Source organism: Flavobacterium sp. xlx-214 (genome assembly GCF_013874595.1).
In the GTDB taxonomy this organism is placed as follows: Bacteria; Bacteroidota; Bacteroidia; order Flavobacteriales; family Flavobacteriaceae; genus Flavobacterium.
The window spans coordinates 807402-922744 of record NZ_CP059431.1 but is presented as its reverse complement, the minus strand read 5'-3'; the positions used below and the strand labels follow the sequence as shown (position 1 = coordinate 922744).

The 115343-nt window shown below is 32.7% G+C and carries 110 protein-coding genes and 1 riboswitch (1 of these 111 only partly in view); of the genes, 86 read left to right on the top strand and 24 right to left on the bottom strand.

All coding sequences use genetic code 11. From position 1 onward, the window contains the following. Position 1 precedes the first annotated feature (1 nt). The 16 genes from H1R17_RS04305 to H1R17_RS04230 are packed head-to-tail and all read left to right on the top strand — an operon-like array spanning position 2 to position 12379. Entirely contained in the window at positions 2-901 is a 900-nt protein-coding gene (locus tag H1R17_RS04305) for a dialkylrecorsinol condensing enzyme DarA (RefSeq protein ID WP_163431515.1), read from the top strand. Next, complete coding sequence (locus H1R17_RS04300; protein WP_163431514.1) at positions 901-2037, top strand: beta-ketoacyl-ACP synthase III; 1137 nt, start codon at positions 901-903, stop codon at positions 2035-2037. The genes H1R17_RS04305 and H1R17_RS04300 overlap by 1 nt, the downstream gene beginning before the upstream one ends. 1 nt (position 2038) lies before the next feature. After that, positions 2039-2473 (top strand): hypothetical protein, encoded by a 435-nt coding sequence (locus tag H1R17_RS04295; RefSeq protein ID WP_163431513.1) that lies wholly within the window; start codon positions 2039-2041, stop codon positions 2471-2473. Next, a complete protein-coding gene (locus tag H1R17_RS04290; protein ID WP_163431512.1) occupies positions 2473-2934 on the top strand; it encodes an ABC transporter permease in 462 nt (153 codons plus the stop codon). Before H1R17_RS04295 ends, H1R17_RS04290 begins: the two co-directional genes overlap by 1 nt. Before the next feature lies 1 nt (position 2935). Continuing rightward, positions 2936-3337, top strand: a complete 402-nt coding sequence (locus H1R17_RS04285; RefSeq protein ID WP_163431511.1) for a hypothetical protein — start codon at positions 2936-2938, stop codon at positions 3335-3337. A gap of 1 nt (position 3338) precedes the next feature. Further along, positions 3339-4334, top strand: a complete 996-nt coding sequence (locus tag H1R17_RS04280; protein ID WP_163431510.1) for a BtrH N-terminal domain-containing protein — start codon at positions 3339-3341, stop codon at positions 4332-4334. Continuing rightward, positions 4334-5086: an ABC transporter ATP-binding protein gene (locus H1R17_RS04275; RefSeq protein WP_181729251.1), complete on the top strand. Its 753-nt coding sequence runs from the start codon at positions 4334-4336 to the stop codon at positions 5084-5086. Before H1R17_RS04280 ends, H1R17_RS04275 begins: the two co-directional genes overlap by 1 nt. After that, positions 5076-6353 (top strand): ABC transporter permease, encoded by a 1278-nt coding sequence (locus tag H1R17_RS04270; protein WP_163431509.1) that lies wholly within the window; start codon positions 5076-5078, stop codon positions 6351-6353. The genes H1R17_RS04275 and H1R17_RS04270 overlap by 11 nt, the downstream gene beginning before the upstream one ends. Then, complete coding sequence (locus tag H1R17_RS04265; RefSeq protein WP_163431508.1) at positions 6328-6774, top strand: thioesterase family protein; 447 nt, start codon at positions 6328-6330, stop codon at positions 6772-6774. Before H1R17_RS04270 ends, H1R17_RS04265 begins: the two co-directional genes overlap by 26 nt. Then, positions 6774-7886, top strand: a complete 1113-nt coding sequence (locus tag H1R17_RS04260; RefSeq protein WP_163431507.1) for a beta-ketoacyl synthase N-terminal-like domain-containing protein — start codon at positions 6774-6776, stop codon at positions 7884-7886. The genes H1R17_RS04265 and H1R17_RS04260 overlap by 1 nt, the downstream gene beginning before the upstream one ends. A 3-nt stretch (positions 7887-7889) precedes the next feature. Next, complete coding sequence (locus tag H1R17_RS04255; protein WP_163431506.1) at positions 7890-8480, top strand: 3-oxoacyl-ACP synthase; 591 nt, start codon at positions 7890-7892, stop codon at positions 8478-8480. 7 nt (positions 8481-8487) lie between these two features. Continuing rightward, the gene (locus H1R17_RS04250) at positions 8488-8748 is read left to right on the top strand and encodes a phosphopantetheine-binding protein (RefSeq protein ID WP_163431505.1); all 261 of its coding nucleotides are present in this window, start codon (positions 8488-8490) and stop codon (positions 8746-8748) included. Beyond that, on the top strand, positions 8748-9941 hold the full coding sequence (locus H1R17_RS04245; protein WP_163431504.1) for a beta-ketoacyl synthase: 1194 nt from the start codon (positions 8748-8750) through the stop codon (positions 9939-9941). The genes H1R17_RS04250 and H1R17_RS04245 overlap by 1 nt, the downstream gene beginning before the upstream one ends. Then, positions 9938-10987 (top strand): beta-ketoacyl synthase chain length factor, encoded by a 1050-nt coding sequence (locus H1R17_RS04240; RefSeq protein WP_163431503.1) that lies wholly within the window; start codon positions 9938-9940, stop codon positions 10985-10987. Before H1R17_RS04245 ends, H1R17_RS04240 begins: the two co-directional genes overlap by 4 nt. Further along, positions 10981-11754, top strand: a complete 774-nt coding sequence (locus H1R17_RS04235) for a polysaccharide deacetylase family protein (RefSeq protein ID WP_163431502.1) — start codon at positions 10981-10983, stop codon at positions 11752-11754. Before H1R17_RS04240 ends, H1R17_RS04235 begins: the two co-directional genes overlap by 7 nt. A 1-nt stretch (position 11755) precedes the next feature. After that, on the top strand, positions 11756-12379 hold the full coding sequence (locus H1R17_RS04230; protein ID WP_163431501.1) for an outer membrane lipoprotein carrier protein LolA: 624 nt from the start codon (positions 11756-11758) through the stop codon (positions 12377-12379). Positions 12380-12412: 33 nt separating this feature from the next. Here H1R17_RS04230 and H1R17_RS04225 read toward each other — a convergent pair whose 3' ends face one another. From H1R17_RS04225 to H1R17_RS04210, 4 genes are all read right to left on the bottom strand, one after another. Beyond that, positions 12413-13126 carry a 3-ketoacyl-ACP reductase gene (locus H1R17_RS04225; protein WP_163431500.1) on the bottom strand — a complete coding sequence of 238 codons (714 nt, stop codon included), beginning with the start codon at positions 13124-13126 and terminating at the stop codon, positions 12413-12415. A 78-nt stretch (positions 13127-13204) separates the two neighbouring features. Beyond that, positions 13205-15445 (bottom strand): multicopper oxidase domain-containing protein, encoded by a 2241-nt coding sequence (locus H1R17_RS04220; protein WP_163431499.1) that lies wholly within the window; start codon positions 15443-15445, stop codon positions 13205-13207. Between the two features lie 4 nt (positions 15446-15449). After that, on the bottom strand, positions 15450-16292 hold the full coding sequence (locus tag H1R17_RS04215; RefSeq protein WP_163431498.1) for a DUF3347 domain-containing protein: 843 nt from the start codon (positions 16290-16292) through the stop codon (positions 15450-15452). 70 nt (positions 16293-16362) lie between these two features. Next, positions 16363-16707 carry a hypothetical protein gene (locus H1R17_RS04210; protein WP_163431497.1) on the bottom strand — a complete coding sequence of 115 codons (345 nt, stop codon included), beginning with the start codon at positions 16705-16707 and terminating at the stop codon, positions 16363-16365. A gap of 223 nt (positions 16708-16930) precedes the next feature. Between H1R17_RS04210 and H1R17_RS04205 the strand changes: the two genes are divergently transcribed. From H1R17_RS04205 to H1R17_RS04155, 11 genes are all read left to right on the top strand, one after another. Further along, entirely contained in the window at positions 16931-17845 is a 915-nt protein-coding gene (locus H1R17_RS04205; RefSeq protein WP_163431496.1) for a sterol desaturase family protein, read from the top strand. Further along, entirely contained in the window at positions 17842-18480 is a 639-nt protein-coding gene (locus H1R17_RS04200) for a peptidylprolyl isomerase (RefSeq protein WP_163431495.1), read from the top strand. The genes H1R17_RS04205 and H1R17_RS04200 overlap by 4 nt, the downstream gene beginning before the upstream one ends. A gap of 69 nt (positions 18481-18549) precedes the next feature. Continuing rightward, complete coding sequence (locus tag H1R17_RS04195) at positions 18550-18918, top strand: 3-hydroxyacyl-ACP dehydratase (protein ID WP_163431494.1); 369 nt, start codon at positions 18550-18552, stop codon at positions 18916-18918. Next, a complete protein-coding gene (locus tag H1R17_RS04190) occupies positions 18918-20093 on the top strand; it encodes a DUF2062 domain-containing protein (protein WP_163431493.1) in 1176 nt (391 codons plus the stop codon). Before H1R17_RS04195 ends, H1R17_RS04190 begins: the two co-directional genes overlap by 1 nt. Further along, positions 20086-23730 (top strand): 1-acyl-sn-glycerol-3-phosphate acyltransferase, encoded by a 3645-nt coding sequence (locus tag H1R17_RS04185; RefSeq protein ID WP_163431492.1) that lies wholly within the window; start codon positions 20086-20088, stop codon positions 23728-23730. The genes H1R17_RS04190 and H1R17_RS04185 overlap by 8 nt, the downstream gene beginning before the upstream one ends. Next, positions 23717-25243 (top strand): NAD(P)/FAD-dependent oxidoreductase, encoded by a 1527-nt coding sequence (locus H1R17_RS04180; RefSeq protein WP_220458660.1) that lies wholly within the window; start codon positions 23717-23719, stop codon positions 25241-25243. Before H1R17_RS04185 ends, H1R17_RS04180 begins: the two co-directional genes overlap by 14 nt. Beyond that, the gene (locus H1R17_RS04175; RefSeq protein WP_163431491.1) at positions 25236-26852 is read left to right on the top strand and encodes a C45 family peptidase; all 1617 of its coding nucleotides are present in this window, start codon (positions 25236-25238) and stop codon (positions 26850-26852) included. The genes H1R17_RS04180 and H1R17_RS04175 overlap by 8 nt, the downstream gene beginning before the upstream one ends. Further along, positions 26849-28135, top strand: a complete 1287-nt coding sequence (locus tag H1R17_RS04170; protein ID WP_163431490.1) for a phenylacetate--CoA ligase family protein — start codon at positions 26849-26851, stop codon at positions 28133-28135. Before H1R17_RS04175 ends, H1R17_RS04170 begins: the two co-directional genes overlap by 4 nt. Positions 28136-28168: 33 nt before the next feature. Beyond that, positions 28169-29680, top strand: coding sequence for a glutamate--tRNA ligase (gene gltX, locus H1R17_RS04165; protein ID WP_163431489.1), 1512 nt, complete (start codon positions 28169-28171; stop codon positions 29678-29680). Between the two features lie 240 nt (positions 29681-29920). Next, positions 29921-30451, top strand: coding sequence for a hypothetical protein (locus tag H1R17_RS04160; protein ID WP_163431488.1), 531 nt, complete (start codon positions 29921-29923; stop codon positions 30449-30451). A gap of 61 nt (positions 30452-30512) precedes the next feature. Then, positions 30513-31499, top strand: a complete 987-nt coding sequence (locus tag H1R17_RS04155; RefSeq protein WP_163431487.1) for an SPFH domain-containing protein — start codon at positions 30513-30515, stop codon at positions 31497-31499. A gap of 29 nt (positions 31500-31528) precedes the next feature. Here H1R17_RS04155 and H1R17_RS04150 read toward each other — a convergent pair whose 3' ends face one another. The 3 genes from H1R17_RS04150 to H1R17_RS04140 are packed head-to-tail and all read right to left on the bottom strand — an operon-like array spanning position 31529 to position 32519. Further along, positions 31529-31777, bottom strand: coding sequence for a DUF6327 family protein (locus tag H1R17_RS04150; protein ID WP_163431486.1), 249 nt, complete (start codon positions 31775-31777; stop codon positions 31529-31531). A 6-nt stretch (positions 31778-31783) separates the two neighbouring features. After that, on the bottom strand, positions 31784-32134 hold the full coding sequence (locus H1R17_RS04145) for a competence protein (protein ID WP_163431485.1): 351 nt from the start codon (positions 32132-32134) through the stop codon (positions 31784-31786). Positions 32135-32138: 4 nt separating this feature from the next. Next, positions 32139-32519: a YtxH domain-containing protein gene (locus tag H1R17_RS04140; protein WP_163431484.1), complete on the bottom strand. Its 381-nt coding sequence runs from the start codon at positions 32517-32519 to the stop codon at positions 32139-32141. A gap of 163 nt (positions 32520-32682) precedes the next feature. On the opposite strand from H1R17_RS04140, the gene H1R17_RS04135 reads away from it, so the two are divergent. From H1R17_RS04135 to H1R17_RS04120, 4 genes are all read left to right on the top strand, one after another. Then, positions 32683-34119, top strand: coding sequence for a dicarboxylate/amino acid:cation symporter (locus H1R17_RS04135; RefSeq protein ID WP_163431483.1), 1437 nt, complete (start codon positions 32683-32685; stop codon positions 34117-34119). 9 nt (positions 34120-34128) lie between these two features. After that, on the top strand, positions 34129-34452 hold the full coding sequence (locus H1R17_RS04130; protein WP_163431482.1) for a hypothetical protein: 324 nt from the start codon (positions 34129-34131) through the stop codon (positions 34450-34452). Between the two features lie 91 nt (positions 34453-34543). Beyond that, positions 34544-36283 (top strand): HAMP domain-containing sensor histidine kinase, encoded by a 1740-nt coding sequence (locus tag H1R17_RS04125; protein WP_163431481.1) that lies wholly within the window; start codon positions 34544-34546, stop codon positions 36281-36283. Positions 36284-36305: 22 nt separating this feature from the next. Next, positions 36306-36944, top strand: a complete 639-nt coding sequence (locus tag H1R17_RS04120) for a response regulator transcription factor (protein WP_163431480.1) — start codon at positions 36306-36308, stop codon at positions 36942-36944. A 293-nt stretch (positions 36945-37237) separates the two neighbouring features. Here H1R17_RS04120 and H1R17_RS04115 read toward each other — a convergent pair whose 3' ends face one another. Then, positions 37238-38386 (bottom strand): DNA polymerase III subunit delta', encoded by a 1149-nt coding sequence (locus H1R17_RS04115; RefSeq protein WP_163431479.1) that lies wholly within the window; start codon positions 38384-38386, stop codon positions 37238-37240. 109 nt (positions 38387-38495) lie between these two features. Here H1R17_RS04115 and H1R17_RS04110 point away from each other — a divergent pair, with 109 nt between their 5' ends. After that, complete coding sequence (locus H1R17_RS04110; RefSeq protein ID WP_163431478.1) at positions 38496-39269, top strand: TSUP family transporter; 774 nt, start codon at positions 38496-38498, stop codon at positions 39267-39269. A gap of 60 nt (positions 39270-39329) precedes the next feature. Then, positions 39330-40520, top strand: coding sequence for a phosphoglycerate kinase (gene pgk, locus H1R17_RS04105; RefSeq protein WP_163431477.1), 1191 nt, complete (start codon positions 39330-39332; stop codon positions 40518-40520). Positions 40521-40586: 66 nt separating this feature from the next. On the opposite strand, the gene H1R17_RS04100 is transcribed toward pgk, so the two are convergent. After that, entirely contained in the window at positions 40587-42083 is a 1497-nt protein-coding gene (locus H1R17_RS04100) for a hypothetical protein (RefSeq protein ID WP_163431476.1), read from the bottom strand. 359 nt (positions 42084-42442) lie between these two features. Between H1R17_RS04100 and H1R17_RS04095 the strand changes: the two genes are divergently transcribed. Both H1R17_RS04095 and H1R17_RS04090 read left to right on the top strand, forming a co-directional pair. Next, the gene (locus tag H1R17_RS04095) at positions 42443-43444 is read left to right on the top strand and encodes a DUF4837 family protein (protein ID WP_163431475.1); all 1002 of its coding nucleotides are present in this window, start codon (positions 42443-42445) and stop codon (positions 43442-43444) included. Continuing rightward, the gene (locus H1R17_RS04090; protein ID WP_163431474.1) at positions 43428-43880 is read left to right on the top strand and encodes a GNAT family N-acetyltransferase; all 453 of its coding nucleotides are present in this window, start codon (positions 43428-43430) and stop codon (positions 43878-43880) included. The genes H1R17_RS04095 and H1R17_RS04090 overlap by 17 nt, the downstream gene beginning before the upstream one ends. A gap of 10 nt (positions 43881-43890) precedes the next feature. On the opposite strand, the gene H1R17_RS04085 is transcribed toward H1R17_RS04090, so the two are convergent. Both H1R17_RS04085 and rnpA read right to left on the bottom strand, forming a co-directional pair. Continuing rightward, the gene (locus H1R17_RS04085) at positions 43891-45867 is read right to left on the bottom strand and encodes a KUP/HAK/KT family potassium transporter (RefSeq protein WP_163431473.1); all 1977 of its coding nucleotides are present in this window, start codon (positions 45865-45867) and stop codon (positions 43891-43893) included. A 191-nt stretch (positions 45868-46058) separates the two neighbouring features. Then, a complete protein-coding gene (gene rnpA, locus H1R17_RS04080) occupies positions 46059-46436 on the bottom strand; it encodes a ribonuclease P protein component (protein ID WP_163431472.1) in 378 nt (125 codons plus the stop codon). A gap of 99 nt (positions 46437-46535) precedes the next feature. On the opposite strand from rnpA, the gene H1R17_RS04075 reads away from it, so the two are divergent. From H1R17_RS04075 to sufD, 10 genes are all read left to right on the top strand, one after another. Then, positions 46536-47789: a Y-family DNA polymerase gene (locus H1R17_RS04075; protein WP_163431471.1), complete on the top strand. Its 1254-nt coding sequence runs from the start codon at positions 46536-46538 to the stop codon at positions 47787-47789. Beyond that, positions 47762-48250, top strand: a complete 489-nt coding sequence (locus H1R17_RS04070) for a LexA family transcriptional regulator (protein ID WP_255481746.1) — start codon at positions 47762-47764, stop codon at positions 48248-48250. Before H1R17_RS04075 ends, H1R17_RS04070 begins: the two co-directional genes overlap by 28 nt. A 70-nt stretch (positions 48251-48320) precedes the next feature. Next, a complete protein-coding gene (locus H1R17_RS04065) occupies positions 48321-49178 on the top strand; it encodes an MBL fold metallo-hydrolase (protein WP_163431469.1) in 858 nt (285 codons plus the stop codon). A 77-nt stretch (positions 49179-49255) separates the two neighbouring features. Further along, positions 49256-50890 (top strand): S8 family serine peptidase, encoded by a 1635-nt coding sequence (locus H1R17_RS04060; RefSeq protein ID WP_163431468.1) that lies wholly within the window; start codon positions 49256-49258, stop codon positions 50888-50890. A gap of 78 nt (positions 50891-50968) precedes the next feature. Beyond that, a complete protein-coding gene (locus H1R17_RS04055; RefSeq protein WP_163431467.1) occupies positions 50969-52858 on the top strand; it encodes a M1 family metallopeptidase in 1890 nt (629 codons plus the stop codon). A gap of 311 nt (positions 52859-53169) precedes the next feature. Beyond that, positions 53170-55836: a carboxypeptidase-like regulatory domain-containing protein gene (locus H1R17_RS04050; RefSeq protein ID WP_163431466.1), complete on the top strand. Its 2667-nt coding sequence runs from the start codon at positions 53170-53172 to the stop codon at positions 55834-55836. A 167-nt stretch (positions 55837-56003) separates the two neighbouring features. Beyond that, positions 56004-56333, top strand: a complete 330-nt coding sequence (locus tag H1R17_RS04045; RefSeq protein WP_163431465.1) for an iron-sulfur cluster assembly accessory protein — start codon at positions 56004-56006, stop codon at positions 56331-56333. Between the two features lie 67 nt (positions 56334-56400). Beyond that, positions 56401-57849, top strand: a complete 1449-nt coding sequence (gene sufB / locus H1R17_RS04040; protein WP_163431464.1) for a Fe-S cluster assembly protein SufB — start codon at positions 56401-56403, stop codon at positions 57847-57849. A 114-nt stretch (positions 57850-57963) separates the two neighbouring features. Further along, complete coding sequence (sufC, locus tag H1R17_RS04035) at positions 57964-58701, top strand: Fe-S cluster assembly ATPase SufC (protein ID WP_163431463.1); 738 nt, start codon at positions 57964-57966, stop codon at positions 58699-58701. Between the two features lie 80 nt (positions 58702-58781). Further along, positions 58782-60095, top strand: coding sequence for a Fe-S cluster assembly protein SufD (gene sufD / locus H1R17_RS04030; RefSeq protein ID WP_163431462.1), 1314 nt, complete (start codon positions 58782-58784; stop codon positions 60093-60095). 34 nt (positions 60096-60129) lie between these two features. On the opposite strand, the gene nhaA is transcribed toward sufD, so the two are convergent. Further along, positions 60130-61299 (bottom strand): Na+/H+ antiporter NhaA, encoded by a 1170-nt coding sequence (gene nhaA / locus H1R17_RS04025; protein ID WP_163431461.1) that lies wholly within the window; start codon positions 61297-61299, stop codon positions 60130-60132. 336 nt (positions 61300-61635) lie between these two features. Here nhaA and H1R17_RS04020 point away from each other — a divergent pair, with 336 nt between their 5' ends. The 11 genes from H1R17_RS04020 (at position 61636) to H1R17_RS03970 (ending at position 75926) form a co-directional block, all read left to right on the top strand. Continuing rightward, positions 61636-62790: a hypothetical protein gene (locus H1R17_RS04020; protein ID WP_163431460.1), complete on the top strand. Its 1155-nt coding sequence runs from the start codon at positions 61636-61638 to the stop codon at positions 62788-62790. A 51-nt stretch (positions 62791-62841) separates the two neighbouring features. Next, positions 62842-65493: a hypothetical protein gene (locus H1R17_RS04015; protein WP_163431459.1), complete on the top strand. Its 2652-nt coding sequence runs from the start codon at positions 62842-62844 to the stop codon at positions 65491-65493. A gap of 28 nt (positions 65494-65521) precedes the next feature. Continuing rightward, positions 65522-68371 carry a hypothetical protein gene (locus H1R17_RS04010; protein WP_163431458.1) on the top strand — a complete coding sequence of 950 codons (2850 nt, stop codon included), beginning with the start codon at positions 65522-65524 and terminating at the stop codon, positions 68369-68371. Next, on the top strand, positions 68371-70005 hold the full coding sequence (locus H1R17_RS04005; protein WP_163431457.1) for a hypothetical protein: 1635 nt from the start codon (positions 68371-68373) through the stop codon (positions 70003-70005). Before H1R17_RS04010 ends, H1R17_RS04005 begins: the two co-directional genes overlap by 1 nt. A 129-nt stretch (positions 70006-70134) precedes the next feature. Continuing rightward, positions 70135-71352 (top strand): aminotransferase class V-fold PLP-dependent enzyme, encoded by a 1218-nt coding sequence (locus H1R17_RS04000; protein ID WP_163431456.1) that lies wholly within the window; start codon positions 70135-70137, stop codon positions 71350-71352. Positions 71353-71362: 10 nt separating this feature from the next. After that, a complete protein-coding gene (locus H1R17_RS03995) occupies positions 71363-71785 on the top strand; it encodes a SufE family protein (protein WP_163431455.1) in 423 nt (140 codons plus the stop codon). A gap of 7 nt (positions 71786-71792) precedes the next feature. Then, complete coding sequence (locus H1R17_RS03990; RefSeq protein WP_163431643.1) at positions 71793-72116, top strand: SUF system Fe-S cluster assembly protein; 324 nt, start codon at positions 71793-71795, stop codon at positions 72114-72116. Position 72117: 1 nt separating this feature from the next. Then, positions 72118-72627 carry a DUF2480 family protein gene (locus H1R17_RS03985; RefSeq protein WP_163431454.1) on the top strand — a complete coding sequence of 170 codons (510 nt, stop codon included), beginning with the start codon at positions 72118-72120 and terminating at the stop codon, positions 72625-72627. 17 nt (positions 72628-72644) lie between these two features. Next, positions 72645-73493, top strand: a complete 849-nt coding sequence (locus H1R17_RS03980; RefSeq protein ID WP_163431453.1) for a DUF3078 domain-containing protein — start codon at positions 72645-72647, stop codon at positions 73491-73493. A gap of 58 nt (positions 73494-73551) precedes the next feature. Continuing rightward, on the top strand, positions 73552-75465 hold the full coding sequence (locus tag H1R17_RS03975; RefSeq protein WP_163431452.1) for a gliding motility-associated C-terminal domain-containing protein: 1914 nt from the start codon (positions 73552-73554) through the stop codon (positions 75463-75465). A 29-nt stretch (positions 75466-75494) separates the two neighbouring features. Further along, the gene (locus tag H1R17_RS03970) at positions 75495-75926 is read left to right on the top strand and encodes a hypothetical protein (RefSeq protein WP_163431451.1); all 432 of its coding nucleotides are present in this window, start codon (positions 75495-75497) and stop codon (positions 75924-75926) included. A gap of 24 nt (positions 75927-75950) precedes the next feature. On the opposite strand, the gene hflX is transcribed toward H1R17_RS03970, so the two are convergent. Continuing rightward, positions 75951-77177 carry a GTPase HflX gene (gene hflX / locus H1R17_RS03965; protein ID WP_163431450.1) on the bottom strand — a complete coding sequence of 409 codons (1227 nt, stop codon included), beginning with the start codon at positions 77175-77177 and terminating at the stop codon, positions 75951-75953. Positions 77178-77420: 243 nt separating this feature from the next. Between hflX and H1R17_RS03960 the strand changes: the two genes are divergently transcribed. The 3 genes from H1R17_RS03960 to H1R17_RS03950 all read left to right on the top strand — a co-directional run bounded on the left by H1R17_RS03960 (position 77421) and on the right by H1R17_RS03950 (position 81642). Beyond that, entirely contained in the window at positions 77421-78347 is a 927-nt protein-coding gene (locus H1R17_RS03960; RefSeq protein WP_163431449.1) for a type IX secretion system membrane protein PorP/SprF, read from the top strand. Between the two features lie 17 nt (positions 78348-78364). After that, positions 78365-80275: an OmpA family protein gene (locus tag H1R17_RS03955; protein WP_163431448.1), complete on the top strand. Its 1911-nt coding sequence runs from the start codon at positions 78365-78367 to the stop codon at positions 80273-80275. Between the two features lie 110 nt (positions 80276-80385). Continuing rightward, positions 80386-81642, top strand: coding sequence for a hypothetical protein (locus tag H1R17_RS03950; RefSeq protein WP_240453332.1), 1257 nt, complete (start codon positions 80386-80388; stop codon positions 81640-81642). Positions 81643-81686: 44 nt separating this feature from the next. Here H1R17_RS03950 and H1R17_RS03945 read toward each other — a convergent pair whose 3' ends face one another. From H1R17_RS03945 to H1R17_RS03935, 3 genes are all read right to left on the bottom strand, one after another. Beyond that, positions 81687-82475 carry a S1/P1 nuclease gene (locus tag H1R17_RS03945; RefSeq protein WP_163431447.1) on the bottom strand — a complete coding sequence of 263 codons (789 nt, stop codon included), beginning with the start codon at positions 82473-82475 and terminating at the stop codon, positions 81687-81689. An 88-nt stretch (positions 82476-82563) separates the two neighbouring features. After that, complete coding sequence (locus H1R17_RS03940; RefSeq protein WP_163431446.1) at positions 82564-83073, bottom strand: acyl-CoA thioesterase; 510 nt, start codon at positions 83071-83073, stop codon at positions 82564-82566. A gap of 78 nt (positions 83074-83151) precedes the next feature. Beyond that, complete coding sequence (locus H1R17_RS03935) at positions 83152-84114, bottom strand: SPOR domain-containing protein (RefSeq protein ID WP_163431445.1); 963 nt, start codon at positions 84112-84114, stop codon at positions 83152-83154. A gap of 142 nt (positions 84115-84256) precedes the next feature. Between H1R17_RS03935 and dprA the strand changes: the two genes are divergently transcribed. Then, the gene (dprA, locus tag H1R17_RS03930; RefSeq protein WP_163431444.1) at positions 84257-85369 is read left to right on the top strand and encodes a DNA-processing protein DprA; all 1113 of its coding nucleotides are present in this window, start codon (positions 84257-84259) and stop codon (positions 85367-85369) included. Between the two features lie 54 nt (positions 85370-85423). Further along, positions 85424-86092 carry a hypothetical protein gene (locus H1R17_RS03925; protein WP_163431443.1) on the top strand — a complete coding sequence of 223 codons (669 nt, stop codon included), beginning with the start codon at positions 85424-85426 and terminating at the stop codon, positions 86090-86092. A 33-nt stretch (positions 86093-86125) separates the two neighbouring features. Here the strand turns inward: H1R17_RS03925 and trpS are convergent, their stop codons facing one another. Further along, entirely contained in the window at positions 86126-87097 is a 972-nt protein-coding gene (trpS, locus tag H1R17_RS03920) for a tryptophan--tRNA ligase (protein ID WP_163431442.1), read from the bottom strand. A 90-nt stretch (positions 87098-87187) separates the two neighbouring features. Here trpS and H1R17_RS03915 point away from each other — a divergent pair, with 90 nt between their 5' ends. Continuing rightward, on the top strand, positions 87188-87940 hold the full coding sequence (locus tag H1R17_RS03915) for a 1-acyl-sn-glycerol-3-phosphate acyltransferase (RefSeq protein WP_163431441.1): 753 nt from the start codon (positions 87188-87190) through the stop codon (positions 87938-87940). Continuing rightward, a complete protein-coding gene (locus tag H1R17_RS03910) occupies positions 87918-88535 on the top strand; it encodes a murein L,D-transpeptidase catalytic domain-containing protein (RefSeq protein WP_163431440.1) in 618 nt (205 codons plus the stop codon). The genes H1R17_RS03915 and H1R17_RS03910 overlap by 23 nt, the downstream gene beginning before the upstream one ends. Positions 88536-88965: 430 nt before the next feature. Here H1R17_RS03910 and H1R17_RS03905 read toward each other — a convergent pair whose 3' ends face one another. From H1R17_RS03905 to recA, 4 genes are all read right to left on the bottom strand, one after another. Next, positions 88966-89514 carry a hypothetical protein gene (locus H1R17_RS03905; RefSeq protein ID WP_220458659.1) on the bottom strand — a complete coding sequence of 183 codons (549 nt, stop codon included), beginning with the start codon at positions 89512-89514 and terminating at the stop codon, positions 88966-88968. A 60-nt stretch (positions 89515-89574) separates the two neighbouring features. After that, positions 89575-90582, bottom strand: a complete 1008-nt coding sequence (locus H1R17_RS03900; protein WP_163431439.1) for a hypothetical protein — start codon at positions 90580-90582, stop codon at positions 89575-89577. Then, positions 90575-91162, bottom strand: coding sequence for a nicotinamide riboside transporter PnuC (gene pnuC / locus H1R17_RS03895; protein WP_163431438.1), 588 nt, complete (start codon positions 91160-91162; stop codon positions 90575-90577). The genes H1R17_RS03900 and pnuC overlap by 8 nt, the downstream gene beginning before the upstream one ends. 26 nt (positions 91163-91188) lie before the next feature. Continuing rightward, positions 91189-91293: riboswitch (TPP riboswitch) on the bottom strand. A 60-nt stretch (positions 91294-91353) separates the two neighbouring features. Continuing rightward, positions 91354-92361, bottom strand: coding sequence for a recombinase RecA (gene recA, locus H1R17_RS03890; RefSeq protein ID WP_163431437.1), 1008 nt, complete (start codon positions 92359-92361; stop codon positions 91354-91356). Positions 92362-92559: 198 nt separating this feature from the next. Between recA and H1R17_RS03885 the strand changes: the two genes are divergently transcribed. From H1R17_RS03885 to H1R17_RS03830, 12 genes are all read left to right on the top strand, one after another. Then, positions 92560-93612: a L,D-transpeptidase gene (locus tag H1R17_RS03885; RefSeq protein ID WP_163431436.1), complete on the top strand. Its 1053-nt coding sequence runs from the start codon at positions 92560-92562 to the stop codon at positions 93610-93612. A 27-nt stretch (positions 93613-93639) separates the two neighbouring features. Beyond that, a complete protein-coding gene (locus tag H1R17_RS03880) occupies positions 93640-94254 on the top strand; it encodes a hypothetical protein (RefSeq protein WP_163431435.1) in 615 nt (204 codons plus the stop codon). Positions 94255-94339: 85 nt separating this feature from the next. Further along, the gene (locus tag H1R17_RS03875; protein WP_163431434.1) at positions 94340-94753 is read left to right on the top strand and encodes a c-type cytochrome; all 414 of its coding nucleotides are present in this window, start codon (positions 94340-94342) and stop codon (positions 94751-94753) included. Positions 94754-94769: 16 nt separating this feature from the next. Continuing rightward, positions 94770-95081 (top strand): hypothetical protein, encoded by a 312-nt coding sequence (locus H1R17_RS03870; protein ID WP_163431433.1) that lies wholly within the window; start codon positions 94770-94772, stop codon positions 95079-95081. 235 nt (positions 95082-95316) lie between these two features. Continuing rightward, positions 95317-96678: a rhodanese-related sulfurtransferase gene (locus H1R17_RS03865; protein WP_163431432.1), complete on the top strand. Its 1362-nt coding sequence runs from the start codon at positions 95317-95319 to the stop codon at positions 96676-96678. A 68-nt stretch (positions 96679-96746) separates the two neighbouring features. After that, positions 96747-97328 (top strand): hypothetical protein, encoded by a 582-nt coding sequence (locus tag H1R17_RS03860; RefSeq protein WP_163431431.1) that lies wholly within the window; start codon positions 96747-96749, stop codon positions 97326-97328. After that, entirely contained in the window at positions 97329-97682 is a 354-nt protein-coding gene (locus H1R17_RS03855; protein ID WP_163431430.1) for an arsenate reductase family protein, read from the top strand. Positions 97683-97764: 82 nt separating this feature from the next. Then, on the top strand, positions 97765-98625 hold the full coding sequence (locus H1R17_RS03850; RefSeq protein ID WP_163431640.1) for a YicC/YloC family endoribonuclease: 861 nt from the start codon (positions 97765-97767) through the stop codon (positions 98623-98625). Between the two features lie 14 nt (positions 98626-98639). Next, positions 98640-99218 carry a guanylate kinase gene (gene gmk, locus H1R17_RS03845; protein ID WP_163431429.1) on the top strand — a complete coding sequence of 193 codons (579 nt, stop codon included), beginning with the start codon at positions 98640-98642 and terminating at the stop codon, positions 99216-99218. 3 nt (positions 99219-99221) lie between these two features. Further along, on the top strand, positions 99222-99803 hold the full coding sequence (gene nadD, locus H1R17_RS03840) for a nicotinate (nicotinamide) nucleotide adenylyltransferase (protein ID WP_163431428.1): 582 nt from the start codon (positions 99222-99224) through the stop codon (positions 99801-99803). 182 nt (positions 99804-99985) lie between these two features. After that, complete coding sequence (locus H1R17_RS03835; RefSeq protein ID WP_163431639.1) at positions 99986-100981, top strand: NAD(P)H-dependent glycerol-3-phosphate dehydrogenase; 996 nt, start codon at positions 99986-99988, stop codon at positions 100979-100981. A gap of 5 nt (positions 100982-100986) precedes the next feature. Then, on the top strand, positions 100987-102021 hold the full coding sequence (locus tag H1R17_RS03830) for a TerC family protein (protein ID WP_163431427.1): 1035 nt from the start codon (positions 100987-100989) through the stop codon (positions 102019-102021). A gap of 32 nt (positions 102022-102053) precedes the next feature. Here H1R17_RS03830 and H1R17_RS03825 read toward each other — a convergent pair whose 3' ends face one another. Continuing rightward, positions 102054-102461 (bottom strand): hypothetical protein, encoded by a 408-nt coding sequence (locus H1R17_RS03825; RefSeq protein ID WP_163431426.1) that lies wholly within the window; start codon positions 102459-102461, stop codon positions 102054-102056. A gap of 349 nt (positions 102462-102810) precedes the next feature. Between H1R17_RS03825 and H1R17_RS03820 the strand changes: the two genes are divergently transcribed. The 11 genes from H1R17_RS03820 to H1R17_RS03770 all read left to right on the top strand — a co-directional run bounded on the left by H1R17_RS03820 (position 102811) and on the right by H1R17_RS03770 (position 113065). Next, positions 102811-105360 (top strand): tetratricopeptide repeat protein, encoded by a 2550-nt coding sequence (locus tag H1R17_RS03820; RefSeq protein ID WP_163431425.1) that lies wholly within the window; start codon positions 102811-102813, stop codon positions 105358-105360. A 3-nt stretch (positions 105361-105363) separates the two neighbouring features. After that, positions 105364-105582, top strand: a complete 219-nt coding sequence (locus H1R17_RS03815; protein WP_163431424.1) for an AtpZ/AtpI family protein — start codon at positions 105364-105366, stop codon at positions 105580-105582. Further along, the gene (locus tag H1R17_RS03810; protein WP_163431423.1) at positions 105575-105982 is read left to right on the top strand and encodes a hypothetical protein; all 408 of its coding nucleotides are present in this window, start codon (positions 105575-105577) and stop codon (positions 105980-105982) included. The genes H1R17_RS03815 and H1R17_RS03810 overlap by 8 nt, the downstream gene beginning before the upstream one ends. A 90-nt stretch (positions 105983-106072) precedes the next feature. Beyond that, on the top strand, positions 106073-107251 hold the full coding sequence (atpB, locus tag H1R17_RS03805; protein WP_163431422.1) for a F0F1 ATP synthase subunit A: 1179 nt from the start codon (positions 106073-106075) through the stop codon (positions 107249-107251). Between the two features lie 55 nt (positions 107252-107306). Further along, a complete protein-coding gene (locus H1R17_RS03800; protein ID WP_060874638.1) occupies positions 107307-107501 on the top strand; it encodes an ATP synthase F0 subunit C in 195 nt (64 codons plus the stop codon). A 99-nt stretch (positions 107502-107600) separates the two neighbouring features. Beyond that, entirely contained in the window at positions 107601-108101 is a 501-nt protein-coding gene (locus H1R17_RS03795) for a F0F1 ATP synthase subunit B (RefSeq protein ID WP_163431421.1), read from the top strand. Positions 108102-108107: 6 nt separating this feature from the next. Continuing rightward, on the top strand, positions 108108-108641 hold the full coding sequence (gene atpH / locus H1R17_RS03790; protein WP_163431420.1) for an ATP synthase F1 subunit delta: 534 nt from the start codon (positions 108108-108110) through the stop codon (positions 108639-108641). Between the two features lie 37 nt (positions 108642-108678). Continuing rightward, a complete protein-coding gene (gene atpA, locus H1R17_RS03785) occupies positions 108679-110253 on the top strand; it encodes a F0F1 ATP synthase subunit alpha (protein ID WP_163431419.1) in 1575 nt (524 codons plus the stop codon). A gap of 85 nt (positions 110254-110338) precedes the next feature. Beyond that, positions 110339-111199, top strand: a complete 861-nt coding sequence (gene atpG / locus H1R17_RS03780) for an ATP synthase F1 subunit gamma (protein WP_163431418.1) — start codon at positions 110339-110341, stop codon at positions 111197-111199. A 274-nt stretch (positions 111200-111473) separates the two neighbouring features. After that, on the top strand, positions 111474-111824 hold the full coding sequence (locus tag H1R17_RS03775) for a hypothetical protein (RefSeq protein WP_163431417.1): 351 nt from the start codon (positions 111474-111476) through the stop codon (positions 111822-111824). A 557-nt stretch (positions 111825-112381) separates the two neighbouring features. Next, positions 112382-113065 (top strand): hypothetical protein, encoded by a 684-nt coding sequence (locus H1R17_RS03770; RefSeq protein ID WP_163431416.1) that lies wholly within the window; start codon positions 112382-112384, stop codon positions 113063-113065. Here the strand turns inward: H1R17_RS03770 and H1R17_RS03765 are convergent. Next, entirely contained in the window at positions 113062-113559 is a 498-nt protein-coding gene (locus tag H1R17_RS03765) for a GNAT family N-acetyltransferase (protein ID WP_163431415.1), read from the bottom strand. The two genes, H1R17_RS03770 and H1R17_RS03765, sit on opposite strands and share 4 nt — an antisense overlap. Further along, positions 113559-115343 carry the 3' portion of a cation:proton antiporter gene (locus H1R17_RS03760; protein ID WP_163431414.1) on the bottom strand. The gene runs 438 nt beyond the window's last position, so 1785 of the gene's 2223 nt are visible here — the last part of the coding sequence; its start codon lies beyond the right edge, outside the window — the gene reads right to left on this strand; the stop codon is at positions 113559-113561. Before H1R17_RS03760 ends, H1R17_RS03765 begins: the two co-directional genes overlap by 1 nt.

Here is a 115343-nt window from a genome sequence, read left to right as displayed (position 1 = left end):
TATGAAAAATGTTTTAGTTATTTATTATTCGCAATCGGGGCAGTTAAAAGAAATTGCAGAAAATATTAGTTTGCCTCTTAAAGAAAAAGCGAATATTACTTATTACAATATTGAAACAGAGGAAAAATTTCCTTTTCCTTGGGATAATGCTTCTTTTTTTGGAGCTTTTCCTGAAACTTTCAAGCAAATTCCTTCTAAAATAATTCCTCCAAAGGATGAAATTTTGAATGCAAAATACGATTTGGTTTTACTACATTATCAAGTGTGGTATTTAACGCCGTCTATCCCTATAAATTCATTTTTAAAAAGCAGTTTTGCACAACAATTATTACAAAATACACCAGTAATCACCATTAGCGGAAGCCGTAATATGTGGGCATTTGCACAAGAAAAAGTAAAAAAACTTTTGAAAAATGTAAATGCTAACTTAGTTGGAAACATTGCGTTAACCGATAGAAACATTAACTTAATAAGTGTAATTACCGTTGTTGATTGGATGTTTTCGGGCGTAAAACGTAAAACGTATGGTTTTTTACCTTTGCCAGGAGTTTCACAACAAGAAATACAAGAATCATCTAAATTTGGTAATATTATTTTGCCTTTTTTATTGAAAGGTAATTTTACCCAACTACAAGAAAAATTAGTAGAAAGCAATGCGGTAGAATACCGTTGGTTTTTAGTATCAATGGATAAAAAAGCCAATAAAATGTTTACAATTTGGAGCAGTTTAATTCTTAAAAATCCAAATAAGCGAGAATTACTTTTAAAGTTTTTTAAAGGGTATCTTTTTTGTGCCATTTGGATTTTATCGCCAATTGTTCATTTAATTGAACTAATTTTATTTCCAATTCGTTATTTTAGCATTCGGAAAGAGAAAAAATACTTTCAAGGAGTTTTATAATGTCAGCAAGAGTTTTCATCAACAAAGTAGAAAAATTTTTACCTAATGATCCTGTTTCAAACGACGAAATGGAGCAGTTTTTAGGAGAAATCAATCATAAGCCATCTAAATCACGTCGATTAATTTTACGCAATAATGGCATTCAAACACGTTATTACGCCTTAGATAAACAACAAAATGTTACACATAACAACGCTGATTTAACGGCAGAAGTTGTTAAAAAATTAGTTTCAAACGATTTTTCATTACAAGATATCGAAGTTTTATCGTGCGGAACTTCTACTCCCGATTTATTATTGCCTTCACACGCTGCTATGGTACACGGTTTATTGCAAAATAAATCGGTTGATTTAAATTCAGCTTCAGGCGTATGTTGTTCGGGTATGAATGCTTTAAAATATGGGTATCTTTCAGTAAAATCGGGTGATGCTAAAAATGCTGTTTGTACAGGTTCTGAGCGTGTTTCAACGTGGATGATGGCGAATAAATTTGAAGCTGAAGTTGCTAATTTAGAAGCTTTAGAAGAGCAACCTATTTTAGCTTTTAAGAAAGATTTTTTACGTTGGATGTTGTCAGATGGTGCCGGAGCTATGTTGTTAGAAAATGAAGCAAAAGGCGGTTTGTCATTAGAAATTTTGTGGATGCAAAATTATTCTTATGCTTACGAATTGGAAACGTGTATGTATGCGGGCGGAGAAAAACAAGCAGACGGATCTGTAAAAGGTTGGAGTGAATACCAAGCGAATGATTGGCAAAATGAATCGATTTTTTCTTTAAAGCAAGATGTTAAAATATTGGATGAATTCATCCTTAAAAAAGGCGTTCAAAGTATGGGCGATGCTATGAAAAAGCATCACATTACTCCTACTGATATCACTTATTTTTTACCCCATATTTCATCGGTTTATTTTAAAGATAAGTTATACAACGAGTTTAAAGAAGCGGGATTAGAAATTGCCAAGGAAAAATGGTTTATCAATTTACCAAAAGTAGGTAATGTAGGCGCCGCATCTATCTATTTAATGTTAGAGGAGTTGTTTCATTCAAAAACATTAAAATCGGGCGATACCATTATGTTATCAGTGCCAGAAAGTGGTCGTTTTTCATATGCGTATGCCTTTTTAAAAGTAGTTTAATATGATTTTTGAATTTCCAATTACCAATAAAGAGATCCTTTTACACTGTATTCCACAGCGCGACCCCGTTGTAATGGTTGATGCCTTACTTTCTTATACAGATACTGAGGTGGTTGCTGGGTTAACTGCTAACACTTCTGGCTTTTTTGTTAAAGATAATAAGTTACAAGAACCTGGTTTAATAGAGCATATGGCGCAAACAGTGGCATTGCACACAGGTTTTGGTTATTTTATAAAAAAACAAGAAGCACCAACGGGTTATATTGGAAGCATTACCAATTTAAGCATTCATAGATTACCTTTGGTAGATGAAAAAGTGCAAACCAAAGCCGTTATTTTACACGAATTTTCGGGTGTAACGTTGGTAAATATCGAATCAACAATTAATGGAGAAATCATAGCAGAAGGACAAATGAAAACGGTAATTGCAAAGTAATGGAAACAAATAACGCGCCTATAGAAATTAAAAAATACCTGCCGCATTTAAAACCAATGCTAATGGTTGATGCTATAGAGCGTATTTGTTCTGAAGAAGCTTTAACGCACTTTGCTATTACTCATTCTTGTATTTTTGTTCAAAACGATTATTTGTCTGAAACCGGTTTAATTGAAAATGCAGCCCAAACGTGTTCGGCTATTTCGGGTCAGTATTATTTTGATGCAGAACCAACTTGTGAGTCGCAAAACAACCCTAATGTTATAGGTTTTATTAGTTCTATAAAAAAAATAACGGTGCATCAATTGCCAAAAGTTAATTCGGTTATTCAAACTAAAGCACAATTACTTACGCAAGTGCAAATGCCCGATTACACAATTTGTACCCTTAAAGTAACTATTTTTGGTACAGAAATTGTATTTTTAGAAGGAGAAATGAATTTATTTTTACAAAAAAAATAAAATGAAGAAGAGCGAAGTTCCACAAGATGATAGTCCTTTAAAAAATATCAAAAGCAACGAATTAGTGTATGCTTTAGATGATGATGGAAAATTTGTTTCGGTTCAAAGTACGGGCTGGGAAGCAAAATCTATTGTTCAGTACGAAAATTTAGATGTTTTAGATCAACGAATTCAACAAGCATTAAACGATGTAAAAGCGGGTAAAGTAAGTCCTATCGTCTATTTTATGGAATTAAACCGTATGGATTGGCAAACATTAGCTGCTTATATGGGTAAATGGACGTTTTTGGTAAAACGTCATTCAAAACCTTCGGTATTTCAATCATTATCTGCAAAAGTATTAGCAAAATACGCAAAAACATTTGGCATTACCGTAGCCGAATTACAGAATTTTAAAGGATAAAATGCAATCAAATTTTCAACATATACAAACGGCTCATTGTGAAAACGGAGCCATAGTAAATTTATTAAGTAACAAAGGATATACTATTAGCGAACCTATGGCTTTTGGGCTGGGTTCTGGTTTGTTTTTTGTGTATTTGCCTTTTATTAAGGTAAATCATGCGCCTGCTATATCGTATCGCCCTTTGCCGGGTGTTATTTTTAACCGTATGGCTAAACGATTAGGCATTAAAATAAAACGTTTTAAATTTTCTGATCCTAAAAAAGCACAGCAAAAATTAGATGAAAATTTAGCACAAAACATACCTACAGGTTGTGTGGTTGGCGTGTACAACCTACCCTATTTTCCCGATGAATATCGTTTTCACTTCAACGCACATAATATTGTGGTGTTTGGAAAAGAAGGCAACAACTATTTAATTAGCGATCCTGTGTTAGATTATACCGTTTCGCTTACTGAGGATGAATTAGAAAAAGTTCGATTTGCTAAAGGGGCATTAGCTCCTAAAGGGCATTTGTACTACCCTATTGTTATTCCTGATCAAATTGATTTAACAAATTCTATTAAACAAGCCATTAAAAAAACGTGTAACGATATGTTGGCTCCTGTGCCTATTGTTGGTGTAAAAGGAATGCGAATGGTGGCTAAAGCAATTGTTAAATGGCATAAAAAATTAGGCGTTGCCAAAGCCAATTATAATTTAGCCAATTTGGTGCGTATGCAAGAAGAAATTGGTACTGGTGGCGGTGGTTTTCGCTTTATTTATGCTGCTTTTTTACAAGAAGCCGGTGTTTATTTAAAAAACGATGAATTAATTGCTTTATCAAAAGAAATGGCTGCTATTGGCGATAATTGGCGCGATTTTGCTTTAGAAGCATCACGAGTGGTAAAAAAACGCAGCAATACAGAGAATGTGTATCAAGTATTATCGCAAACGTTATTAGAAATTGCTGATAAAGAAGAAGCGTTCTTTAAAAAATTGAAAAAAGCCGTATAATGTCAGCCATCATCAACATACAAGATATATCTAAACAATACAAAGGTTCCGATTTTTTATCGTTATCACATATAAACTTAGAAATTCCTAAGCAATCTATTTTTGGGTTATTAGGACCTAATGGCGCTGGAAAAACAACGTTAATTTCTATTTTGTGTGGCATTATTAAGCCTACTTTAGGAAGTTTTGAAATTGATGGTATTTCATCAAAAGATAATTCTGCTGTTTTAAAAAGTAAAATTGGTATAGTTCCACAAGAATATGCCTTGTACCCTACCCTAACGGCTTATGAAAATTTGATGTATTTTGGCAGTTTGTACAATGTTTCTAAAGCAGATTTAAAAGAAAAAATAACGCATTTTCTTACACATTTAGGGTTAGAAAATTTTATGCACAAAAAAGTCCATACTTTTTCTGGTGGAATGAAACGCCGCGTAAACCTAATTGCAGGAATTTTGCACGAACCTACTGTTTTGTTTTTAGATGAGCCTACTGTGGGTGTTGATGTGCAATCGCGTGCAACCATTATCGATTATCTAAAACAATTAAACAAAAAAGGAACTACCATTGTGTATACATCGCATTTAATGGCAGAAGCGCAAGATTTTTGTACCGATATTGCTATTATAGATCAAGGTAGCGTTTTTGTTCAAGGAACACCAAAAGAACTGATAGAAAGCGTACCTAACGCCCACAGTTTAGAAGAAGTGTTTATTGCATTAACTGGTAAAAAATTACGCGATGTGGTTTAAATTGTGGGAATGCATAGTAAAAGAATTAAAGTTATTGTTTCGCGATATTGGCGGATTAATAACCTTGTTTGTAATGCCTATTATTTTGGTTATTGTGGTAACCTCTATACAAGACAGTACTTACCAAAGCATCAGTGCATCAAAAATACCTGTTTTATGGGTTGATAACGATTTGGATAGTATTTCGTTTAAGGTGAAGAAAGAAATTGAAAATTCGGAAAGTTTTCAGCTTATTTCAAAGATTTCGAACAAAACCGTAACCGAAGAAATTGCTAAACAAGAAGTTTTTAAAGGAAACTATCAAATGGCGATCATCATTCCTAAAAATTTAACTAACGATTTAAATGTAAAAGTACGTCAGAATGTAGACGGTATTTTAGACGAAATGGGTATGAGTACCACATCTTACGAACCCATTGAAGTACAAAACAAGGAAATTCGTATGTACTTTGATCCTGCTACGCAAGCGGCTTTTAAAAATGGTGTAAAAAGCAGCATTGATAAAATGATTGCCCAGTTAGAAAACAACGCCATTTATAAAACATTTGAAACACAATTGGGCGGTAGCAGTACTACTTCGTTTAGCGAACCGTTTATTAGTTTTAAAGAAATAGTTCCTCAAGAAAAAAATAAAGACGTGTTGCCCAATTCGGTACAACATAACGTACCTGCTTGGACACTTTTTGCCATATTTTTCATTATTGTGCCTTTATCCATCAATATTGTAAAAGAAAAAAGTCAAGGCACGTATTTGCGTTTAATTAGCAGCCCTACTTCTAACAGTATTTTGTATTTAGGTAAAATTATAACGTATTTAATCATATGTTTATTGCAGTTTTATACTATATTACTTATTGCTAAATTTGTTTTTCCGTTGATGCATTTGCCGCAATTGCATTTATCAGCAAACAAACTTTTTTTAATGTCAGCACTTACGTTAACAGCAGGTTTAGCTGCCATAAGTTTAGGTATTTTATTAGGAATTGTTTGTAAAACGCAAGAACAGTCTGCCCCATTTGGCGCTACATTTGTTGTTATTTTAGCAGCTATTGGTGGTGTTTGGATACCTGTTTTTGCTATGTCTGAAACCATGCAAATTGCCTCTAAAACGTCACCTATGAACTGGGCATTGAATGGTTATTATGATATTATGTTAAGAAATGGTTCGTTTATTGATATCATTCCTGAAATGATATTGCTAACTTTGTTTTTCTTTGTAATTATTACCATTGCGTTGCTATATGACAAAAATAAGAGAACCGTTTAATACAGCTAAAATGTTACAACACACCGAACATTTTAAAGTAAAATTTAATCAAACCGATGCTTTAGGCATTGTTTGGCACGGCAACTATATTGATTATTTTGAAGACGGTCGCGAAGCTTTTGGTCGCCATTTTGGTATTTCGTATAAAGATGTTCAAGACCATGGTTTTGCAACACCCATTATAAAAACACAAAGCGAACATAAAAAACCTTTGCGTTATGCAGACGATGCATATATTGTAACCACTTATATTGATTCACCTGCTGCCAAGTTGATTTTTAAGTTTGAAATTTACAATCAATCAAATGAATTGGTTTGTACAGGCGAAACCACTCAGGTTTTCACCGATTTAAAAGGAAATTTAATTATTACGATGCCTGCCTTTTTTGAAGAATGGAAACGTAAAGTAGGTTTGTTGTAATGAACGTTTATATTCACGATTCACATATTATTAGTCCGTTGGGCTTTTCTACAAAAGATAATTTTGATGCTTTGGTATCAGGAAAATCGGGTATTTCAGAACTATTTGTCAATCAAGAAATAGGAACTGTGTTTGCTGCAAAAATCAAAGAGGAACGTTTTAACGAACATTTTTTATTGATTGATCCTCAATTTAATGGCTCACGCATTGAAAAACTGCTTATTGCTGCCCTATTTCCTATTGTTCAAAAAAATAATATTACACCCAATACGGCTTTAATTTTATCAACCACTAAAGGTAATATTCAAGCATTGGCGCATAATCAATTGCAAGAGGCTTTTATTACCCAAACCGTTGCCAATGTAGCGTCTTATTTTGGTTTTAAAACAGAACCTATTGTTATTTCAAATGCTTGTGTATCGGGAGTTATGGCACTTTCTGTTGCCAAACGATTTATTCAAATGGAACAATTTTCGGATGCTTATGTAGTAGCTGTTGATGAATTGACAAGTTTCGTACTGTCTGGTTTTCAATCGTTTCAAGCAATGAGCAACGAACCTTGTAAACCGTATGATGCCGATAGAAAAGGCGTTAATTTAGGAGAAGCTGCTGTAGCTGTTTTTGTATCGAAAGATAAAAGAGAAAATGCTATTTTAATGGCTGGAGATGCCAATATAAACGATGCCAATCATATTTCGGGACCCTCACGTACAGGCGAAGGATTGGTTTTAAGTATTGAAAAAGCAATGGCCGAAGCTGAGGTTTCATCTGAAAACATTGATTATATCTCTGCACACGGCACCGCTACCCTATTTAACGATGAAATGGAAGCAATTGCTTTTAACCGTACACAATTGCAAAAGGTTCCTGTAAATAGTTTAAAAGGCTATTTTGGACATACTTTGGGCGCATCGGGTTTGTTAGAAACCGTTATCACCATCGAAAGTTTAAAAAACAATGTGTTAATTCCTTCTTTTGGATATCAAAACCAAGGAACAACCGAAAAAATAAACATCATTACCGAAATCGAAAAAAAACCGCTTAAAATCGCTTTAAAAACAGCATCAGGCTTTGGCGGAAGTAATTCGGCAATGGTTTTAGTAAAAAATTAGTATATGTATTTTATTAGTAATTACATACATATTGAAAATGGTTTTATCTTTGAAAACGGAAAAGAGGTTTTTTCGTTACAAAATGCATCGTTTTCAAATTTTATAAAAGAAGCTTATAAAACCTTTGATGGTAATTATCCTAAGTTTTATAAAATGGATGATTTATGCAAATTGGCTTATATGGCTTCTGAATTGTTATTAAAGAACGAAACAGAAAAAGACGTAGCGTTGCTTTTTAGTAATAACGAAGGCAGTTTAGAAACCGATATAAAACATCAGCAAAGCATACAAAGCAGTGCAACGTATTTTCCTAGTCCGGCAGTTTTTGTGTACACATTGCCCAATATTGCTATAGGCGAAGTAAGTATTAAACATCAATTAAAAAGCGAAAGCTGTTTTTTTATTGCTGAAACGTTTCCTACAGAATATATGTATACGTATGCCGAATATTTGCTAAAAGCAAACAAAGCTAAAAAGGTACTTTGTGGTTGGGTTCATTATTTAAACGGAACTTATAAAGCAAATTTCTATTTGGTTACATTAAATGGAGATTTAGATCATAATACAAATAATATAAAAAATATAACAAAATAATTAAGAGATGGAAGCTTTAAAACAAGAATTAAAAGAGCGTATTGTAAACGTTTTGAATTTAGAAGATATTACACCAGCTGATATTCAGGATACAGATGCCCTTTTTGGCGATGGTTTAGGATTAGATTCTATTGATGCGTTAGAGTTAATTGTATTGTTAGATAAAGAATACGGAATTAAATTATCAGACCCAAAACAAGGAAAAGAGATATTTCAATCAATTAATACAATGGCTCAGTACATAGCCGAAAACAGAACAAAACTATAATGCAAAATAAAGTTGCAATAACAGGTATGGGAATTATTTCTTCGATAGGAACAACTGTTGAAGAAAATTTTCAATCTTTAATATCAAAGAAAAGTGGTATTTCAACAATAGAGTGGATTGAAACGCGTCATTCAAACGATATCAAAGTTGGTGAAATTAAAATAACCAACCAGCAATTGCAACAAATTTTAAATTTACCAGAAGACAATACTTTTACAAGGACAGGTTTATTAGGAGCTTATGCTGCAAAGCAAGCTATTGAAAACGCGAATATTACCAACATAAACGATGTACGTTCTGGATTAATTTCTTCAACAAGTGTAGGAGGGATGGATTTTACCGAAAAGCATTACAAACAGTACGAAAATCATCCGGAATACATAAAGTACATCAACAGTCATAACGCAGGCGATTCATCAAATAAAATTGCAGAATATTTAGGTTTAAAAGGTTTTGTTTCTACCATTTCAACCGCTTGTTCATCGGCAGCCAATGCCATTATGTTAGGCGCAAGTATGATTGAAAATGGTTATTTAGATAGGGTAGTAGTTGGTGGTACCGATGCTTTAAGCAAGTTTACCATAAACGGTTTTAAAACCTTAATGATTTTATCGGATACCTACAACACACCATTTGATCAAAACCGTAAAGGATTGAATTTAGGCGAAGCCGCTGCCTATTTGGTTTTAGAATCGGATGAGGTGGTAAAACAACACAACAAAAATGTTTTAGGGTATGTAGTTGGATATGGCAATGCTAATGATGCTTATCATCAAACAGCATCGTCTGAAAATGGAGAAGGAGCATACCTTGCTATGCAACAAGCTTTTGCTAAGGCAAACATTTCACCAGAAAAAATCAGTTATGTAAACGCGCATGGTACAGCAACGCCAAACAACGATTTATCAGAAGGGCGTGCCTTGCTTCGTGTTTTTAATAAAGTGCCTAAATTTAGCTCTACAAAAGCTTTTACTGGGCATACATTAGCAGCAGCAGCAGCAATTGAAGCTGTTTACAGTATTTTGGCATTACAAAACAACACCATTTTTCCGAATCTGAATTTTAAAACACCAATGGAAGAGTTTCAGTTGATTCCAGAAACCGAAGTTGTTTCAACAGAACTAAACTATGTACTTTCTAACTCGTTTGGTTTTGGCGGTAATTGTTCCACTTTAATCTTCTCAAAATCATGAAAAACTGTTACATAAACGGTATCGGTTCGGTAACCATTCAAACAATTGATTTTGATTTGTTTCAATCGGAAATTCAACCAGTACAAATCCTGAACAAGGCGCAACAACCTTCGTACAAAGATTTAATTGCACCAGCAATGAGTCGTAGAATGGCAAAAGGTGTAAAAATGAGTATTTATGCGGCTAATGAAGCCATGCATGAAGCTAAAATGGTTGATCCGCATGCTATTATTGTAGGCACAGGATTAGGATGTATTGAAGATTCTGAAAAGTTTTTAGATGCCATTGTAGTAAACGATGAGCAGTTTTTAACGCCAACCGCTTTTATACAGTCAACGCATAATACCGTAGCGGCGCAAATTGCTTTGAATTTACAATGCAAGGCTTATAATTTTACGTATGTAAACGGAGGAAATTCGTTTGAGAATGCTTTGTTTGATGCATTTATGCAGTTAAAGCATTTTAATAAAGAAAACATTTTGGTTGGCGGTGTTGATGAAATTGCATCATATACTTTTTCGATGTATGAATTATCAGGAAAAGTGAAAAGGGAAGGGGATGTTATTGATTTTATGCAACCTACTACAACAGGAGTTGCTTTTGCTGAAGGAGCCCAATTTTTCGCAATTTCGAGTAAAAAAACAAATAATTCGTATGCCGAAATAAAAGATATAATGCTTTTTAATGCTTTTAATAAAAGCGAAGAAGCAACAATAATTGATTTTTTGGCAAAAAATAATACTTCAATAGCAGATATTGATGTAGTGGTTTTAGGCGTAAATGCCGATGTAAATCAGCAACGTTTTTATGATAAAATAAGCGCTTTATTTGCTAATAACGCACAAGCGTATTACCAACATATTTCGGGTACATATGACACAGCTAGTGCTTTTGCTTTACATTTAGGTTCTAAGATTATTCAAAAAGGTACTTATCCTAAAAGCATTCAATACAACCAAATAAAACCTGAAAAAATAAATCAAGTTTTGATTATTAATCAAGATCAATTAACCGATTATAGTTTTGTATTACTGCAAAAATGCTAAAACACATTTACATAAAATGGTTTTTTGGAGCCTTACTTTTAGGCGCTCTTGGGCTTAGTTTTGCTCAAGAAATATCGTGGGTTTACTTAATTTATATTCTTATTATTTGGATTTCGATAACTGCTTGGGGCTGCTTTGATATTCGATCGAATTATTTTGTAAAAGCATTTTCATCTAACAAAAAAGTCAGTCAAAACCACATTGCATTAACATTTGATGATGGTCCAACGCCTTTTACAGAAACAGTTTTAGATTTATTAGAAGTTTACCAACAAAAAGCCACTTTTTTTTGCATTGGTAAGCAAGTACAAAAGTATCCTGAATTAGCTAAAAGAATTGTAGACGAAGGACATGTGATTGCAAATCATACCTGGACACATACTTCAAAAATGGGTTTTTTATCAAAAAGAGATGTTGTAAAAGAAATTCAAACCACTCAAAAAATCATTGAAAGGGTTACGCAATATAATGTTCGATTATTTCGTCCACCATTCGGAGTCACTAATCCAAATATAGCAAAAGCGTGTAGTGAAAGTAGGGTAGAAGTGGTAGGGTGGAATATACGTTCTTTAGATACGGTTATTGCATCGGAAAATAAAATTCTTAAAAGAATCACCTCTCGTTTAGAAAAAGGATCCATTGTATTATTGCACGATACCTCTTTAAAAACCTGTAACACATTGGAACAATTGTTGCAAGTAATGAAAAAGCAAAAAATGCAATCGGTAACAATTGCACAATTATTAAATATAAAAGCATATCATTAAAATGAAAAATATTGTATTAGGTTTAATATGTTTGGTAAGTTCATTTGCCATAGCACAAACAAAAATGACAACAACAGAAGCTGCTGCTTTTAAGAAAGAAGTACAGAGTGAAGCAGGAAAAACAACCTCAATTACAGCTGATTTTGAAGAAACAAAACATGTAAGTGTATTAAAAAATGCTTCTACATCTACAGGTATTTTTCGTTTTAAAGGCGAAAAATTACTTTGGCAGTACAACGCACCTAAAAAAAGCGCGATGTTGTTTAATAAGCAGAATTTAAAGATTAAAAGCGAAAAAGGTAAAATAAGTACTATTGATTTAAACAAAAATAAACGTTTTAAACAACTACAACAGTTAATGATGGGAAGTTATACGGGTAATTTGTTTGATGAAACTTCTTTTGATATTACGTATTTTAAAAATGGAACTACCAGATTTGCCGTTTTAAAGCCTAAAAGTAAAGATATGAGCAAACATATTAAAGAAGTTACTTTAACGTTTAAAAACAACGAAGGCACCGTTTCTGAGATTAAAATTGTAGAAAGTTCAAACGACTATTCGGTTATTAAATTAAAAAACAAAAAACTAAATACAGCGTTAAGCGATAGTGTATTTCAGTTATAAGTAAAAACTCCTTCAATTTGAAGGAGTTTTTTGTTATGGATTGGTTGAAAAAATCGATCCATTTGCAATAAGGGCTCTGTTTTTCATTTTTAAAATATCTCTAACCCACTCTGCAAAATCTTCTGGTTGCAACACTTTTTCAGGATTACCATCCGTTAAACCACCATCGATACTCATATCAGTAGCAATAGTACTTGGTGTTAAGGTAAAAACACGAATGTTACTTTTGCGCCATTCAGCCATCATAGATTGTGATAAAGAAATTACAGCCGCTTTAGAAGCCGCATAAGCTGACATGTTAGCGCCACCTTTTAAACCCGCTGTAGACGCAACATTTACCACATCGCCACCCGTTTCTTTCATAAACGGATACGCCGCCATAGCCGTGTAATACACACCAAAAAGATTGGTTTGCATTACTTGCTGCCAATTACTGCTGCTCATATCTTCCAGTTTTCCAAACCAGCCTATACCTGCATTGTTCACTAAAATATCAATACCACCTAGTGTTTTAGCCAACTCATTGATGCCTTTTTGAACTTCGGCTTCTATTGCAACATCAAAAATGCTGTAAGTAGCCTCTACGCCTAATTTTTGAAGCTCTTCTACGGTGTTTTTAAGATGTTCTTCGTTTCTTCCTGTAATGCCAATATGAACGCCTTCTTGAGCCAATTGTAAAGCTACAGCCTTACCTAACCCACGACCACCACCTGTAATGATGGCCTTTTTTCCTTTTAATGAAGTCATTTTTTTAAGTTTTATGTACTAAATACAAAGTTCAGAAAATGTATTTTGAAAGTGATTAAAAAACAATTAAAATTTATTTTAATAAACCAATTTCATTCCAACACCAAAGCCCATATCGCTATCGTAATGTGTTCTGATGTGCATGTTTTTGTTCAAGATGTAACTCAATTCTCCCATGTATTCTTTATCAGTATTCCACATAACGCCAGCTCGTACACGTTTTGAGATCGGAATATCTTCTCTCATCAATTGTAAACGCACTTTTCCTGTATGATAAATTTCGGTCTGAAAATCAATCAACATTGGTAATTTGTAAACAAAACCTGCACTGAATAATCCTTTGTTTCGATCGGTTTTTTGACCAAAAATATTCTTCTCTACATTTCCGTGTTCTGCTAACATTTTGTGTTGATTCCAATCAAATCCTACAAAAACTTGCAACCATTGATTTCGATCGATATATCTTCCTAAATGTGTTTCAACTTCATAACCATGATGAGGTTTGTAGCCAATGCTCCATTCAGATGTTAACGCCCAACGTGCATCTTGTACCATCAACATACCATCTAAACCATTTGTTGCGAAATCATTTTCTGCCATTACATGCTTCATATTACTTTCCATTTGCAACATTTTATAGGCATGTTTTTTATTTGGTAAATTAGGATTTTGATAATCTCCAACCGCAAAAACACGGTTCATTCCGCCCATCATGTGATACAAAATATGACAATGGAAAAACCAATCACCTTCTGTATTTGCCTCAAATTCGATGACATTTGTTTCCATTGGCATAATATCCAACACATTTTTCAGCGGAGAATATTCACCATTTTTATTAATCACACGAAAATCGAAACCATGTAAATGCATCGGATGACGCATCATCGAATTGTTGTATAAAGTAATACGTAAAATCTCTCCTTTTTTGACAGGAATTTTATCCGTTTCCGAAAACACTTTGTTATCCATACTCCACACATAACGACTCATATTTCCTGTTAATTCAAAACGCATTTCTTTTACAGGAGCATCTTTTGGGAGTGTTGTGTTTTCAGGTGATTTTAGCATTCCGTAATTCAATGTTGTGATAGTTGATGATGAATTTCCATGCGAAGAATGATCCATTTCACCCATTTCTTGATGATTTTCAGCAGAATCTTTCTTTGATTTCTTTTTCGCTTCACCAGAAATTTCAGGATACATTACAGTATTCATGTCCATTTGCTGCAAGCTCATTTTCATGCCCATATCATTCATTGTTCCATCCATATTCATCATATCGTTCATCATCTTCATTCCTTCAAAATACTTCAATTTTGGAAGTGGTTCCATCAATTGTTTCTTTCCTTCGCCAATAAACAACGAAGCCGAACCTGTTCTATCCTCTGAAGTTGCTTGAAATTCGTACGATAAACCACCTTCGGGAACTGTAACTACAACATCATAGGTTTCAGAAACGCCAATAATCAAACGATCTACATCAATAGGTTCTACATCATTTCCATCATTTGCTACAACCGTGATTTTACCACCTGTATAACGCAACCAAAAATAAGTGGATGCGCCACCATTCGAAATTCGTAAACGTACTTTATCGCCCGCTCTGAATTGTTTTAGTTGACTTTCATTCTGTGCATTTATCAAGAATTTTTCGTAATAAACATCGCTCACGTCCATTGCCAACATTCGCTTCCATTCGTTGGTAAGCTTAGTTTTAAAATGACCTTCGCGAATTGCTTCTGCATAACTTTGTGTGGAACCTTTTTTGATTCCCGACCAATCGTTTGCATTGTGCAACATTCGCTGAATATTTTCTGGCTTTAAATCGGTCCATTCGCTCAACATCACAGGAATTGTAGGTAAATCATCAATTCCTTTTCGAAACGTTAAATCATTTTCGCGTTTCTTCAAAATCATCGAACCATACATTCCAATTTGCTCTTGATAACCCGAATGACTGTGATACCAATGCGTTCCGTTTTGAATTATGGGGAATGTATAGGTATATGTTTCACCTGGTTTAATTCCCATTTGCGTTAACATCGGCACACCATCTTCCTTATTTGGCAACCACACGCCGTGCCAATGTAAAGACGTATCTTCTTTCAGCTCATTATGCACACGAATGACAGCCGTATCGCCTTCGGTAAACTCTAAAGTCGGCATCGGAATTTGACCATTTACCGAAATGGCTCTTTTGTCTTTTCCAGAAAAATTAACAATGGTATCACGTACATATAAATCGTATTCCACACGTTTTTGTGCATGTAAAGTGAACGAAAAACAAACAATTACTAGTAAAATGAACTGTTTCATGCTGCTATTTGTTAATGGTTTCAATAGTGCTGCCACATGTTAACATTTTATTTCCATAGAAAGGATTTTTAATACTTTCATCTTTGCTTAACCAATTAGAACCTCCATTAAACATAGGGCATGTTTGATAATAAACCGTGTAACCCAAATGTGCTTTTTGCGCCAATTTGTACATAGGTTCTGATAATTTTGAGAAAATTACGCGTTGCTTCTCAATATTTTTTTCTTGACTTAACTGATGTGAAGTTGTTTCTAGATCTTTTAAAATTTCCATCCAAACCATATGAGCATCATGTGAAAGTTTACCCATTTCTACAGCAGCTAGTGCTTTAGAAAATACTGTAATTTGTTTTGAAACATCACTATCATTTGCTTTTACAAAAGCATCTTTTAATGAAAAGTAAGAATCAAAAAAAGGTGTTAATTGATTTTGTTGTTGAGAAGATTCGGTTTTATTATGATGAGAATGATTCATTTCCTGATGATTCATCACCATTTTTTTATCACGAGGATATTGGCATTCTTTATCCAATTTTGCATAAGCCTCATCAGGAGCCATATATTCTGCATTATCAAAACCTGCTAAGGCAATTTTTTTCAAAATTTCACTTGTACTGGTTTTGTTCTCATTGTAGGTAATAGTTGCTGTTTGTGAAGAAGCATCGTAGTTTACAAGGGCGATGTTTTTTTGGTTTCCTGCTTTTTCAATCGTGTTCTTTGCTAAATCACACTTAGATTTAACTAAGAATTGCTCTGTTTTTTTGTTTTTAATTGAATTTTGAGAATTAACTTGTGTAGGGTAGGTTAGTAGTGTACTTAACAAGCCCATTATATATAAAAAGTTCATGTTTGTTTAAATTTAAATGATACAATAACGCGTCTTTTCTTTTTAAAAAGACACAATTTTGGCTATACAATTATAAATTTAAACTTATTTTGGGAGGTTGCCAAACAGAAAAATGAGGCATTGCTAAAAAAGAAATTATAGTTGTATTAACTTCTTTTTCAGTTATTTGCGATTTAATTAATGGAGAATAATCAGCTGATTGAAGAATTGCTACTGATGCGTTAAAAGTGAAATTGCAACATTGTTCATTGCTACAGGTTTTTACTTTTTTGCAACACGCTTTTTCTTTGCTGATACTTTTACAACATGTCTTGGTCTCAGTAGTAATCTCATGCAAAACAGTACCAAATGATTGATGTGTAATCAAAAATAAGGTAAGTATGCTGATTATTACTATTTGAATCCTTTTTAACATAATGCAAATTTAAGTAAAGTTAGTAGGTTACATATTCTATTGGGCATTTTTTAACATTGATGCAACAATTATTTCGCAATATTTTTTCATAATTAAGCGTTTATTTATAAAATTTAGACAATTGATAATTTTAGAATGTAAATAACTATTTGTTTCATAAGTAGTTGTATATTTATAAAATAAATAACAATAATGTAGTAGTATTCATTAATAAGCAAGAAATATGGATTGGTTGTTTGGAGCACCTAAAATACCGTTTGAACATGTAACACATCTTGAAAAGCAATCAGGAGATTTAATTGTGTATGCCATACCATTCATGGCTTTTTTTACCTTGCTAGAAATTTGGTATTCATGGAAATCAAACAAGCAAAACTACAATACCAATGAAAGTTTGGGGTCTTTATTTGTGGGTTTGGGCAATGTAGCTATTAATCTATTTTTTAAGCTTGCTTTTATTTACGGAGCTATTTATGTTTATAATTTGGTGCCTTGGCGCATGGAATTAAATTGGTGGACGTTAATACCTTGTTTATTAATTTACGATTATTGCAGTTATGCAGCGCATTATGTGTCGCATTTTAACCGTTTTTTCTGGGGTACGCATGTTATACATCATAGTGCTGATAATTATAATTTAACTGTTTCATTTCGATTAAGTTGGGTACAGCATTTTAAATTGGTTTTCTTTTTGCCTGTGGCTTTGTTGGGGTTTCATCCCATCATCTTTTTTGTGGTGAATCAAATTTCGGTTTTGTTTCAGTTTTGGCAACATACAGAGTACATTGGAAAAATGCATCCTTGGATAGAAAAAGTAGTTGTAACACCTTCTAATCATAGAGTACATCACGGATCTGATGAGAAATACATTGATAAAAATTTTGGTGCCATCTTTATATTTTGGGATTTTATCCATAAAACCTATCAGCCAGAGGAAGAAAAACCAACTTATGGTTTAACCACTAAAATTGAACATAAATTGAACCCATTACATTTGAATTTTCATGAGTATGAAGATATGTATGCTGATGTTAAGAAAGCCAAAACATTTAAAGAAAAATGGTTTTATGCCTTTGGAAGCCCCGGTAAAATAGCACGTGCAAAAAAGGAAAAAGATAATGTTGAAGCTGTTTTATGAAAAGAATCAGCATTTTAATATTTCTTTTTTTAGTTCAAACTATTGTAATAGCTCAATCAAAAAAAGTGTTGTTTGAAACCAATTATGGTTCGTTTAAGGTTGTCTTGTATGATTTTACACCACATCATCAACAATTGTTTCTTGATGCTATAAAAGATGATGTTTACAAAGACGCTTTTTTTAATAGAATTATTGAAGGATTTGTAGTTCAAGGAGGCATGCACGATGATGAAATAGCACAAAGAGAGGGTGGTTTGCCCGAAAATGAAAAGAAACGATTACCAGCTGAATTTGATTCAAGAGCAATTCATAAAATAGGAGCATTAGGAGCGGGGAGAGATGTTAATGAGCAAAAAGCGTCTTTTTTAAATCAAATTTATTTTGTGGTTGGGAAAAAAGTTACTCAAGAAGATTTAGATGTTGTGCAAACTAAAAAAGGAATTACGTACACAGCAGAACAGCAATATCAGTATTTAAATAAGGGTGGTTTACCTAGATTAGATGGAGATTATACTGTTTTTGGAGAAGTTTATGAAGGGTATGACGTTTTAGAACAAATTAGCAAAGTACGCACCAACGTAAAGGATGCACCTTTGCGCGCTATTTCATTTTCTGTATCAGAGATTAACGAGTAAAGTGATTAAAAAAATAGCTTTCTAAAAGATTTAAAATAAATCGCTAATTTTGCCCTTTAAACATTTGCTATGTTACTACCTGGGTTTTACAAAATTTTAAATATACATTCTACCAACAATCAACTGCAAGCTGTAATACAGCTTAATGCGGCACATGAGGTTTTTAAAGGTCATTTTCCTAATAACCCTGTAACACCAGGCGTTTGTATGTTGCAAATTTTCAAGGAGTTAACAGAGCAAACTACAAATAAAACATTGTTTATTAAAGAGTGTACCAATGTAAAATTCATGGCAATTATTAATCCTGAAGTACATTCAGACTTAAAAATAGTAATTGATTTTACAGATGCATCATCTACTATAAAAATAAAAGCATCAGCAAGTTTTGATGAAACAACCGCTTTAAAAGTAAGTGCTGTATTAAGCGAACAACTGTAATGAATACCCCAAAAACATCTCATAAAAAATGGTGTGTACTTATACCAACGTACAACAACGCTAAAACGTTACAGCGTGTTGTAAATGGTGTGTTGCATTACACAACAGATGTTTTTATTATTAATGATGGAAGTACCGATGATACTACCAACATTCTAAAAGAATATGAGCATTTACATGTGCTACAGTACACCCAAAATAAAGGAAAAGGTTATGCCTTGCAGTTAGGTTTTAAAGAGGCTTTAAAAAATGGTTTTGATTATGCAATTACCATTGATTCTGATGGGCAACATTACCCAGACGATATTCCTGTTTTTTTAGAAGTATTAGAACAAAGCAATACACCTATTTTATTAATTGGTAGTAGAAACATGACGCACGAAAGTGTCCCTAAAAAAAGTAGTTTTGGCAACCGATTTTCTAATTTTTGGTTTCGATTTGAAACAGGAATTACTTTAAACGACACGCAATCGGGCTATCGTTTGTATCCTTTGCATTATCTACCTAAACGTTTCTTTACCAAGAAATTTGAGTTTGAAATTGAAGTTATTGTACGTGCCGCTTGGAAAAATATTACAGTTAAAAACGTTCCCATAAAAGTATTGTATGATGCTAATGAACGTGTTTCGCATTTTCGTCCGTTTAAAGATTTTACTCGAATTAGCATCTTAAATACCGTTTTGGTCACCATTGCTATTGGCTACATAAAACCAATGAATTTTTTCAGAAAACTGAAAAAAAAAAGCTTTAAATCTTTTATAAAAGAAGACATCCTACAAACACAAGATAGCAATAAAGTAAAAGCTTTATCATTAGCAATGGGTGTTTTTATTGGTATTATTCCTGCTTGGGGTTTTCAATCGTTTCTTTCTATTTTTTTAGCTTCCATTTTTCGTTTAAACAAAGCCATTTCGTTTGTGGGTTCAAATGTGAGCATTCCGCCCATGATTCCTTTTATTGTTTTAGGATCATTAGAAATTGGTGGCTTTTTTATTCCTAACGAACATCCAATATCATTAGATTTTGATGACATTACTTTTGAATCTATTCAGGTACATTTAGTGCAATACTTAATTGGAAGTTTTATTTTAGCTACTTTTACTGCCTTAATATTAGGTTTTATTTGTTATTTAGTATTGAATTTTTATACCAGAAAAGCGACTAAAAATGTTTAACGGATTTTATTATCTTTTTCAAAACATAAAAAAATACCCCAAAGCAACACTATTGTTTTTTTTGTTGTTCTTGGTTGGCGCGGTGTTTATTGTTCAAAAAATTACTTTTAATGAAGATATAACACGTATTATTCCTAAAAATAACATCGATAAAAACACTACGCAAATTGTAAGCGAAATGTCGTTTACTGACAAAGTTTCTGTTATTTTTAAGAAAAAAAACAAAGCAACAAATGAAGACATAACGCATGCCGCCCAAACTTTTGTTGATACACTTCCGCTAGCTAAAAATTATTATCAATCGATTCAAGGAATTGTTGATGAAGATTTATTTCAACAATCGTTTGCTTTTGTTTACCGTAACTTGCCTTTATATTTAAACGAAAATGATTATCAAATCATTGATTCAAAGTTAAATACAGATAGTATTTCAGTTCAATCGCAACGAAACGTTGAATTATTAACAGGCGGAAATGCTAATTTTATGAAGGATATTGTAGTAAACGATCCTTTACAAATTTCTTTTTTAGCATTAAAAAAACTACAACAATTTCAAGGTTCCAACGATTATACTTTTAAAGATGGATTTCTGTTTTCTAAAAACGATGAAAAAATTGTGTTGTTCATCAATCCAAAATTCGGTGGAAGCGAAACCAAACACAATGAAATATTTGTCAATCAACTAAATGATATTAAACGTATTGTAGAAAAATCGAATCCAAATATTGAAGTAATGTATTTTGGATCTCCTTTTATTGCAGTTGCCAATGCGCAACAAATAAAACACGATATTTTTACTACGGTAGTCATATCTGTTTCGGCGTTAATGTTAATGCTCATTTTTTATTATCGCAATATTTGGGTGCCTATTATTGTTATGATTCCTTCTATTTTTGGAGGATTATTTGGCTTGGCATGTTTGTATTTTTTAAGATCTGAAATCTCTGCCATTTCCTTATCAATTGCCGCTATTTTAATTGGTATTACCATTGATTATGCCTTGCATTTTTTAACGCATTCTAAAAGCAACCAAAATACGCAGCAATTATTTAAAGATGTTACCAAGCCTTTGTTAATGAGTAGTACCACAACAGCCATTGCGTTTTTGTGTTTGCTTTTTGTACATTCTGATGCTTTGGTTGATTTGGGGATTTTTGCAAGTATATCGGTGGTGGCTACTGCTGTATTTACCTTAATTATTCTGCCTCATATTTACAAAGGAAAAGCTATTAAACACAGCCATATTATTGATAAAGTAGCGCAATATCCTTTTGAGAAAAACAAAGTACTCATTAGTGTAACGTTACTTTTAGTGATAATAAGTGCTTTTACGTACCATAAAGTTACGTTTGATGGTAATTTGGCAAAGATTAACTTTATGCCTAAGGATCAAGAAGCGGCTGAGAAAGAGTTATACCATGATCAAGAAATAGCCAAAAATCTTTTTGTTGTTGCATATGATACCAATGAACGTAATGTGTTGCAAACCAACAACGCTATTTACGAAAAATTACAATCGATGGATTTGGTTGATCATGTGCAATCGGTAAGCAGTTTAATTCCTTCAGAAATCAATCAACAAAAGGCTATTAAACGTTGGCAACAATTTTGGAATACCGAAAAAACAAATCAAACCATACAAACCATAGAAAATCAAAGTGTAAAAAATGGTTTTGTAGAAAATACACATGCTGCATTTTATAAGGCATTACAAAAGAACTATCAAACCATTAGTTTAGACACTTTAAAGCGACTAAATCCGCAAATTTATCATGAGTTTGTACATGGAAAAAAGCAACATCTTTTATCGACGATTGTTACCTTAAAACCCGAAAACAGAGATGCTTTTGTTGCAAATTTCAATAAAGAATTTAAAAACAAAAACGCGCTGGTTATTGATAGACAAGCTTTAAACGAGCAATATTTAGGTTATTTGGTTAACGATTTTAATGATTTAGTAACCTATTCATTTATTGCTGTTTTTGGTATTCTGTTTTTGTTTTACCGAAGAATTGAATTAGTAATAACAGCCGCAATTCCTATTGCTTTAACCGGTTTTATTACTACGGGTATTATGGGTTTACTAAACATTCCGTTTAATATTTTTAGCACTATTGTTTGTACGTTGGTTTTTGGTCATGGCATTGATTTTACCATATTTATGACCAGCGCTTTGCAAAAACAGTATACCGATGGCAAAAATGAGATGCCTATTTACCGAACATCGATTATTTTGGCGGTATTAACCACCATTTTAGCAATTGGTGCTTTGGTTTTTGCACAACATCCTGCGTTAAAATCAATTGCTTCTATTGCGCTTATTGGAGTTAGTGTTGCTGTGTTGGTGACTTTTGTATTGTATCCTCTTTTGTTTCAATTTCTGTTTTTTAATCGAGTAAAAAAAGGACTTTCACCTGTTACATTATGGCTTGTAATACAATCAGTTATCATGTTTACGTATTACATTTTTGCTAGTTTATTGGTGTCGATTTTTATGCGTTGCTTTTTCTGGATTTTACCTTTACCAAGGCAAAAAAAATGGAAGCTTTTTAGCAAAATAATGTCGGTTTATATGAAATCGGTATTGTCTTTAAAACCAAGCGTTAGTAAAAAAGTCATTCATAAAGAACGTTTCAATCAGCAATCGGTTATTATTTCAAACCACACGTCGTTTTTAGATTCGTTAACTATTGGCATGGCACATCCTTATATTGTTTACATTGTGAACGATTGGGTTTATAAATCGCCTGTTTTTGGTAGGGCAGTAAAGTTTTTAGGTTTTTACCCAGCAACAAAAGGCGTAGAAAAAGGATTAACACCTTTGGAAGAACGTATTGGAACCGATTTTTCTGTTATGATATTTCCTGAAGGAACGCGTTCTACAACAACAGAAATAGGTCGTTTTCATAAAGGAGCCTTTTTTATGGCTGAAGAATTGAATTTACCTATTCAGCCTGTGTACATTCACGGAAATGCTGATTTATTACCTAAAAACGATTTTATCATTTACGATGCTCCTTGTCATGTATACGTAGGTGAGCCTATTGCTTTGACTGATGATCGTTTTGGATCAAACTACTCAGAAAGAACCAAAAAAATAAGTGCTTTTTTTAAAGCTGAATACAGTAAAATTCGTTTACAAGCCGAAGATGAAAATTATTTTAAGCAAAAACTGTTTTTAAACTTTTTGTACAAAGAAGGCAACATTTTGCAAATGGTAAAAACCGATTTTAAAAAGCACAAAACAATTTACCATCGTTTGTTTACTTTAATAAGTGATAAAGCTCAAATTGCGCACATAACATCCAATTTTGGTCAGGTTGATTTTCTTTTGGCAAATCAATTTCCAACCCGAAAAATAACCACTTTTAATATCAATCTAGAAAATAGATCAATTGCAAATGCAAGTTATATTGTTCGTAAATTCAATGTGAAATATACTGATGTAATTGATGATATTTGGAAAAAAGCAGATGTAGCTGTGTTGTCTCATTTAAACGAATTTAACACCGAAATTCCTTCTCACATTCATCAAATTATTACGGTTTGTTGTACTTTTAGTGAAAATTTCAATGGTTTTAAAGAAATCATTCATGAAGGGCAACTAAAAATGTATCAACGTATTGAAACCAATTAAAACATACGATGTTGTTGTAATAGGCAGCGGCTTGGGCGGTTTGGTGACTGCTTTATTATTGGCGCAAGAAGGCAAAAGCGTTTGTGTTTTAGAAAAAAACAATCAATACGGAGGCAATTTACAGACTTTTGTTCGCGATAAAACTATTTTCGATACAGGTGTTCACTACATTGGTGGTTTAGATAAGAATGAAAATTTAGGTCGATATTTTTCGTATTTAAATATTTTAAACGACTTAGAACTAACGCCTTTAAACAAAAATCAATTTGATTGCATTAGTTTTGGATCTGAAAAAATTTTATATCCGCAAGCGCAAGGATATGCTAATTTTATTGATCAATTAGTTGTTTTTTTTCCAGAAGAAAAAGAAGCATTACAAAAATACATTGACACTATTCAGTGGTATTGCCAACAATTTCCTTTGTACAATTTGCAACAAGGTTTTGGTTACAATGAAGAAGTAATGCAACAATCGGTTGAAAAGGTAATGAATAGCATCACCACAAATAAAAAACTGCAAGCTGTGTTGTTAGGAAATGGCTTTTTAAGTGCTTTAAATGTTACCGAAACGCCTTTTTACGTACATGCTTTAACTGTGAATTCTTACATACAAAGTGCTTGGCGTTGTGTAAAAGGGGGCAGCCAAATTACCAAAGCTTTTATAAAGCAATTGCGTCATTTTAATGCCGATTTGTTTAAACATCAAAAAGTTGAGAAGCTTCATTTTAACGGAAGTACATTAGAAAGTTGCGAAACACACAATACTATTTACAAAGCAAACCAGTTTGTTTCTGATATTGATGTACAGCAATTATTTTCTATGTTTTCTACTGAAAATAAACAAAAACCATATGTAAAACGCATTCAGCAACTACAAAATACATTATCGGTTTTTTCGGTTCATTTGGTTTTAAAACCTAAAACGATTGATTATTTTAACCATAATATTTATCATTTTGAAGAAGTAAACGATGCTTTTTCTTGTCGTAATAATTGGCAAGCATCTCGACCAAAGATGATGGTTATTACAACAAATCCACATACAAAAAACGATGTTTTTGCGCAAAGTATTTCGTTAATGACGTATATGGATTACGAAAAAGTACAGCAATGGCAAGACACTTTTAATACAGTAAATTACGAAAGTGAAAGAGGTAATGATTATCAGTTCTTTAAAGACGAAATAGTAGATAACATGTTAACTATCTTAACAAAATATTTCCCCGATATTCGTTCGCAAATACAATCGGTTCATACATCTTCGCCATTATCTTACCGTGATTATATTGGTTCTACAGATGGTTCTATGTATGGCTTTGAAAAAAGTGCACAACAGCCTTTAAAAACATTGATTTCGCCCAAAACAAAAATTGATAATTTATTTTTAACAGGTCAAAATATTCGTTTGCATGGTATTTTAGGAGTCACTATTACGGGCTTTTTAACGGTTGGCGAAATGCTAGGCAAGGAATATTTTTTTGATAAGGTTTTTAAAAAAGTAGGTTATGAATAAGTATTTTTGGTACATCATAATCGTTTCTTTCTTGGTAAGTTGTGGCGGAATTCATCATTTAAAAAGTGAATCAAAAACATACCAAACTAATTTGCAAGACCAAACCATTGCGCTTACTAAGTTTGATGTTTTAAATAAATCTGAAAACGGCAATTGGCAATTACGCTTGCAAGGAAATCCTTACGAATTAGGCTACAAAAAAGGATTATTAACTAAAGATTTGTATCAAAATCAAGAGCGCGTTTTTTTTGATAAAGTAGCCGAAATCGTTCCAAATCCATCCAAACAAAAACAAATGTTGAAGTTTTTAAAATGGTATAATCGTACTATTTTAGACCATACGCCCATATCTTTAAAAGAAGAATTATTTGCTCTATCTTCTTTTGCTACAAATGAATACGATGATTTAGGAACCAAATTTGAGCGTAATCTTTTATTGCACAGTTCACATGATATTGGGCACGCCATGCAAGATTTAATGCTAGTAGGCTGTTCGTCTATTGCTTTGTGGGGTCAATATACCGAAGATGGAAATTTACTAATTGGTCGTAATTTTGATTTTTATGTAAACGATGCCTTTGCGCAAAACAAAATAGTAGAGTTTATTAGTCCCGATAAAGGTTACAAATATGCATCGGTTACTTGGCCAGGCATGATTGGTGTGGTTTCGGGTATGAATGAAAAAGGTTTAACGGTTACTTTAAACGCAGGTAAATCGTCCATTCCGTTAAAAGGTAAAACGCCTGTTTCTATTGTGGCGCGCTATATATTGCAACATACCAAAAACATTGAGGAGGCTGTAAAATTGGCGCAAACTTTTGAAGTATTTGTATCTGAATCGATTTTAATTGGAAGCGCCCAAGATAACAAAGCCGTTGTAATTGAAATCAGCCCTAAAAAGTTTGATGTTTTTGAAGCCAATAATGGTAAATTAATGTGTACCAATCATTTTCAATCTGCTGCATATCAATCTGATAAGCGCAACCAAGATCATATAGAAACATCACATTCTTATTATCGATTACAAAAATTAGAAGAATCTCTTCAACAAGAAAAAACGTATCAGGTAAATGATGTTTTGCACATTTTAAGAGATGTTTCGGGTTTAAACGAAAAAAATATTGGGTTAGGTAATGAAAAATCATTGAATCAATTAATTGCACATCACGGTATTATTTTCAAACCAAAAGAAGGCATGATGTGGGTTTCTAATAATCCGTATCAATTAGGTGCTTTTGATGCGTATAATTTAAATGACATCTTTGCAAATAAAGAACTGAAGCCTATTAAAAAAGATGAATTAAAAGCTGATGATTTTCTGTTGAGTGATGCTTATAAGAAAATTCAGGTCTTTAAAAATTTAGAGCCTTTATTTTTCAACGCTATAAAAAACAAGAGTGTATTACCTGATGATATTCTGACTAATTTTGAGCAATCAAACCCAGAATTTTGGCTTACTTATAAACTATTAGGCGATTATTACAACGCGCAGAAAGATTATCAGAAAGCATCAAAAGCATATGAACAATCGTTAACAAAAGAAATTAGTTCTGAAAACGAAAGAAATAATGTGCTTAAAAAATACCAAAAAGCGACTAAAAAGTTATGATACCAGAAATTGAAACCAAAAGTTTAGCAGAAATAGAAGCGTTGCAAAATACATTATTGCAAAAGCAAATAGCATATTTAATGCAACATTCTCCCTTTTACCAACGTAAGTTTAGAGCAGAAAATATTGATGTTAAAAGCATACAAACAATTGCCGATTTGCAAAAAATATCGGTAACCACAAAAGCCGATATACAACTTTACAACAATGATTTTTTCTGTGTTGATAAATCGCAAATTCTTGATTATGCAACCACTTCGGGCACATTGGGTGACCCTGTAACCTTTGGCTTAACCGATAACGATTTAGAACGTTTGGCTTACAATGAAATGCTTTCTTTTCAATGTGCTGGTGTTCAAAAAGGCGATTTAGTACAATTAATGACAACCATGGATCGCCGATTTATGGCTGGTTTGGCTTACTTTCTTGGTTTGCGTAAATTAGGTGCTGGTATTGTGCGTGTTGGCGCGGGCGTTCCTACTTTACAGTGGGATTCTATTTTAAGATACCAACCCAAATACTTAATTGCTGTCCCGTCGTTTCTTCTAAAAATGATTGATTATGCTCAAGAAAATAATATCGACTATAAAAATTGCTCGGTTAAAGGTGTTATTTGTATTGGCGAGGCTTTGCGTACAACCAACCTAGAACCTACTTTGTTGGCGCAACGCATTCAAGAAAAATGGAATATCGAGCTTTTTTCAACCTATGCATCCACAGAAATGAGCGCTGCTTTTACAGAATGTGCATTGTTTCAAGGCGGTCATCATCATCCTGAACTTATTATTACCGAAATTGTTGATGAAAACAACCAACCTGTTGCAGATGGCGAATTAGGCGAATTAGTGGTAACTACCTTAAGTGTTGAAGCCATGCCTTTGTTGCGATTTAAAACGGGAGATATGTTGCGTAAACACACCCAAAAATGTAATTGTGGTAGAAATACCTATCGTTTAGGTCCGGTTGAAGGCAGAAAACAACAAATGATAAAATACAAAGGAACTACATTGTATCCGCCGGCTATGCACGATGCTGTGGCACATTTTAACGAAATTAAACTACATCTTATCGAAATATCTTCCAACGATATTGGTACCGATGAAATTTTGATTCGTATTTTTTCTGAAGATACATCTGAAGAATTCTCAAACAAATTGAAAGATTATTTTAGAGCAAGATTACGCGTAACACCGCAAATAGTTTTTGAAGAAGAGTTAACTTTGCAGAAAATTATTTTTGACCCCTTAAGTAGAAAACCCATAACTTTCATTGATAAAAGATAGCAACTTTTTATCTTTGAAACAAAAAAAGAAAAAATGACACAACAAGTACGCGTACGTTTCGCTCCAAGTCCAACAGGTCCGCTACATATTGGCGGTGTTAGAACGGCTTTGTTCAATTATTTATTTGCCAAAAAAAACAACGGTATTTTTTATATTAGAATTGAAGATACCGATCAAAATAGATTTGTGCCTGGTGCAGAAGAATATATTTTTGAAGCCTTAAAATGGTTGGGTATTGAACCTGATGAAACCATTGGAAAGAATGAAAAAATGGGACCTTACCGCCAAAGCGATCGCAAACACTTGTACAAACAATACGCTTTAGATTTAGTACACAACGGTTTTGCTTATTATGCTTTTGATACCGCAGAAGATTTAGATGCTTTGCGTAAAGAAACCGAAGCCGCTGGTAACACCTTTATTTACAATCATTCGGTACGTAACGAATTAAAAACATCGTTAAACATGACGCACGAAGAGCTTCAAGCGCGTTTGTTTAATGAAGATCCTTACGTAATTCGTTTTAAAATGCCTGTTGATGAAAAATTGGTTTTGCAAGATATTATTCGTGGCGAAGTTACTTTTGATACCTCTTTGTTAGATGATAAAGTGCTTTTTAAATCGGATGGTATGCCAACATACCATTTAGCTAACATTGTAGATGATCATTTACAAGAAACATCGCACGTTATTCGTGGCGAAGAATGGTTGCCATCATTACCATTGCACTATTTATTGTATCGTTCATTTGGATGGAAAGCTCCAGAATTTGCACACTTACCTTTAATTTTAAAACCAATTGGTAATGGTAAATTATCAAAACGCGATGGCGATAAATTAGGATTCCCTGTTTTTCCGTTAGATTGGAAATCAGAAACAGGAGAAACATCAACGGGATATCGTGAAAAAGGCTATTTTCCAGAGGCAGTGGTTAACTTTTTAGCATTATTAGGTTGGAACGATGGTACCGATAAAGAAATTTACACTTTAGAAGAACTTATTCAATCATTCGATTTAGATAGAGTTAGTAAATCAGGTGCTAAGTTTGATCCTGAAAAAAACAAATGGTTTAACCACCAAGTTATTGTACATAAAACAAATACAGAATTAGCTCCTTATTTACAAGCTGCTTTAAAGCAGAATGGTATTGAAGCTAATAATGATGTTGTTGAAAAAGTGATTGGCTTGATTAAAGAACGAGCTAACTTAACGACCGATTTGTATTCTTTAGCCGATTTCTTTTTTATTGCTCCAAAAGCATATGATGAAAAAGCTGCTAAAAATTGGAAAGAAGATACCAATAATTTAATGACGCAAGTAATTGAAGTAGTTTCAGCAATTGATTCTTTTGAAGCAAAAAACATAGAAACAATTGTTAAAAACTGGATTCTTGAAAAAGAATTAGGTATGGGTAAAATTATGCAACCTTTACGTATAGCTTTAGTAGGCGAAATGAAAGGTCCTGATTTGTTTGAAATAATTGCGGTTTTGGGTAAAAACGAAACTGTAAATCGTTTACAAGCAGCAATAAATCATTTTCAGTAAAGTTATTTGTTAAATTTTCAACTTTAACAAATTATTGTTTTGTAGTTAAATTAAATTTTCTAAATTTGAAATGTGATTAGCAAATGCCCAAATGCAAAGTCACGATTATGATAATTTTTTTCATATCAACAACAACAATTTTTTTCTAAATTTTTCTAAATCCCATTCCCTAAAAATGGGATTTTTTTATTGACTTATTTTTTATATCTTCACCCGTTCAATCATAAAATGTTTTCTATTATGAAAAAATTAGTATTAGTAGCTTTAGTTTGCAGTGCATTTATAGTAACATCTTGCGGAAGTGATGACAATACACCAGTAACAGACAAACCAATTGTTGAAAACCCTGGAAATGGTGGAGAAGAAGTAAAAGTAACGGCAGAATGGGAACCAGCAACGGTTAAATTAAATACAATTATACCAATACCAGGGTTACCTACTTCAATGCCTTACCCTCATACAGAAGGTTGTACTAAAGATTACTTACAATTAAAATCAAACAATACAGCTAAGTTTTTTAGATATGAAGGAGCTGATTGTAAAGTAACAACATACGATCAAGCTTTTATTAGAAATGGAAATAATGTAACTTTAAAAGTTATGGAATACACTATTTCTGGAGTAGTTAAATCTGAAACAGCTACTACAATGGTTATTGAAAGTGATATTTCTCAATACGAAGCTTTAATAGGTGCTTTATATCCACAATATAAAGATTACTTAAAATTATTAGCTGGTTCAAAAGTAGAATTACAGTTAACAAAAAAATAGCAACGAAAGTCTCTTTGAAAAAAGAGGCTTTTTTTATATATTCACAAAAAAAAATTACTTTATGCATCCAATTATTTACATCATTATTCCGCTTATTTTTTTAATAGGCTTGTCTTTATTCACTGTAAAACAGCAATCAGCCGTTATTATTGAACGTTTTGGTAAATACCACTCTATTAGAAATTCGGGTTTACACATTAAAATTCCTATAGTTGACAGAGTTGCTGGAAAATTAAACCTAAGAATTCAACAATTAGATGTTATTATTGAGACCAAAACAAAGGACAACGTTTTTGTTAAAATGAAAGTTTCGGTTCAATTTAAGGTTATTCAAGAAAAAGTTTACGAGGCTTACTATAAATTAGAATATCCTCATGATCAAATTACATCTTATGTTTTTGATGTGGTTAGAGCTGAAGTTCCTAAATTAAAATTAGATGATGTTTTTGAACGTAAAGATGATATTGCAATAGCTGTTAAGCGTGAGTTAAATGAGGCGATGACCACTTATGGATATGACATTATTAATACGCTTATTACCGATATTGATCCTGATGTACAAGTAAAACATGCAATGAACCGAATTAATGCTGCAGATCGTGAAAAAACAGCTGCTGAGTATGAAGGAGAAGCAGAACGTATTAGAATTGTTGCAAAAGCAAAAGCAGAGGCAGAGTCAAAACGTTTACAAGGACAAGGTATTGCAGACCAACGTAGAGAAATTGCACGTGGTTTGGTTGAATCGGTTGATGTTTTAAACACAGTAGGTATCAACTCACAAGAAGCATCGGCGTTAATTGTAGTTACTCAACATTATGATACTTTACAATCAATAGGTGCTGAAAATAATTCAAACTTAATTTTGTTACCAAATTCTCCTCAAGCAGGAAGCGATATGTTAAACAATATGGTAGCTTCTTTTACTGCAAGTAATCAGGTAGGTGAAGCTATGAAAAACACAAAATCTAAAGATAGAGGATATCAACAACCTAAAAGAAATATTCCGCCACAAACAGATGCAACATCAACAGGAATGTCAGAAGAATAATAAAAAAACCACCTTTACAAAAAGGTGGTTTATTTTTTAAAGAACTTGTTGAATAAAAATTTAAAAACGGTAGTTAATACTAAGGTTTTTATTCCTTTAGATTGCTTTACACTACTACCAATTGATGATAATCCTTGTTTTAAAAGAGTATTGGGCGAAAAAAGAGCCACAATATCTTCTGCATTATTACCAATTTTTCTGATATTAATTTCGCGCTCTAGCTTAAGAATTTCCAATTCTTTATCAACTTCTTCGTATGAGGTGTAATACTTCTTCATAAAATACTAATTAAAAAAGATATCTGAAAACTTCTTAAGAATAGGTATATCAATAATTACTTTACGCAAAGAGTACATTACAATTGCCAAAATAATATAAAAACTACCTACAATTAAAAAACCTAATGTGTTACTATCTAAAGCTTTACCAATAGCAAATGCACCAGCAAAAGATATAAAAACCAATGCTAGAGCTGCAAATAAACTAATTGCAAAAACTTTTAACAAGAAGCCTGTAGCCTTAGAAGCTACTTTAAATCCTAATAATGAATAGTAATCAATATTAGTATCTAAAAAAGCTTTGGCTTCAGACTTCATGCTTTGAATATTATTTTTTACTTCTTCATTCAAAGCCATATTCTTATTTTAGTTCAGACTTAATATTATCTGCTGCTTTGTTAGTAAAATCTTTAGCTTTATCAACAGCATTAGCAGCTTCACCTTTTAATTCTGCTAATTTACGCTCTAAACTTGCAATAACATCTTCTTTTTTATCATCAGCTTTAGATAGTAATGAATTGAATGATGAATCAAAATCAGCTTTTTTAGTTGAAATTAAGCTTTTAACTTGTTTTTTTAAATCATCCATTTTGCAGTTTAAATCATCTGCACCAGATTTAAATCCTTTAGAGATTTTTTTTCTAGTTTGTTCTCCTTGCTCAGGTGCTAATAATACTCCTGCTACTGCACCTACTGCTGCACCTGCTAAAATAGCTACTAATGTACTTCCTGTTTTTCCCATAACAAATTTTATTTAAATTTTTAATAAAGTTATTAATTAACCATAAAGTTAAATATTTTTTTTAATAGAAACATGTTAATAAGCGGTTAAATTTAATATCTCGCAATTTCTTTGCTTTACAAAATCTAATTATATTTGCTTTTCAATTATATACATCTATTACATGTTTAAATCTAAATCAGGAATTTTTACCTTAAATGTACTTTCAATAGCAATTGTAATCACTTTTTTATATGAATTTAATATTGTAAATGTAAGTGCTGCAAATATGATGATTGTTCGTTGGGTAGTTGCAGCAACATTAATTTTTAATGCTTTTGCTAGAAAAAACCTAACTACTTGGATTATTACATGTATGATATTAGGTGTTTTTATAGGTATTGATTTTCCTAATGCTGCAATGGCTTTACAACCTTTAAGTAAAGGATTTATTAAACTGGTTAAAACAATTGTAGCACCTATTATTTTTGCAACACTTGTATATGGTATTGCAGGTCATTCTGATTTAAAACAAGTGGGGCGTATGGCTTGGAAATCAATGTTGTATTTTTTCTGCGCTACTTCATGCGCCATATTTATTGGTTTAGCAGTAATTAATATAACAAAAGCTGGTGTAGGTGTTGATATACAAAGTATGCCACATGAAGAATTGCCAGCAACTAAAGCACCCGATGCTGCATTAGAAACATTACCAGAACATGTTCATGGAATTTATAAGTTTACCCATTTTATTTACGATTTATTTCCTGAGAATGCTATAAAAGCAATGTACGAAAACCAAGTGTTGCAAGTGGTTGTTTTTTCGGTATTATTTGGAATAGGTTTGGCAATGGTTGAAGAAAAAAAACGCAAACCTTTGGTTGATTTTACTGAAAGTTTATCAGAAACCATGTTTAAATTTACCAACGTTATTATGTATTTTGCACCAATTGGTGTGGGGGCAGCAATGGCATATACGGTTGGTCATTTAGGTGTTGATATCCTTAAAAATCTTTTCATGTTATTAGGATCGTTATACTTAGCCTTAATTTTATTCTTATTATTGGTTTTTGTTCCTATCATGATTTTCCTAAAAATACCAATTAAAAAGTTCATTGAAGCAGTTAAAGAACCTGTTTCAATTGCATTTGCTACAACTAGCTCTGATGCTGCTTTACCAAAAGCTATGAGTGCTATGGAAAAATTTGGTGTACCAAGAAAAATTGTATCTTTTGTAATACCAACAGGGTACAGTTTTAATTTAGATGGTACTTCTTTATACTTATCATTAGCCTCAATATTTGTAGCTCAAGCAGCTGGAATTCATTTAGATATTGGTCAACAATTAGGAATTGCCTTTACCTTAATGATTACCTCTAAAGGTGTAGCAGCCGTTCCTAGGGCATCTTTAATTGTACTAATTGCTACTGCTGAACAGTTTGGATTACCTGTGTTTATTATTGCTGCTATTTTGGGTATTGATGAATTAATGGACATGGCACGTACTTCTGTTAATGTTATAGGAAACTGTTTAGCAACTGTAGTTGTTGCTAAGTGGGAAGGCGAGTTTGATGAAGAAGCTCCTTACCGATTAACAGACGAAGTTCTTGACGAAGTTTAAATTATTGAAATGATAGATGCTCGTTTTATAGGTACTTGGAAAGGTACTGATCATGGTAGTTTAGATAGTAGTGAAACGAATCATTGGGTAGTAACAAGAACAAAAGAAGGAGCATTTTTTGTTGAATTTACCACCATTTTTTCAGATGGAAGCATAGAAAAAAGCTCTGAGAAAGGTTTATGGTTTGTAGAAGGAAATTTGTTCTATGAGCAACGAGAAGGTGAAAACCAAGCTGATGTTTATACTTTCAAACTTCTTTCTGATAAATTAATTGCTTTTCATGATGTTTCTAGTAATTATCATTTTACAGATGAACGCATTCTTTTAAATTAAGTCAAAACTTTTGACACGATTTACCTATCTGCAAATAATTAAAAACCAACAATTTAGAACATCCAACACAATTCAACTAATTTTTTAAAAAATGAATCAATCTTCATATTTTAATTATAGAAAATTTATTCATTACGCATTAATTGTAAGTATTTTTGTTTTGCTAACGGCATTACTTGTTTTGCTTTACAATGAAATGTACAATGAGCCTAAATTAGAAAAGCTTGAAAGCGAATTATATATTTCTGAAAAAGCCAATCATTTTAGCACCCTTACAGAAAACGATTATATTACTGCACAACAACATTTACAAAACTATATACAAACTAAAGATCCAGAGTATATAGAAAAGTATAACACCGCTTTATTAAGTTTAAGTGATAATCTTAAAAAGCTAGTTAATACCGCAGAGCAAAGTGATTTATTTACACTGTATTTAAAACAGGTAAATAGCGATATTTCCTCTATAAAAAATATTAACAAAAAAATTGACTCATTACAAACAATTAAGCCTTTAGTTTTACCAATTTCAAAAGAGAATACGTTTAAAGTAAACACCTTTAAATTTGATCAGCTAATTGATAGTGTTAGCGTTGAAACTAATGTTTCGGTAGACAGTATAAAGCGTAAAGGTTTATTTTCGCGGTTAGGAGATGCTATTTCGGGTAAAGTAGATGTGCAAAAAGAAACATCAAATGTAAAAGTAACATTAAGAAAAGGCGATAAAGTTTTTACTGGAGATATTGAAGAACAGTTGCAATATATAATAAAAAGTGCAAATGATTATTATCAAAACGAGTTCGAAAAATATAAGAAAAATCACAAAAATCAACAAATAAACGCCGCATCACAAGAAAGTCAATTTTATGATTCTAACAAAGAGTTATTAGCATACAGTAACCAACTTTTTAAAAAGTACCGCGATGTTTTAATTTCGTTTACCAAAGATGTAAGACGTGATTTTCAAGAACAATATCAAGAAAACAAACAAATAAGATATTATGCTGTAATTGGCATTATAGTATTGCTGATTATAGTTTCGGTATTATTGATTTTTGTTACCCGCATAACATTTGCTTATGAAAAAGAGCTGGTTTCGGCAAAAAAGAAAATACAACAAAACTTGCGCTTTAAAGATCGTATTGTAAGAATGATTAGCCACGAAATACGTTCGCCGTTAAATATTATATCCATTTACAGTAAATCTTTAAGCTCAAAAATCACCGATAAAGATGCTAAAGAATCTTTAAATTCAATTGAATTTACAACAAAGTCACTATCTTTATTAGCAAATCAAATATTGGATTTTTCTAAAAATGAAGATAAAAAACTACAACTAAATGCCACATCTTTTAATTTAAAAACCGAATTAAATCAAATACTTACAATATTAGATCGTTTTGTTGAAACAAATGAAAATACTTTAACTATAAATAACGATGTAAAAGATGATGTTTGGGTATCTTCTGACTTGGTAAAAATTCATCAATTATTTTATAATTTAGTTGGTAATGCTAATAAATTTACCCAAAACGGAAACATTTCAATTACAATTAATTCAGAAGCTACAAACGAAGGTTTTTTAAAATTAAATGTTGTAATTAAAGATAATGGTAAAGGAATAAGTAAAGAAGATTTGCGTCATATTTTAAAGAATAATTATCAAGGAGAATCAGCCAAAAAAGTAAAAGATTTGGGTATTGGTTTAGGGCTAAGTTTATGCAAAGACATTGTGCATTTGTTTAATGGAAATTTAAGTATAAACAGTGAACAAAATGTTGAAACAGTAGTACGTTTTAATTTAGCATTAAACTACCCAGAAAAACAATAAATAAAAACACACTAAAAGCCTTATGAAAAACAAATTAAACGTAATAGTTGCTGATGATCATAGAGTAATTACAAAAGCCGTTTCGTTTATTGTAAAAAACACCTACAATGAAGCCGAAGTAACTGAAGTTAATAAACTTGAAGATGTTTTAAAGAAAATAAAATCATTAGAAGTTGATTTACTAATTATGGATGTTTCTTTTCCTGAAGGCAATTCTTTAGCAATAATTCCTACGATAAAGGCATTACAACCTACAATTAAAATATTAATTTTTTCTGGATTAGACGAAGATATCTATGCCATACGCTATATAAACACTGGGGCTAACGGATATTTAAGCAAATTATCAAGCGAAGAAGATATTACAAATGCCATAATTAGTGTTGTAAATACTGGAAAATATCTTAGCAAAAATGTTCAAGACAAGATAATGGATAGTGTTATACTTAAAAAATCGAATAACCCACTTCAAAACTTATCAAATCGTGAATTCGAAATCGCGCAATTAATTGTAAACGGTTATGGTAATACCGAAATTTGCTCAACGTTAGACCTACAAAAATCAACAGTTAGTACGTATAAAAATAGAATTTTCGAAAAATTACAAGTAAATACTTTACCAGAACTCATTCAACTTTTCAATCTTTATAAAGATAATTAAACGCTATTTTTCAAAGAAATGTTGCTTTGTAGAAAAAGTTCTACAAAAAGTCTATAATAAGTACTACAACTACTTTTAAAAAGCATAACTACTTTTACAGTGTTATTAAAAACAATATGTTATTAATAATAATTGGTATTAAATTTCTAACTACAATTTTTAATATTAGTTATTTACAAATTGGTAAATAAGTTTTGGGCAAAAATATATACTAAAAATTGTAAAATATTAGGGAATTTAGAAAAAGAAAATAATTGTTTTGGATTGAAAAGCGAAGTGTAAACTTCGCTTTTTTATTTTTTATGAATTAATCGGGTTAGTTTAATAGATAAATCGGTAAGAATAATTTTAGCATTTCCGTTTCGTTCAATATGATAAATAGCATCTTCAATTTCCTGGAAAATTTCTAAAATATTGTTTTCATTTACAAAGGGTGCAAAATTCTCTAACTTAAAGCTTTCTACTTTTGGTTGCATATAAACCAATTCAGGTGTACTGTAATTTAAAAGAAGCGCTTGTCTAAACAATTCCATACAATGATTTAAAAACAGCTTTTGCTTTTCTCTACCAATAGCAGCAATTTCGTCGCTCCATTTAACTAAATCGCTTACTACTTTTGCATTTTTGTTAGCTTTAAAAGCAGCTCGTACCCAAGTTACAAACCATTCATCAAACGGATATTCATCCTCTACATTATATCGCAACTTCAACGCTTTATTGTAATTTCCTTGAGCCTGCTTGGCAATACTATGAGCATCTACCTCATCACAAGCTTCCATTTCAATTAAACTTTGTATAATTTCCTGTTCATTTAACGCATTAAAATGCAATACTTGGCAACGCGATAAAATGGTCTGAAGAATTGCTTTTTCGTCTTCGGCAATCAAAATAAAAACCGTTTTTTCAGTAGGCTCTTCTAAAAGTTTTAAAAGTTTGTTTGATGCCTCTGTGTTCATTTTTTCAGCCATCCAAACAATCATCACTTTGTAACCACCTTCAAAAGATTTTAAAGATAATTTTCTAAGAATGTTGGCTGCTTCATGAACTGAAATATTTCCTTGCTTTTTTTGAACATCAATTGCTTCATACCAATCGTTAATAGATGGGTATTTATTTTCTTTCAAAAAATCAATCCAAGTGGCTAAAAAGTCGTCACTAACAGGGTTTGATTTTACAGAATCATTTGTAGCTACTGGATATACAAAATGCAAATCGGGATGCTGCAAATGATCGAATTTTAAATTGCAAGCCGCCAAACCTCCTTCGTTATCATTTCCTTTATTATTACAAATAAGATACTGCGCATAAGCCAAAGCCATTGCTAACGTACCGCTGCCTTCTGGACCAATAAACAATTGCGCATGTGGAATACGCCCTACTTGTACACTGTTTATTAAATGATTTTTAAGATGGTTTTGACCAACAATATCTGAAAACTTCATAAAAACAAATTTATGCTTTTTAATGGTAGTTTATTCTGAAGTTCCACTTTATTTAATCAAATTTGGGTTAAAGTTTAAAGAACCTATACCTTTGTTCTTTTTTTCAAAAATGGAACTTGACATTTTATTGTATTTGTGCATTGCTGCTTTCTGTGCAGGCTTTGTAGATGCTATTGCAGGTGGTGGCGGTTTAATTCAAACACCTATGGGCTTGGCTTTATTGCCTCAGTTACCAGTCTCAACTGTCATTGGCACATTAAAAGTACCTGCTTTCTCTGGTACTTCCTTAGCGGTTATTCAATATTTAAAAAAGACCAAAATACAAGGTTTTTTTTTTATTGTTTTAGCTGCAATATCATTTGCTAGTGCTTTTTTAGGCTCATTTGTACTAACAATTGTTAATAATCATTTTATGAAACCTTTGTTGCTACTTATTTTAATAGCCTTGTGGATTTTTACCTACTTTAAAAAAGATTTTGTAAAAAACAGTGTTGCTGCTGTAACTCCTAAAAAACAATGGTTTTATGGTGTACTTATTGCTCTAATTGTTGGTTTTTATGATGGTTTCATTGGTCCTGCAACAGGCACCTTTTTTATTATGGGCTTTATCTTTTTGGTTGGTTTTGATTTTTTTAAAGCATCGGCTTATGCTAAAATGATCAATTTAGCGACTAATTTTGGCAGTATTTGTCTTTTTTTAATTAAAGGACAAATCATTTGGAAAATAGCCTTGCCAATGGCTGTTTGTAATGGTTTGGGTGGATATTGTGGGGCAAAATTAGCCATTTTAAAAGGACAACAATGGGTGCGTTACATTTTCTTATTTATTATGTTACTAGCAATTTTTAAATTTGCCTATGAAATGTTCAGCGTTCATTTTTAAAAGCAAAAACAATAAATTGTATATTTGCGTCCTAAGAGTTTTAACTACATAAACACCTCAATGAAAACAATAAACGATTTCAATTTCAACAACAAAAAAGCCATTATTCGTGTTGATTTTAATGTGCCTTTAAACGATCAATTCCAGGTTACCGATGACAACCGTATTGTAGCTGCTAAACCTACTATTGATAAAATCATTAACGAAGGTGGTATTGCCATCTTAATGTCGCATTTAGGTCGACCTAAAAACGGGCCTGAAGATCAATTTTCTTTAAAACATATTGTTTCTAAGGTAGAAGAAGTTTTAGGTAAAAAAGTAACTTTTGTAAACGATTCTGTTGGTACAGAAGTTGAAAAAGTAGTTGCTGCTGCACAAGCAGGAGACGTAATTTTATTAGAAAACTTACGTTTTTATAAAGAAGAAGAAAAAGGCGATGAAGCTTTTGCAGAACAATTAGCAAAATTAGGTGATATTTACGTTAACGATGCTTTTGGTACTGCACACCGTGCACACGCATCTACAACTATTGTGGCTAAATTCTTCACTAACAATAAATGTTTTGGACTTTTATTAGCTAAAGAAATTGAAAGTATTGATAAAGTTTTAAATTCTACCGAAAAGCCTGTAACAGCTGTTTTAGGAGGATCTAAAGTATCGTCAAAAATCACTATTATCGAAAACATTTTAGATAAAGTAGATCATATGATTATTGGTGGTGGTATGATGTTTACGTTTATTAAAGCTTTAGGTGGTAAAATTGGTAGTTCTTTAGTTGAAGACGATAAATTAGCATTAGCATTAGAAATTTTAGAAAAAGCAAAAGCTAAAAACGTACAAATTCATATTCCGGTTGATGTAGTAGCTGCTGATGCATTCTCTAACGATGCAAACACTCAAATTGTAGCTGCTAACGAAATTCTAGATGGTTGGCAAGGTTTAGATGTTGGTCCTAAAACATTAGAGCAATTTAATAAAGTAATTATGAATTCGCGTATTATTTTATGGAACGGACCATTAGGTGTTTTTGAAATGGAAAAATTTGCTGCAGGAACTATTACTTTAGGTAATTTTATTGCTGATGCTACTACTGTTGGAACTTTTTCTTTAGTTGGTGGTGGTGATTCTGTAGCTGCTGTTAAACAATTTGGATTAGAAAATAAAGTAAGCTACGTTTCTACAGGCGGTGGTGCCATGTTAGAAATGTTAGAAGGGCAAACTTTACCTGGTATAGCTGCTATTTTAGAATAGTAATAATTATAAAATAAAAAAATCTCGACATTGTCGAGATTTTTTTGTTTTATATATTCACTTTCATTAATCATGTTGAAAATATCCAATATAGTTTCCAACATAAACATTCGTATCATAAAGTTTAAACTTTGTCAATGGTGCTTTCTTTGTTGCAAATAAAGAAGTCTCCTCAGTATAATAATTTGAGAATCCTATTGTATAAAATCCTTTTTTAGATGGTAAACTAAAACCAATATCATTTCCTTTAAATCCATAAAAAGTACCATGTTTTAATTCCTTTCCATCTATGCTAATAGCATAAGTATACACATCTTGCATTCCCATGTTTTTAGTTTGAAATCCGTTCTTAGTACTCAAATACTTTAATGAAGAAGAAGTTTCATCAATAGGGGCACTAATAAACAATTCTTTATTATCAAAGGATTTAACTAAAGCGCCGGGAGTATATAAATAAGTAGTCCAGTCTTTCTTTCCATTTCCAAAAAACTTGCTAAGTGTATAATTTTCGTTTGCAAAGGGAGGGGTGCCTAAAAATGAATTCTCTGAAGCAAAATTTTGATTTACTTTAGAGCCAAGCTTTTTTTTATGAGACGTAACAATGTAAGCATCATCACCAATTACAGTTATATTATACGGATTTTTAGCAATATTGTTTGTAATGATAGGAATGTAAGAATTTTCGTTTCCAAAATAAGTACTCCATACTCTATTTCCACTAAAATCAAATTTTGATAAAAATACTCCAGAAGTTTTATCAGATTTCTCTTGTAAACTTTCCTGATAACTATCCTTAGTTCCAAAAGAACTACCAATAAATTTATCCATTAAATGTTCTCCATAAATAAATAATCCATTATCAGATGCCATTATTGCATTGATTTTAGAATTATCTTTTGCATAAAAAGTACTCCAAATACGTTCTCCTTTTCCATTAAATTTGGTAATAGCATCTTGAAAATCGTATTTAGAATGAATATCTCCCTTTTTTTGAAAAGAATTTTCATCTAAAATATCTCCTCTAAATCTTTTATTTAAAACATAAATATCATCATTCTTATCAATAGTTAATGCCATTGTTCCTTCAGGTATTTCATAGAAATAAGTAAACCATAATAAAACTCCCTTTTTACTAATCTTTGCCAAGAAAGAATATCCACCATCTATAGTAGAAATCATTTCTTCACTAAAAGCATTTTTAGTAGCCAAGTCACCATTAAAAGTCTTACCAGAGATAACAATGTTGTTCTCAGAATCAAATTTTATTTGTTGGATGTATGATGGCCCACCATCTTTAGGAATTTTATAAAATAATTTTGAATTGGCATTTTTTTGATTAAACTCTAAAATCTCATCGTAATACTCATTAATTAGAAATAAATTTCCTGTTTTTGGATTAACTTCTGCTACAAAAGGCGTGTTTAATATTTTTCTTATTCCAGAAAATGCTTGCTGTGGTTGATCATAAACTGGAATCATTGTACCCCATTTTCTTTCAAATGATTGTCCAAAAGAAATCATTGAAGTTATCATAAAAACAAAAGAAAATATTTTTGTTACCATATTATAAAATTTAAGAAAAGTAAAAATACTATTTCTAATATAGAATTTGAGGACTTACGTAAGAAATATTTGGAAAAGACACAAACTGCTTTCAATAAATTTAAAAAAGCGAGTTTCACAACTCGCTTAACAGATAAGAACACTCCTTTCGTTTTGTTAATAAATAACTTTAACTACCTAAATTAGCAATACTAAGGTAATTAGAATACAACGCATTAAAGTTATCTAATGGTTATTAGTATTTTAAAAATGAGGTAATAGAAGTATTTTTCTCAAGAAACACTTCATTGTTTTATCTAAAAATCAAAAGTTGCATAAATTATAGTAATTTTACACATGAATTGATTTAATTCAAAAAAATGAAACCATCTCTTTTATATGTATTTGTAGGTCTTTTTTTTATGCTTAGTTGCACAAAAAAGGAAAAAACACCTATAAATAACTTAAATTCTTCGTTTGGAAGTAGAAACGAGGTTGTGTTGGTTATTGAAGATAGTTTATGGATTGGCACAATTGGCGATAGTATTCGTGCCAAATTAGCTAAACCTATAGTAGGCATTACAGATCAGGAACCTATTTTTGATTTGGTTCAACTAGATCCTAAAATTTTTACTAAAAAAGCCAAAACGGCTCGAAACATAGTTCTTTTCTCAACACAAACTGCGCATGAGTTTATACTAGAAAAAAGCCTTAATGCTACCCCTCAAAATTTCTTTTTTATACGAGCAAAAACCAATGAAGATCTTATAAAATTATTCAATAGTAATGCAGATTCTATTATTTCGGTTTTTAAATCATCTGAAATGAATGAAGAAATGCACAAGGTAGTACGTAGCTCTAAATTGAATTACAAAGAGCTAAAAGAGCTTTTTGGGTGTACTTTAAAAATACCCGATAGTTATCATTTACAAATGGAAAATGAAAGTCCTTTTTTGTGGTATCAAAAAGATTTATCGTCTGGAAATGTAAATTTGGTGTTGTATGAATTTCCGATAAATGAAATTGAAACAAATGAATTTACTTTAGAAAACAGATTGATTGAAGCTAAAAACGTCATTGGAAAATCGTTCTTAAAAACAGCAAAAGATTCTGCTTATTTTATTGTAAGTCCGCAATTTACACCTATCATCAAAAAGAAAACCATTCAAAATTTACCTGCTTATCAAATAATTGGTGCTTGGGAAACAGTAAACGATTATTTAAAAGGTCCGTTTGTTTGTTACGCAATTCGAGATGATTATTACAATAGATATTTGTTTATTGAAGGCTTTGTAAACAATCCTTTTAAAAACAAACGCGATCAATTATTAGAAATTGAAGCCATAATTAATACCCTAAATTTTAATGAAAGTCCAAACTAAATCATTTACCGATTTTACTACTACCGAGTTATATAATGTATTAACCCTACGCAATGTTGTGTTTGTAGTAGAGCAAAATTGTGCCTATTTAGATACCGATGGCTATGATGATAAAGCACATCATGTCTTAATTTACAATGAAAATGATGATCTTGCTGCTTATTGTAGAATTTTTACTGATGGAATTAAATACGATAGTGCTAGTATTGGTAGGGTAATTGTTAATCCAAAATACAGAGGTTCACATTTAGGACATTTACTAATTAGTGAAGCTATAAAAAGCATTGAAAATTTGTATACAAGCACAGTTATTACTCTTTCTGCTCAAGAACATCTTCAAAATTTTTATGGAAAACATGGCTTTGAAACAGTTTCATCGGTTTATTTAGAAGATAATATTCCTCATGTTGAAATGGTTAGAAAAAAGGAGCATTAAGCTCCTTCTTTTATTCATGTATATCTTCTCGGCGTTTAAGCTCAAAATCGTGTACGTTTTTATCCAAAATTAATGGATAGTACTCAATTTTTACTGAACTGTTATCTAAACCAAAAGCTTTTTCTTCTGATAAACTGTGTTTGCGAATAAAGGCATAACAATCTAAAATAAACTTCTCAAACCAAGGCAATTCATTGTCATAAGAAACTACTTTTTCTATGATTACGTATTTGTAATCGGCCATAATTTGATTTTTTCTTAAAGAATGATAGGTACTTAACTTGTTAAATTCACCACATGTACTTAAATCAGCAAGTACTTTTTTAAATAAAGGACTGATTTTTGGCGCAATACGGAATCCTAAATAAAAATCGACACGAATTACTTTGTCTGAAAACTTTTTAACCTGATATTCCATTCCATAAGGCGTATCCAATACATTTACATGTAACATCCAATAAATATCGGCACGTTTTGGACGCTTATAAAGAATAGAATAGATTACCTTAGATTCAATTTCGTTTTTATTTTGGGCATTTGTAAGATAAATTAAGTTGTTGGCATATTGCGGTATGCTATCATCATTACTTAAATCTTCGATAACCGAAACATAATCTTTCAACTTAATAAATTCGGTATAATTTTTACGAATGCGTTTTCCTAATGACCAAATAACCATTACTGCTGCTAACAAACCAGCAACTAACAAGGAAATATAACCACCGTGATGAAACTTTTGAACATTGGCAATAAAGAACGATACTTCAATGAAACTGTAAATCAATACGAATCCTATGATTAGAAATTTATTTAAACGTTTCAAGATCATAAAATAGGTTAGTAAAATAGTGGTAGAAATCATACACATAACAATGGCTAAGCCATATGCTGCTTCCATATTACTAGATTCTTTAAAATACAAAACCACTAAAATACAGCCAAGACACATTAACCAATTGGTTGATGGAATGTATAATTGCCCTTTTATGACAGATGGATATTTAACCAAAACACGTGGCCAAAGATTTAAACGCATGGCTTCGTTAATCATAGTAAAAGATCCTGTAATTAAAGCCTGCGCTGCAATTACTGCTGCCATGGTAGCTATTACAATACCAATTGGAATAAACCAATCGGGCATCATTAAAAAGAACGGATTTTGAATAAATTCTTTACCGTTTTCAAACGTTTTTAAATGCATATCTTGATGCGAAAGTAAGAAAGCACCTTGACCAAAATAGTTTAAAGCAAGTGTGATTTTAACAAAAAGCCAGCTAAAGCGAATGTTTTTAATACCACAATGACCTAAATCGCTATACAAAGCTTCGGCACCCGTAGTACATAAAAATACAAAACCTAATACAAAAAAGCCTTCGGGATGTTCTGTTAGTAACAAATAGGCATAGTAAGGATTTACTGCTTTTAGTATTTCAGGTAAATTCATAATTTGTAAAACACCTGTAACAGCTAGCATTAAAAACCAAAGAAACATGATAGGCCCAAAAAGCTTACCAATTGCCTTAGTACCGTAGCTTTGAAAAAAGAAAAGCATCAAAATAATACCAATAACAATAGGTATAGTTTGTAGTTCTGGATAATAAATTTTAATACCCTCAATAGCCGATGAAATAGAAATAGGTGGTGTAATAATACCATCGGCTAGCATAGCGCTTCCTCCAATAATAGCAGGTATAATGAGCCATTTCTTTTTTAATTTCTTTACTAAGGTGTATAAAGAGAAAATACCACCTTCGCCATTATTATCAGCTTTTAAAGTAAGCCAAACATATTTAATACTGGTTTGTATGGTTAATGTCCATAAGACACACGATACCGCTCCTAAAACAAGATTGTTATTAATAGGTGCATCGCCAAAAATGGCTTTCATTACGTACAATGGCGATGTTCCTATATCACCGTAAATAATGCCTAAAGTTATTAATAAAGTACCAGCGGTAACCTTATTAATGCCGTGTTTTGTTTCCACTTAAATAGAAATTTGTTATAAAAATAGCTTTTTTGTTCAGAAAACTGCATCACGAAAAACCCAAAACGGGTATTTGGTTGAGAATTCCTTAAAAAAAGTGGCCAAATGTATAAAATAAATATGAATGAAATTACAAAAAAAGTAAAACTATTTGCATATTTAATTTTGGGTAGTACTAATGTAATTTTAAATTATGAATGTTGTTGTAAACTTTGAGTAAATTTTTCGAAAAGTTGTATTGTTTTTTGCTCAATTTCCTGATACGTTAAACGGTCTTTTGTTTGGTAAAAAAACATCATTACATAAGGTTCGTTTAAATTGTTTAAAAGTAGTTCTTTGTTTAAACGATAACATTCACGCAAAACGCGTTTAAAGTAATTACGATCAACCGCTTTTTTAAAATAACGTTTTGATACTGAAACACCCATTTGTAAAGGTATTTCTAAATCTTTAACGGGTACAAAAACCAATCGCAACGGATATTTACTAACCGAACGCCCTTCCGAAAAAAGCAAATCAATATACTTTTTCTTTTTTAATTTCTCAGTTTTAGGATACGTTTGGTTCATTATTGATTTGTAAAGAAAGGCAAAAATACCATTTCTTTTTGTTTTTCGCTATAATGTCGTTTAAACAAAAAAGACAATTTTAAAAATTACCTTTGTATCATGTATGCATTAATAGATTGTAATAATTTTTATGCCAGCTGCGAGCGGGTTTTTAACCCAAAAATACGCACAACTCCCATTGTTGTTCTTAGCAATAATGATGGTTGTGTTATTTCGCGATCAAACGAAGCAAAAAAATTAGGCATTCCTATGGGGGCGCCTGCTTTTGAATTTGATGCCGTTTTTAAAGAAAAAAACATACAGGTTTTTTCATCAAACTATGCTCTTTATGGCGATTTAAGCAATCGTGTTAATACCATTTTAAAAAAATATACAAACGATATTGAGTTTTATTCTATTGATGAAAGTTTTCTTCGGTTTACAGGATATCAGCAATATAACTTAACTAATTATTGCTTAAAAATTAGAGAAGATGTTTTAAAAAGCACGTTAATTCCTACATGTATTGGCATTGGTGCAACCAAAACTTTGGCAAAAGCAGCTAATAGAATTGCAAAGAAATTTAAGCAACTGAACGGGGTTTATAGTATTGATACCGAAGATAGGCGTATAAAAGCATTAAAATGGTTGCCAATTGAAGATGTTTGGGGTATTGGCAGAAGAATGACAAAGCGTTTAAAAGCCAAAAATGTTTTTAAAGCATATGATTTTACTCAATTATCAACCGATTTTGTAAGAAAAGAGTTTGGTGTTGTAGGTGTGCGTTTAAAAAAAGAACTAGAAGGTGTATCGGCAATTGAGTTAGATGAGGTAAGTTCTAAAAAAAGTATTGCAACTACCCGCTCTTTTGATACTACTTATAAAGAAAAAAGTTATTTAGCAGAGCGTATTGCAACCTTTGCAGCAACTTGTGCAGAAAAATTACGCAACCAACAATCGGTTTGTAATGTGGTTACCGTTTTTGTGTATACCAATCGTTTTCAAGAAAATCAAGAGCAGTATTATAATTCTATTAATGTAACCATTCCTTTTGCAACTAATTCAAGTATCGAAATTGTAAAACATGCTCAAAAAGGCTTACAGTTAATTTTTAAAGAAGGTTTTGCTTATAAAAAAGCAGGAGTTATTGTATCGGGCATTTATCCTGAGAACGAAAAACAGTTTAATTTATTTAATGAAGAACCCTTTAAACATCGCGATATTATGCGAGTGATGGATCAACTAAATTTTAAATTTGGCGATAAAAAAATAAAACTAGCCTCGCAAGATTTGGAACGAACCTGGAAAATGCGTCAAAATTTATTGAGTCCCAATTATACAACCAAATGGAACGAGATTTTAGAAGTAAAATGATACATTTTAAAAAAGCACCGCAATTTGGTTCTCAGTTAGAACATTTGCCTATTCATCAAGATGGCGAAAAAAAATACGTGGTTTTTAATGGCGGAGTTCGAGCTGGGTTTCCATCGCCTGCCGAAGATTTTCTTAGTAATCGAATCAGTTTAGACGAAAGATATCTGTCTAAAACCGAAAGCACCTTTATTATTCGAGTTAAAGGCATGTCTATGCATCCGTATTATCAAGAAAACGATGTTTTAGTTATTCGTTCCGATTACGATCCTCAAAATAACGATGATGTGGTGGTTTCCATTAACGCATCCGATTATACCTTAAAAAGATACAACAAACCGCAAGCTACTTTGTTTGCTTTAAACCCTGATTATAAAGATTCGGTTAAAATCAATGAAAATGATGAGGTTATTATTTTAGGTGTGGTGGATGTTTTACTGCGCGAAATTAAAAAGCGTAAGTAAATACAAGCGTAGAAGTAAAGAGAAAATCGAAAAAAAAGAGTATTTTTACGTTCTTATTAAAGAATGTTTTATGAAATTACATGCTATTGAAGCGGGCAATTTTAAGTTAGATGGTGGCGCTATGTTTGGCGTTGTGCCTAAAGTTTTGTGGCATAAAACCAATCCTGCCGATGCCAATAATCAAATTGATTTAGCAGCACGTTGTTTGTTAATTGAAGATGGAAACCGATTGATTTTGATTGATACCGGCATGGGAAACAAACAAAACGAAAAGTTTTTTGGTTTTTACAATATGTGGGGTGGTTTTGATTTAGAAACATCATTAAAACAAAAAGGTTTTTCTAAAGATGATATTACCGATGTTTTTTTAACACATTTGCATTTTGATCATTGTGGCGGCGCTGTTTCTTGGAATGCATCAAAAACAGGATACGAGCCAACATTTAAAAATGCTACGTATTGGAGTAATGAAAACCATTGGGATTGGGCAACAAAACCAAATCCGCGTGAAAAAGCATCATTTCTTTCAGAAAACATCCTTCCTATACAAGAAAGCGGACAGTTAAAATTTATTAATTCTGGTCAAAATCCTTTAGAAAAGTCAGACGATTTAAACTTTGGTATTTTATTTGTAGATGGTCATACTGAAAAACAAATGATTCCGCACATACAATATCAAGACAAAACCATTGTTTTTTGTGCCGATTTATTACCAACCGCAGGGCATATTCCTTTACCGTATGTAATGGGGTACGATACACGCCCATTATTAACAGTTGCAGAGAAAGAGCAATTTTTAAACCAAGCGGTTAATCATAATTATTATTTGTTTTTAGAACACGATGCTCATAATCCAATAATAACGCTTCAAAACACAGAAAAAGGCGTTCGTTTAAAAGAGGTGTTTTCTATTAACGAAATTTTATAATTTAAATTTGTAACAAAATAATGCTTAAGCATACCAATACAGTAAATAATAATCTAAAAAATAAGTTTTTATCAAATATGAAAATCAACAAACCTATTTATTTATCAGCTTTAGTAGCATTGGCTTTAACAAGCTGTAAAACAGCACAAACATCTTATTTGCAAGATTTAAGTACTTTAAAACCAATTGAATCTGTAGATTTACCAACACGTAAATCAGCTTTAGTAGAAGCAGATTTACAACGTTGGAGCCACATGGACATTGTAAAAGATACCGTTCCAGGTATGTCTGTTGATCGTGCTTACGAAGAAATCATCCAAAACAAGCCAGGTAAAAAAGTAATTGTTGCTGTAATTGATTCTGGTATTGAGGTAGATCATGCTGATTTAAAACCACAAATGTGGGTAAATCCTAAAGAAAAAGTAGGAAATAATAAAGACAATGATAAAAATGGATATGCTAATGATATTCATGGTTGGAACTTTTTAGGCGATACTAATGAAGAGCAATTAGAATTAACACGTATTGTTTCTCGTGGCGATGATGGATCTGAGCAATACAAACGTGCTGTTAAAGAGTTAGAGGAAAAACGTAAAGAACTTGAGCCTGCTAAACAACAGCTTACAATGATGCAAGATGCGCATGATAAAATTGTAAAATATTTAAAAAAGTCTGATTATAATAAAGAAGATTTAGATAAAATTGGAAAAGACGCTTCTGCTGATGTTGCTAAGGCTAAAAACATTGGTTATATGTTAATTTCTAGAGGTAAACCAGCAAATGATTTTCTTAAAGAATATGCAGATTACGTTAATGGACAATTAAATTATAATTTAAATACCAATTTTAAAGGACGTAAAACAAACGATGATATTTTTGATATCAAAGATAAAATCTACGGAAACAGCGATGTAATGGGCGATCGTGATCATGCAAAACACGGTACACACGTTGCAGGTATTATTGCGCAAACACGTCATAACAATATTGGTGGAGATGGTGTAGCGTCAAACAACGTAGAAATTATGTCGGTTCGTGCAGTGCCAGATGGTGATGAGTACGATAAAGATGTTGCATTGGCTATTCGTTATGCAGCAGATAATGGTGCAAAAGTAATCAACGGAAGTTTTGGTAAATATTTTGAGCAAAACAGTAAATGGGTTCAAGATGCTATTAAATATGCTGCCGATAAAGATGTGTTAATTGTTGTTGCAGCAGGTAATGATGCAATGGATTTAAACCCAGCAAACGGAGAAGATGTAAAACGTTATCCAAACGATCGTATTGAAGGAACAAATACAGAAGTAGCAGACAATTTCTTAGTTGTAGGTGCTTTAAATCCATCATACGGAGAAAAAATGGTAGCAAACTTCTCTAACTTTGGTTCTAAAGATGTGGATGTTTTTGCACCAGGTGTAAAAATTTATGCAACTACACCACACGGAAAATATGAGTATTTACAAGGTACATCAATGGCGTCTCCAAACGCAGCAGGTGTAGCGGCTATGATTCGTTCATACTATCCTAAATTAAGTGCTGCGCAAGTAAAACAAATCATGAAAGATTCTGGTGTTGCTGTAAACAAACAAGTAATTGTTTCTGGTGATGCAAAAGATAAACGTAATTTTACAGAGCTTTCTACATCAGGAAAATTTGTTAACTTGTACAATGCTTTAATTTTAGCAGACAAAGTTGCAAAAGGAAAAAAATAAGAACTGTTTTATTTAATATAAACCATTTAGCATCTTTTTCGCAAAGGATGTTAAATGGTTTTTTACTTATATAAACTTATGAAAAAACTGTTATTCGCTTTATTAGCAATGGGTCCGGTTGCCCTTGCTCAGCACAAAAACCCAAATCCGGGATATTGGCAACAACATGCTGATTATAAAATGGATGTAAAGATGGATGTTGAAAAATTTCAATATTCAGGAACACAAGAGTTAGTGTATACCAATAACTCAAATGATACTTTAAGAAAAGTATTTTACCATTTGTATTTTAATGCTTTTCAGCCAGGAAGCGAAATGGATGCGCGTTTAACATCTATTGCCGATCCTGATAAGCGCATGGTAAAATCGTTTAAAGGAGCAGATGGTATCGAGAAAAAGCAAAGCAAAATATCAGAATTAAAACCTAACGAAATTGGTTTTTTAAAGGTAAACGATTTAAAACAAGACGGCGCTTTAGTAAAAACAAAAGTAGTAGGAACCGTTTTAGAGGTTGAGTTGGCAAAGCCTATTTTACCAAAATCAAAAGCAACCTTTACTATGAAATTTGATGGACAAGTGCCTGTTATGGTTCGTAGAGCAGGAAGAAATTCCGAAGAAGGTGTTGCTTTATCAATGACGCAATGGTATCCTAAAATGGCCGAGTTTGATTTTGAAGGATGGCATGCTGATCCGTATATTGGTCGTGAATTTCATGGTGTTTGGGGTAATTTTGATGTAAAACTTACCTTAGATAAAACCTATACGGTTGGTGCAACAGGATATCTTCAAAACAAAAATGAAATGGGTCATGGTTACGAAGATGAAGGCGTAAAAGTTGAAACACCAAAAAAACAAAAAACACTAACATGGCATTTTGTTGCACCAAATGTACATGATTTTGCTTGGGGTGCCGATCCTAATTTTATTCACGATAAAGTAATGGGTCCAAACAATGTTGAGTTGCACTTTTTCTATAAAAACGATAAAGAAATTATTGAAAATTGGAAAAAATTACAACCGGAAACTGTTAAGTTAATGGATTATTTTAATAAAACCATTGGCGAGTATCCATATAAGCAATATTCAATTATTCAAGGTGGCGATGGCGGTATGGAGTATGCTATGTGTACTTTAATTACAGGAAAACGTTCTTTACCAAGTTTAATTGGTGTTACAGCGCATGAATTTGCACACATGTGGTTTCAGCATTTGTTAGCTACTAATGAAAGTAAACATGAATGGATGGACGAAGGTTTTACGTCTTTTATATCTGATTTTGCAGTGAATCATATCATGAATAAAGAAAACAAAGAAGATGAAAACGCTATGCAAAGTGCCTACAACAACTATTACTACATGGTAAAGAAAAACGGACAACAACCTTTATCAACCCATGCTGATAGATATGATGATAACATGAATTATGGAATTTCGGCATATAGTAAAGGCGCGGTTTTTATTTCTCAGTTGGCTTATGTAATTGGTTGGGAAGATACTTTTAAAACATTAAAACGTTTTTATTATGATTATCGCTTCTCACATCCAACTCCAAACGATTTTAAACGTACAGCTGAACGTGTTTCGGGTGCTGTTTTAGATTGGTATTTGGTTGATTGGACGCAAACCGTTAATACGATTGATTATGGTATTAAAGATGTAAAAGTAAACGGTGCAAAAACAAAAGTTTCATTAGAGCGTATTGGACGTATGCCTATGCCTATTGATTTGTTGGTTGTTTATGCTGATGATTCTTCTGAGAGTTTTTACATACCCAATACCTTAATGAGATATTCAAAACCAAATCCGTTTCCTAAAATTAACAGAACCGAGTTAAAAGGATGGGATTGGGCTTTTCCTACTTATGATTTTGAGTTTGATACCAAAGGAAAAAGAGTAAAAACAGTAGTTATTGATCCATCACAATTAATGGCTGATGTTAATCAAGAAAACAATAGTAAAAAGATGTAATCATCTTAAAAATATCCAATTTTGAAAAAGGCTGTTCTTTTATAAAGACAGCCTTTTTTTGTGCAAAACATTGTTTTTTGTATGCGCGCATATAATTTAGAGTCTTTTTAGATAGATAAAAAGCGAAATAATTTGCTAATAATATGCCTAATTACTTTTTAAATCTTAAAATTTTAAAGTATTATAAATGTGTTTTAACAATGATTTGCAAATTGTTAATTAAACATTATGAATGCTTTACTATTCTAGCTGTTAGTGTGTTTTTGATATTAATGTAATAATTTTGCAAAGAATTTTTTAACTAAACAATAATGAAAAATCGTCTAAGCACGTTGGCAATGATTGCTTTTTTCGCATCAACTGCCTCTTATGCGCAAAACAAATTAACAGGTGTTGTTTACGATGCAGATAAAAAAACAGCTATTTCAGGAGTAGAAGTTTTTGTAAAAGGAACCTCAGAAGGGGTAACTACTAATGAAGATGGATCTTTTACCATTTCAACAGAGTTAACTCAAGGGCAGGTAGAATTTGCTTATTTGGGTTATACCACAAGAACTACTTCTTTTACAGTAACGCATTCAACCGAAATTAATTTAGGGACAATTTATTTAAGCGAATCTGCTGAATCATTAGGAGAAATCGTGGTAATGGCTCGTGGGGTAATTGATGTTGCAGAAGGTAGAAAAACACCAATTGCGGTTTCAACAATTAAAAGACAAGAAATTGAAGAAAAAGTAGGAGCGCAAGATATTACATCTACAATGGTAAACACACCATCGGTTTATGTAACATCGCAAGCACGTGGTTTTGGTGAATCGTCAATGAGTACACGTGGTTTTGATCAATCAAATACAGCATTTTTATTAAACGGTCAGCCAATTAATGGTATGGATAATGGTCGTGTATACTGGTCTAACTGGTCTGGTATGACTGATATTGCAAATGCTGTTCAAATTCAACGTGGTTTAGGTTCGTCTAAATTAGCTATTTCATCAGTGGGTGGTACTATTAACTTTATTACAAAAGCTACCGAAATGAAAGAAGGTGGTTTCTTTAAAGGAACTGTTGGTAACGATAATTTTTACAAAACCACCGTTGGTTATAATACAGGTTTATTAGATAATGGCGTTGGTGTTTCGGCTATGTTTACGCATTGGCAAGGTGATGGTTATATGGATCAAACAGCTGGTCAAGGTCAAAACTATTTCATCTCTTTTGGATATAAAGTGAATAAAAAGCACAATTTAAACTTTTTAATTACAGGTGCGCCACAATGGCATGATCAAGGAAATACTGGTACAATTGCCGATTTCTTACAATTTGGTACTAAATACAACAACAATGTTGGTTTATGGAATGGTGAAAAATACAATCTAAGAAGAAATTATTACCACAAACCAGTTGCAAACTTAAATTGGGATTGGCAAATTTCAGAAAAGTCTAGTTTATCAACTGTTGTTTATGCATCTGTTGCTAGTGGCGGTGGTCGTTCTAACAACTTTAGAGTTAATAATATTGATACTACTAAAACACAAGCTGAAAACGATCGTTTCTTTGAAAATGGGTTAGTAAATATTGATAAGTACGTAGCTGTAAATGAGGCTGATGTAAACGGTGAATCTAAAAATATTTTATGGTCTGATGTTAATAACCACCAATGGTTTGGTATTGTTTCTAACTTCAATCATGAATTAGCCAAAAATTTAAATTTAAATGTTGGTTTTGATTTGCGTACTTACAAAGGTACACACAATCGTCAGCTAAATAATTTAATGGGAGGAAGCTATTTTGTTGATTCTGGAAATGTCAATTTTGCAGATCCAATACACGCTTCAAATACTTTTGGTACAAATCCTTGGAAATCGTTTAACGATCATGCAGATAATGCTTCAGATAAACTTTCTTGGGATTATGAACAAATTATTCGTTATGCGGGTGTATTTGGTCAGTTAGAGTATTCAACAGATCGTTTATCAGCCTATTTCCAAGGAGCACTTTCTGATCAAAGTAATGAGCGTAATGATTTTTATCAATACACACCTGGTAACGATAAATCTGAAAAAGTTACAAATATTGGATATAATGTAAAAGCGGGTGCTTCGTACAATTTTGAAAACAAGCACTTTGTTTTTGCTAATGTTGGTGTTTATTCACGCCAGCCTTATCAAAACAACATTTTCATGAACTACAGAAATGATATTAATGAAAATGCTGAAAACGAAGATATTGTTGGATTAGAGTTAGGATATAAATTTACATCTCAATTTGTTGATGTAAATGTAAACGCTTATCAAACTACTTGGGATAATCGTGTTACAGGAAGTTCAAGACGTGCTACTGCAGATGATGTTAAAAAATACAACCCAACAAACGATCCGTCAAAAGTGCAAGAAGGACAAGATATTTATACATCAAATTACGGTACCAAACAAAATCACAAAGGAATTGAAATCGACGTTGTTGCACGCCCGTTATACAATTTAGAAGTTAAAGGTTTTGCCTCGATAGGTGATTGGAAGTACGAAGGAAATGCTGTAAGTATAGAGCGTGATCAAAACAGAAACGATCTTGAAACAAAAATAACCGATATTGATGGAGGAAAAGTAGGCGATGCTGCTCAAACCACATTTGGTTTAGGTTTAAAATACAAAGTTTTACCAAATTTATCTGTTGATGCAGATTATAGATACTTTCAAGACCTATATTCATCACGTCAGTTAAAAGAAAACTTAATGTTGCCATCTTACCAAGTAGTTGATGCAGGGGTTTCATACGCGCTTAATTTAACTAATAAAAATCGTTTAAGTTTCCGTGTTAATGTGAACAACTTATTTGATACAGAGTATATAGCTCAATCAAGCACCGCAAATAAAGTAAACGAAAAAACAAAAGGTACTTATAAAGGTATAGACACATCTAACCAAGTATTATTTGGTTGGGGACGCACTTGGAATGCTTCTATTAAGTTAACATTCTAAGGTTCTAACCTGTTTTTATCATTTCAAAACCGCCTCTTTAAATTTAGAGGCGGTTTTTTTATAAATTCTGCTTATACATTTATAGTTATAATATTGTTATTAGTATGATAAAAATCATATTTTGTAAGTATCTTTGCAGTTGGTAATAATCTAAAATTCAAATTGTCATGATAAAAGTATCAGAATCGGCAGCTAAAAGAGCTAAAATGTTGATGGAAGATGATGGTTTAAACCCAGAAACAGCCTTTATTCGCGTAGGCGTAAAAAGTGGTGGATGCTCTGGCTTAGAATACGAATTGAAGTTTGACGAAAACGCCCTAGAAAACGATAAAATTTTTGAAGATAGCGGTGTTAAAATCGCAGTAGATAAAAAAAGTTTCTTGTATTTAGTAGGAACAACGTTAGAATATTCAGGAGGTTTAAACGGAAAAGGTTTCGTATTCAACAATCCTAACGCTACAAGAACTTGTGGTTGCGGAGAGTCATTCTCATTATAGTCAAATGTCGAAGGTCATAAAATTCAAACTTTAAGACACAAGACTTTTAAACTTTAAGACAAAAAATATGTCAAAATACACGGAAGAAGAATTAAAAAAAGAATTAGAAACTAAGGAATATGAGTACGGCTTTTATACAGAATTAGAAGCTGAAACTTTTCCTGTGGGGCTAAATGAAGATATTGTTCGTGCCATTTCTCAAAAGAAAGCAGAGCCAGAATGGATGACGGAATGGCGTTTAGATGCTTTTAGAATTTGGAAAGAAATGACCGAGCCTAATTGGGCAAATGTAACTTATGAAAAGCCCGATTTTCAGGCAATTTCATATTATTCAGCACCAAAAGATGTAGATCCTAACAAAACATTAGACGATGTAGATCCGGAATTGTTAGAAATGTACAAAAAGTTAGGAATTTCTATTGAAGAACAAAAACGTATGAACAACATTGCAATGGATATTGTAGTGGATTCTGTTTCTGTTGCAACTACTTTTAAAGAAACCTTAAACGAAAAAGGAATTATTTTTTGTTCGATATCAGAAGCTATCAAAGAACATCCAGAATTGGTTAAACAATACATTGGTTCTGTGGTACCAAAAACCGATAATTTCTATGCAGCGTTAAACTCGGCTGTTTTCTCAGACGGATCATTCTGTTATATTCCAAAAGGCGTTCGTTGCCCAATGGAATTATCAACCTATTTCCGTATCAATCAGGCAGGAACGGGTCAGTTTGAGCGTACTTTGTTAATTGCCGATGAAGGTTCGTATGTTTCTTATTTAGAAGGATGTACAGCGCCAAGTCGTGATGAAAATCAATTGCACGCTGCTGTGGTAGAGTTAATTGCTTTAAATGACGCTGAGATAAAATATTCTACCGTTCAAAACTGGTTCCCAGGCGATAAAAATGGTAAAGGTGGGGTTTTTAACTTTGTAACCAAACGTGCTTTAGCAGAGAAAAACGCAAAAGTATCTTGGACACAAGTTGAAACAGGATCAGCGGTAACATGGAAATATCCATCGTGTATTTTAAAAGGTGATAATGCGGTGGGCGAGTTTTATTCAATTGCAGTTACTAACAACTTCCAGCAAGCCGATACAGGTACCAAAATGATTCACTTAGGAAAAAATACGAAATCAACTATTATTTCTAAGGGAATTTCAGCGGGAAAATCGCAAAATTCTTACCGAGGATTGGTTCAAATTGGATCAAGAGCCGAAAACGCACGTAACTTTACACAATGTGATTCCTTGTTAATGGGTAACGAATGTGGCGCGCATACTTTTCCTTATATCGAATCTAAAAATGCATCAGCTAAATTAGAGCACGAAGCAACAACAAGTAAAATTGGCGAAGATCAAATTTTCTATTGCAACCAAAGAGGAATCCCTACCGAAACAGCAGTAGCTTTAATTGTAAACGGATTCTCAAGAGAGGTTTTAGACAAGCTTCCAATGGAATTTGCCGTAGAAGCTAAAAAACTATTAGAAATTTCGTTAGAAGGATCGGTTGGATAAAAATAGATATCAGCTATTAGTATTGAGAAATTAGAAATAAAAATACATTATAAATATTGATTTAAGGAGGTAGAGAATTCGATTCTCATATCTCAAATCTCAAATCTTGAAGAAATGTTACAAATAAAAAATTTACACGCCTCTGTAGAGGATAAAGAAATATTAAAAGGAATTAATCTTGAGGTAAAAGCAGGTGAGGTTCATGCAATTATGGGTCCAAATGGTGCCGGAAAATCAACTTTGTCATCTGTTATTGCAGGTAACGAGAATTTTGAAGTTACTGAAGGAGAAATTATTTTAGAAGGCGAAGATTTAGGCGATTTAGCTCCAGAAGAACGCGCACATAAAGGTATTTTCTTATCATTTCAATATCCAGTTGAAATTCCAGGTGTTTCGGTAACCAACTTTATGAAAACGGCAATTAACGAGTCTCGTAAAGCAAATGGTTTAGAAGATATGCCAGCGAACGAAATGTTGAAGTTAATCAAAGAAAAATCAGAATTATTAGAAATCGATCGTAAGTTTTTGTCACGTTCATTAAACGAAGGTTTTTCGGGTGGTGAGAAAAAACGTAACGAAATTTTTCAAATGGCAATGTTAGAACCTAAAGTAGCTATTTTGGATGAAACCGATTCAGGTTTAGACATTGATGCATTGCGTATTGTAGCTAACGGAGTGAATAAGTTAAAGAGCGAAAACAACGCGGTAATTGTAATTACACACTACCAACGTTTATTAGAATACATTGTTCCAGATTTTGTACACGTATTGCACGATGGAAAAATCGTTAAAACAGGAGGTAAAGAATTAGCTCTTGAATTAGAAGAAAAAGGATACGATTGGCTTAAATAATTAGTTTGAAAAGTTTTAAGTTCTAAGTTTCAGGTTACGCAACTTGCAACTTAAAACTTAAAACCTGAAACAAAGAAGTAATGGATTTAAAAGAAAAATTATTATCATCTTTTTTAGCATTTGAACAAAAAGTAGATGTAAATTCTGCACTACACGATGTTAGAACAAATGCATTAAAGGTGTTTGAAAATAAAGGTTTTCCTACAAAAAAGGAAGAAGCATGGAAATACACTTCGTTAAACAGCGTGTTAGCGAACGATTACAACATTCTTCCTAAAAACGAAGTAGCGGTTGATTGGAAAGACGTAAAAAAATACTTTTTAAACGATGTTGATACCTATAAAGTGGTTTTCATCAACGGAGTTTTTTCATCGCATTTATCATCAACAACGCACGATGGTTTAGATGTTTGTTTAATGTCTTCAGCATTAACAAAGCCAAAATACAAAATGATTATCGATACGTATTTCAATCAAGTTGCAAATACCGACGATAGTTTAACAAATTTAAATACGGCTTACGCGTTTGAAGGCGCTTACATCAACATTCCTAAATCAACGGTTGTACAAAAGCCAATAGAGGTTATTTATTTTACCACTGGTGCTGCATCTAATTTTGTGCAACCACGTAATTTAATTATTGTAGGTGAAAATGCACACGTTCAAATTATTGAGCGTCATCAATCGTTGACTGAAACAACAATGTTAACCAATAGTGTAACCGAGATTTTTGCTTCAAAACGCGCCATTGTAGACTATTATAAGCTACAAAACGATGTGCAAACGGCAAACTTGGTAGATAATACGTATATCGATCAAAAACAAGAGAGTCGTGTTTCGGTTCATACGTTTTCGTTTGGAGGAAACATCACTAGAAACAATCTGAATTTCTTTCAAAAAGGAGAGCGTATTGATTCTACTTTAAAAGGAGTTACCATTATTGGCGATAAACAACATGTAGATCATTATACATCGGTACATCACAAACAACCAAATTGTGAATCGCACCAGAACTACAAAGGTATTTTTGACGATCGTTCTACGGGTGTTTTCAATGGAAAAATTTATGTAGATAAAATCGCCCAAAAAACCGACGCTTTTCAACAAAACAACAATATTTTATTAACCGATAAAGCGACGTTGAACACCAAACCACAATTAGAAATTTTTGCTGATGATGTTAAATGTTCGCACGGATGTACTATTGGTCAGTTAGATGAAACGGCAATGTTTTACATGCAACAACGCGGAATTCCTAAGAAAGAAGCTAAAGCATTATTAATGTATGCCTTTACTGATGAGGTTTTATCATCGGTAGCCATTCCCGATTTACAATTGAAATTACAAAAGTTAATTTCAATGAAATTAGGAGTAAACATAGGCTTTGATATATAAATAAAAAAAACCACTTCAAACGAAGTGGTTTTTTTTATTTCTTATTCTTTTGTGTTTTTAAGAGGATAAAGCCAATACATCCTGCAACTAAAGAAGTTAATAATACAGCTAATTTAGCTTCTTCAACAAACAAAGGATCTTTAAAAGAGAGTATAGATACAAAAATACTCATGGTAAAACCAATTCCTGCTAAAAACCCTACACCAATAATGTGACTCCAAGTAGCATTTTCAGGTAAAGTACTTAGACCTAATTTTGTACAAATAAAAGTCGAAATTAAGATACCAACTGGCTTACCTATTAATAACCCCAGAATAATACCCAAACCTAATGGTGATGTTAAACCTTCTAGCATTTCTGCTTGTAATGTTATGTTGGTGTTAGCAAAAGCAAAAAGAGGAACAATTAATAAGTTTACGGGTTTTGCAATAGCATGCTCTAAACGTTCTAATGGCGATTCTACATCGGTATCGTTAGTTGGTATAGTCATAGCAATTAAAACACCCGCAATGGTAGCATGAATACCTGAATGATGTACAAAATACCAAATAAACACGCCTGGTATTAAATACAACCAAGGATTTTGAACATTAAAACGATTCATTGCAATTAAAATAATCATTCCGATGCCTGCGTACATTAAATACGTAATCTCAATACCTGTAGAATAAAACAAAGCAATTACTAAAATGGCAATTAAATCGTCTACAATAGCTAAGGCAGCTAAGAATATTTTTAAACTAGGAGGCACATTTTTACTTACAAGCGATATTACAGCTAATGCAAAAGCAATATCAGTAGCCATAGGAATACCCCAACCGTGTTGCGTAGGTAATCCGTTATTAAATATAAAATAGATAAGAGCAGGTACTAATGCACCACCAATAGCACACAAAATAGGTAACGACGCTTTTTTAGGGGATGATAGCTCTCCTTCAACCAATTCTCGTTTAATTTCCAAACCAACAAGCAAGAAGAAAATAGCCATCAATCCGTCATTAATCCATAATAAAATAGAATAATTAAGATGAATAGTGTTGTTTTCAAAACCAATTTTAGTATCTAAAAAATGTTGTAAAGGTTCGGCTAAGTTTGTGTTGGCCACAATTAAAGAGAGAATAACACAAGAAAAAAGTAAAATTCCGCCAATATTGTTAGAGTGTAAGAAATCTTTAAAGGCTTGTAGATTGATTTTATTTTGCATTTTGTAGGATGTTAGGTAACATTAAAAGCGTTAGTTTCAAAGATACTGAAAACTGCTTTTTTACCAAAGTTTGATTTTAAGATTTGTAACAGAAATATTAAATATTAAATAATGGCAAATAATAACTAAATATTAACACTAAGTGAGCATTAAACTCATATAATGTTAATATTTAATGAGTTATGAGCTGTTAAAAGAAAAGCATCAAGTAAAATGGTTACTTTTGCAGAGAAATTGAATTATTAAACATTTTTTTATAATAATGATTATCAAATATTTAATGGTTTTAATTAAATTATTTTCAAATAAAATCAATAATCTTTAGAATATTTATATATGAATAAAAGATTACTTACAGGATTACTATTTTTAGGAGGAGTTTTGGTTTCGCATGCACAGGTCGGAATAGGTACCCTTCAGCCAAACGAATCTAGTCAATTAGAAGTTGTAGCAAGCAATAAAGGTATTTTAATACCAAGAGTGCCTTTAACAAGTATTACAGATGCTACTACAATTACAAAAGGCAATGTAGAATCGTTATTGGTTTTTAATACTACAAACAGTGCTGATATTAAACCAGGTTATTACTATTGGTATGATAATAGATGGGCACGATTAGTAAATCAAAACGATATACAAGATTTAGATACAAATACTAAAAATGAATCGTTTACGGTTAACAATGGTAGTTTGATACTGAAAGATTCAGACGGAAACACTGTTTCTATTCCACTTACCGATGTTAATATCATTACAACTTTAGTAAACAATAATAACGGAACCTATACCTATACATCGGAAGACGGAACTGTAACTATTATTAATGTTGTAACAGATGTTATCAATAACTTTCAGCAAATTGTGGATAACAGCACAGTGAATAACATCTTAAAACAAATTATCAAAAACAATGCAGGTAACGTTTCTTATGATGGAACTTCATTCACGTATATTGATAATTCAGGTGCAACCCAGACTATAAACGTTAAAAATATTGTGCAAGCAAATCAAAAAGTAGATACGTTTGTAGGCAATAATCCCATTACAGTAACATCTGCTGCAACACCAAATGCAACAGGTGGTAAAGATTATACTATTGCGGTAGCTACTGCTAACGGAACCAATTTAGGTGTTGTAAAACAAGCAGCTAACAATCCATCGGTAACCATTAATCAAAGTGGTGAGTTGTTTGTGAATTTTGATTCGCAAAATAATATAAAAGAAGTTTCAACAAATTACAACGTTGTAGCTAGCGATGCTATTTTATTAGGTACTCCAACCAATCAAGATATTACTTTAGTACTTCCAGACCCTACATTAAATAAAGGAAAGAAATTTACTGTTAAAAAGTACGATGCCAATGAAGATTACTATGTAAACGTTTCTGGAGCGATACATGGCGTTACTAGCGGACTTTACACAGCTTTACCTTACTCAGGATGGGCATTTGTATCAGACGGTACCATTTGGAAAATCATTGAGAAATTTTAGAATAATAATAGAAACACATTACATAAATTATAAAGAAAAATTAGAAACTATATGAAAAAATTATTACTTACGGCAGCAATAGCATTTGCAGTTTTAACATCAACAGAAACATTTGCACAACAAGGTTTTGGTACTAACACACCTGATAAATCAGCAGCTGTTGATATCGTTTCATCAAAACGCGGTTTATTAATTCCTAGAATTGATATTCCTAATTTAAATGCAGCAGCTCCAGTAACAGCTCCAGCTACATCTTTGTTTGTATACAATACAAATGCTACTACAGGAGAAGGTTTTTACTACTGGGATGGTGCTAAATGGGTACGTTTTGTATCTACAAATACTGAAAAGGAAGTGGTAGTTGCACCAGGTGATAATGTAAAAGTAACCGAAGTAGAAGTTGGTAATACAACAACATATACAGTAGGTGTTAAAGAAGGTACTCAAGGACAAGTAATGGTAACTGTTTTAAATCCTACAACAAACAAATTAGAATCTAAATGGGTTAATCCAGTTGATTTTATTGAAGGTGTTAATGGTATTACAGTTACACCTGTTACAGATCCTGCAACTGGAATTACAACAAATGAAGTATCATTAGGAGGACCTTTAACTAAAGCTACAGATATTACTGTTGATCCTGCTACAGGAAAAACATTATCTATCAAAGGTTTAGAAACATTAACAACTGTAACTAATGAAAAAGTTATGGTAATGGACAATAATGGTGTGTTAAAACAAGTTTCAGTTTCTGATTTACTTAAAGCTAAAGATTTAACTTTAGAGAAAGAGTTAGAGTTTACAAACGGAACAATTGGTACTGGAGCTGTTTTAGTAGATACTAAAATTGGAGTTAAAAATAGATCTATTGGTGCTGATAAATTAGATCCAGGCGCAGCTACACCTGGTCAAATTGCAACAGTAGTTAACAATGGTACTACAACCGAAGTAAAGTATCAAGATGCTTCAACAGCTATTGGTAAAACGTTATCTACCGATGATATCATTGGTGTAGGAGCAGATGCAGGTTCAGCAACAGCTAGTACTTTAGCAGGTGCTGTTTTAACGCCAACCTACTTAAAAATTAAAGACAACTCTATTACTGCTACACAAATTGGTACAGGTGCTGTAGGTGCAAATGAGTTAGCTACTGGTGCAGTAACAGCGGATAAGTTATCTACAAAGAATTCTGAAAATGGAACATTAGCAGCAGCTAATACAGTACCTGTAGCTAATGCTGATGGTACAGTTACCTATAAAACTATTGCAGCAGCAGCAGGTGAAGATTTAACTACAGATGGTAAAATTGTTATTGGAGCTACAGGTAATGCTCAAAGTTTAACAGATGCTGTTTTAGTTCCAACTCATTTAAGAATTGCACCTGAGAGTATTACATCAGCTGACATTAAAGACGGTACCATTACTACAACAGATATTCAAGCGCCAAATTCTACTACAAACACAGGTGGTACAGCTAACCAAGTAATGGTGACAGATGATAAAGGTAATGTAACTTGGGTTAATCAATCAGATTTGCCAAGCAATACAGTTATGGCTAATGGAACAAATACAACTGTATCAGGTAATGGTTCTACAGCAACACCTTTTAAAGTAGATGTAAATATTGGTAATGCAACAACAACAGGTGCTGTTAAACAAGCAGCAGCAGGTACAGAAGAAGTTACTATTGCAGCAGATGGTACATTGTCTATTAACGAAACAAACGTGAAGTTAGAAGGCGACGTTACAGGACCTTTAAACGCTACAAAAGTTACAGCTATTCAAGGAACGGGTGTTTCTACAACAGCTCCAACAGCTGCAAACAACATGTTAGTGTATAATGATGGAACAAAACAATGGGAGCCATCTACTGTGGCAGCTGCAGCTGGTAAAAATTTAACTACTGATGATGTTATTCAAATAACAGGTACAGGTGCAACAACAACATCAAGTGCAACACAATCAGTATTAAAAGATATTAAATTAGAGATAGGAGCTGATAAGATTACAGCTGCGCACATTGCACCAGATGCTGTAGGAGCTTCTGAATTGGCTGATAATGCAGTAGATAATACAAGTATTGCTCCAGGTGCTGTTTCTTCTGATAAAATGACATCATTCACAACCGCAAATGGTACAGCAACTCCAGTAGCTTCTGGTATGGTACCAACAGCAGATGGTAAAGGAGGCGTTACATACCAAACAGTAAACAGTGCAGTGAAAGTAATTAACGGTTTACATAAAGATACTACTTCAGAAGAAATTAAATTAGGAGGCGATTTAATAGAGCCAACTGCAATTAATACAAATGCTGCGAATACGTTAGCAATTACAGGGTTAACAAATGTTGCTCCTACTACTGCTACAAAAAATAAAGTAATTGTTGCTGAAACTACAGGAGGTATACTACGTACTGTAGATAAGGTTGTAACAGGAACAAATGTAGATGTTGCTGCAAATGCTAACTATAGTTTCCATACACCAGAAGTGGTTATTAATGTAACTTTAACAAATGCAGATCAAACAATTACGTTTCCAAATGCATCAGAAGCTGAAGGGCAAGTAATCAACATTAGAATTGCAAATACTACCGATACACATACAGGTTATTTAAATGTATTAACAACTTATGGTTCAATGCCTTATCAAAGTTGGGTTGTAAAATCAAACGGTACAGCTTGGGAAATAGTTGCACGAAACTAATTTCATTTTTTTAATTAAACTTTTGCTTATGAAAAGAGCAACAAAAATAAATATAGCATTATTGGCACTTACTTTAAGTGCCAGTGGGCTATATGCGCAGCAAGGATTTGGTACAGCAACCCCTAACAAAGCTTCCGTAATTGATATGAAATCAAATACAAAAGGTTTGTTAATTCCACGTGTTGCATTAACAAGTACTACTGTTTTTGCTCCAATTGCGGGTGCATTACCTAGTACCGCTAATTCTTTGTTGGTTTACAATACCAATAAAACAGGTGATGTAATAGAAGGATTTTATTATTGGACATCAGCAGACTCTAAATGGAACAGATTAATAGCAAGTAACGATGGTGCTTTGTCATTAGTTGGCGATGTTAATGGTGCTTTAGGAAGCAATACAATTACTAAAATTCAAAGTCAACCTGTAACTTTTACAGGCGCTACTAGCGGACAAGTAATTACATGGAACGGAAGTGCATGGGTACCTGCCGATATTACAGCTGCTAATGTTAAAGGGGGTAAAAACATTGTTGTTAATGATGGTTTAAGTCTTACAGGTGGTGCAGCTTCTCTTTTAACAGATGCTACTATTGGTATTACTAATGGAGGTATTAAACCAGTTAAAATTGAAAGAGCGCAAGGTACTTTACCTTTAACTGCACCACAAGTAATGGTAACACAAACCAATGGTACTGTTGCTTGGGTTCCACAATCATCTCTTGTACCAGCTACAACAAATATTTTAGCAAGTAATAGTAATACCCTAACATCTACTGTAAATGGTGTTTCAAGTGTTGCTCCTATTGTTAATACGGTAGCTAATACTGTATCTGGTAGTTCTTTAACCACAACAGTAAATGGAGTAGCAGGAACAATCGATTTAGCATCAGTTATTCAAGCAGGACAAAAAACAACCACCTTATCAGATGGCACTAATACAACAGTTGGTTCAACAGTAACAGGTAATGTAACAGATTATAAGGTAAATGTTGCTACAGCTACTAATACGGGTAATTTAGGAGTTGTAAAACAAGCAGCTACAAATCCTACAGTAAATATTGATGCAAATGGTGTATTATCTGTAAATACAACAGCTACAGGTATTGGTAAAACATTAAAAGGTGATGGTGTTACAGTAACAGCTGGTACAACAGCTGGTACAACAACTTCTGTGGTACAGTCTGTTTTAGCAGATGTGACTTTAGGTATTGCAGATAATGCTATTACAACAAACAAAATTGCTAATAACGCTGTTACAATAGGTAAATTACCAACAGGAGCAACTGCAACTACTTTTTTAAGAGGTGATGGTTCTTGGGTAACTCCTACAGATACAAATACAACGTATACTGGTTCTACATCTGTAATATTAAATGGTTCTTCATTTGAACGTGCTGCTTTAACAGGAGATGTAACTGCTCCACAAAACAGTAATGTAACAACCATTGCTCCTAATGCAGTAACATCTGCAAAAATAGCTGACGGTACAATTGTTCCAGCTGATATAGCTTCTCCTGGAAATAATAAAGTATTAACTTCTAATGCTTCAGGTGCGCCAATTTGGGTAGATCAGTCAGCTATTTCTAATGAGCCATGGAATGTTCAAAACACTTCAAATCAAGCTACTTCCAATACTCAAAATATTTATCAACAAGGAAATGTTGCTTTAGGTACTATTTCTACAGATCCTGTTCGTAGTGAGAAATTGTATGTAAAAGGACAAACATTTGTAGAGGAAAATACAATGGATGCAGGTGCAGGCGTAAGCGCATCCATAACAAATGGTAATTTTTTTACTGAATCATATTTAAGAAATTCAGGCGCTACAGTTGCCAATCAAAAAGGAAGAGCTCATATAGCTACAGATGCAAGTACTGCTTCAAGTTATAGACCATATGTAGAATTATTCGCTGGTAATTCAATGGAAGCAACAAATAATGTTGCGGGTAATTTTATGATCGATTCTAATAAATCTCATTTGGATTCAGGATATGGGGTTCATAACTTAATTGCTACACAATTTGGTGCAGATAATTCAACTTTTGCGCAAGGAAAAAATACATTACTTGGTGTTGATGCGAATGGAGTTAAAATAGGTGTTGTACAAGACGGGAATAATGCAGGACAACCATTTAGATATACAAGTATGAATGGAATAACGGGGCAAACTTATGTAAACGCATATTATTTACCTAGAACAGCTCCTACAACAGGTCAAGTGTTAACTTACGATAGCACAACTTCAAACTTAGGATCAAGAAGTGAAGTTTTTACAAAATGGGCTAATGTATCAGATTTAGTTCCTGCTTCATCTACAGCTTCTAATGGTTTAACAAAAGTGGTAAATGATATTCAATTAGGAGGTGATCTTACAAAGGCAACTACAATTACAAATAATGGTAATGCATTTACAATTGCTACGAATGGTACACCAACTTCAATAACGGGTTTGCCAAATGTTGCAACTTCAGCTACTGATAGAGTAATAATTGCCGATGCTAACGGTGTTTTAAAACAAGTGAAATCAGTTATGCCTAGCTTTTTTTATATGCCAGCAATAGTAATACCTACACATAATACATCTACAGGTTCAGTGCTTACAAGTACGCAAACAATTGAGTTATATACCTTGTATTCACAACAATTTAATATTTCGGGATCAGGTACAACAGGTACAGGTTGGGCAAGAAGTAACGCAAGTTCAACACTTCCAACACTACCAGCAAATCAATTAGATTATTTTATTACCTATTATGATACCGATGTATATCAAAATGTTGCTGTTTCTGCAACTGGTCAGTTAACTTATACTGTAAAATCAACCGCAGTTGTTACACCAAAAACATTCATGAATATAGTTTTTAAAGTGAGAGACTAATGAAAGTAGGTAAAAAAATATCCTTTTACTTTACCTTTTTTGCTCTTGTTTTATATTGTTATAACGTGGATGCACAAACGGTAACTCGTTTTCCGTACGAAATGGATTTTACAAGCGGTCAGCCTTCAGGTGTAATAACTACAAGTGGGTCTGGTACAAATGTAGCAACATTTAATTCAGACGGACTTTTGTTAACAGGTGTTGGTCAGAATTTGTTTGGAGGGGTTTTGTTTGATGCAGCTTCATTTGACTCAACAAACGGATTAAATATTGAATTTGAATACAGTATTTATGGTGGTACACCTTACGTTTCAACATCACCTTCATATTCCTCTTATGGGGATGGATTAGTGATGTTTTTGTATGACGGAACTATAGCAGCTCCTGTTTTAGGTTCAAAAGGTAGGGGATTAGGATATGCATATAATTATGCTACTAATACTCAAAAAAGACAAGGTTTGTCTGGTGCTTACTTAGGTGTTGGTTTAGATGTTTTTGGTAATTTTAAGGGTAGTATTGTACAAAGTAATCCCCAAGAATATTTAAACGGTATTGCAACCGGTAACACCATCACTGCTGGAGCAGTGAACGGAACCTGGTCTAATTATGGTCTAAGTCACGTTACGTTAAGAGGTGCATATGATAGAAATAATAGAAATGGGCAAGGGGTTAATTTTTCAGGATATCCCGTTTTGGCTACACAATCAACTTTAGCAAAATTAAATCAATCTGGTTTTACTGATGCTAGAACTTTTGCTGGTGCAGCTTTAATGAGTACAACTAGTGGGAATTATACTACAAACGCAAATTATTTAGCAGCGCCTTTTTCTTTAAGAGGTAATTCAAAAAACCCACCCGTTACCTCTCCAGATTATAGAAAAGCTTTTGTTACAATTTTACCTGCGCCAGCCTTATTAGGATTAACTAATGATGGGTTTGTTATAACAGTAAAGATACAAGCGGGTAATAATGCGCCAGTTACAGTTATTGATAAATACGTATATAGACAAAGCATAACATATGTAGATAATGGTAAAAGTTCTCCATCAACTTACACACTAAATAGCTCTGTTCCAAGTGTTTTTAAGCTTGGGTTTGCAGCTTCTACAGGAGGTGCATCGGAAGCGCATTTAATTAAAATGGTTAAAATAAGCTTACCTTACATGCCTGAAACACAAGAGGATGTTGCTAAGTTTTGTGGTAATTATAACCTTTCTTACGAAATTAGTCCATTTGATAATGATATTTTTTACAATGGTTTACTAAGTGGTTTAACAGATCCTACACCAGGAAATACCAATGGGACACATATAGATTATAGCACCTTTCAATTTGAGGATGCTACAGGAAATGTTGTAGGTAGTACACCAACATTACTTAATCCAACAGCAACTTATGCGCAAGCTAATGTAGGTACGTGGGTGTATAGTTCATTAACAGGTAAAGTTACATTTACACCAGTTAAAAATTATGTAGGTGTTGCAGAAACTTATTATTCTGCAAAGGGACCCTTACTTTCTGGTATGCCTTATAATCAAGAAAAATACCGCTCTAAACAAACTAAAATAACCGCAACTGTTGTAAGTTGTAATACAATTTCAAATCCGCAATTACCATCTGGTAGAAGCAAGTAAATTTTATAATATAAAAACACACATTTTTAAATGTGTGTTTTTTATTTAAACCTATTCTAAATTCCAATTTCAAAAAAACAATCGTGTAATTTTATATTAGTATCTTTGTATAAATTTTCTGAAATTAGAATGACATTCGATATAAATAAAATTAGAGCCGATTTTCCCATACTTTCACAACAAGTAAACGGTAAACCATTGGTTTATTTTGATAACGGTGCTACCGCCCAAAAACCACAGGTAGTCATTGATGCCGAAGTAAAGTATTACTCAGAAATCAATGCAAACATTCACCGTGGGGTACATCATTTAAGTCAGGTAGCAACCGATGCTTATGAAGAAGCACGTATTAAGCTACAAAAACACATCAACGCCAAAAACAGTTTTGAAGTATTGTTTACGGCAGGTACCACCTTTGGAATCAATTTGGTAGCCAACGGTTTTGGTCAAATCTTACAAGCTGGCGATGAGGTCATTGTATCGCATTTAGAGCATCACTCTAACATTGTGCCTTGGCAATTTGCCTGCGAGCGTTCGGGTGCAACCTTAAAGGTTATTCCTATGTTGCCCGATGGATCTTTAGATATGGATGCGTATGTAAATTTACTAAACAAAAATACCAAAGTAGTTGCGGTAAATCATATATCAAACGCCTTAGGAACCATCAATCCCATCAAATTTATTATTGATAAAGCACACGAAGTTGGTGCCGCGGTGTTGATTGATGGCGCGCAAGCAACACCTCATTTAAAACCCGATGTTCAAGCGTTAGATTGCGATTTCTATGTGTTTTCGGGACATAAAATTTGTGGTCCAACGGGTACAGGTGTTTTATACGGCAAAGAAAAATGGTTAAACGCATTGCCTCCTTACCAAGGTGGTGGTGAAATGATTAAAGAGGTAACGTTTGAAAAAACAACGTACGCTTGTTTGCCGCATAAGTTTGAAGCAGGTACACCCAATATTGCAGGTGGTATTGTTTTAGGAGTTGCGGTTGATTATTTAAATGAAGTAGGATTTAATAATATTGCGGCTTACGAAAAAGAACTGTTAGATTACGGTACCCAACGTTTAAGCGAATTAGAAGGTATTGAGTTTTACGGAACCACTAAGGAAAAGGCATCGGTAATTTCGTTCAATTTTAAAGGCATTCATCCGTATGATGTGGGTGCTATTATTGATAAATTAGGCATTGCGGTTCGTACAGGGCATCACTGCGCACAGCCTATTATGAATTATTTTGATATTCCGGGAACCATTCGCGCATCGTTTGCTTTTTACAATACCAAAGAAGAAATTGATGCAATGATTGAAGCCTTAAAAAAAGCGCAACAAATGTTGAGCTAAACAATAAATAATGAGTACAATTAAAGAAATACAAGACGATATTGTTGACGAATTTTCAATGTTTGATGATTGGATGCAACGATACGAGTATATTATTGAGTTAGGAAAAACCTTACCTTTAATAAACGAACAATACAAAAAAGACGAAAACTTAATAAAAGGTTGTCAATCAAAAGTATGGTTACACGCCGATATTGATAACGATGTAATTACATTTACTGCCGATAGTGATGCCATTCTTACCAAAGGAATTATTGCTATTTTAATCAGAACTTTTTCCAATCAAAAAGCGGTAGATGTAATGAATGCAGATATGAGTTTTGTAGACGAAATAGGATTAAAAGAACATTTATCACCAACACGCGCCAATGGTTTAGTGTCAATGATGAAACAAATAAAATTATATGCAATCGCCCTTCAAGCCAAACAATAACGAAGAAATGGAACAAGAAATTGATATGAATGCATTAGGCGAAAATATCGTAAAAGTTTTAAAAACGATTTTCGACCCTGAGATTCCAGTAGATATTTACGAATTAGGATTAATTTACGATGTTTTCGTAAACGAGGATCGTGAAGTAAAAATCTTAATGACCTTAACATCACCAAATTGTCCTGTGGCTGAAACATTGCCAATGGAAATTCAAGAAAAAGTAAAATCAATTGATATGGTAAAAGATGTTGAAATTGAATTAACTTTTGATCCGCCTTGGGATAAAGACATGATGAGCGAAGAAGCTAAGTTAGAACTTGGAATGCTTTAATATGGAAGGAGAAATTATAAATAAAGTAGCAAACAGTAGTTTAGTAGTTTTTGATTTAGAAGATTATTATCCTACAGAACCTCGTGTACTTATTGATATTTCTCAATTTTTATACGAAGGTTTTATTTTAAAAGAGAAAGATTTTCGTGCAGCACTTAGTGATAAAGATTGGAGTGTGTACCAAAATCAATTAGTAGCCATAACCTGTACAACCGATGCTATTTTACCATCTTGGGCAATGATGTTGGTATCATCTTACGTACAACCTTATGCAAAATTAGTGGTGCAAGGTAATTTACATCAGTTAGATTTAGTGTATTATCAACAAATAATTAATAATTTAGATTTTACACCGTATCAAGACAAACCTGTTATTATTAAAGGTTGCGCTAAAAAGCCAATTCCTGATGAAGGATATGTAATGGCAACACAAAAAATGATGAACTATGCTCGTTCAATTATGTTTGGCGAAGCATGTTCAGCAGTACCCGTTTTCAAAAGAAAAAAATAGTTATAAATAAAAATGTTATGAAAAATTTCTTATTAGTACTTCCTTTATTAGGAGTACAAGTTGTACATGCACAAGAAACGCCTGCTGTTGTTACCGATAGCACTTGGATTGCAAAAGGAAACATTGCTATTTTAGGTAGCCAATCTAGTTTTTCACAATGGCAAGCAGGTGGATCCAATAACCTTGCGCTTAACGGATCGTTAAATTACGACGTTAACTACAAAAAAAACGATTGGGTTTGGGATAATAAGTTTATTGCATCATACGGTATCAATAAATTAAAAGGTGAAGAGCAGAAAAAAACCGATGACCGTTTGGAAATTAATTCGGTATTAGGTAAAAAAGCAAAAGGCGATTGGTACTACTCTGCATTCACAAATTTTAAAACCCAGTTTGATACAGGTTTAGACCCTAAAGATGAAACCAAGAAAATTTCTCATTTCATGTCGCCAGCTTATTGGCAAACAGGTTTAGGTATGCTGTGGAAAAAAAGCGATAACCTAAAAGTAAATATTGCACCAGCAACAGCACGTTTTATTTTTGTACATAAACATTTTACCGACTTGGGTGAATCGTTTGGAGTAGAACAAGGAAAAAACATGCGTTTTGAATTTGGTGCTTCTTTAAACGCTTATTACAAAGTACAAGTAATGGAAAACTTTACAATTGAGAATATTTTAAACTTGTATTCCAATTATTTAGAAGATCCGCAAAATGTTGACCTAGATTACCAAATTAATGCAGTATTGAAAGTAAATAAGTATATTTCTACGAATTTGACATTTCAAACCCTATATGATGACAATGCTTATAAAGGATTTCAAACCCGTCATACTTTAGGCGTAGGGTTAAATTATATGTTTTAATTTTTTTTTTCAAAGTATTTTTCTAAATTTAACGAATTATTATATTAATTTAATCATTATGTTTAGAAAAATACTCTTCTTTTTAATGCTATTAAGCTACTTTGAAGGTAGCTCACAATGCGTTCCAGTTGATGTTGATTGTTTTGATATTACTATACCAAAGCAGCCTTATTATGAAGATGGTAATGACCACTATATAGTGTGTGTTGATAAAAAGGTTACTGTAACTCCAGATTTAAAGGTAGATTATTTAAACAAGACAGATCGTTATACAGTAGAATCAATACCTTATGAGCCTTATCCATATCGCGGAGGAGCTGAGGTTGCTGTAACAATTGATCAACGTGCTGCAACCGATATTGATTTACCTTTTGAATTTTGTTTCTTTGATAAAAAATTTAAAAAACTTTCAGTACACTCTAATGGAGTAATTAATTTTACTGATGGTACTAATTTTAAAGGAGCTGTTTCAGATACACAACCACCTGGTGCTAACTGTCCAAATGGATGTAATGGAACGGATCCTATGAATCCTATACCTAAAGGAGGGCCAGGTTCTTTAGCAAGTGCAGGTTGGTTAAATTCTGTTCTGGGGGTAGCTTTTCATTACCACATAACTACTGGGCCTAATGGTTCTTCACCTGCTGGTACAGATCCTATTACAGGAAAACCTTATCCATATAGTAGTATTAATTATGCTGTTTATGGTACAGCTCCTTGTAGAGTTTTTGTTATTAGTTTAGCAAATATGCCAGCATATGATTTAGATAGAACTGCTTGCGCTTTATTGGAGAAAAACAGCCAAACCAGTCAAATAGTATTGCATGAAACAACAAATGTTATTGATATAAATATTGAAAGACATGATGGTTGTCCTTATGATGATAGAGGTAAAGGAATTGTTGGTATTAATAACTCTACAGGAACAGTTGCATATGCTGCACCACTTAGAAATGCGCAACATTTTGATGCAAGAAATGAATCTTGGCGTTTTGGACCATCAGGAGATCCATTATGGAGACTTGAATGGTATGCTAATGGAGCATATGTAGGTAATGGATTAACTCAGGATGTAACTATATCTGAACAGACGGTTATTTGTTCTAAATTAATTATTGATGGTTGTATTAAGCAGGAAACTGATTGCTATTGTGTTACTTTTTCACCTGATATTGATTTAAAAGATTTAGATATAGAGCAACAAATAGTTTGTGATAAAGATCAAAATACATTTGATTTACTAACATTAAATAAGATTGTTATTGATAATCAAGGAGGGGCTTCCGCAAATCTGTTAAAATTCTTCTATTATAAAACAGAAGATGATGCTATTAATAAGCAAAATAGAATAACAGCAGCTAGAGATTTTCCTATTGAAAGGGGAGAGAATAAAGTTTGGATGCGTATAGAAGGTCGTTTAGAAGAGTGTTTTGAGATAGTTCCAATTAAAATTTTAAAAGTGCCAGTTGAGGTAAAAGTACCTAAGCATGTAAATTTATGTAGTGAGTATACATTACCACCTTTAACAGATGAAGAGTTTTATTATAAGTTAGAACGTTTAGATGAAGATGCAAATGCTGTTGTAGAAACATTACCACAACCAAAAGAAGGACAGTTAATTAATAGAGTTGGATTCTATAGAGTTTCTATTAAGAAAACAAATGAATATGAATGTGAGGATGTAAAATCATTTATCTTATTTGTTGAAAATTGTAGTTATCCTAAAGGGATTTCACCAAATGGAGATGGAGATAATGATGTTTTAGATTTAACATATAATAACGTTGTTGAGTTGAAAGTGTTTAATCGATATGGAAAGGTTGTTTTTGAGCACGGGAAAGGTTATAAGAGACAATGGAGAGGTCAAGATTCAAATGGAAATTTATTGCCTTCAGGAACTTATTTTCTAAACATAAAAACTAAGAATTATGAGTATCAAGATTGGATACAATTAATGAATGAGATAAAATAGATTTTATATAAATCCTTAAAGTATAAAGAATGAAAAATGTAGTTTATATCATCCTTTTTATTGCTAGTTCAGCAATGTATGGACAACAAAATATGTCAATTGTTAATGATCCTTTATATCTGAAATATGAAGCAGCTTATGTTGAGCATTCAAGAAATGTTGCAAGTACATTAAAAGATTTAGATGTGATGGAACAAGAGTTTTACGGAAAGTTTAATAATATTAAAGATTTAGAGAAGTTTAATAAAAATAAAGATAAGGAAAAGTGGCTTTCAAGAAATATTGGTAAAACTTCTTTCAAAGATGCAGGAGAGGCTACTTCAATTTATAATAATATTGTAAAACTGAATAATTATAAAGAAGATGCTAGTAAATCTTTAACAGATATGATTAATGAGCTTACTAAAAATTACTCAGGTGTTGAAATATCTAAAGTTCTTAGATCTAGAATAAGTAAATAAAAAAAGAGGCATACGCCTCTTTTTTTATTCTTCATTAGCAGTATTTTCTTCGTATTCTGGATACAAGAAATTGTTATATGGAAAACGTGTTAAATGAATTTCGCGTACTGCATCATATACTTTGTGTTTAAACTCATCAAAGTTGTCTTTTTCTGTTGCTGATATAAAAATGGTGTTGCTTTCACCTACTTTACTCATCCATGTGTTTTTCCATTCATCAATTGAATAATGTTTGGAAGAACGCTCTATCATTAAATCTTCTTCATCAAAATGTTCAGCTTTGTAAGCGTCAATTTTATTAAAAACCATGATGGTTTTCTTATCATCGCTTTTGATTTCCTTTAAAATTTGATTCACAGATTCAATATGATCTTCAAATTCGGGATGAGAAATATCAACCACATGCAATAATAAATCGGCCTCACGTACTTCATCAAGGGTAGATTTAAAAGATTCAACCAACTGTGTAGGTAGTTTTCTAATAAAACCAACAGTATCTGATAACAAAAAAGGAAGGTTTTTAATGACTACTTTTCTTACTGTAGTATCTAATGTAGCAAAAAGTTTATTTTCAACAAAAACTTCGCTTTTTCCAATGGCATTCATTAAAGTCGATTTTCCTACATTGGTATAACCCACCAAAGCAACGCGTACCATAGCACCACGATTGCCTCTTTGAACCGCCATTTGCTTGTCAATAGTACGCAATTTATCTTTTAATAAAGCAATGCGATCTCTAACAATACGTCTGTCCGTTTCAATTTCGGTTTCACCAGGTCCGCGCATACCAATTCCGCCACGTTGACGTTCTAAGTGCGTCCACATTCCTGTTAATCTAGGTAATAGATATTGGAATTGAGCTAATTCTACCTGAGTTCTAGCATAGGAAGTTTGCGCACGTTGTGCAAAAATATCTAAGATAAGATTGGTTCTATCAAGTACTTTGCAATCTAATTCACGAACTAAGTTTTTTTGTTGCGCAGGCGTTAATTCATCATCAAAAATGACCGTATCAATTTTATTTTCTTTGATGTATAGGTTAATTTCCTCTAATTTTCCTGTGCCTACAAAAGTTTTAGGATTGGGTTTGTCCATTTTTTGAGTGAATCTTTTTTCAACTTCACCACCCGCAGTTTGAGTTAAAAACTCCAACTCATCCAAATATTCTTGTAGTTTATCTTCAGCTTGATTTTGAGTAATAATGCCCACTAACACAGCTTTTTCGTAAGAAACTTTTTCTTTTTCTAACATTTGTTATTTTTATAAGAATTAAAATGTTTTTATGCAAATTTATTAATTTTGATTGTATTGTTGCACTACAAAATACAGCAGCAGAATAGTTTTTTTAAATAATGAATATTTTTTTTTAATATATTAAATTAATATTGTTATTTTAGTAATTTCTTAACAGAAGTAGATTTTATGACAAGACAGTCAAAGTCTTTTGGTATTAAAAAATTAAATAAATTATATTTGTAATATAAATTTGTCCTTATGAAATTAAATAAAAGTATTGTTGCAGTTGTCTGTGTTTTACTTGGAACATTGAAGGGTTTTTCTCAGCAGGATCCTCATTATACACAGTATATGTACAACCAAAGTATTATTAACCCTGCATATGCGGGAATTAATGAATATTTATCTACGGGTATTTTATATAGATCGCAATGGTTAGGTGTTGATGGGGCTCCTACTACAGGTACTGCTTTTTTGCATACACCTGTTGCTAAAAATTTAGGTATGGGAGTGTCCTTTGTGAATGATAAAATTGGACCAGTTACAGAAAATAGTGCTTTTGCAGATGTTTCTTATACAATCCGTTTAGGAAAAGGGCATAGTTTGGCATTAGGAGTTAAAGGTGGGGTAACCATGCAAGAAATTGGTTTGTTTAGTCAAATTAATAATACTCTTTTTGATGAAAATGATATTGCTTTTTCACAAGATTCGAACGAGACTTTGTTTAGTGCAGGAGCGGGATTGTTTTATTTTACCAATAAATATTATGTAGGTTTTAGTGTGCCTAATTTCCTAAAAAATACTTATATGGAGAAAAACAACAGAAAGTTTGGTACAGATGTAGTGCATATGTTTTTAACAGGAGGATATGTTTTTGATTTAAACAACGATTGGAAGTTAAAGCCTTCAACTATGTTAAAAATGGCTGTAGAGTCTCCTCTTTCTGCAGATTTATCACTAAACACTTTATATAGAGAGAAATTAGAGTTTGGAGTTACGTATCGTTTACAAGATTCTTTTGGAGCTATGGTAAACTATAGAATTACGCCAAAATTAAGAATTGGATATGCTTATGATTATATTACATCAGATTTAAGTTACAAAACAAGCGGTTCTCATGAAGTAATTGTTTTATTTGATGTTTTCTACAAGAAAAAAGTATCAAGTTCTCCTCGTTATTTCTAATGGTCTAAACAATAATTATGAAAAAAATATACTTATCCCTTTTATTAATTGGTACTCTTTTTACTGCGCAGGCTCAAAATACTGCTTACATAAGCACACCTCAAGAGCGTTTAAAACATGCTGATGCTTTGTTTAAACGTTTAGAATATGTTGAAGCGGCTGAACAATATAAAAAATTGGTTCGTGGTGAAAAGTCAGACAATTACGTTATTTTACAATTAGCAGAAAGTTATTATCATATTTTCAATACAGTTGAATCTGCTAAATGGTATGCTAAAGCTATTGAAGGCAACCCAAACCAAGACGCTGAGGTGTTTTTTAAATACGCTCAAATGTTAAAGGCTAGTGGGCGTTATGAAACTTCTAATAAAATTATGAAGAAGTTTGCCGATTTAAAACCAGAAGATTCTAGAGCAATTGAATTTTTAAAAGATCCAGATTACATTCCTCAATTAAGAAGCCAAGAAGCTTTGTTTACATTTGAAGATAGTAGAATGAACAATTCGCAGTTTTCTGATTTTGGAGGAATTTTAACTAAAGATAATACACTTTATTTTGCTTCGGCACGCGATGAGTCTAAGAAAAAATACGGATGGAATGATCAGCCTTTCTTAAACGTTTATGCTGCTACTTATGTTCAAGATGAAGAAAAATTCAAAGACATTAAACCCGTTGATGAGTTAAATACTAAGCATCATGATGGACCTGTAACTATTACAGAAGATGGTCAAACCATGTTTTTTGCTACAGAAAGTTTCCGTGGTGGTAAATATGAAAAAGATAAGAAAAATCGTTTAAAGAAAGGAAAAGTAAGTGTTTACCGTGCTAAATACAGTGGAAAGAAATGGAAAGATATTGAACCAGTTCCATTTAATTCACCTGATTATATGGTAAGTAACCCAGCTGTAACCCCGGACGGGAAAATGTTGTATTTTGCATCAGATATGCCTGGAACGGTAGGTGATATGGATATTTGGAGAGTTGCTTTAAACGAAGATGGAACTTACGGAGAGCCTGAGAATTTAGGTACAATTGTAAATACCGAAGGCCGTGAATCATTCCCTTTTGTTTCAGACGACGGTAAATTAATTTTTGCTTCTGATGCGCACAAAGGTTTTGGTGGTTTGGATTTGTATATGTTTGATTTAACAGATCAAAACGCTAAAGTTCGTAATATTGGTGATCCAATCAATACGGCTAAAGACGATTTTCACTTGTCGTATTATTCAGATAAAGGAGTTGGATTTTTATCTACCAACCGTGTAAATAGAGATGATATCTATAAAGTTCGTCCTGTTTGTGTTACCGAAATGGTAGTTACAGTGACTGATCAAAAAACAGGAGCTATTTTAAAAGATGCACAAGTTGCTATTTTAGATTACGATAAAAACATCATTGAAACACGTTTTACCGATTCTTACGGAATTGTTCGTTATGATACCGATTGTAATAAAGTATTTGCATTACAAGTAAGCGCTGAAGGATATGAAAGCAAAGATGTAGAATTACAGAAATGGGGCGATGGTAAATATCCAATTGATGTAGCTTTACGTCCAATTGAAATGATTATTGTTGATCAAAAAATTGTTTTAGGAGATATTTATTTTGAATTTGATAAATCAAATATTACACAGCAAGGCGCATTTGAATTAAACAAATTGGTTCAAATTTTACAACGTAACCCAGGTATGCATATTAAAATTGAATCGCATACTGATAACAAAGGATCTGATGCTTACAACTTAAAATTATCAGACCAACGTGCAAGATCTACAATGCAGTATATTGTTTCTAAAGGAATCAATGCTGCTCGTTTAGAAGCTCGTGGTTATGGTGAAAGCCAGCCAAAAGTTGATTGTGGTGCAGGTTGTACGCCAGAGCAAGATGCAATTAACCGTAGATCAGAATTTCTTATTACCAAGAAATAAGAATAAAATTTAAAAGATAAAGACCTCAATTTGAGGTCTTTTTTTATGAAATGTAACTTTGGCACAGAACTTGATAATTTAAAAATGTAAATAACTAAATCCATAAAAAAATGAAAATATTTAGATTCGCATTAATAGCAGCAGCAATGTTAACCGCAGGGGTTACCAATGCGCAATACAACAGTGGCAATGCAACTGTTACAGCTCAGAATTATGATATTTCTGATAATCTAGATTTACAAGCGGTAGCATCTATTTTTGGTGAATCTAGAGATTTGGAAGATTTTGAGAGACGCTTAAACGATCCATCGGCACAAATATCAAACTTAGATTTAAATAACGATGGTTATGTTGATTATTTAAGAGTTGTTGAGGTTGGTGAAGGCAATGTACGTGTTATTGTAGTACAGGCTGTAATGGGGCAAGATCAATTTCAAGATGTTGCAACAATAGAGTTAGAGCGTCAACGTAATAAATCAGTTCAAGTACAAATTGTAGGTAACTCATATCTTTATGGTTCAAACTACATTTATGAGCCATATTATTACTCAACACCTGTGTTTTTTGATATGTTTTGGTTAGCAACGTACCGTCCGTATTATTCACCATGGTATTGGGGATATTACCCAACGTATTACAGCTATTGGAGACCAATGCCTATATTTAGCTACCACAGCCATATATATTCGCACATAGATCATAGAAACAGATATTCTTATACAGATAACAGAAGATTAGTTAGATCTGATAGAATGTACAGCAGTGTAAGAGGAAATTCATTAGAGCGTCAAAGTCCAAATAGATCATTTGCTAGTCGTAATAACAATGCAACTAATCGTAGATCTTTAGATACTAATAGAAACGATACAAGAACAAGAGGTTCACAAACAGTTGGGCGCGATAACGGTAGTACCATTAGCAGAACACATAATTTAGATAATAGAAATATATCAAATAATAGAAGAGGTTCTGAATTATCAACTGGTCGCCAGCGTGTTTCAACAGAAGAGTTTTCAAGATCAAGATCAAACAGCAATGCAAGTTCATTAAGATCATCTGATCGTTCTTCTGGAATTTCAACAAGTAGAAATAATTCAAGTACATTTAGCAGAAGTACTAATAGAGTAGAATCTGCGCCATCTAACTCAAGAATTGAGCGTTCTTCTAGAGTTTCTCAACCAAGTAGAAATGTAGAGTCTAGTAGCCGATCTAATTCAAGTTTCAGTAGAAGTTCATCTCCATCAATGCGTAGTAGTTCATCACCAAGTATGAGCAGATCTTCAGCCCCTTCAATGAGCCGTAGTAGTGGTTCAATGGGCGGCGGTAGAAGTTCATCAGGTGGCGGAATGACCAGAGGTGGGCGTTAATAAATTATTCAAAAGCAAAAGAGCGTTTTTAAAACGCTCTTTTTTTATTTATAAATATCATTTAAAACCTTAGATAAGCGCAAACCGCCTTTTAAAAGCTGTTGTTCTACATTGTTTTTGTTTAAATAATGGTATTCATATCGTAAATTACGGTTTTCATTTACTTCGCTATAAATATTGTTTGATAATGAATACGAATCAAAAATCCAGTTTTCTAAAGTACCTTCTTGTACTTTTTTGATTTCCTTTTTTGATAGAATATTTAAAACTTCTGCATACTCTGTATAGCTATATTTTTCATAATCAACTAATTTAGAATCCCAAACAGTGTGAATGTTGGTTTTACTACCAAACCATTCAACTGTAATTTTGTTGCCCCCTAAATCTTCAGATCTTCCTACATGCATAGGTTGGTGGGCATCTCCTAAAATATGAATTAAGAAGTAAAGGTATTGTTGTTGTTGTTCAAGAGGTAAATTCTTGTTTTTTAGCGCATCAATCAAAATTAAAGCACGTTTGTACATGTTCTCGTCAGAAGAGTTGTTTAACTCGCTTAAAAATTGATTATAAGGTAAATTTCCAGGTATGTTTACATAATGCCAAGAATCGGCAAAAGCAAAATTTTTGTCCGATTTGATAAAATCGGGCCAATTAGCCCAGTAAGCTAACTTTTGATTTCCAATAATTTTCTTGATTTGTTTCTTTGCTTTTTTAGATAAGTTTCTTTCTGCAATTTCGGCAACAACACGGTGTCCTGTTGTGCCCCAGGCAAAGGTTTGTTGCGTAAAAGTTGTTACACAAACCAGCAAAATGGTTTTTAAAAATAATTTCATTCTAGATAATTTTTACAAAGGTAGCCTACCTATTTTAATGAAGTGTTAATACAAAATAAAAAATCGACTATTAAAGTCGATTTTAAAATTATTGAAACAAAGCTTTAAGTTCAGTAGCTTCGCTTGGTTTCATTTTTCCAGCTAAAACTAAACTTAATTGTTTTCTGCGTAAAGCAGCTTCATAACGTACTTTTTCTTCTTCGGTTTCAGGTTCTATTGTAGGAATTTCAACAGGAGTTCCCATTTCATCAACTGCTACAAAAGTGTAAATGGCTTCGTTTGCTTTTTGACGATTACCCGATTCACGATCTTCAATCCAAACATCTAAAAATATTTCCATTGAGGTTCTAAAGGTTCTTGAAACCTTAGCTTCAATAGTAACCACACTGCCTAAAGGAATACTCTTGTTAAACGCAACGTTGTTTACCGAAGCAGTAACGCAAATTCTACGCGAGTGGCGACGGGCTGTAATACTTGCAGCACGATCCATACGGGCAAGTAGTTCACCACCAAAAAGATTGTTCAAAGGGTTGGTTTCACCTGGTAAAACCATATCGGTTAAAATGGTAATGGAATCTTTAGGAGTTCTAGGTTGCATAATTGACTTTTTATACAAAAATAGAAGAAAAAAATTAACATTAAACAAAAAGAAGGTCAAATTTGACCTCCTTTTTGTTTAATTTGTAATAAAGATCCAAGCGTCTTTATTTACTTTTTCGTGAATTTCACGTAAATCGGCTTGTGCTTCTTCCTGCGTTGCGTAGCTGTTGTAAACTACTTGGCGCATATTATGTTTTGATTTTGATAAATAACGTGCATTTGCATATCCTTTTGCTTTTAATTCGTTTGTTAAAACTTGCGCCTTAGCTTCGGTTTTAAAAGCACCTGCAACAATGTGAAAAGGTTTTGATTGATTTAAAGAAGTTTGAGCAACTTCTGCAACTTTCTCTTTTACAACTTTTGGAGCTTCAATAACAAAGGTAGCTTGCTGTAATTTTTGCTCTAATTGATTTTGAACATCTTTTTCAACAGCCAATTTTTGTTCTTGGTACACTGCATATTCTTGATAGGTTGATACAGAACTGTACAAACCAATTGCACCTACAAATACAGCAGCATAACGCATCCATTGTAAACGTGGTTTCTGTTTTACAGCAGTTGGTAAAGCAATTACTTTTGGTTCTTCATTTTGCGCATCTCTTGTTAAAGCATTTGCCATAACAGCAGTTAATCCAAATGAAGAGGTTAAATAATTAGTTGATCCTACTGGTTCAAACTGAATTTTTTGTTCCTCATTTAAAGCTAACTCACCAATGTTTTTTAAATAAACCGTTTCGCTTTTAGCAAGAATGGCTTTCCATAAAACAACTTGTTCATTTATTTTAGAAACGGCTTCGTTAAACGAAATGTTCTCTTCTAAAGCAATATGATTTGCTAATAAGCCATCGTTTTGTTGTAATAATGAATTAAATAAAAGGGCTTTTTTAGGTGGTGCAAAAGTATTACTGGTTTCATTGTAACGTGCAGAAACCGTTTCGGTAATAAATGCGCCAAAACCTGGTACCATTACACATTGGTAACGATACAATAAAGCTGATATATGTTTTTCAATCATCATAGGGCAAAAATAACGAATCAATAGTTTTTAAAGAAATTTATTCACAAATGTTATTAACAATTTTTGCTTGTTGTTAATATCTTTTTGAATTTGAGTGTATACACTGTTTTCCAAATTTAAAAAATCATTTATATTTATAAAAGAATGATAATCAAAAAAATACATGAATACGCAAACTTTAACATCTTACTTAAAAATACTAGCTTGTGATGGATTAGGTGTTGTAAATGCCCGTAAACTTTTAGAAGCAAGCCAAGATGTTACTGCTATTTTTGAGTCTGATTTTTTAGATCGTTTTTTAGAATTAACTATTCCGCCATCTATAAAAAAATTAATTCAAGAAGATCATCATTCGGCGTTAATTCAAGATGAATTACAATTTATCCAAGAAAATAACATTCAATGTGTAGGGTTTTTAGACAACGCTTACCCTAAATTATTAAAAGAATGTGCAGATGCGCCTGTTGTTCTTTTTTATAAAGGCAATTTAAATTTGCTACAAAATGATTGCTTGTCTGTTGTAGGTACACGCAAAATATCTTCTTTCGGAAAAGAAATGGTTCAGAATTTAATGACTTCGGTTGCGCCTTATAACCCAACAATTGTTAGTGGTATGGCATATGGCGTTGATATTTGTGCTTATGCCGAAGCACGTAAAAATAAATTAGGAATGGTAGGTGTTATGGGGACTAGTTTTAAAACATTATACCCTAGCGCACATAAGAAGTTGTATTATGATTTGTTTGAAAACGGATTGGTTATAACCGAATATGCTGGGTTTAACACACATGTGCCCGAATTGTTTACACGCAGAAATAGAATTATTGCAGGTTTAAGCAAAGCAACAGTGGTGGTTGAAAGTGCCGAAAAAGGAGGTTCATTGATAACGGCTTATTTTGCGAACGATTATGCACGCGAAGTGTATGCTATTCCAGGGAGAATGACCGATGAATTTAGTAAAGGATGCTTGCGATTGATACACGAAAACCGTGCGCAAGTTTTATACGATTTTAATCACTTAATTGATGATTTAAATTGGAATAAGGAGATAGCCGTAAAAGTAGAAACCGAGGTTAAAAAACAAATCGACCTCAATCAATTTTCAGCAGTACAGCAAACTATTTTAAAATGTTTACAAGAAAAAGAGTTGCATATTGATGAATTGGCTTTGCAAACACAGTTAGAAATGGCAACTTTAAATGCCGAATTAATGATGCTTGAATTAGACAGTGTTGTAATTGGGTTGCCTGGTAAAATGTTTAAACTGAAATATTAAACAATAAAATTAAAATGTTTTAGTTATTAGATGATAACTTTTAAACATTTAATTATGAAAAACTATTTAAAAATTTTAAGCTTGTCAACTATGTGCTTACTGATTGCTTGTGACAAAGATGATGAGCAAGTAATTCAGGAAGAAACAGTCAACTTCTTTAATCTTAAGACAGGAAATTATTGGGTTTATAAAAACTATGATGGGGATTCAATTCAAAATATGAAATTTTCAAATACCCTTGATTCAGTTGTTTTAACAGATAAATTTACATTTGATAAGAAAGATTATTTTAGAAAGGAAACTTTTTATAAAAATGTGGACGCTAATACTTGGAATAGCAAGAGCGTCTATTACATCTCTGTTAACTCTAAAGGTCATTTAATAACAGTTGGTAAAGACCCTAGAGAAAGCAATAATCAAAAAGAGTATACAACTCACCCTGGAACAGATAAAGACTTTTCGTATCAAGAAGAAATTATTTATGGAGGTGAATCTTATGGAACTGTTATTTGTAAATCAGAAAACAATCAAACTATAAACGTTGAAGGAAAGGATTATGTATCTTATCCTTACATTTGGAGATTACAACCGAATGAAAAAGTAAAAAAAGAATTGGTTTCAGAGTTTCATTATGCAAAAAATGTTGGCTTAGTTAAAGAGACTACACCTATGATTTCAGGATCATTTATTATTGAAAAGCGTTTAACTTCTTTTAAAAACTAAACAAAACCGCCACTCATTTGAGTGGCGGTTTTTTTATTCATATCCTAATTTCTCACGAACCTTATGTAAAGTTTCATTTGCTATTACCGATGCTTTTGCGGCACCTTCTTGTAACAAACGATCAAGCTCTGCTAAGTTGTTCATATAGTAATTGTATTTTTCACGATTTACTTTAAATTTTTCGCAAATTAATTCAAACAATGCCTGTTTTGCGTGTCCGTAACCATAATTTCCGCCTTCGTAATTCGCGCGCATTTGGCTAACTTGCTCAGTAGTTCCTAATAATTTATACAAAGCAAACACGTTGCAAGTATCTGGGTTTTTAGGATCTTCTAACGGAGTTGCGTCTGTAACTATCGCCATAATTTGCTTGCGCAACGTTTTATCGTCTTCAAAAATATTGATGAAGTTGTTACGCGATTTACTCATTTTTTCACCATCGGTACCAGGAATTGTCATAATATCCTCTGCAATTCGGGCATCAGGCAAAACAAAAACATCGCCCATTTGGTGGTTAAAGCGAGAAGCCACATCGCGTGTAATTTCTAAATGTTGCAATTGATCTTTACCAACCGGAACAATTTCAGCATTGTATAATAAAATATCGGCAGCCATTAACATAGGGTAGGTAAACAACCCTGCGTTTACATTTTCTAAATAACTGGCTTTGTCTTTAAACGAATGTGCCAACGTTAAACGCTGAAACGGAAAAAAACAGCTTAAGTACCAAGTAAGCTCGCAAGTTTGTGGTACACTCGATTGTTTGTAGAACGTTACTCTTTCGGTATCTAATCCACACGCAAGCCAAGTTGCAGCCACACTATATGTATTTTCTTTTAATGTTTTAGCGTCTTTAATCTGAGTTGCCGAATGCAAATCAGCAATAAATAAAAACGTTTCATTTTTAGGATCGTTTGCCATTTCAATTGCAGGCAAAATGGCTCCTAAAAGATTTCCTAAGTGTGGGGTTCCGGTACTTTGAACTCCAGTTAATACTTTTGCCATTGTTTTTAATTAAAATTTTTACAAATTTAATGGTTTATTACATTCGTTCGTTCAATAATTCATTAATTTGCATCGTTAAGAAAAAGATACATGCATTTATTAAAAAAGGTTGTTTGGTTTTTATGGAAACTATGGTTTTACACGCTTATATTAATCGTGATTCTTGTGTTATCGCCTTTTTTAATTATTTCTTTATCAACCGATAAGTTTTACCGATTCTTTTTTATTCTTGCAAGAATTTGGGCTTACACTATATTTTACGGCACAGGTTTTAGAAAATCGGTGATAACCAAACAAACATTCGATCCTAAAAAAAGTTACATGTTAACGGCAAATCATACCAGTATGATGGATATTATGCTGATGTTGATTTTGGTGAAAAATCCGTTTGTTTTTGTAGGAAAAAAAGAATTAGCAAAGATGCCTATTTTTGGGTATTTCTATAAAAAAGCATGTATTTTGGTTGATAGATCAAGTGCTGTGAGCAGACAACGAACCATGATTATGGCTGCCGAAAAATTATCGAAAGGATTAAGCGTGTGTATTTTTCCTGAAGGTGGCGTGCCTGATAACGAAGAAGTGGTTTTGGATGAATTTAAAGACGGAGCTTTTCGTTTAGCGATTGATTTTGAAATTCCTGTGGTTCCGATGTCTTTTATCGGGCTAAAAAAAATGTTTCCTTTTCGCTTTTTTGCAGGTCATCCAGGCGTTGTAAAAGTATACCAACATCCGTTTATTGAAACCAAAGGCTTAATCCAACGCGATAAACCCGAATTAAAAGAGCAAACCCGAACGGTAATTTTACAACCCTTGCTTCATCATGAAAAAAATCATCTTACGTAGTTTATTAGTACTTTTTCTTTTAGGAGTTGGAGCTTATTTGGTGCTAAAATATGTTCGCCCGCATGCTTTTGAATCTAAAGAAGCTTCGGTTCGATTTGAAAAGAATTTGGCTGTAGCAAAATCGTTTCTTCAAAAACATGATACTTACAATCAAGAGGTTGTTTTCTTGGTTGATATGCGTATTCCAAGCAATTACAACCGATTTGTGGTGTACGATATTTCAAATAATAAAATACTTCATAAAGGGTTGGTTGCCCACGGAAAAGGATCGGATACTTCTGTGAAAGATTCGTTGCAATTTAGCAATATCGAAGGCAGCAACATGACCTCGTTGGGCAATTATAGGATAGGAGGCAGTTATGTGGGGCGTTTTGGAAAATCGTACAAACTACATGGATTGGATACCACCAACGATCAAGCTTTTACTCGATATGTAGTGTTGCACACCTACGCGCTCATGCCAAACGATGAGCAATTAGTACCTGTTCTTCGTAGCGAAGGTTGCCCTATGGTAAGCAAAGAAATGTTTGCCATTTTAGAAAAAATAATCGATACCAGTAAAAAACCTATTTTACTTCGAATTTATTACGATTAGTCGAATTTTCCTTCTGAACTTGTTTCAGGATCTCGCAATTTAATTCAGTAGCAATACAATATGATTCGGTAGGAATACAATATGAGTCAGTAGCAACGCAATATGAGTCTGAAGCAACGCAATATAAGTCTGAAGCAATGCAATATGATTAAGTAGCAACGCAATATGAGTCTGAAGCAATACAATATGATTCAGTAGGAACGCAATATGAGTCTTGAGGAATACAATTCGAGTTGCGAGGAATACAGTTTGAGACTTGAGGAATGTAATTCGAGTCTTGAGGAATGCAATTTGAGTTGTGAGGAATGCAATTCGAGTCTTGAGGAATGCAATTAGATTGTGAGGAATAGAATTTGAGACTTGAGGAATGTAATTCGAGTCTTGAGGAATACAATTCGATTCAGAATCTCACAAGATGTAATCTTTTGTTTTATTGATAATTAACTTTTTCAATTTTAAAAGATTCAAGTAACTTATTATAATTATCTAAATTTTCTTTATTATTATCATAAACATTAATTAGAAAGGTAGAATCTGTTTTAATAGCACCAAAAGTCTGACCTGCATGACCAGGAGATCTTTCTTTAATTTTACTATTAATCAATTTGGAAAGATAATTATTTACAGCAATTATGTTATCTTCTGATAACCGAATTTCTTTTGAAATATAAGGCTGTTGAAATTCTGGCTTTCCATAAAACTCACTTAATTTATCACAATCAACTTTAGTTCTTTTATAATAGGCGTAGAAATTAAGGTCTTTTTTTGCAAAGATTTCAAAACTTTCTTCATGACCACCCCATTCTCCACATTCGTCGAAACTTGCATATATCACAAGCTTAGTTGGAGAACCAAAAGCACCTAAGTCGCTTGGTTCAAAAAATGATATGTCATTTTTCTCAATTTTAGGTTCTATTTCTGAAACTTTATTTTGACAAGAAAGTATAATTAAAGATAGAAATACTATTGCCTTTTTCATATGCAGATAAGTGTGTTATCAAATATAAAGATATATCTAATTAAAAGAATAGGTTGCCAATTATTCCTTTCTTCTAAAATTCGCGTGTTGTGTTGCGGTGAAAAAATCCTTGAAAATTTGATTGATGGGTTGGTTTTCATTAGATGCTACAATGCCCAATTGCATATAAAAGTTTAAAATTTCATGAGCTAAGTAAGTTACTTTTTCTACACCAAATTGATGAATGTCAGTTTGTAAAGTTTCTAAATCCGAATTGTTTTCCAATAAATAGGTTTCTACTTTATGTGCAAACTCAAACATTTTGGTAGTCATAATTTCTACTTCATTATTAAAGAATTCTATCTTTAAATCAGGATTAATCAACAAAGCTTGCTTGCAAAAATGTTGTGCCATACCCATATAATTAATCAACAAGGTTAAATCGGCAAAAATGCGAAACGGAATTTTATCTAAAATACTCTCCGTATAAAAGGTATTGTACGTAAAACTATAATCTTCGGAAACCAAAACCGCATCAACAGTAAACGAAAAAGTGCCTGTAGCTTTCATTCCCATCGATTTCCAATCCGCAATAATTTTTACTTGATTTTTAGGAATGATAAAAGAACGAATTTGCTCTTTTCCATCCCCATCCAAAACGGGAATATCATTTTCAGTAACCACAGCATTCAACGTAAAGTGACTTAAATGTGGTGCGCCCGTTGCGTATTTCCAAAAGCCAGAAATAAGGTAGTTGTCGCCTTGTTTTTCGGCAGTTCCTCCAATCATACCACTTCCGCCAAAGCAAGTAAAGTCATCTTTAAAAAGAAGTTGAGCAATTTTAGGCTTTAAGTTTCTAGAAAAATAGTTGGCACCAGCGCACAAAGTCACCATCCACCCCAAACTGCCATCTGTTGCAGCTAATTCCTTTAATAATTGCAAACCTTTGTTAAAACCAAATCCTAAACCTTTGTATTGTTTGGGTACCCAAATTTGCAACCATCGTTCTTTGTAAATGTGTTGTATAATTTCATCAGGAATTACCGTTGCTTGGTTTAATTGTGTTCGAATTTCTTTTAAACTAAGCATGTTTTTGCGTTTTTAAGATTTTATTCCAGTTGATATATCCGAAAATAGCAACAATAAATAAGAACGCCGATAAAGCTGCGTACAAATACAAATCTTTATGAATAAGTAAAGGAATTGAAATGATGTTGCTGATGTTTAGTAAAACCCAGTTTTCAATTTTTCGCTTTGCCATAAGCCACATACCAGCCCACGCAAAGGCGGTTACAATAGAATCCCAAAAAGGAACGTCGCTGTCTGTAAATTGCGTTAAAAAAGTATAGAAAATTACAAACGCACCAATTACAATACCTGCTGTTTTGTATTTTTCGGATGAGGTTGCGAATGTGATAGGCGTTTCGGTTTGTTGTTTACCAAACTTCCAAAAAATCCAACCGTAAATACTCATCACTAAATAATATAAATCGAGCGAAAATTCAGCATACAATTTAGCATTGAACTTCACATACAAAGCCAGCAAAATACCAGCAATACCAAAAAGATAATTGTGAATATTGTTTTTTTGTGCCAATAAAACTTGCACAATGGCGAAAGAAACGCCCAACCACTCCATCCAAGTGGTTTTTAATAAAATTTCCTGCATCGTATTAACTTAAAAATTAACAGATGAGATGATAAAATTACAATCCCTACGCTGGCATTATCCAGATCAGGTGCAGAACCGTGTTCTTGGGTATCATCTCAGCCAATAAATTGGCACCCCATTGAATGTTCAAAGTTGGTGTTTTTTTCTGAGAATAAAAAATCCCTCTAAAACTTTAGAGGGATTTATCATTAAGAACTTTGTTGTTCTTTAATATGTTGTTTAATACGATCTTCTAATTCTTCTTGCAGTTCAGGGTTATCTTTAATTAAGCCTTTAACAGCATCGCGTCCTTGGCCCAATTTGGTTTCACCATAACTAAACCAAGATCCCGATTTTTTAATAATTTCAAAGTCAACAGCTAAATCTAAAATTTCACCTGTTTTTGAAATTCCTTCACCATACATAATATCAAACTCAGCGGTACGGAAAGGCGGTGCTACCTTGTTTTTAATGATTTTAACTTTGGTACGGTTACCCATTACATTGTCGCCGTCTTTAATTTGGGTTGATTTACGAATATCGATACGAACCGATGCGTAGAATTTTAAGGCGTTACCACCCGTTGTGGTTTCAGGGTTTCCAAACATTACACCAATTTTTTCACGTAACTGGTTGATGAAAAATACGGTACAATTGGTTTTAGAAATGGTAGCTGTTAATTTACGTAATGCTTGCGACATTAAACGTGCGTGTAATCCCATTTTAGAATCACCCATTTCACCTTCAATTTCACTTTTTGGCGTTAACGCAGCAACCGAGTCAATTACGACTAAGTCAATAGCACCTGAACGAATTAAGTTTTCAGCAATTTCTAAAGCTTGTTCTCCATTATCAGGTTGTGATATGATTAAATTGTCAATATCAACCCCTAATTTTTGAGCATAAAAACGATCAAAAGCATGCTCTGCATCAATAAAAGCGGCAATTCCTCCTGCTTTTTGAGCCTCGGCAATGGCGTGTAATGTTAAAGTAGTTTTACCTGACGATTCTGGTCCGTAAATTTCTATTATTCTTCCTCTTGGGTATCCCATTACCCCTAAAGCTAAATCTAAACCTAATGATCCAGATGAAATAGCCTCTACTTCTTCAACTGCGCTATCGCCCAATTTCATTACGGTTCCTTTACCGTATGTTTTGTCTAATTTATCTAATGTAAGCTGTAAAGCTTTTAATTTTGCCTCTTTATCTGCACTCATAATCTAATCTCTAATTATAGGTAAATATAGTTTTTTTTGTTGATAAATCAACTCTTTTTCTTAACTGTAACAAAGATAGGATAAAAAAGCGACAATAAATGTCGTTTTAATTTGTGGTAGATGCTAATTGTTTAATAGGGCTATTATCAGCTATTTTTTTAGAATGTTTTTTTTAGTATTTTCGTATAAAAAAAGAAAATGAAAAAATTGTTGTTAGTTTTTCTTGCATTAACGCTTTGGGTAGCTTGTAAGAAAGAAAACGAAGGAAAAGAACCTCAAGAAAGTAACAGTACAACTGATCATCCGCGTAATGTTGAATTAAATAAAGATACCTTGTCTTTAAAGGCTGATTCTTTAGCAGCTGTTAAGAAAGATTCTCTTTTAGCTGTGAAAAAAGCTGAAATTGAGAAAAATAAAAAAGCGAAGAAGTTTAGCGTTTATAAAGGAGACGATTACAGCTATTGGCCAATAAAAAATAGCGACTCACTACGTAAATTGTTTTATAAAACTTATACGAAGCAACAACAATATACCATTGCCGCTTTAAACAGAATTGATACCGATCATATCAACGGGCGCGATACTTTAGTTGTTCCAAATGAGTTTAAAAGCTCGTTTATGGATTATACGCCTTTTCCAAGAAAATTAGATAATTTGGTTGAGGTTCCTAAAATTATTATTTTCTCATATCCAATTCAAGCATACGGAGTTTATGAGAAAGGAAGTTTAGTAAAATGGGGGCCAACCAATATGGGTAAAAAGACCGCTCAAACACCACGAGGTTTGTTTTTTGCCAATTGGAAAGGAAGAAAAGTACGCAGTACTGTTGATGATGAATGGATTTTAAACTGGAACTTTAACATTAATAACTCTGGTGGTGTGGGTTGGCATCAATATGCTTTACCAGGATATCCTGCTTCGCATTCTTGTTTACGATTATTAGATGCCGATGCGCAATGGTTGTACACTTGGGCAGATCAATGGGTCTTGGCTGATAAAAACACAGTAAAAGTAAAAGGTACTCCGGTAATTGTTTTTGGCGATTATAAGTTTGGTGTAAAAGGTGTTTGGCATCAGTTAGTTGAAAATCCTGAAATCACAAATATTTCTAAAAGTAGTTTAGAAGGTATTGTTGAACCTTATTTAGCTGAAATTTTTAATCAACAAACCATTCGCGAAGAATATAATAAAACAAAAGCCCCTGCTATCAAAGAAGCTGATACAAAAATAGCTAAAGATTCTATTAAGTAGCTTTTATATCAGGGTTTGGGTGTAATTATGAAAAAAATCAAATTAATTTTTTTTGTCTTTTTTTGTAGTATTTGTTCTGCTCAAAAAATCGCTTTAATTCAAGAATTCAAAAAGGAGTTGGTGAAATCTGTACCATTTCCTTTTAGTTTGTCTGGTAATAAATGTAAATCTTTCATTGTTACAACAGATAATGGAAAGATTGAACAAATTAAAGACGAATGTAAGTTTTTAATTTATCCAGAAAGAAAAGGTTTTGCAAAAATCATGGTGCACGATAACTCTAGAAAGGAAGTGTTTTCAGATATTTATGAAGTTAAAGACTTAACTTTTAGTATTAAAATTAACAATGGAGAGAAGAGTATCAGTGACATTGATCGTTTCTTAAAGACTTCAAGGCTTGAACTTAATTCATCAGATTTGAATTGCCTGAATTTTGAGTGGTATTGTCAGTTTGATTTAATTTATATAGACACTTTTAAAAGAGTTGAATTAGCGATGGATTCTAAAAACGGAAATCTACAATTACTTCAAGAGAAATTACCTCAATTAAAAAGCAATGATATTCTTGTCTTTAGAAACTTTAGAATATTTGTAGGAGCTGAAGAATTTGTAGCGTCTGATGTTATATTAGAAGTAATGTGATTTATTAAATTAGACTAACTATAAATTGTAAGTTGCTGTAACATACATTGTTGTTTTTTGTAATTTTAGTTAAAACTAAAAGGCTATGAAAAAAAATGCAATGTATATTTTAAGTTTTTTGTTGGTTGGCTTGGTTCTAATGTCTTTCAATTTAAAAACAAAAGAAACGTATTACGGAAGTGTTGCTAAAGACGGATTTAAAAATCTTAAAATTTTGCCGCAAAGCATTTCCAAAGATAGTTTAATGAACTTAATGGAGGGTTACAATAAAGCCTTAGGCGTTAAATGTAATCATTGCCATGTGATGTTGGATAAATCGTCTGATAAAAAACACGAGAAAGAAGTAGCAAGACATATGATTAAATTTACCGACGAATTAAACGCAAAAGAGTTTGCACCAATTGGAGAAAAATATAAAAATGCCATTGAGTGCGCAACGTGTCACCGTGGTTCAACCAAACCAATGGATGATACCAATGCTTTTATGAGTAAAAAGTAATTAGATATTGTGGTTAATGATGAAAAAAGTAGCTTTTCTGATATTATTTGCAACAACACTGTTTGTTTCTTGCTGTCGTTTTGATGATGTAGTAACAGCGCCAGTTATTACTAGTTGTAATAAAATGGCTATAGTTGATACTAATAGATTTAATCAAACAGTAACAACTAATTACACCTTTACAAATGTAGTTTTAAACGGAGATTGCTTAGAAGTTACTATTAGTTCTAGTGGTTGGGATCCTAACAATTGGGATGTGAATTTCATTGCTTCAGAAAATGTGATGGAATCATTCCCTGTGCAACGTGGTGCTAAATTCAACTCATAAATAATGAGGGTTGTTTAGCTGTTTTTCAAAAAACAATATCGTTTGATCTTATCCCTTTGCGTGTTCAAGGACAAAATCAAGTGCAAATAAATCTACAAGGCTGGAATACGTCTATAATGTATCAATATTAAACGCAAATGATTTTTATCATTTTCACTAAAAAATAAAACCGTAAATTTGCAACCGAATTCTTCCATTTAGAGTTCGGTTTTTTTATCATTTAAAGTTTTATAGCATGCAACTGTACAACAAATTAAGCGCCGAACAGCGTGCGCAATTAATTGAGGAAGCGGGTCAAAAACGCATTACTTTATCGTTTTATCAATACGCAAAAATTGATGATCCTCAACAATTCAGAGACAATTTATTCTTAGCTTGGTCTAAATTAGATGCTTTAGGCAGAACCTATGTAGCGCATGAAGGCATTAATGCACAAATGAGTGTGCCTGCAGAAAATTTTGAAGCTTTTCGTGATACCTTAGAAGCATACGATTTTATGAAAGGCATCCGTTTAAATGTAGCTGCTGAGCAAGACGATTTATCGTTCTTAAAACTTACGGTAAAAGTACGTCATAAAATTGTTGCCGATGGCTTGGATGATGCTACTTTTGATGTAACCAACAAAGGAATTCACTTAGGAGCGAAGGAATTCAACGAAATGTTAGAAGATCCTGATGTAATTGTGGTTGATTTTAGAAATCATTACGAAAGTGAAGTGGGTCGTTTTACAAATGCTATTACGCCTGATGTTGATACGTTTCGTGAATCGTTGCCAATTATCAACGACAAACTACAAGCACATAAACAAAACAAAAAGTTGTTAATGTATTGTACAGGCGGTATTCGTTGCGAAAAAGCAAGTGCGTACTTTAAACATCAAGGTTTTGAAAATGTTTTTCAGTTAGAAGGTGGTATTATTGAATATACCCGTCAAGTAAAAGCAGAAGGTTTAGAAAGTAAATTTATTGGTAAAAATTTTGTGTTCGATCACCGTTTGGGCGAGCGCATTACCAACGATATTATTGCCAATTGCCATCAGTGCGGAAAACCTTGTGATACACACGTAAATTGTGCCAATGAAGGTTGCCATTTATTGTTTATTCAATGCGATGAATGCCACGAAGCCATGCACGGATGTTGTTCTAACGAATGTTTAGAAGTTATTCAGTTGCCTATTGAAGAGCAAAAGATGTTGAGAAAAGGTGTGCAAAAAGGGAATCTAATCTTTAAAAAAGGAAAATCAGATGCGTTAAAGTTTAAAAAAGAGCGCAATGTTTTTGAAGAGGTAGTTCCTGTGAAAGTAGCCACTGTAACTGAAATTCGTAAAAAGAAAAACGAGCGTAAAGTTTTGGTTGGGCAAGGCGAACATTATTTTACAAAAGCATCTGTAGCGCAATTTTCAATTGTAAATCATTCAGTAAAAGTAGGCGATACTATTATTATTTCGGGTCCATCAACAGGAGAAGAACGCTTAACTTTAGAAGCTTTTAAAGTAAACGGACAAGAAGCAACCGTTGCCAATATTGGCGAGAAAATTACGTTTGAAGTTCCTTTCCGTATCCGATTATCTGATAAATTATACATTGTTCAAAAATAAATGCATCAAAAAGCAGAAACACTTTTAGGCAAGTTGGTAATTTTACTAACTTGCCTTTTTGTTTGATTATGTTTAAGGAAGAAAATAATGTTTATTGGAAGAATTTTTGCAAAATCATCGAAGGGGAATTTGTTGAGCGAAAGTATTGGCATTCTGCGCAAGCAATTGCTTCATACAAAAGTTTTAAAATTATATTTGATCATTATACCCACTATACAGTTTCAGGAAGAACTAGTTTAGAATCTAATGTAACTCGTATCTATTGTGTTTTTCAATGTGATGAAGTTATTGAACTTAAAATGGAACAAAAAACATGGTTAAATAAGTTGATTTCCATTTTTAATCGAAATAGAATACAAACAAAAAACAACGAAATCAATTCTAAATATCTTATCACCTCAAAAAGCAAAAATGTAAATTCGTTTTTTAATACTTCAATTTCAAAGAAAATCATTTCTACAGCAATACAACAATTGTATATTGATTCTAAAGATGGTATCTGGGGAAATCAATTAGAAAACAATCAGTTTGAAATAGCAACGTATGTGGATGTTTATGAAATGGAGTATCCTGATTTATTAAGAATAAAAGCATTCTTTGAAGAAGCAATAGATGTTTTGCTAACTAATTACAATATAAAACCTTTATAAATGAACAAAATTTATTACCTAAAAACCTGCGATACATGTAAAAAAATCATGAATCAAATACATAATTTAGCTCAGTTTGAATTACAAGATATTAAGGAGCAAGACCTAACCGTAAAGCAAGTAGAAGGAATGTACGCTTTAACAGGTGGTTATGAAAAGTTATTTAGCAAGCGTGCCAAGTTGTATAAAGAAATGGGCTTGAAAGATGAAAAATTAACAGAGAATGATTTTAAACGTTACATTTTAGAACATTATACCTTTTTAGCGCGCCCCGTAATTATTTTCAACAATCAAATATTTGTAGGTAATAGTCCTAAAACAGTTCAAGAGATGTTGAAAGTTGTAAATGCTTAATTTTTAAAAAGGCACACATCAATATAATTATTTAAAAACCTAAGTTACAATTTAGTAAATTTGCACCTTTACAATTATGAGCATGATTTATTCAATGACAGGTTTTGGTAAGGCATCAATGCAATTACCATTAAAAAAAATTACAGTAGAGGTAAAATCACTAAACTCTAAAAATTTAGATTTAAGTGTTAGGTTGCCTCAGGCGTACAAAGAAAAAGAGTTAGAAATTAGAAACCTTATTGCGCAACAGTTAGAGCGTGGTAAAGTAGAATGTTCTGTTTTTATTGAGGTAACGGGCGAAGAAACATCTGCTGTATTAAATGCTCCTATTGTAAAAGCGTATATTGCACAAATGCAAAACATTATTCCTAATGCCGATGCTACCGAGCTAATGAAAATGGCGGTACGTATGCCCGATGCTTTAAAAGTAGAGCGTTGTGAGGTTGATGAAGAAGAGTGGACTAAAATACAAGTTGTTTTAGCCGAAGCTTTAAAAAACATCAACGAATTTCGTCAGCAAGAAGGTGAGAAGTTAGGAAACGATTTTGCAGAACGCATTGCAAACATTCGCACGTATATGAAAGAAATTACGCCTTTTGAAGAAGAGCGTATTAAAAATGTAAAAGAACGTTTGCAGCAAAACTTAAAAGAGTTAGAGGTAAACATCGATGAAAGCCGTTATGCACAAGAAGTAATCTATTACATTGAAAAGTTAGATATTAATGAAGAAAAAGTGCGTTTAACCAATCACTTAGATTATTTTATTGAAACGTTGAATACCCAAGAAAACAGTGGTCGTAAATTAGGCTTCATTGCACAAGAAATGGGTCGTGAGATTAATACTATGGGGTCTAAATCAAATCATTCCGAAATGCAAAAATTGGTTGTGAAAATGAAAGACGAGTTAGAAAAAATCAAAGAACAAGTATTAAACATATTATAAACAAAACAACACAAATGGCAGCTCAACAAGGTAAATTAATTGTATTTTCGGCACCATCGGGTTCAGGTAAAACAACTATTGTGAAACATTTATTACAACAAAATGATTTGCATTTAGATTTTTCAATTTCTGCAACTTCGCGTTATATGCGTGGCGATGAGGTTAATGGAAAAGACTATTATTTTATTTCTGCCGAAGATTTTCAACAAAAAATCAAAGAAAATGCCTTTGTTGAGTATGAAGAAGTGTATAAAGACAATTATTACGGAACATTAAAAACCGAGCTTGAACGTATTTGGGCATTAGGTAAACACGTTATTTTTGATATTGATGTGGTAGGTGGTTTAAACATCAAAAGTCAGTATCCAGAACAAACCTTGGCTGTGTTTGTAAATCCACCATCGGTTGAAGAGTTAGAGCGTCGTTTGCGTTTTCGTCAAACCGAAAGTGATGAGAAAATAGCCATGCGTTTAGAAAAAGCAGAACGCGAAATTTCTCGTGCGCCAGAATTTGATGTAATTTTAGAAAACCACGATTTAGAAACGGCTAAACAAGAGGCGTATAACTTGGTTGCTAACTTTGTAAATGCTTAAAAAATGAAGGTAGGCTTGTACTTTGGCACATTTAATCCTATACACGTGGGGCATTTAATTATTGCCAACCACTTGGTAGAAAATAGTGATTTAGATCAGGTTTGGATGGTGATTACACCGCATAATCCACTGAAAAAAAAGGCAGGTTTGTTAGAAGATTATCACCGTTTACACATGGTACATTTGGCAACAGATGGGTACGATAAAATTATACCAAGTGATATTGAATTTAAATTACCGCTGCCTAATTACACCGTTAATACACTAGCGCATTTAAAGGAAAAGTTTCCAAAACATCAGTTTTCATTGATTATGGGCGAGGATAATTTAAAATCGTTACATAAATGGAAAAATTATGAGGTAATTTTAAACGAGTATCCTATTTATGTATATCCACGAATTTCAGAAGATGAGGTGCCTGTTGAGTTCAAAAATCATCCCAAAATACATAAGGTTAATGCGCCTATTATAGAGCTTTCTTCTACTTTTATTCGCAATAGTATTAAAGAAGGCAAAAACATCAAGCCAATGATTGATACTAAGGTTTGGGAATACATTGATCATAATTTATTCTACAAAAAATAAAAAAAGCGACATCCAATTGGGAGTCGCTTTTTCAGTTTATTAAAAAATCAAATTAAAAATCATAGGAATAACGTAAGATTGTAGTTGTTTATTGTTGCGGAATCGTCTTTTTTTGAAGCTTAACAAAATAATAAATTATATAATGGTTAAAAAGATTATTTTTGCAGTTCAAATATATTGAAATGATTGACGATCCAAAATTTGCAGTAATTGGTGGAGGTAGTTGGGCAACCGCTATTGCCAAAATGCTGTGCCACAATGAAAATAAAATTGCGTGGTACATGCGTAACGAAACTGCGATTGAAGACCTAAAGGTAAACAAGCACAATCCCAATTATTTAAGTGCGGTTGAGTTTGATACCGATCAACTTTTATTAACAAGCGATATCAACGAAGCAATTTCTTTTGCAGATTATATCGTTTTTGCCATTCCTTCTGCTTTTTTAGCAACCGAATTACAAAAACTAACGGTTTCATTAGAGAAAAAAGTAATTATTTCGGCTATTAAAGGAATCATTCCTGAAACAGGTTTAATTGTAGGACAACATTTTATAGAAACCTATAACGTTCCTTTAGAAAACATTGCCGTTTTAGCGGGGCCTTGCCATGCAGAAGAAGTAGCTTTAGAACGTTTGTCTTACTTAACCATTGCGGGTGGCGATTTAGAAAAAGCTGAAATTATTGCGAAAAGCCTACGTAGCCATTATATAAAAGCTAAAACATCAGACGATGTTATTGGAACTGAATATGCTGCTATGTTAAAAAATATTTATGCTATTGCTGCTGGGATTGCGCATGGTTTAGGATATGGCGATAACTTTCAGGCGTTACTAATGAGCAATGCAATTCGCGAAATGAAAAAGTTCATTAAAAAAGTTCATAAATTAAAACGCAATATTAATGATTCTGCCTATTTGGGCGATTTATTAGTAACAGGATATTCTTTGTTTTCACGTAACCGTATGTTTGGAAACATGATTGGTAAAGGATATACCGTTATTTCTACTAAAATGGAAATGAATATGGTTGCCGAAGGTTATTACGCCGCAAAGAGTGCTTATTTAATTAATTTAGAGCTAAAAGCCAAAACACCTATTATTGACGCTGTTTATGAGATTCTTTACAACAATAAAGAGCCTAAAAGAGTGTTTAAAAAACTAACCGATAAACTCGATTAAGAAATATGAAGACAAATTTACCAGACGATCATTTAATAAACCATCCGTGGTTAATTGGTGGCTTTGCCATTGCTGTTGTTATCATGCTTTTATTAGATTTAGGTGTTTTTAATAAAAAAAGTCATTCTATTTCTAACAAAGAAGCCCTTTCTTGGACAATTGTTTGGATTGCCCTTTCAATGGTTTTTAGTGGGGTTGTATATTGGGTTTTAGATAAGCCTTATGGTATAACCGATAATTTCTCTAAATACCAAGCAGCTTATTGGATTGAAAAAGCACTATCTGTAGATAATCTTTTTGTGTTTATTTTAGTGTTTAAGTTTTTTAAAATACCAAAAGAATTTCAGCATAAAGTATTGTTTTGGGGTATTTTAGGAGCTTTGTTCTTTAGAGCGATTTTTATTTTTGCTGGAGTTGAGTTAATTAAATTAACTTACATAACCTTGCCGTTTTTAGGAATTGATCCTGAAACAGGAGAGGCTCGCCAATTAAATGTAATTTTATTTGTTTTTGGTATCTTCTTAATTATTGCAGGTATAAAATCTTGGGCATCAGATAATCACGATGATGAAAACAGCGATTTATCTAAAAACATTGGGGTACGTATTGTACACAAGTTTTTTAAAGTTACCAAGGATTTCCATGGCGATAGCTTTTTTATCGTTCAAAATGGCGTAAAAATGGTAACGCCTTTATTTGTTGCATTAGCTGTAATTGAAATTACCGATTTGGTTTTTGCTGTTGATAGTATTCCAGCTATTTTCGCAATTGCACCAGATGATCCTTTTATATTATACACCTCTAACATTTTTGCTATTTTAGGATTGCGTTCTATGTATTTCCTTTTAGCAAATTCAATGGATATGTTTTCAAAACTACATTATGGCTTAGCTATTATCTTAGTTTTTATTGGTACGAAAATGATTATCATGCCGTATTATCATTTTGATTCTTCGGTATCATTAACCATTATTGGTTCGGTATTAGGTTTATCGGTTATTTGGTCGTTAATATCCAATAAGAAAAATAAAGAAGCATAAATAAAAAAGTCAGATTTTAAAATCTGACTTTTTTATTTTAACAAAATTCCTCTTAAATCGGTTGTAGGTATATCGCTTAGTGCATTTTTATTTACAGTGTTTGTTTTAAACGTAAATGTTTTATCGTACATTTTATTGTTTAAAAAGTAAGTGATTTTAAATTCGTTGTTTAATTGTAATACGTTGTTTTCTAACAATTCAACTTTTATTTTGTCATGCGCAGCTACTTCGTTAAAAGCATGTCTAAAAGTACCTGTTTTGCGTTGCTCGCCATTTATTGTTCCGTAAGCACGAGAAACAACTAAAGCCATTTCTAAAGGTTCATTGTTATCATTTATTAAATAAACATACCAACTATCTTCCAGAAAATCATCGTTCCATTCTGAAATTGCTGCTAAATAAACCTTCTCTGATTTAGGAAAATCAATATCTTTTTTCATTTCTTTAAATTAAGCAACAAATGTAAAACAATTTATTTTTATTCGTTTTAAGTAAAAATTTAAAATAATTCTTAAAAAAATGTGAAATGATATATTATTTTAGTATATTCGAGCAAGGGTTTTTTAAAATTAGAAAATAAATTGGTTTTTGGTTAGATTAAGTTGATTAGCATTTTGCTATGAAGAAGAGATCGCTCCTTTATTAGGAGCGATTTTTTTTAAATTTCTAATTGTTGTAAAAGTTATGTTCTGTTTTCTTATTTTTACCAATTGAAGTATAGAACGTTAAGTTTTTCTAAAATTTTTATACGAAAATCTGTATTTTTTAGTTATTGTAAAAAGCATTCCATTGAAAACAGTTTTCTCAAAATACGCCGCCGTTTTAATATTAGTTTGGGTCATCATTGCATGTTCTACCGAAAAAACGGGTTTTATGAACAAAGGCTTTCACGCCACTAATACAAAATACAACATACTTTACAACGGTACTGCCTCTTATGATAGAGGGGTGCAAGAGCTAAAGAAAAAATATGTTGACGATTTTTCTAATGTAATTACTGTGGAACCTACTCAACGCGATGAAAAAGCGTTAATTGTTACAGGCGCAGTAGAAAAAAGTCCTCACTTTCAACGTGCTGAAGAAAAAGCAGTGAAGGCTTCGCAAAAACATTCTATGTATGTGGCGGGTAAAGAGCACAATCCGCAGATTGATGAAGCTTATATGTTGCTAGGTAAAGCGCGTTACCAAGACTTGCGTTTTGTGCCTGCCATAGAAGCGTTTAACTACATTATTTTAAAATATCCTGATAGCGATTTGTTTTATGATGCTTTAATTTGGAAAGAAAAAACCAATTTAAAGTTAGAGTATGATGGTATGGCTATACAAAACATTAAAAAAATTCTTAGAGATAACGATACCAAACTAAAAGATCAAACCAAAGCCGATGCTTATGCTACATTGGCACAAGGATATATTAATTTATCACACTTAGATTCGGCACGTATGCCTTTAAAACAAGCCATTGATTTTACTTCTAATACCGATGAAAAAGCAAGGTATACCTATATTCTAGGTCAGTTAAACAGCAAAACAGGGCAAAAGTCTGAAGCGGTAAAGAATTTTCAGGATGTAATTGATTATAACAGAAGAATTTCTAGAGCATTGGTTATTAATGCACATGCAGAAAAATTTGCCAATCAAGATATTAATGCCATTGATACCACTGCATTTGTAAAGCAATATTTATCGTTATTAAATGATAGAGAAAACAGAGCTTATTCTGATATTATTTTTCATCAATTAGGTGTAATGCATGAAGCTTATAAGTTAGATGACAAAGCAATTAAAGACTACAACATGTCTTTAAAAGTCAATAAAAATAATGAATACATTAAAGTAGCCAACTACAACAAACTGGCAAATATCTACTATCAAAAAAAGCAGTTTGAAACCGCGGGTATGTATTACGATAGTACTATGGTGTACATGAACCCTATGTCTCGTGAGTATGTGCAAGTAAAGCGCAAGCGTAATAATTTGGTTGATATTGTTCGATACGAGCAGTTAGCAAAGAGAAACGATAGTATTTTGAATTTAGCATCAATGGATGATACACAACGAAAAGCAGAAATTCAAAAACTTATTGATCAATTAAAACAAGACGATTTAAGATCACAGCAAGCATCATCGCAACAAACCACTAGTAATGGAATGGCACCAAGTGTAGGTTCTTCGTCTAACTTTTATTTTTACAATACCAATACCGTTTTACAAGGAAAAACCGATTTCAGTAAAAAATGGGGCAATCGTCAGTTAACAGATAATTGGCGTTGGGCTGAGGTGGCAGCAAGTAGTAATAATGCAAGCGTGGTTTCTAACAATCAACAACAAGCTCCTGATTCTTCTGCAAATGATACAGCAAGTATTGATGATCCTAATGTGGCGCGTTACAATGTTGATTTTTACATAAAGCAAATTCCTACAGATGAGGAAGAGTTAAAACGATTGAAATTAGATCGTGATAATGCTTATTATCAATTAGGTTTGCTGTACAGTGATCGTTTAGAAGAGTATGAAGTTGCAGCGGGCAAATTAGAACATTTGTTAGCAACCAATCCTGAACAAGGGTTAATAGAACCTGCAAAATATCATTTGTATAAAATTTATTTAAAGATAAATCCTGCTAAGGCGCAAGCTATGTTAGAGGATTTAAAAACCAATCACCCTAACTCGCGCTATACCCAAGTGGCTTTAAATCCTAATGCTGTTATTTCCGGAGAAGGATCGCCAACAGATGAGTACAACAAAGTATATCGTTTGTATGCTAACGGCGCTTATTATGAAACATTACAAGAGTTAGATGCTAAGATTCCTACCATTATTGGCGATGGAATTGTGAGTAAGTTTGAACTTTTAAAAGCAATGACAATTGGTAAGTTACGTGGTTTAACACATTATAAAGAAGCATTAGAATTTGTAGCTTTAACGTATCCAACATCAAAAGAAGGAAAAGAAGCTGAGCGTATTATTACTAAAGATTTGCCTAAGCTACAAGGATTAAGTTTTAAACGTGATTTGTCTAAAAACATTAAGATGGTGTATGCAATTCCATATCCGTTGAATGAAGAAGGCATTGCATTAAAAACAAAACTAGAGCAATATGCAAACGATCGTAGACATACAGGTATGGTGTTTAGTGCCGATATGTACAACGATAATACCATTTTCTTTGTATTGCATGGTGTAAAATCGGGTAATATTGCAAAATCGGCTCAAATGTATTTAGAGCTAGATAAAGAATACGGCATCAAACAAAGTCCAGTTTTAATTAGTACCGATGATTATGGCGTGGTGTTGATTAAAAAGAATTGGGATGAGTATGTAAACACCCAACAATAATGTATGAATAAGCCCAATAATTCAAATAAATGGTTGGTATTTACCAGTATTCCTTTTCAAATGGGTGTTACCATTTATTTGTTTTATAAAGTAGGAAATTGGTTAGATAAAAAATATGTTATTGCCAATGATTGGGGAACAAAAAGTGTAACTTTGCTCGGAATTTTTGTAGCAATGTATCAAATCATTAGCCAAGTAAATAAATTAAATAAAAATGGGTAAGGCACTTTCATTTGTAGGACAATTAACCATATTGGCATTAATTGCCTTTGGTCTTCATTTTTTACTTCAATCTATTACAAAAGATTTAGTTCTTTGGGATACCGCTTACATGCATTTATGGCAAATTTATGCTTTACAATTATTATTGTCTGTAGTAATGATTTTTGCTATGGTGGGTATTGGTAAAAGCATGCCGCAAAATGTTGGTTATGTGTTTTTAGGGGTCTTAACATTAAAAGTAGTTATTAATTACTTAGTAATAAACCCAGCCTTAGAAACAGCCAATACATCAGACTTTTTTAAGCACAATTTCTTAATTGTTTTCTTTTTGTTTTTGATATTTGATGTCTATGTAACCTATCGTGTTTTAAATCAATCGTATTCAGTAAAAAATAATTAAGAAAAAAAAGTTGAATTACTTCTGTGTGGAAACGATATTTATTGTATTTTTGCACAAAATTTTTGAACCATAAAAAAATTTAATTACGGTATGGTGACTATTAAAAAATCACTTCATTTGCTAACAGCGGTTTTATTTGCAATGATGCCTTTGGTGTCTAATGCAGAAACACCGGTGGTTCCTACACAGGATACAGTGCAAGTTGCAGTTGCTAATGATGTTCATGAAACACATGAAGCACACGCTGAAGAGCATGTAACAAAAGACCCAAGTTCTCCAGAATTTGTTCAAGAGTATGTGCAACATCACTTAATGGATGATCATTACTATTCATTTTACGGAGATGCAGAAGCTCACAGACACTATGGTTTTGCTTTACCTGTAATCTTAATTGATAATGGTTTAAAAGTATTCATGTCTTCTGAAGATTTTGTTTACAACGGTAAAGTTGTAGAAAATGGTGGGCAACATTATAAATATTACCACGGTAAAATTTATAAGACCGATGCTGCAGGTACTATTAAGTACGATGCTGAGCACCACCCAACAAATGAAAAACCATTAGATTTTTCAATCACCAAAAACGTAGTAGGTTTATTATTAGCTGCTTTCTTATTGTTTTTAGGTTTTACAGCATTGGCAAGAACTTACAAATCATCGCCAAACAATTTACCAAAAGGTTTTGCACGCGCTTTAGAGCCATTGGTTATTTATGTACGCGATGAAATGGCGCGCCCTAACATTGGCGACAAAAAGTACAAAAAATTCATGCCGTATTTATTATCGGTATTCTTCTTAATATTTTTATTGAATATTTTAGGTTTAACTCCGCTAGGGTTAAACGTTACAGGAAACATTTCAGTAACTGTTTGTTTAGCATTGTTTACCTTTTTATATACCAACATATCTGCAAATGCCGATTATTGGAAACACATTTTCTGGATGCCAGGTGTACCTGCACCAATGAAAATAGTTTTAGCACCAATTGAGGTGTTAGGTATGTTCACAAAACCATTCTCATTATTAATTCGTTTGTTTGCAAACATTACCGCAGGTCACTCGGTAGTAATGGGGTTAATTGCAGTAGCTTTCGTAATGAAACAATCATTAGGTGCTGCAGGTGCAACAGGAGTATCATTTTTATTATCAACATTCTTAGTTTTCTTAGAAATTTTAGTAGCGTTCTTACAAGCATTTATCTTTACAATGTTATCATCATTGTTCATAGGTTCAGCTGTACAAGAGCATGCGCATGATGATCATCACTAAGATATTTTAAAGTAGAGTATTAACATTTTGTTTAATTATATATAAATCAATTATTATGACAATCCCAACTATTATTGGTGCAGGTTTAATCGTGATCGGAGCTGGTTACGGTTTAGGTAAAATCGGATCTTCAGCTATGGACGCTATCGCTCGTCAACCAGAAGCTGCTGGAAAAATCCAAACTGCAATGATTATCATTGGTGCATTATTAGAAGGTTTAGCATTTGGTGCTTTAATCTTAGGTAAATAGTCACTAGAACAAAAAAGCAAATATCTGCAACGGTTGGTTGCAGATATTGTTTAATTAAACAAGAAATAAAGTAAAACATCAATTCACATTTTATAAATAATGGAAAAATTAATTAACGATTTTAGTTTTGGATTATTCTTCTGGCAATTAATTATTTTAGTAGTTATTATTTTCGTATTAGGAAAATTTGCTTGGAAACCTATCGTTAATGCTTTAGAAGCACGTGAAGAAGGTATTGCAGACGCTTTAGCAGCAGCTGAAAATGCTAAAAGAGATTTAGCTAACTTAAAAGCAGACAATGAGAAATTGTTAGCAGAAGCACGTTTAGAGCGTGATGCTATGTTGAAAGATGCACGTGATATGAAAGACAAAATGATTGCTGAAGCTAAAGAAGAAGCTCAAAATGCAGGTGCACAAATGATTGCACAAGCACAAGCATCTATCCAAAGTGAGAAAAACGCTGCAATGGCTGATATTAAAAACCAAGTTTCTACTTTATCTATTGATATTGCAGAGAAGTTATTAAAAAATCAGTTAGCAGATAAAAACGCTCAAGAGCAGTTGGTAGGATCATTATTAAACGATATTAAATTAAACTAATACGTTATGACGGGAACAAGAGCAGCGGTAAGATATGCTAAAGCAATTCTTGACGTGTCTAACGCAAAAGGAAATGCTGAAGTAGTTAGCGCAGATATGAAAAATATCGCAGACGCTATTTCGCAAAGCAATGAGTTAAAGTTATTTTTAGAAAACCCTGTAGTTAAAGGAGAATCTAAATTAGCTGCCTTAAACGAAATTTTTGCTTCGGCTAACGCAGATACTAAAAACTTATTTTCGGTTTTATTACAAAACAAGCGTTTAGATATTTTAGAAGCAATTGCAGCACAATATGCTACTTTATATGATGAGTTAAAAGGAATTCAGGTAGCTTATGTTACAACTGCAACTCCGTTAACTGATGCTTTAGAGGCGCAAGTGTTAGCAAAAGTAAAAGAACTTTCAAACAAAGATGTAAGCATAGTTAACGAAGTTAATGCTGATATTATTGGAGGTTTTATCATTCGTTTAGGCGATATGCAGTACAACGCATCTATTGCCAACAAACTAAATCAATTAAAAAGAGAATTTAATAATTAAAATCACACACGTTTAACGTGATAAAATAGTCAAACGCATGGCAGCAATTAATCCTGCTGAGATTTCAGCAATTTTAAAGAAACAGTTATCAGGTTTTGGAACAGAAGCTTCGGTAGAAGAAGTAGGAACAGTTCTACAAATTGGAGATGGTATTGCACGTGTTCACGGTTTAGCTAACGCACAATATGGTGAGTTGGTTCAGTTCGAGAGCGGGTTAGAGGCAATGGTACAAAACTTAGAAGAAGATAACGTAGGTGTTGTTTTATTCGGTCCGTCTACAGGAGTAAGCGAGGGTTCTATTGTAAAAAGAACAGGACGTATCGCTTCTATTAAAGTAGGAGAAGGAATGTTAGGACGTGTGGTAGATACCTTAGGTAACCCAATAGATGGTAAAGGTCCTATCACTGGAGATTTATACGAGATGCCAATCGAGCGTAAAGCACCAGGAGTAGTTTTCCGTCAGCCAGTAACAGAACCTATGCAAACAGGTATTAAAGCTATTGATGCTATGATTCCAGTTGGGCGTGGGCAACGTGAGTTGGTAATTGGTGACCGTCAAACAGGTAAAACAACTGTTTGTATTGATACCATTTTAAATCAAAAAGAATTTTACGATGCTGGTAAACCAGTATTCTGTATATATGTTGCAGTAGGGCAAAAAGCTTCAACTGTAGCAAACATTGCAAAAACGTTAGAAGAAAAAGGAGCAATGGCTTACTCAATCATTGTTGCGGCTAACGCATCAGATCCTTCTCCAATGCAAGTATATGCTCCTATGGCAGGTGCTGCAATTGGTGAGTATTTCCGTGATTCAGGTCGTCCTGCATTAATTGTTTATGATGATTTATCTAAACAAGCAGTAGCTTACCGTGAAATGTCGTTAATCTTACGTCGTCCACCAGGTCGTGAGGCATATCCTGGAGACGTTTTCTATCTTCACTCTCGTTTATTAGAGCGTGCTGCTAAGATTATTGGTGATGACGAAATTGCTAAAAACATGAACGATTTACCAGAATCGTTAAGACCAATTGTTAAAGGTGGTGGTTCATTAACTGCTTTACCAATTATTGAAACACAAGCTGGTGACGTTTCTGCTTATATCCCAACCAACGTAATTTCGATTACTGATGGTCAGATTTTCTTAGAGTCAGATTTATTCAACGCAGGTGTACGTCCAGCAATTAACGTAGGTATTTCGGTATCTCGTGTTGGTGGTAACGCGCAAATTAAATCAATGAAAAAAGTATCAGGTACATTAAAATTAGATCAAGCACAGTTCCGCGAATTAGAAGCGTTTGCTAAGTTTGGTTCAGACTTAGATCCTGTAACTTTAAACGTAATTGAAAAAGGTAAACGTAACGTTGAAATCTTAAAACAAGCTGTAAACGATCCTTATTCTGTAGAAGATCAGGTGGCTATTATTTACGCTGGTTCTAAAAACTTGTTACGTAATGTACCTGTTGAGAAAGTAAAAGAGTTTGAAAAAGAATTCTTACAAGTATTAAACTTATCTTACCGCGATACATTAAATGCTTTAAAAGCAGGTAATTTATCTGATGAAGCTACAGCAACTTTAGAAAAAGTAGCTAAAGAAGTAGCTTCTAAATACTAATAAAAGTGTAGAGTAATTAGTATTGAGAATCTAGATTTCTAACTTCTCAATACTAATATCTAATTTTTGTCTTAATTCAATTAAAATGGCAAACTTAAAAGAAATACGTAATAGAATCAATTCGGTATCATCAACCATGCAGATTACATCGGCAATGAAAATGGTATCGGCTGCTAAATTAAAAAAAGCACAAGATGCTATTACAGCTATGCGTCCGTACGCTGAGAAATTAACCGAGTTAATTCAGAACATTAGTGCAACCTTAGAAGGCGATGCTGGTGGTGTATATGCAGAACAACGCGAAGTAAATAAAGTGCTTTTAGTAATTATTACATCAAACCGTGGTTTGTGTGGTGGTTTTAATGCTAACATTATTAAAGCAACTCGCGATTTAATTGATAACGTATATGCTGGTAAAAAAGTAGATGTTTTAACTATTGGTAAAAAAGGGTTTGATAGTGTTGGTAAAACACAAACGCTTTTAGCTAACCGTAGTGATTTGTTTGATGCCTTAACTTTTGTTAATGTAGAAGCAGTAGCACAACAAATTATGGATACTTTTATTGAAGGTACTTATGACCGTGTTGAGTTGGTGTACAACCAATTTAAAAACGCTGCTACACAAATTGTAATAACAGAACAGTTTTTACCTTTAAAACCTATTGAGGCAACTTCTAACGCAACAGTAGATTATATTTATGAGCCTTCTAAAGAAGAGATTATCTTAAATTTAATACCTACATCGTTAAAAACACAATTGTACAAAGCTGTTTTAGACTCTAACGCTGCAGAGCACGGAGCGCGTATGACAGCTATGCACAAAGCTACTGATAATGCTAAAGATTTACGTGATCAGTTAAAATTAACGTATAACAAAGCACGTCAGGCAGCTATTACCAACGAAATCTTAGAGATTGTAGGTGGTGCAGAAGCATTGAATAACTAATATAGTTAATTACAATTCATAAAGAAAGCCTTTATCTTAGTTGATAAAGGTTTTTTAATTTTTTAAATACATTGCATGAAAAGCTACAATAGATTTAAAAGATTTTTCCTTTTCATCATTCTAATTACATGGCATTGAAAGAACATTGAGGAAATGCTGGAATGTGAAAGCTTAAAAAGGGAAGAATATTTTTATTGGATTTTCATTTTCCTTAATAATCTTAACTGTTGTAGTTATTCATAAAGATCAATAAAGAATTTAAAGATATTTTATAATGATAGGTTTCTTAATATTATTAATTTTTGCTTTTATACTTGATTACTTTATGTATACAAGATTAAAGCCGTTAACAGTTTTTGTTAAAAAAACTGAAGTTTTATTGTCCGCTCTTGCATTAAGCTTATTAGTATTAGGTTTAGTGCTTGAAACATTTGAATTGAATGATGTTTTTATGATATTATTTTTGTGTATAGGTATGGTAATTACTAGATTTTTTGATGCAATGAATTTAAATAAAGAGCGTAATCAGATAATTCTTTTTAGGTATTTATTAGAGATTATGCTTGTATTCTGCATTATTACCCAATTTGCTTATATATGGGATAAATGCTTAACGTATAATTAATAACCTTTATCTTAATTGATAAAGGTTTTTTTGTATTACGTATTAAACAGTATAAGCTTAATAAGAAGTTCTCTTTAAACACAAAGTAACAACGCACATTCATCCCAAACTTGTTTTAGGATCTCATGCATACTTCTTTATTTTGCGCGATTCTAATTTAAGCTACCCCGTTGTACACTTTATTGCAACTATAACCGTAAATTTAGTTTTAAAGCCTTTCTACTAATACAATATATCTGTTAACCCTATAGGCATACCTTATGTACGCTACAATGCATTGAACCATTTTAAGAAACATGTTTGTTTTTAGATGAAGTTACTTATATGATGTAATCTTGTGGTAGTATGAGTTCTCAATAAACTCAAACCGTCGTCGTTTTTACTTTGCTGTAATAAAATAACTAAACCATCATCTCAAAAGCATCTCTAGGCTTCCATCAGCAACATAAATAGCACCGCATACATAAAAACTTGCTTTTTGAATTAGCTTGAATATATGTAATTAAACTTTGACTATATTTATAACAATTAAGATTTGTTTTTGTAAAGTTTGTAATATGAAAAAGACTATTAAAATACATATTCCAAAGCCTTGTGAAAAGCAAGAATGGAGTTCTGAGCTTATTTCAAATAAAGAGAAGATGTGTTTGTTATGTAGCGAAAAGGTTTTTGATGCTACTAGCTTAACAGATGATGAATTACATCAATTGGTTACTTCAAAGACAAAGCCTAAATGCATTCAATTAAAACAATCGCAATTAAACCGACCGATTACTGTTTCTTCACATCAATATAAATATAAGCAGTTGCAGAATGCATTTTATGGTTTATTAGTAGCAGGCTTGGTTGTTTCATGTTCAGTTCAAAAACAACCTGAAAAGGCGATTGCTGATTATGAACAGTTGTTTCAAACAGATCCTTTTTTTAATGATACTTTAAAGGATGTTATTCGGGGAATAGTTATAAATTATGAAAACAAGCCTATTCCAAGAGCATTCGTTTCAGTAAAAGGAAGTAGTAAAGGTGTTAAAACTGATGAAAAAGGGTATTTTAAATATGAAATACCTCATTATGTCCTTTCTGATACAATGACTTTAAAAATTCAGGCTGTTTATTGGCAAGAACGGTATAATGATGAATTTATAATAATTAAAAATAATCTACCTTTGAATAGTAGCTTTATGATCATAGATCAAGAGATAGAAGATATTGTTGTGGGAATATACAGAACGTTTGATTAAGAGATTGTCATCTGAAAAGCATCTCTAGGACTTCCATCGGCAACATAAATAACACCGCAATAGGTAAAACCGTACTTTTTAAAGAAGTTTTGCATGGGTAGGTTGTTATTATTGGTATCAACCCTAATGTTGTTTGTTTGGGTAAAACAATAATCAAAGCACGCTTTGGCTACACCTTTTGCTTTGTTGTTTGAAGCTAGCCTATGAATTACGCCGTAAGGTTTGTTATTAAGCCAATTTCCGTTGTCAATAACGTTGTAGGTAGGTTCTGGGTTGTTGCCTGTAACAAAACAAAAATAACCTACTATTTCTTGGTTGTTGGTAATAACGTAACCGTGCTTGTTTTCAATATCGGTTGTAATAACGGTATGTGACGGATATCCGTTAATCCATTGGGTATGGTTACCGTTTTGACGCATGATGTTGCGGGCATCGTCAATTACCTGCATAATGGCTGGTATATTGGTTGGTTGTGCAAGTTGTATCTTCATCATTATTCAGCAAATAAATGGGCAATTTTCTTTTTATCGCCAACCAGCCATAAAATATCGCCTTTTTGTAAAATAAAAGTAGGTTGTGGGTTCAAAATACGTTCGCCATTACGCTCAATACCGGCAATAATACTATTGCTTTTCTCGCGTAACTTACTTTCACGAATCGAAAAGCCACACAAAGCATCATTGGTTAATTCAAACCCTTGTAATACAATTTCGGTGTGGTAATCAACCGATCCTACTAGCGATTTATCAATAAACAATTCAAAATCTTTTACTTGTTCATCGGTACCAATTACGTATAAAATATCTTTCGGGAATATCTTTTCGTCTTTATCGGGTATGTTGATAATTAAATCGCCTCGTTTAATAATGGCTACGTTTACACCTAATTCTTCACGTATTTTCAGATCCTTTAACGATTGACCGGATAGCAAAGATTCTTGCGGAATTTCAAAAGTAGTCATGTGTCCATCCCACGGCGTTAAATCGCTTTTGTTTCTAATGGCTTCTGATATTTCCCTGTCGTTAAAGTTCTCTATAAACTGATTTTGAATTTTGTTGTACCAAGCTTGTATTTTCTTTGGAAACAACACCCCAAAAACAATTAAAACCACCAATACAATTGCGCCCACAAGTGGATTGATTAATTCGTTGATCATTATGAAAACTATCATAAAACAAATTACAATTCTAAACAGCGCAATTAAAATTAAAGGGGTAATGTTTTTGTTGTCGCTTTTAAGTAGCTTTAATGAAGGCAATGCAACACGTTGTAATGCCAAAGCATACAAGAACGGTAAAATAGCCACCAGCGTTATAAAAACATACGAATAAAAGGTGATAGGGCCATTTGCTAGCGGAATTAAATAATAAATACTTACAAAGATAATACCCGCAATAATTACAGTATGTATAATGATGTGCGATAAAACGCCTGTAATGTATTTTTTCCAATGATTGGTTTTGCGAATGGTTTGTGTTTCGGATGAATAATTATCCAAACGATCTTCCCACTTTTGCGGAATGATTTTTTGTACTCTTTGGTAAACTTTTAACGAGCTTTTGATGAAGAACGGAGTGGTAAAAGTGGTAATTGCCGAAACCGCTACAACAATAGGGTACAAGAAACCACTGGTTACACCTAATGTCATTCCTAAAGTGGCAATGATAAAAGAGAACTCACCAATTTGTGCCAAGCTCATTCCTGCTTGAATAGATTGTTTTAACGGTTGTCCTGATAACAAAGCGCCTAACATAGTGGCAATTGTTTTACCAAAAATGGTAACAAAAGTAATGATGATAACAGGTACAGCGTATTCTTGTAAGGTGTCTAAATTAATCAACATACCTACCGATACAAAGAAAACCGCGCCAAATAAATCTTTTACAGGTTTAATTAAATGCTCAATTTGTTCTGCTTTGGTAGTTTCCGCAATGATAGATCCCATAATAAAGGCGCCTAATGCAGGTGAAAACCCAGCAGCATTTGCCAAAATAACCATTAGTAAACACAACGCAAGCGATACAATTAAAGTAGTTTCTTCGGTTAATAAATTACGAGTTTTTTTAAGCAATGTGGGTATGAAAAAGATACCAGCCAAGAACCAAAGTATTAAGAAAAAACCGAGTTTAAAGATAGATTCCATTAAGGCAACACCAGAGAATTGTTGCGATACGGCAATGGTTGATAACAATACCATTAGTAAAATAGCAACAATATCTTCTACAATCAATGTTCCAAATACTACCCCCGCAAACTTTTGCGTTTTCACACCCAGTTC

What these genes read in the sequence shown, in the direction of transcription:
- H1R17_RS04305 (WP_163431515.1), top strand. Translation starts at nt 2, where the DNA reads ATGAAAAATGTTTTAGTTATTTATTATTCGCAATCGGGGCAGTTAAAA.
- H1R17_RS04300 (WP_163431514.1), top strand. Translation starts at nt 901, where the DNA reads ATGTCAGCAAGAGTTTTCATCAACAAAGTAGAAAAATTTTTACCTAAT.
- H1R17_RS04295 (WP_163431513.1), top strand. Translation starts at nt 2,039, where the DNA reads ATGATTTTTGAATTTCCAATTACCAATAAAGAGATCCTTTTACACTGT.
- H1R17_RS04290 (WP_163431512.1), top strand. Translation starts at nt 2,473, where the DNA reads ATGGAAACAAATAACGCGCCTATAGAAATTAAAAAATACCTGCCGCAT.
- H1R17_RS04285 (WP_163431511.1), top strand. Translation starts at nt 2,936, where the DNA reads ATGAAGAAGAGCGAAGTTCCACAAGATGATAGTCCTTTAAAAAATATC.
- H1R17_RS04280 (WP_163431510.1), top strand. Translation starts at nt 3,339, where the DNA reads ATGCAATCAAATTTTCAACATATACAAACGGCTCATTGTGAAAACGGA.
- H1R17_RS04275 (WP_181729251.1), top strand. Translation starts at nt 4,334, where the DNA reads ATGTCAGCCATCATCAACATACAAGATATATCTAAACAATACAAAGGT.
- H1R17_RS04270 (WP_163431509.1), top strand. Translation starts at nt 5,076, where the DNA reads ATGTGGTTTAAATTGTGGGAATGCATAGTAAAAGAATTAAAGTTATTG.
- H1R17_RS04265 (WP_163431508.1), top strand. Translation starts at nt 6,328, where the DNA reads ATGACAAAAATAAGAGAACCGTTTAATACAGCTAAAATGTTACAACAC.
- H1R17_RS04260 (WP_163431507.1), top strand. Translation starts at nt 6,774, where the DNA reads ATGAACGTTTATATTCACGATTCACATATTATTAGTCCGTTGGGCTTT.
- H1R17_RS04255 (WP_163431506.1), top strand. Translation starts at nt 7,890, where the DNA reads ATGTATTTTATTAGTAATTACATACATATTGAAAATGGTTTTATCTTT.
- H1R17_RS04250 (WP_163431505.1), top strand. Translation starts at nt 8,488, where the DNA reads ATGGAAGCTTTAAAACAAGAATTAAAAGAGCGTATTGTAAACGTTTTG.
- H1R17_RS04245 (WP_163431504.1), top strand. Translation starts at nt 8,748, where the DNA reads ATGCAAAATAAAGTTGCAATAACAGGTATGGGAATTATTTCTTCGATA.
- H1R17_RS04240 (WP_163431503.1), top strand. Translation starts at nt 9,938, where the DNA reads ATGAAAAACTGTTACATAAACGGTATCGGTTCGGTAACCATTCAAACA.
- H1R17_RS04235 (WP_163431502.1), top strand. Translation starts at nt 10,981, where the DNA reads ATGCTAAAACACATTTACATAAAATGGTTTTTTGGAGCCTTACTTTTA.
- H1R17_RS04230 (WP_163431501.1), top strand. Translation starts at nt 11,756, where the DNA reads ATGAAAAATATTGTATTAGGTTTAATATGTTTGGTAAGTTCATTTGCC.
- H1R17_RS04225 (WP_163431500.1), bottom strand. Translation starts at nt 13,126, where the DNA reads ATGACTTCATTAAAAGGAAAAAAGGCCATCATTACAGGTGGTGGTCGT.
- H1R17_RS04220 (WP_163431499.1), bottom strand. Translation starts at nt 15,445, where the DNA reads ATGAAACAGTTCATTTTACTAGTAATTGTTTGTTTTTCGTTCACTTTA.
- H1R17_RS04215 (WP_163431498.1), bottom strand. Translation starts at nt 16,292, where the DNA reads ATGAACTTTTTATATATAATGGGCTTGTTAAGTACACTACTAACCTAC.
- H1R17_RS04210 (WP_163431497.1), bottom strand. Translation starts at nt 16,707, where the DNA reads ATGTTAAAAAGGATTCAAATAGTAATAATCAGCATACTTACCTTATTT.
- H1R17_RS04205 (WP_163431496.1), top strand. Translation starts at nt 16,931, where the DNA reads ATGGATTGGTTGTTTGGAGCACCTAAAATACCGTTTGAACATGTAACA.
- H1R17_RS04200 (WP_163431495.1), top strand. Translation starts at nt 17,842, where the DNA reads ATGAAAAGAATCAGCATTTTAATATTTCTTTTTTTAGTTCAAACTATT.
- H1R17_RS04195 (WP_163431494.1), top strand. Translation starts at nt 18,550, where the DNA reads ATGTTACTACCTGGGTTTTACAAAATTTTAAATATACATTCTACCAAC.
- H1R17_RS04190 (WP_163431493.1), top strand. Translation starts at nt 18,918, where the DNA reads ATGAATACCCCAAAAACATCTCATAAAAAATGGTGTGTACTTATACCA.
- H1R17_RS04185 (WP_163431492.1), top strand. Translation starts at nt 20,086, where the DNA reads ATGTTTAACGGATTTTATTATCTTTTTCAAAACATAAAAAAATACCCC.
- H1R17_RS04175 (WP_163431491.1), top strand. Translation starts at nt 25,236, where the DNA reads ATGAATAAGTATTTTTGGTACATCATAATCGTTTCTTTCTTGGTAAGT.
- H1R17_RS04170 (WP_163431490.1), top strand. Translation starts at nt 26,849, where the DNA reads ATGATACCAGAAATTGAAACCAAAAGTTTAGCAGAAATAGAAGCGTTG.
- gltX (WP_163431489.1), top strand. Translation starts at nt 28,169, where the DNA reads ATGACACAACAAGTACGCGTACGTTTCGCTCCAAGTCCAACAGGTCCG.
- H1R17_RS04160 (WP_163431488.1), top strand. Translation starts at nt 29,921, where the DNA reads ATGAAAAAATTAGTATTAGTAGCTTTAGTTTGCAGTGCATTTATAGTA.
- H1R17_RS04155 (WP_163431487.1), top strand. Translation starts at nt 30,513, where the DNA reads ATGCATCCAATTATTTACATCATTATTCCGCTTATTTTTTTAATAGGC.
- H1R17_RS04150 (WP_163431486.1), bottom strand. Translation starts at nt 31,777, where the DNA reads ATGAAGAAGTATTACACCTCATACGAAGAAGTTGATAAAGAATTGGAA.
- H1R17_RS04145 (WP_163431485.1), bottom strand. Translation starts at nt 32,134, where the DNA reads ATGGCTTTGAATGAAGAAGTAAAAAATAATATTCAAAGCATGAAGTCT.
- H1R17_RS04140 (WP_163431484.1), bottom strand. Translation starts at nt 32,519, where the DNA reads ATGGGAAAAACAGGAAGTACATTAGTAGCTATTTTAGCAGGTGCAGCA.
- H1R17_RS04135 (WP_163431483.1), top strand. Translation starts at nt 32,683, where the DNA reads ATGTTTAAATCTAAATCAGGAATTTTTACCTTAAATGTACTTTCAATA.
- H1R17_RS04130 (WP_163431482.1), top strand. Translation starts at nt 34,129, where the DNA reads ATGATAGATGCTCGTTTTATAGGTACTTGGAAAGGTACTGATCATGGT.
- H1R17_RS04125 (WP_163431481.1), top strand. Translation starts at nt 34,544, where the DNA reads ATGAATCAATCTTCATATTTTAATTATAGAAAATTTATTCATTACGCA.
- H1R17_RS04120 (WP_163431480.1), top strand. Translation starts at nt 36,306, where the DNA reads ATGAAAAACAAATTAAACGTAATAGTTGCTGATGATCATAGAGTAATT.
- H1R17_RS04115 (WP_163431479.1), bottom strand. Translation starts at nt 38,386, where the DNA reads ATGAAGTTTTCAGATATTGTTGGTCAAAACCATCTTAAAAATCATTTA.
- H1R17_RS04110 (WP_163431478.1), top strand. Translation starts at nt 38,496, where the DNA reads ATGGAACTTGACATTTTATTGTATTTGTGCATTGCTGCTTTCTGTGCA.
- pgk (WP_163431477.1), top strand. Translation starts at nt 39,330, where the DNA reads ATGAAAACAATAAACGATTTCAATTTCAACAACAAAAAAGCCATTATT.
- H1R17_RS04100 (WP_163431476.1), bottom strand. Translation starts at nt 42,083, where the DNA reads ATGGTAACAAAAATATTTTCTTTTGTTTTTATGATAACTTCAATGATT.
- H1R17_RS04095 (WP_163431475.1), top strand. Translation starts at nt 42,443, where the DNA reads ATGAAACCATCTCTTTTATATGTATTTGTAGGTCTTTTTTTTATGCTT.
- H1R17_RS04090 (WP_163431474.1), top strand. Translation starts at nt 43,428, where the DNA reads ATGAAAGTCCAAACTAAATCATTTACCGATTTTACTACTACCGAGTTA.
- rnpA (WP_163431472.1), bottom strand. Translation starts at nt 46,436, where the DNA reads ATGAACCAAACGTATCCTAAAACTGAGAAATTAAAAAAGAAAAAGTAT.
- H1R17_RS04075 (WP_163431471.1), top strand. Translation starts at nt 46,536, where the DNA reads ATGTATGCATTAATAGATTGTAATAATTTTTATGCCAGCTGCGAGCGG.
- H1R17_RS04070 (WP_255481746.1), top strand. Translation starts at nt 47,762, where the DNA reads ATGGAACGAGATTTTAGAAGTAAAATGATACATTTTAAAAAAGCACCG.
- H1R17_RS04065 (WP_163431469.1), top strand. Translation starts at nt 48,321, where the DNA reads ATGAAATTACATGCTATTGAAGCGGGCAATTTTAAGTTAGATGGTGGC.
- H1R17_RS04060 (WP_163431468.1), top strand. Translation starts at nt 49,256, where the DNA reads ATGAAAATCAACAAACCTATTTATTTATCAGCTTTAGTAGCATTGGCT.
- H1R17_RS04055 (WP_163431467.1), top strand. Translation starts at nt 50,969, where the DNA reads ATGAAAAAACTGTTATTCGCTTTATTAGCAATGGGTCCGGTTGCCCTT.
- H1R17_RS04050 (WP_163431466.1), top strand. Translation starts at nt 53,170, where the DNA reads ATGAAAAATCGTCTAAGCACGTTGGCAATGATTGCTTTTTTCGCATCA.
- H1R17_RS04045 (WP_163431465.1), top strand. Translation starts at nt 56,004, where the DNA reads ATGATAAAAGTATCAGAATCGGCAGCTAAAAGAGCTAAAATGTTGATG.
- sufB (WP_163431464.1), top strand. Translation starts at nt 56,401, where the DNA reads ATGTCAAAATACACGGAAGAAGAATTAAAAAAAGAATTAGAAACTAAG.
- sufC (WP_163431463.1), top strand. Translation starts at nt 57,964, where the DNA reads ATGTTACAAATAAAAAATTTACACGCCTCTGTAGAGGATAAAGAAATA.
- sufD (WP_163431462.1), top strand. Translation starts at nt 58,782, where the DNA reads ATGGATTTAAAAGAAAAATTATTATCATCTTTTTTAGCATTTGAACAA.
- nhaA (WP_163431461.1), bottom strand. Translation starts at nt 61,299, where the DNA reads ATGCAAAATAAAATCAATCTACAAGCCTTTAAAGATTTCTTACACTCT.
- H1R17_RS04020 (WP_163431460.1), top strand. Translation starts at nt 61,636, where the DNA reads ATGAATAAAAGATTACTTACAGGATTACTATTTTTAGGAGGAGTTTTG.
- H1R17_RS04015 (WP_163431459.1), top strand. Translation starts at nt 62,842, where the DNA reads ATGAAAAAATTATTACTTACGGCAGCAATAGCATTTGCAGTTTTAACA.
- H1R17_RS04010 (WP_163431458.1), top strand. Translation starts at nt 65,522, where the DNA reads ATGAAAAGAGCAACAAAAATAAATATAGCATTATTGGCACTTACTTTA.
- H1R17_RS04005 (WP_163431457.1), top strand. Translation starts at nt 68,371, where the DNA reads ATGAAAGTAGGTAAAAAAATATCCTTTTACTTTACCTTTTTTGCTCTT.
- H1R17_RS04000 (WP_163431456.1), top strand. Translation starts at nt 70,135, where the DNA reads ATGACATTCGATATAAATAAAATTAGAGCCGATTTTCCCATACTTTCA.
- H1R17_RS03995 (WP_163431455.1), top strand. Translation starts at nt 71,363, where the DNA reads ATGAGTACAATTAAAGAAATACAAGACGATATTGTTGACGAATTTTCA.
- H1R17_RS03990 (WP_163431643.1), top strand. Translation starts at nt 71,793, where the DNA reads ATGGAACAAGAAATTGATATGAATGCATTAGGCGAAAATATCGTAAAA.
- H1R17_RS03985 (WP_163431454.1), top strand. Translation starts at nt 72,118, where the DNA reads ATGGAAGGAGAAATTATAAATAAAGTAGCAAACAGTAGTTTAGTAGTT.
- H1R17_RS03980 (WP_163431453.1), top strand. Translation starts at nt 72,645, where the DNA reads ATGAAAAATTTCTTATTAGTACTTCCTTTATTAGGAGTACAAGTTGTA.
- H1R17_RS03975 (WP_163431452.1), top strand. Translation starts at nt 73,552, where the DNA reads ATGTTTAGAAAAATACTCTTCTTTTTAATGCTATTAAGCTACTTTGAA.
- H1R17_RS03970 (WP_163431451.1), top strand. Translation starts at nt 75,495, where the DNA reads ATGAAAAATGTAGTTTATATCATCCTTTTTATTGCTAGTTCAGCAATG.
- hflX (WP_163431450.1), bottom strand. Translation starts at nt 77,177, where the DNA reads ATGTTAGAAAAAGAAAAAGTTTCTTACGAAAAAGCTGTGTTAGTGGGC.
- H1R17_RS03960 (WP_163431449.1), top strand. Translation starts at nt 77,421, where the DNA reads ATGAAATTAAATAAAAGTATTGTTGCAGTTGTCTGTGTTTTACTTGGA.
- H1R17_RS03955 (WP_163431448.1), top strand. Translation starts at nt 78,365, where the DNA reads ATGAAAAAAATATACTTATCCCTTTTATTAATTGGTACTCTTTTTACT.
- H1R17_RS03950 (WP_240453332.1), top strand. Translation starts at nt 80,386, where the DNA reads ATGAAAATATTTAGATTCGCATTAATAGCAGCAGCAATGTTAACCGCA.
- H1R17_RS03945 (WP_163431447.1), bottom strand. Translation starts at nt 82,475, where the DNA reads ATGAAATTATTTTTAAAAACCATTTTGCTGGTTTGTGTAACAACTTTT.
- H1R17_RS03940 (WP_163431446.1), bottom strand. Translation starts at nt 83,073, where the DNA reads ATGCAACCTAGAACTCCTAAAGATTCCATTACCATTTTAACCGATATG.
- dprA (WP_163431444.1), top strand. Translation starts at nt 84,257, where the DNA reads ATGAATACGCAAACTTTAACATCTTACTTAAAAATACTAGCTTGTGAT.
- H1R17_RS03925 (WP_163431443.1), top strand. Translation starts at nt 85,424, where the DNA reads ATGAAAAACTATTTAAAAATTTTAAGCTTGTCAACTATGTGCTTACTG.
- trpS (WP_163431442.1), bottom strand. Translation starts at nt 87,097, where the DNA reads ATGGCAAAAGTATTAACTGGAGTTCAAAGTACCGGAACCCCACACTTA.
- H1R17_RS03915 (WP_163431441.1), top strand. Translation starts at nt 87,188, where the DNA reads ATGCATTTATTAAAAAAGGTTGTTTGGTTTTTATGGAAACTATGGTTT.
- H1R17_RS03910 (WP_163431440.1), top strand. Translation starts at nt 87,918, where the DNA reads ATGAAAAAAATCATCTTACGTAGTTTATTAGTACTTTTTCTTTTAGGA.
- H1R17_RS03905 (WP_220458659.1), bottom strand. Translation starts at nt 89,514, where the DNA reads ATGAAAAAGGCAATAGTATTTCTATCTTTAATTATACTTTCTTGTCAA.
- H1R17_RS03900 (WP_163431439.1), bottom strand. Translation starts at nt 90,582, where the DNA reads ATGCTTAGTTTAAAAGAAATTCGAACACAATTAAACCAAGCAACGGTA.
- pnuC (WP_163431438.1), bottom strand. Translation starts at nt 91,162, where the DNA reads ATGCAGGAAATTTTATTAAAAACCACTTGGATGGAGTGGTTGGGCGTT.
- recA (WP_163431437.1), bottom strand. Translation starts at nt 92,361, where the DNA reads ATGAGTGCAGATAAAGAGGCAAAATTAAAAGCTTTACAGCTTACATTA.
- H1R17_RS03885 (WP_163431436.1), top strand. Translation starts at nt 92,560, where the DNA reads ATGAAAAAATTGTTGTTAGTTTTTCTTGCATTAACGCTTTGGGTAGCT.
- H1R17_RS03880 (WP_163431435.1), top strand. Translation starts at nt 93,640, where the DNA reads ATGAAAAAAATCAAATTAATTTTTTTTGTCTTTTTTTGTAGTATTTGT.
- H1R17_RS03875 (WP_163431434.1), top strand. Translation starts at nt 94,340, where the DNA reads ATGAAAAAAAATGCAATGTATATTTTAAGTTTTTTGTTGGTTGGCTTG.
- H1R17_RS03870 (WP_163431433.1), top strand. Translation starts at nt 94,770, where the DNA reads ATGATGAAAAAAGTAGCTTTTCTGATATTATTTGCAACAACACTGTTT.
- H1R17_RS03865 (WP_163431432.1), top strand. Translation starts at nt 95,317, where the DNA reads ATGCAACTGTACAACAAATTAAGCGCCGAACAGCGTGCGCAATTAATT.
- H1R17_RS03860 (WP_163431431.1), top strand. Translation starts at nt 96,747, where the DNA reads ATGTTTAAGGAAGAAAATAATGTTTATTGGAAGAATTTTTGCAAAATC.
- H1R17_RS03855 (WP_163431430.1), top strand. Translation starts at nt 97,329, where the DNA reads ATGAACAAAATTTATTACCTAAAAACCTGCGATACATGTAAAAAAATC.
- H1R17_RS03850 (WP_163431640.1), top strand. Translation starts at nt 97,765, where the DNA reads ATGATTTATTCAATGACAGGTTTTGGTAAGGCATCAATGCAATTACCA.
- gmk (WP_163431429.1), top strand. Translation starts at nt 98,640, where the DNA reads ATGGCAGCTCAACAAGGTAAATTAATTGTATTTTCGGCACCATCGGGT.
- nadD (WP_163431428.1), top strand. Translation starts at nt 99,222, where the DNA reads ATGAAGGTAGGCTTGTACTTTGGCACATTTAATCCTATACACGTGGGG.
- H1R17_RS03835 (WP_163431639.1), top strand. Translation starts at nt 99,986, where the DNA reads ATGATTGACGATCCAAAATTTGCAGTAATTGGTGGAGGTAGTTGGGCA.
- H1R17_RS03830 (WP_163431427.1), top strand. Translation starts at nt 100,987, where the DNA reads ATGAAGACAAATTTACCAGACGATCATTTAATAAACCATCCGTGGTTA.
- H1R17_RS03825 (WP_163431426.1), bottom strand. Translation starts at nt 102,461, where the DNA reads ATGAAAAAAGATATTGATTTTCCTAAATCAGAGAAGGTTTATTTAGCA.
- H1R17_RS03815 (WP_163431424.1), top strand. Translation starts at nt 105,364, where the DNA reads ATGAATAAGCCCAATAATTCAAATAAATGGTTGGTATTTACCAGTATT.
- H1R17_RS03810 (WP_163431423.1), top strand. Translation starts at nt 105,575, where the DNA reads ATGGGTAAGGCACTTTCATTTGTAGGACAATTAACCATATTGGCATTA.
- atpB (WP_163431422.1), top strand. Translation starts at nt 106,073, where the DNA reads ATGGTGACTATTAAAAAATCACTTCATTTGCTAACAGCGGTTTTATTT.
- H1R17_RS03800 (WP_060874638.1), top strand. Translation starts at nt 107,307, where the DNA reads ATGACAATCCCAACTATTATTGGTGCAGGTTTAATCGTGATCGGAGCT.
- H1R17_RS03795 (WP_163431421.1), top strand. Translation starts at nt 107,601, where the DNA reads ATGGAAAAATTAATTAACGATTTTAGTTTTGGATTATTCTTCTGGCAA.
- atpH (WP_163431420.1), top strand. Translation starts at nt 108,108, where the DNA reads ATGACGGGAACAAGAGCAGCGGTAAGATATGCTAAAGCAATTCTTGAC.
- atpA (WP_163431419.1), top strand. Translation starts at nt 108,679, where the DNA reads ATGGCAGCAATTAATCCTGCTGAGATTTCAGCAATTTTAAAGAAACAG.
- atpG (WP_163431418.1), top strand. Translation starts at nt 110,339, where the DNA reads ATGGCAAACTTAAAAGAAATACGTAATAGAATCAATTCGGTATCATCA.
- H1R17_RS03775 (WP_163431417.1), top strand. Translation starts at nt 111,474, where the DNA reads ATGATAGGTTTCTTAATATTATTAATTTTTGCTTTTATACTTGATTAC.
- H1R17_RS03770 (WP_163431416.1), top strand. Translation starts at nt 112,382, where the DNA reads ATGAAAAAGACTATTAAAATACATATTCCAAAGCCTTGTGAAAAGCAA.
- H1R17_RS03765 (WP_163431415.1), bottom strand. Translation starts at nt 113,559, where the DNA reads ATGATGAAGATACAACTTGCACAACCAACCAATATACCAGCCATTATG.